Source organism: Pseudomonas putida (assembly GCF_028682395.1).
Taxonomy (GTDB): Bacteria; Pseudomonadota; Gammaproteobacteria; order Pseudomonadales; family Pseudomonadaceae; genus Aquipseudomonas; species Aquipseudomonas putida_AB.
The window spans coordinates 1-113,471 of sequence record NZ_JANHLC010000011.1 but is presented as its reverse complement, the minus strand read 5'-3'; the positions used below and the strand labels follow the sequence as shown (position 1 = coordinate 113,471).

The 113,471-nt window shown below is 62.0% G+C and carries 103 protein-coding genes and 2 pseudogenes (1 of these 105 running past the window's edge); 65 read left to right on the top strand and 40 right to left on the bottom strand.

The window, feature by feature from the left end:
* The 3 genes from NPS46_RS22105 to NPS46_RS22095 form a co-directional block, all read left to right on the top strand.
* A protein-coding gene (locus tag NPS46_RS22105; protein WP_274110992.1) for an acyl-CoA dehydrogenase family protein crosses the window boundary here: on the top strand, positions 1-1,026 show its 3' portion. The gene continues 618 nt to the left of window position 1, outside the view; only the last 1,026 of its 1,644 coding nucleotides appear in the window; its start codon lies beyond the left edge, outside the window; its stop codon occupies positions 1,024-1,026.
* 91 nt (positions 1,027-1,117) lie between these two features.
* Positions 1,118-2,590 carry an AMP nucleosidase gene (amn, locus tag NPS46_RS22100; protein ID WP_274110990.1) on the top strand — a complete coding sequence of 491 codons (1,473 nt, stop codon included), beginning with the start codon at positions 1,118-1,120 and terminating at the stop codon, positions 2,588-2,590.
* 71 nt (positions 2,591-2,661) lie between these two features.
* Positions 2,662-3,294 (top strand): pseudouridine synthase, encoded by a 633-nt coding sequence (locus NPS46_RS22095; protein WP_274110988.1) that lies wholly within the window; start codon positions 2,662-2,664, stop codon positions 3,292-3,294.
* On the opposite strand, the gene NPS46_RS22090 is transcribed toward NPS46_RS22095, so the two are convergent.
* Entirely contained in the window at positions 3,289-3,498 is a 210-nt protein-coding gene (locus NPS46_RS22090) for a DUF2788 domain-containing protein (protein ID WP_017123375.1), read from the bottom strand. The genes NPS46_RS22095 and NPS46_RS22090 overlap by 6 nt on opposite strands.
* 97 nt (positions 3,499-3,595) lie before the next feature.
* Entirely contained in the window at positions 3,596-4,075 is a 480-nt protein-coding gene (locus tag NPS46_RS22085) for an Lrp/AsnC family transcriptional regulator (protein ID WP_274110985.1), read from the bottom strand.
* A 413-nt stretch (positions 4,076-4,488) separates the two neighbouring features.
* Here NPS46_RS22085 and NPS46_RS22080 point away from each other — a divergent pair, with 413 nt between their 5' ends.
* On the top strand, positions 4,489-5,577 hold the full coding sequence (locus NPS46_RS22080) for a DUF6515 family protein (RefSeq protein WP_274110984.1): 1,089 nt from the start codon (positions 4,489-4,491) through the stop codon (positions 5,575-5,577).
* Here the strand turns inward: NPS46_RS22080 and NPS46_RS22075 are convergent.
* Entirely contained in the window at positions 5,574-6,470 is an 897-nt protein-coding gene (locus NPS46_RS22075) for a cation diffusion facilitator family transporter (RefSeq protein WP_274110982.1), read from the bottom strand. The two genes, NPS46_RS22080 and NPS46_RS22075, sit on opposite strands and share 4 nt — an antisense overlap.
* A 23-nt stretch (positions 6,471-6,493) precedes the next feature.
* The gene (locus tag NPS46_RS22070; protein WP_274110980.1) at positions 6,494-6,913 is read right to left on the bottom strand and encodes a polyribonucleotide nucleotidyltransferase; all 420 of its coding nucleotides are present in this window, start codon (positions 6,911-6,913) and stop codon (positions 6,494-6,496) included.
* A gap of 95 nt (positions 6,914-7,008) precedes the next feature.
* Here NPS46_RS22070 and hrpB point away from each other — a divergent pair, with 95 nt between their 5' ends.
* Entirely contained in the window at positions 7,009-9,534 is a 2,526-nt protein-coding gene (gene hrpB / locus NPS46_RS22065) for an ATP-dependent helicase HrpB (protein ID WP_274110978.1), read from the top strand.
* 3 nt (positions 9,535-9,537) lie between these two features.
* On the opposite strand, the gene NPS46_RS22060 is transcribed toward hrpB, so the two are convergent.
* Entirely contained in the window at positions 9,538-10,623 is a 1,086-nt protein-coding gene (locus tag NPS46_RS22060) for an endonuclease/exonuclease/phosphatase family protein (RefSeq protein WP_274110977.1), read from the bottom strand.
* A 76-nt stretch (positions 10,624-10,699) separates the two neighbouring features.
* Positions 10,700-11,365 (bottom strand): hypothetical protein, encoded by a 666-nt coding sequence (locus NPS46_RS22055; RefSeq protein WP_274110975.1) that lies wholly within the window; start codon positions 11,363-11,365, stop codon positions 10,700-10,702.
* 178 nt (positions 11,366-11,543) lie between these two features.
* Between NPS46_RS22055 and NPS46_RS22050 the strand changes: the two genes are divergently transcribed.
* From NPS46_RS22050 to NPS46_RS22040, 3 genes and pseudogenes are all read left to right on the top strand, one after another.
* Positions 11,544-12,305, top strand: a complete 762-nt coding sequence (locus tag NPS46_RS22050) for a DUF2076 domain-containing protein (protein WP_274110973.1) — start codon at positions 11,544-11,546, stop codon at positions 12,303-12,305.
* Between the two features lie 97 nt (positions 12,306-12,402).
* Positions 12,403-12,905, top strand: a pseudogene (locus NPS46_RS22045) (NYN domain-containing protein).
* Between the two features lie 35 nt (positions 12,906-12,940).
* Positions 12,941-13,552 (top strand): 3'-5' exonuclease, encoded by a 612-nt coding sequence (locus NPS46_RS22040; RefSeq protein ID WP_274110969.1) that lies wholly within the window; start codon positions 12,941-12,943, stop codon positions 13,550-13,552.
* Positions 13,553-13,561: 9 nt separating this feature from the next.
* Here the strand turns inward: NPS46_RS22040 and NPS46_RS22035 are convergent, their stop codons facing one another.
* Positions 13,562-14,023 (bottom strand): Lrp/AsnC family transcriptional regulator, encoded by a 462-nt coding sequence (locus NPS46_RS22035; RefSeq protein WP_274110967.1) that lies wholly within the window; start codon positions 14,021-14,023, stop codon positions 13,562-13,564.
* Positions 14,024-14,181: 158 nt separating this feature from the next.
* Between NPS46_RS22035 and yedA the strand changes: the two genes are divergently transcribed.
* The 8 genes from yedA (at position 14,182) to NPS46_RS21995 (ending at position 23,183) form a co-directional block, all read left to right on the top strand.
* Positions 14,182-15,072, top strand: a complete 891-nt coding sequence (gene yedA / locus NPS46_RS22030) for a drug/metabolite exporter YedA (RefSeq protein ID WP_274110965.1) — start codon at positions 14,182-14,184, stop codon at positions 15,070-15,072.
* A 57-nt stretch (positions 15,073-15,129) separates the two neighbouring features.
* Positions 15,130-16,467, top strand: coding sequence for a DEAD/DEAH box helicase (locus NPS46_RS22025; RefSeq protein WP_274110963.1), 1,338 nt, complete (start codon positions 15,130-15,132; stop codon positions 16,465-16,467).
* Positions 16,468-16,648: 181 nt separating this feature from the next.
* On the top strand, positions 16,649-17,458 hold the full coding sequence (locus NPS46_RS22020; RefSeq protein WP_274110961.1) for a response regulator transcription factor: 810 nt from the start codon (positions 16,649-16,651) through the stop codon (positions 17,456-17,458).
* Positions 17,459-17,567: 109 nt separating this feature from the next.
* Complete coding sequence (locus NPS46_RS22015; RefSeq protein ID WP_274110960.1) at positions 17,568-18,686, top strand: ABC transporter ATP-binding protein; 1,119 nt, start codon at positions 17,568-17,570, stop codon at positions 18,684-18,686.
* A 66-nt stretch (positions 18,687-18,752) separates the two neighbouring features.
* Entirely contained in the window at positions 18,753-19,895 is a 1,143-nt protein-coding gene (locus NPS46_RS22010) for an ABC transporter substrate-binding protein (protein WP_274110959.1), read from the top strand.
* Positions 19,896-19,925: 30 nt separating this feature from the next.
* Entirely contained in the window at positions 19,926-20,849 is a 924-nt protein-coding gene (locus NPS46_RS22005) for an ABC transporter permease (RefSeq protein WP_274110958.1), read from the top strand.
* Between the two features lies 1 nt (position 20,850).
* Positions 20,851-21,660, top strand: coding sequence for an ABC transporter permease (locus tag NPS46_RS22000; protein ID WP_274110957.1), 810 nt, complete (start codon positions 20,851-20,853; stop codon positions 21,658-21,660).
* Positions 21,661-21,710: 50 nt separating this feature from the next.
* Entirely contained in the window at positions 21,711-23,183 is a 1,473-nt protein-coding gene (locus NPS46_RS21995) for an aldehyde dehydrogenase family protein (RefSeq protein ID WP_274110956.1), read from the top strand.
* A 175-nt stretch (positions 23,184-23,358) separates the two neighbouring features.
* Here NPS46_RS21995 and NPS46_RS21990 read toward each other — a convergent pair whose 3' ends face one another.
* Positions 23,359-24,597: a TIGR03862 family flavoprotein gene (locus NPS46_RS21990; RefSeq protein ID WP_274110955.1), complete on the bottom strand. Its 1,239-nt coding sequence runs from the start codon at positions 24,595-24,597 to the stop codon at positions 23,359-23,361.
* Positions 24,598-24,805: 208 nt separating this feature from the next.
* Entirely contained in the window at positions 24,806-25,726 is a 921-nt protein-coding gene (locus NPS46_RS21985) for a histone deacetylase family protein (protein ID WP_274110954.1), read from the bottom strand.
* Positions 25,727-25,815: 89 nt separating this feature from the next.
* Here NPS46_RS21985 and NPS46_RS21980 point away from each other — a divergent pair, with 89 nt between their 5' ends.
* The 3 genes from NPS46_RS21980 to NPS46_RS21970 all read left to right on the top strand — a co-directional run bounded on the left by NPS46_RS21980 (position 25,816) and on the right by NPS46_RS21970 (position 27,932).
* Positions 25,816-26,385, top strand: a complete 570-nt coding sequence (locus NPS46_RS21980) for a GNAT family N-acetyltransferase (RefSeq protein ID WP_274110953.1) — start codon at positions 25,816-25,818, stop codon at positions 26,383-26,385.
* An 87-nt stretch (positions 26,386-26,472) separates the two neighbouring features.
* Positions 26,473-27,342: an acyl-CoA thioesterase II gene (tesB, locus tag NPS46_RS21975; protein ID WP_274110952.1), complete on the top strand. Its 870-nt coding sequence runs from the start codon at positions 26,473-26,475 to the stop codon at positions 27,340-27,342.
* Positions 27,339-27,932 carry an HAD family hydrolase gene (locus NPS46_RS21970; protein WP_274110950.1) on the top strand — a complete coding sequence of 198 codons (594 nt, stop codon included), beginning with the start codon at positions 27,339-27,341 and terminating at the stop codon, positions 27,930-27,932. The genes tesB and NPS46_RS21970 overlap by 4 nt, the downstream gene beginning before the upstream one ends.
* Here the strand turns inward: NPS46_RS21970 and NPS46_RS21965 are convergent.
* A complete protein-coding gene (locus tag NPS46_RS21965) occupies positions 27,929-28,888 on the bottom strand; it encodes an alpha/beta hydrolase (protein ID WP_425312775.1) in 960 nt (319 codons plus the stop codon). The genes NPS46_RS21970 and NPS46_RS21965 overlap by 4 nt on opposite strands.
* 23 nt (positions 28,889-28,911) lie before the next feature.
* Positions 28,912-29,799: a KPN_02809 family neutral zinc metallopeptidase gene (gene ypfJ / locus NPS46_RS21960; protein WP_274110949.1), complete on the bottom strand. Its 888-nt coding sequence runs from the start codon at positions 29,797-29,799 to the stop codon at positions 28,912-28,914.
* A gap of 148 nt (positions 29,800-29,947) precedes the next feature.
* Here ypfJ and pcaQ point away from each other — a divergent pair, with 148 nt between their 5' ends.
* The 3 genes from pcaQ to pcaG all read left to right on the top strand — a co-directional run bounded on the left by pcaQ (position 29,948) and on the right by pcaG (position 32,317).
* Entirely contained in the window at positions 29,948-30,877 is a 930-nt protein-coding gene (gene pcaQ, locus NPS46_RS21955; protein WP_274110947.1) for a pca operon transcription factor PcaQ, read from the top strand.
* Between the two features lie 103 nt (positions 30,878-30,980).
* Complete coding sequence (gene pcaH / locus NPS46_RS21950; RefSeq protein WP_274110945.1) at positions 30,981-31,700, top strand: protocatechuate 3,4-dioxygenase subunit beta; 720 nt, start codon at positions 30,981-30,983, stop codon at positions 31,698-31,700.
* Positions 31,701-31,711: 11 nt separating this feature from the next.
* Positions 31,712-32,317: a protocatechuate 3,4-dioxygenase subunit alpha gene (pcaG, locus tag NPS46_RS21945; protein WP_274110943.1), complete on the top strand. Its 606-nt coding sequence runs from the start codon at positions 31,712-31,714 to the stop codon at positions 32,315-32,317.
* Between the two features lie 61 nt (positions 32,318-32,378).
* Here the strand turns inward: pcaG and NPS46_RS21940 are convergent, their stop codons facing one another.
* Positions 32,379-33,227, bottom strand: coding sequence for an aldo/keto reductase (locus NPS46_RS21940; RefSeq protein WP_274110942.1), 849 nt, complete (start codon positions 33,225-33,227; stop codon positions 32,379-32,381).
* A 12-nt stretch (positions 33,228-33,239) separates the two neighbouring features.
* A complete protein-coding gene (locus tag NPS46_RS21935; RefSeq protein WP_274110940.1) occupies positions 33,240-34,964 on the bottom strand; it encodes an FAD-dependent oxidoreductase in 1,725 nt (574 codons plus the stop codon).
* A 200-nt stretch (positions 34,965-35,164) separates the two neighbouring features.
* Here NPS46_RS21935 and NPS46_RS21930 point away from each other — a divergent pair, with 200 nt between their 5' ends.
* The 5 genes from NPS46_RS21930 (at position 35,165) to NPS46_RS21910 (ending at position 39,691) form a co-directional block, all read left to right on the top strand.
* Complete coding sequence (locus tag NPS46_RS21930) at positions 35,165-35,941, top strand: IclR family transcriptional regulator (RefSeq protein ID WP_274110938.1); 777 nt, start codon at positions 35,165-35,167, stop codon at positions 35,939-35,941.
* Between the two features lie 146 nt (positions 35,942-36,087).
* The gene (locus tag NPS46_RS21925; protein ID WP_274110937.1) at positions 36,088-37,140 is read left to right on the top strand and encodes a Gfo/Idh/MocA family protein; all 1,053 of its coding nucleotides are present in this window, start codon (positions 36,088-36,090) and stop codon (positions 37,138-37,140) included.
* Positions 37,141-37,147: 7 nt separating this feature from the next.
* Positions 37,148-37,963, top strand: coding sequence for a sugar phosphate isomerase/epimerase family protein (locus NPS46_RS21920; RefSeq protein WP_274110936.1), 816 nt, complete (start codon positions 37,148-37,150; stop codon positions 37,961-37,963).
* Positions 37,964-38,060: 97 nt separating this feature from the next.
* Complete coding sequence (locus NPS46_RS21915; protein WP_274110934.1) at positions 38,061-38,936, top strand: DMT family transporter; 876 nt, start codon at positions 38,061-38,063, stop codon at positions 38,934-38,936.
* Between the two features lie 188 nt (positions 38,937-39,124).
* A complete protein-coding gene (locus NPS46_RS21910) occupies positions 39,125-39,691 on the top strand; it encodes a hypothetical protein (RefSeq protein WP_274110932.1) in 567 nt (188 codons plus the stop codon).
* Between the two features lie 74 nt (positions 39,692-39,765).
* On the opposite strand, the gene NPS46_RS21905 is transcribed toward NPS46_RS21910, so the two are convergent.
* Positions 39,766-41,103, bottom strand: coding sequence for an MFS transporter (locus NPS46_RS21905; protein WP_274110930.1), 1,338 nt, complete (start codon positions 41,101-41,103; stop codon positions 39,766-39,768).
* A 602-nt stretch (positions 41,104-41,705) separates the two neighbouring features.
* Here NPS46_RS21905 and quiC point away from each other — a divergent pair.
* Entirely contained in the window at positions 41,706-43,616 is a 1,911-nt protein-coding gene (quiC, locus tag NPS46_RS21900; protein ID WP_274110928.1) for a 3-dehydroshikimate dehydratase QuiC, read from the top strand.
* Positions 43,617-43,716: 100 nt separating this feature from the next.
* Complete coding sequence (locus NPS46_RS21895) at positions 43,717-44,394, top strand: TetR/AcrR family transcriptional regulator (RefSeq protein WP_274110926.1); 678 nt, start codon at positions 43,717-43,719, stop codon at positions 44,392-44,394.
* Positions 44,395-44,425: 31 nt separating this feature from the next.
* Here NPS46_RS21895 and NPS46_RS21890 read toward each other — a convergent pair whose 3' ends face one another.
* The 4 genes from NPS46_RS21890 to NPS46_RS25495 all read right to left on the bottom strand — a co-directional run bounded on the left by NPS46_RS21890 (position 44,426) and on the right by NPS46_RS25495 (position 47,787).
* Positions 44,426-45,286, bottom strand: coding sequence for a shikimate dehydrogenase (locus tag NPS46_RS21890; RefSeq protein ID WP_274110924.1), 861 nt, complete (start codon positions 45,284-45,286; stop codon positions 44,426-44,428).
* A gap of 5 nt (positions 45,287-45,291) precedes the next feature.
* Positions 45,292-45,732: a type II 3-dehydroquinate dehydratase gene (gene aroQ, locus NPS46_RS21885; RefSeq protein WP_274110922.1), complete on the bottom strand. Its 441-nt coding sequence runs from the start codon at positions 45,730-45,732 to the stop codon at positions 45,292-45,294.
* 198 nt (positions 45,733-45,930) lie between these two features.
* Positions 45,931-46,857: a PD-(D/E)XK nuclease family protein gene (locus NPS46_RS21880; RefSeq protein WP_274110920.1), complete on the bottom strand. Its 927-nt coding sequence runs from the start codon at positions 46,855-46,857 to the stop codon at positions 45,931-45,933.
* A gap of 279 nt (positions 46,858-47,136) precedes the next feature.
* Positions 47,137-47,787, bottom strand: coding sequence for a methyl-accepting chemotaxis protein (locus NPS46_RS25495; RefSeq protein WP_425312777.1), 651 nt, complete (start codon positions 47,785-47,787; stop codon positions 47,137-47,139).
* Positions 47,788-49,480: 1,693 nt separating this feature from the next.
* Here NPS46_RS25495 and NPS46_RS21870 point away from each other — a divergent pair.
* The 3 genes from NPS46_RS21870 to NPS46_RS21860 all read left to right on the top strand — a co-directional run bounded on the left by NPS46_RS21870 (position 49,481) and on the right by NPS46_RS21860 (position 53,887).
* On the top strand, positions 49,481-50,002 hold the full coding sequence (locus tag NPS46_RS21870) for an RNA polymerase sigma factor (RefSeq protein WP_274110917.1): 522 nt from the start codon (positions 49,481-49,483) through the stop codon (positions 50,000-50,002).
* 63 nt (positions 50,003-50,065) lie between these two features.
* A complete protein-coding gene (locus NPS46_RS21865; RefSeq protein ID WP_274110915.1) occupies positions 50,066-51,079 on the top strand; it encodes a FecR family protein in 1,014 nt (337 codons plus the stop codon).
* A gap of 129 nt (positions 51,080-51,208) precedes the next feature.
* The gene (locus tag NPS46_RS21860) at positions 51,209-53,887 is read left to right on the top strand and encodes a TonB-dependent receptor (protein ID WP_274110913.1); all 2,679 of its coding nucleotides are present in this window, start codon (positions 51,209-51,211) and stop codon (positions 53,885-53,887) included.
* 56 nt (positions 53,888-53,943) lie between these two features.
* On the opposite strand, the gene trmA is transcribed toward NPS46_RS21860, so the two are convergent.
* Positions 53,944-55,023, bottom strand: coding sequence for a tRNA (uridine(54)-C5)-methyltransferase TrmA (trmA, locus tag NPS46_RS21855; protein ID WP_274110911.1), 1,080 nt, complete (start codon positions 55,021-55,023; stop codon positions 53,944-53,946).
* A complete protein-coding gene (locus NPS46_RS21850) occupies positions 55,020-56,315 on the bottom strand; it encodes an NCS2 family permease (RefSeq protein WP_274110909.1) in 1,296 nt (431 codons plus the stop codon). Before NPS46_RS21850 ends, trmA begins: the two co-directional genes overlap by 4 nt.
* A gap of 213 nt (positions 56,316-56,528) precedes the next feature.
* Here NPS46_RS21850 and NPS46_RS21845 point away from each other — a divergent pair, with 213 nt between their 5' ends.
* Positions 56,529-56,978: a DUF4879 domain-containing protein gene (locus tag NPS46_RS21845; protein WP_274110907.1), complete on the top strand. Its 450-nt coding sequence runs from the start codon at positions 56,529-56,531 to the stop codon at positions 56,976-56,978.
* A gap of 18 nt (positions 56,979-56,996) precedes the next feature.
* On the opposite strand, the gene NPS46_RS21840 is transcribed toward NPS46_RS21845, so the two are convergent.
* Positions 56,997-58,226, bottom strand: a complete 1,230-nt coding sequence (locus NPS46_RS21840; protein ID WP_274110905.1) for an MFS transporter — start codon at positions 58,224-58,226, stop codon at positions 56,997-56,999.
* A gap of 391 nt (positions 58,227-58,617) precedes the next feature.
* Here NPS46_RS21840 and NPS46_RS21835 point away from each other — a divergent pair, with 391 nt between their 5' ends.
* The 3 genes from NPS46_RS21835 (at position 58,618) to NPS46_RS21825 (ending at position 61,300) form a co-directional block, all read left to right on the top strand.
* Positions 58,618-60,057, top strand: a complete 1,440-nt coding sequence (locus tag NPS46_RS21835) for a cytochrome ubiquinol oxidase subunit I (RefSeq protein WP_274110903.1) — start codon at positions 58,618-58,620, stop codon at positions 60,055-60,057.
* Positions 60,058-60,060: 3 nt separating this feature from the next.
* Positions 60,061-61,068 carry a cytochrome d ubiquinol oxidase subunit II gene (gene cydB / locus NPS46_RS21830; RefSeq protein WP_274110901.1) on the top strand — a complete coding sequence of 336 codons (1,008 nt, stop codon included), beginning with the start codon at positions 60,061-60,063 and terminating at the stop codon, positions 61,066-61,068.
* Between the two features lie 64 nt (positions 61,069-61,132).
* Entirely contained in the window at positions 61,133-61,300 is a 168-nt protein-coding gene (locus NPS46_RS21825; protein WP_274110899.1) for a DUF2474 domain-containing protein, read from the top strand.
* A gap of 74 nt (positions 61,301-61,374) precedes the next feature.
* On the opposite strand, the gene NPS46_RS21820 is transcribed toward NPS46_RS21825, so the two are convergent.
* A complete protein-coding gene (locus NPS46_RS21820) occupies positions 61,375-62,499 on the bottom strand; it encodes a methyltransferase (protein WP_274110897.1) in 1,125 nt (374 codons plus the stop codon).
* A gap of 160 nt (positions 62,500-62,659) precedes the next feature.
* On the opposite strand from NPS46_RS21820, the gene NPS46_RS21815 reads away from it, so the two are divergent.
* A complete protein-coding gene (locus tag NPS46_RS21815) occupies positions 62,660-63,436 on the top strand; it encodes a ferredoxin--NADP reductase (protein WP_274110896.1) in 777 nt (258 codons plus the stop codon).
* A gap of 79 nt (positions 63,437-63,515) precedes the next feature.
* On the opposite strand, the gene mscL is transcribed toward NPS46_RS21815, so the two are convergent.
* Complete coding sequence (mscL, locus tag NPS46_RS21810) at positions 63,516-63,929, bottom strand: large-conductance mechanosensitive channel protein MscL (RefSeq protein ID WP_274110895.1); 414 nt, start codon at positions 63,927-63,929, stop codon at positions 63,516-63,518.
* Between the two features lie 200 nt (positions 63,930-64,129).
* On the opposite strand from mscL, the gene radA reads away from it, so the two are divergent.
* On the top strand, positions 64,130-65,497 hold the full coding sequence (gene radA, locus NPS46_RS21805; RefSeq protein ID WP_274110893.1) for a DNA repair protein RadA: 1,368 nt from the start codon (positions 64,130-64,132) through the stop codon (positions 65,495-65,497).
* A gap of 4 nt (positions 65,498-65,501) precedes the next feature.
* Here the strand turns inward: radA and NPS46_RS21800 are convergent, their stop codons facing one another.
* Positions 65,502-65,870, bottom strand: coding sequence for a PilZ domain-containing protein (locus tag NPS46_RS21800; protein ID WP_274110891.1), 369 nt, complete (start codon positions 65,868-65,870; stop codon positions 65,502-65,504).
* A 208-nt stretch (positions 65,871-66,078) separates the two neighbouring features.
* Between NPS46_RS21800 and NPS46_RS21795 the strand changes: the two genes are divergently transcribed.
* The 3 genes from NPS46_RS21795 to yjiA all read left to right on the top strand — a co-directional run bounded on the left by NPS46_RS21795 (position 66,079) and on the right by yjiA (position 69,430).
* A complete protein-coding gene (locus NPS46_RS21795) occupies positions 66,079-68,145 on the top strand; it encodes a carbon starvation CstA family protein (protein WP_274110889.1) in 2,067 nt (688 codons plus the stop codon).
* 15 nt (positions 68,146-68,160) lie between these two features.
* Entirely contained in the window at positions 68,161-68,358 is a 198-nt protein-coding gene (locus NPS46_RS21790; protein WP_274110887.1) for a YbdD/YjiX family protein, read from the top strand.
* Between the two features lie 94 nt (positions 68,359-68,452).
* Entirely contained in the window at positions 68,453-69,430 is a 978-nt protein-coding gene (gene yjiA, locus NPS46_RS21785) for a GTPase (protein WP_274110885.1), read from the top strand.
* Between the two features lie 87 nt (positions 69,431-69,517).
* Here yjiA and glyA read toward each other — a convergent pair whose 3' ends face one another.
* Together glyA and NPS46_RS21775 are read right to left on the bottom strand one after the other, a co-directional pair.
* Positions 69,518-70,771 (bottom strand): serine hydroxymethyltransferase, encoded by a 1,254-nt coding sequence (gene glyA / locus NPS46_RS21780; protein WP_274110883.1) that lies wholly within the window; start codon positions 70,769-70,771, stop codon positions 69,518-69,520.
* Positions 70,772-70,964: 193 nt separating this feature from the next.
* A complete protein-coding gene (locus NPS46_RS21775; protein WP_274110881.1) occupies positions 70,965-74,810 on the bottom strand; it encodes a sensor domain-containing protein in 3,846 nt (1,281 codons plus the stop codon).
* A 292-nt stretch (positions 74,811-75,102) separates the two neighbouring features.
* Here NPS46_RS21775 and ettA point away from each other — a divergent pair, with 292 nt between their 5' ends.
* Positions 75,103-76,770: an energy-dependent translational throttle protein EttA gene (gene ettA, locus NPS46_RS21770; protein ID WP_274110879.1), complete on the top strand. Its 1,668-nt coding sequence runs from the start codon at positions 75,103-75,105 to the stop codon at positions 76,768-76,770.
* Positions 76,771-77,033: 263 nt separating this feature from the next.
* Positions 77,034-78,371 (top strand): NADP-specific glutamate dehydrogenase, encoded by a 1,338-nt coding sequence (gdhA, locus tag NPS46_RS21765; RefSeq protein ID WP_274110877.1) that lies wholly within the window; start codon positions 77,034-77,036, stop codon positions 78,369-78,371.
* Here the strand turns inward: gdhA and NPS46_RS21760 are convergent.
* From NPS46_RS21760 to NPS46_RS21740, 5 genes are all read right to left on the bottom strand, one after another.
* The gene (locus NPS46_RS21760) at positions 78,368-78,862 is read right to left on the bottom strand and encodes a GreA/GreB family elongation factor (RefSeq protein ID WP_274110875.1); all 495 of its coding nucleotides are present in this window, start codon (positions 78,860-78,862) and stop codon (positions 78,368-78,370) included. The genes gdhA and NPS46_RS21760 overlap by 4 nt on opposite strands.
* A 65-nt stretch (positions 78,863-78,927) precedes the next feature.
* A complete protein-coding gene (locus NPS46_RS21755) occupies positions 78,928-79,281 on the bottom strand; it encodes a hypothetical protein (RefSeq protein ID WP_274110873.1) in 354 nt (117 codons plus the stop codon).
* A gap of 79 nt (positions 79,282-79,360) precedes the next feature.
* Entirely contained in the window at positions 79,361-79,663 is a 303-nt protein-coding gene (locus NPS46_RS21750) for a chorismate mutase (RefSeq protein ID WP_274110872.1), read from the bottom strand.
* Positions 79,664-79,728: 65 nt separating this feature from the next.
* Entirely contained in the window at positions 79,729-81,582 is a 1,854-nt protein-coding gene (locus tag NPS46_RS21745; protein WP_274110871.1) for a DUF4105 domain-containing protein, read from the bottom strand.
* A 74-nt stretch (positions 81,583-81,656) separates the two neighbouring features.
* On the bottom strand, positions 81,657-82,145 hold the full coding sequence (locus NPS46_RS21740) for a DUF3015 domain-containing protein (protein WP_274110870.1): 489 nt from the start codon (positions 82,143-82,145) through the stop codon (positions 81,657-81,659).
* A gap of 280 nt (positions 82,146-82,425) precedes the next feature.
* Here NPS46_RS21740 and NPS46_RS21735 point away from each other — a divergent pair, with 280 nt between their 5' ends.
* Positions 82,426-84,864 (top strand): Lon protease family protein, encoded by a 2,439-nt coding sequence (locus NPS46_RS21735; protein ID WP_274110869.1) that lies wholly within the window; start codon positions 82,426-82,428, stop codon positions 84,862-84,864.
* Positions 84,865-85,056: 192 nt separating this feature from the next.
* The gene (locus NPS46_RS21730) at positions 85,057-85,377 is read left to right on the top strand and encodes a hypothetical protein (protein ID WP_274110868.1); all 321 of its coding nucleotides are present in this window, start codon (positions 85,057-85,059) and stop codon (positions 85,375-85,377) included.
* An 8-nt stretch (positions 85,378-85,385) separates the two neighbouring features.
* Here NPS46_RS21730 and NPS46_RS21725 read toward each other — a convergent pair whose 3' ends face one another.
* Complete coding sequence (locus NPS46_RS21725) at positions 85,386-87,212, bottom strand: hypothetical protein (protein ID WP_274110867.1); 1,827 nt, start codon at positions 87,210-87,212, stop codon at positions 85,386-85,388.
* A gap of 121 nt (positions 87,213-87,333) precedes the next feature.
* Between NPS46_RS21725 and NPS46_RS21720 the strand changes: the two genes are divergently transcribed.
* Both NPS46_RS21720 and NPS46_RS21715 read left to right on the top strand, forming a co-directional pair.
* A complete protein-coding gene (locus tag NPS46_RS21720; RefSeq protein WP_274110866.1) occupies positions 87,334-87,822 on the top strand; it encodes a TIGR00645 family protein in 489 nt (162 codons plus the stop codon).
* 161 nt (positions 87,823-87,983) lie between these two features.
* Positions 87,984-88,601, top strand: a complete 618-nt coding sequence (locus NPS46_RS21715) for an FKBP-type peptidyl-prolyl cis-trans isomerase (RefSeq protein WP_274110864.1) — start codon at positions 87,984-87,986, stop codon at positions 88,599-88,601.
* A gap of 109 nt (positions 88,602-88,710) precedes the next feature.
* On the opposite strand, the gene NPS46_RS21710 is transcribed toward NPS46_RS21715, so the two are convergent.
* From NPS46_RS21710 to NPS46_RS21700, 3 genes are all read right to left on the bottom strand, one after another.
* Positions 88,711-88,968, bottom strand: a complete 258-nt coding sequence (locus NPS46_RS21710; protein WP_274110862.1) for a hypothetical protein — start codon at positions 88,966-88,968, stop codon at positions 88,711-88,713.
* Positions 88,969-89,150: 182 nt separating this feature from the next.
* Positions 89,151-89,492: a zinc ribbon domain-containing protein YjdM gene (locus tag NPS46_RS21705; protein ID WP_274110860.1), complete on the bottom strand. Its 342-nt coding sequence runs from the start codon at positions 89,490-89,492 to the stop codon at positions 89,151-89,153.
* Between the two features lie 124 nt (positions 89,493-89,616).
* On the bottom strand, positions 89,617-90,585 hold the full coding sequence (locus tag NPS46_RS21700) for a polyprenyl synthetase family protein (RefSeq protein WP_274110858.1): 969 nt from the start codon (positions 90,583-90,585) through the stop codon (positions 89,617-89,619).
* Positions 90,586-90,848: 263 nt separating this feature from the next.
* Between NPS46_RS21700 and rplU the strand changes: the two genes are divergently transcribed.
* The 5 genes from rplU (at position 90,849) to NPS46_RS21675 (ending at position 94,591) form a co-directional block, all read left to right on the top strand.
* The gene (gene rplU, locus NPS46_RS21695) at positions 90,849-91,163 is read left to right on the top strand and encodes a 50S ribosomal protein L21 (RefSeq protein ID WP_007950961.1); all 315 of its coding nucleotides are present in this window, start codon (positions 90,849-90,851) and stop codon (positions 91,161-91,163) included.
* A gap of 34 nt (positions 91,164-91,197) precedes the next feature.
* Entirely contained in the window at positions 91,198-91,455 is a 258-nt protein-coding gene (gene rpmA / locus NPS46_RS21690) for a 50S ribosomal protein L27 (protein ID WP_003205738.1), read from the top strand.
* Between the two features lie 194 nt (positions 91,456-91,649).
* A complete protein-coding gene (gene cgtA / locus NPS46_RS21685; RefSeq protein WP_274110856.1) occupies positions 91,650-92,873 on the top strand; it encodes an Obg family GTPase CgtA in 1,224 nt (407 codons plus the stop codon).
* 116 nt (positions 92,874-92,989) lie between these two features.
* Complete coding sequence (gene proB, locus NPS46_RS21680) at positions 92,990-94,108, top strand: glutamate 5-kinase (protein WP_274111109.1); 1,119 nt, start codon at positions 92,990-92,992, stop codon at positions 94,106-94,108.
* 18 nt (positions 94,109-94,126) lie between these two features.
* Positions 94,127-94,591: a CreA family protein gene (locus NPS46_RS21675; RefSeq protein WP_274110854.1), complete on the top strand. Its 465-nt coding sequence runs from the start codon at positions 94,127-94,129 to the stop codon at positions 94,589-94,591.
* A 113-nt stretch (positions 94,592-94,704) separates the two neighbouring features.
* Here the strand turns inward: NPS46_RS21675 and rpsT are convergent, their stop codons facing one another.
* The gene (rpsT, locus tag NPS46_RS21670) at positions 94,705-94,983 is read right to left on the bottom strand and encodes a 30S ribosomal protein S20 (protein ID WP_259104846.1); all 279 of its coding nucleotides are present in this window, start codon (positions 94,981-94,983) and stop codon (positions 94,705-94,707) included.
* Between the two features lie 251 nt (positions 94,984-95,234).
* On the opposite strand from rpsT, the gene murJ reads away from it, so the two are divergent.
* The 6 genes from murJ to ispH all read left to right on the top strand — a co-directional run bounded on the left by murJ (position 95,235) and on the right by ispH (position 102,667).
* Complete coding sequence (gene murJ, locus NPS46_RS21665) at positions 95,235-96,773, top strand: murein biosynthesis integral membrane protein MurJ (RefSeq protein ID WP_274110851.1); 1,539 nt, start codon at positions 95,235-95,237, stop codon at positions 96,771-96,773.
* A gap of 117 nt (positions 96,774-96,890) precedes the next feature.
* Positions 96,891-97,841, top strand: a complete 951-nt coding sequence (gene ribF, locus NPS46_RS21660) for a bifunctional riboflavin kinase/FAD synthetase (protein WP_274110849.1) — start codon at positions 96,891-96,893, stop codon at positions 97,839-97,841.
* Positions 97,838-100,669, top strand: a complete 2,832-nt coding sequence (gene ileS, locus NPS46_RS21655) for an isoleucine--tRNA ligase (protein WP_274110847.1) — start codon at positions 97,838-97,840, stop codon at positions 100,667-100,669. The genes ribF and ileS overlap by 4 nt, the downstream gene beginning before the upstream one ends.
* Positions 100,662-101,180 (top strand): signal peptidase II, encoded by a 519-nt coding sequence (gene lspA, locus NPS46_RS21650; RefSeq protein ID WP_274110845.1) that lies wholly within the window; start codon positions 100,662-100,664, stop codon positions 101,178-101,180. The genes ileS and lspA overlap by 8 nt, the downstream gene beginning before the upstream one ends.
* A 7-nt stretch (positions 101,181-101,187) precedes the next feature.
* The gene (gene fkpB / locus NPS46_RS21645; RefSeq protein WP_274111107.1) at positions 101,188-101,625 is read left to right on the top strand and encodes an FKBP-type peptidyl-prolyl cis-trans isomerase; all 438 of its coding nucleotides are present in this window, start codon (positions 101,188-101,190) and stop codon (positions 101,623-101,625) included.
* 94 nt (positions 101,626-101,719) lie between these two features.
* Entirely contained in the window at positions 101,720-102,667 is a 948-nt protein-coding gene (gene ispH / locus NPS46_RS21640; RefSeq protein WP_274110843.1) for a 4-hydroxy-3-methylbut-2-enyl diphosphate reductase, read from the top strand.
* Between the two features lie 114 nt (positions 102,668-102,781).
* Here the strand turns inward: ispH and NPS46_RS21635 are convergent.
* Positions 102,782-103,189 (bottom strand): annotated as a pseudogene (locus tag NPS46_RS21635) (GspH/FimT family pseudopilin); the annotation flags it as partial.
* Positions 103,190-103,323: 134 nt separating this feature from the next.
* Between NPS46_RS21635 and NPS46_RS21630 the strand changes: the two are divergent.
* The 7 genes from NPS46_RS21630 to thiO are packed head-to-tail and all read left to right on the top strand — an operon-like array spanning position 103,324 to position 110,078.
* Positions 103,324-103,794 carry a GspH/FimT family pseudopilin gene (locus NPS46_RS21630; RefSeq protein ID WP_274110841.1) on the top strand — a complete coding sequence of 157 codons (471 nt, stop codon included), beginning with the start codon at positions 103,324-103,326 and terminating at the stop codon, positions 103,792-103,794.
* Positions 103,794-104,264 (top strand): type IV pilus modification protein PilV, encoded by a 471-nt coding sequence (pilV, locus tag NPS46_RS21625; RefSeq protein WP_274110839.1) that lies wholly within the window; start codon positions 103,794-103,796, stop codon positions 104,262-104,264. Before NPS46_RS21630 ends, pilV begins: the two co-directional genes overlap by 1 nt.
* Entirely contained in the window at positions 104,261-104,947 is a 687-nt protein-coding gene (locus tag NPS46_RS21620; protein WP_274110837.1) for a PilW family protein, read from the top strand. The genes pilV and NPS46_RS21620 overlap by 4 nt, the downstream gene beginning before the upstream one ends.
* A 9-nt stretch (positions 104,948-104,956) precedes the next feature.
* Positions 104,957-105,418 (top strand): pilus assembly PilX family protein, encoded by a 462-nt coding sequence (locus tag NPS46_RS21615; RefSeq protein ID WP_274110835.1) that lies wholly within the window; start codon positions 104,957-104,959, stop codon positions 105,416-105,418.
* Positions 105,405-108,521 (top strand): pilus assembly protein, encoded by a 3,117-nt coding sequence (locus tag NPS46_RS21610; protein ID WP_274110833.1) that lies wholly within the window; start codon positions 105,405-105,407, stop codon positions 108,519-108,521. The genes NPS46_RS21615 and NPS46_RS21610 overlap by 14 nt, the downstream gene beginning before the upstream one ends.
* An 8-nt stretch (positions 108,522-108,529) precedes the next feature.
* Positions 108,530-108,922 carry a type IV pilin protein gene (locus NPS46_RS21605; RefSeq protein WP_274110831.1) on the top strand — a complete coding sequence of 131 codons (393 nt, stop codon included), beginning with the start codon at positions 108,530-108,532 and terminating at the stop codon, positions 108,920-108,922.
* A 46-nt stretch (positions 108,923-108,968) separates the two neighbouring features.
* Positions 108,969-110,078, top strand: coding sequence for a glycine oxidase ThiO (thiO, locus tag NPS46_RS21600; protein WP_274110829.1), 1,110 nt, complete (start codon positions 108,969-108,971; stop codon positions 110,076-110,078).
* A gap of 129 nt (positions 110,079-110,207) precedes the next feature.
* On the opposite strand, the gene NPS46_RS21595 is transcribed toward thiO, so the two are convergent.
* Genes NPS46_RS21595 through NPS46_RS21585 form a run of 3 tightly spaced genes read right to left on the bottom strand, consistent with a single transcriptional unit; the run spans position 110,208 to position 113,363 of the window.
* Positions 110,208-111,548, bottom strand: a complete 1,341-nt coding sequence (locus NPS46_RS21595; RefSeq protein ID WP_274110827.1) for a sigma-54-dependent transcriptional regulator — start codon at positions 111,546-111,548, stop codon at positions 110,208-110,210.
* A gap of 2 nt (positions 111,549-111,550) precedes the next feature.
* Positions 111,551-113,140 carry a sensor histidine kinase gene (locus NPS46_RS21590; RefSeq protein ID WP_274110825.1) on the bottom strand — a complete coding sequence of 530 codons (1,590 nt, stop codon included), beginning with the start codon at positions 113,138-113,140 and terminating at the stop codon, positions 111,551-111,553.
* Positions 113,130-113,363: a PP0621 family protein gene (locus NPS46_RS21585; protein ID WP_274110823.1), complete on the bottom strand. Its 234-nt coding sequence runs from the start codon at positions 113,361-113,363 to the stop codon at positions 113,130-113,132. Before NPS46_RS21585 ends, NPS46_RS21590 begins: the two co-directional genes overlap by 11 nt.
* Positions 113,364-113,471 lie beyond the last annotated feature (108 nt).

The window sequence follows — 113,471 nt, the reverse complement described above, 5'->3', positions numbered from 1 at the left end:
GGTGGCCCGGGCCAGGCCTATGAACTGGTCGGGCACAAGTGGTTCTGTTCGGCGCCCATGTGCGATGCCTTTTTGACCCTGGCGCAGACCGACAAGGGCCTGACCTGTTTCCTGTTGCCGCGCCAGCGTCCGGACGACAGCCGTAATCAGTTCTATATCCAGCGGCTGAAAAACAAGCTGGGTAACTGCTCGAACGCGTCGAGCGAAGTGGAGTTTCGTGGGGCCCTGGCCTGGATGGTGGGCGAGGAAGGGCGGGGTGTGCCGACCATCATCGAGATGGTGGCCATGACCCGGTTCGACTGCATGGTTGGCTCCAGTGCCCTTATGCGCCAGGCGCTGACCCAGGCCAGTCATCACTGCGCATATCGCCAGGTCGGCGGCCGGGTGCTGGCTGAGCAGCCCTTGATGCAGAACGTGCTGGCGGACCTGGCCCTGGAAAGCGAGGCGGCACTGGCTTTGAGCCTGCGCATGGGCCGGGCACTGGATCACCCCGAGGATGCCGACGAGGCGCGGTTCGCCCGGCTGGTCACGGCAGTGGGCAAGTATTGGATCTGCAAGCGTGCGCCGGCCATGATCAATGAGGCCGCCGAGTGCATGGGCGGCGCCGGTTATGTCGAGGACAGTATCCTGCCGCGTTTGTACCGCGAGGCACCGGTCAATTCGACGTGGGAAGGTTCGGGCAATGTGCAGTGCCTGGACGTGCTGCGGGCCCTGTCGAAAGAGCCGGGTGTGCTCGACAGCCTGTTTGCCGAGCTGGGTGATGGCCATGGCGACAAGCGCCTGGCCGGGCATATCGGGCAGTTGAAGGCGGCGTTCAAGGACACCACCGATATCCAGTATCGCGCCCGTCAGCTCACCGAGGACATTGCCCTGGCGCTGCAGGCCAAGTTGTTGCTGGAAGCCGGTAACGCCGTCGTCAGCGACGCGTTTATTGCCAGTCGCCTGGCCGGGGCCGGGCGGGTCTATGGCGCTCTGCCGCGCGGCCTGGAGGTTGAGGCGATCGTCGCGCGCTCGACACCGCAGTAGGTCTGCGCCGTTGAGATGAAGGTTTTTATCCGGGTGTTTCAGTCCACTGGTTAAGCAGGCAAGATGAGGGTCTGCAAGATCAGAAGACAGGATGCTGACCGTGACCGAAGCTTTTATTGTCGTGCAAACCGCCGAGCAAGCCGTGGACCGCCTCGCCGCGCTTCACGAACGCGCCACCAGCGCCTTGAGCCAGGCGCTGAAACGCTACCTGAAGGATCGGCAGGAACCGGACGCCGAACAGCGCGCGCTCTTTCGTTATCCCGAACTGCGGTTGACCTACACCTATCAGGGCGAAGTCCCGGCCACCACCCGGGCCTATGCCAAGGTCCAGTTGCCGGGCACCTACAGCGTTACCGTGACCCACCCGGCGGCGTTTCGAAATTATCTGCTGGAGCAACTGGTCCCGCTGATGCGCGATTTCACCGTGACGGTGGAGGTCGGTGTCAGCGAACAGAATATTCCCTATCCCTATGTGGTCGAGCAGGGCGATGAGCTGGCCGGCTCCGGGGTGACCGCCGCCGCCCTGGCGCGGGTGTTCCCCAGCACCGACCTGTCGGCTGCCACCGATGGCATCGCCGACGGTTTGCATGACTGGGAAAGCAGCGAGCCATTGCCGCTGGCGCTGTTCGATGCGGCGCGGGTCGACTTCTCCCTGCGCCGACTGGTGCACTACACCGGCAGCGACTGGCGCCATGTGCAGCCGTGGATCCTGCTGACCAACTACCATCGCTATGTCGACCAGTTCATTCTCCACGGTCTGGAGCAACTGCGTGACGACCCGCGGTTTGTGCGCCTGGTGCTGCCGGGCAATGTGATTGTCGAAAAGTCCATGGACTACGGCGAGGCCCAGGCCATCGTTGCGGGTGTGGTCTGGCACCGCTATCAGATGCCGGCCTATCACCTGCAGGCCAGCGATGGTCACGGCGTCACGCTGGTCAATATCGGCGTGGGGCCGTCCAACGCCAAGAACATCACCGACCACCTGGCCGTGTTGCGTCCGCACTGCTGGCTGATGATCGGTCACTGCGGCGGCCTGCGGCAGTCGCAGACCATTGGCGACTACGTACTGGCCCACGCGTATATGCGCCGTGACGGCATTCTCGACCGAGTGGTCCCGCCGAATATCCCGATTCCGGCCCTGGCCGAAGTCCAGATGGCGTTGCAACAAGCCGCGGCAAATGTCACCGGCGAGCGTGGCGACGATCTGAAGAAACGCTTGCGCACCGGCACCGTGCTGACTTACGACGATCGCAACTGGGAGCTGCGTTGGGCCCAGGAACGTCCGCTGATCAATCTCTCGCGGGCGGTGGCGGTGGATATGGAAAGTGGCACGATCGCCGCCCAGGGCTATCGTCTGCGGGTGCCTTATGGCACGTTGCTGTGCGTTTCCGACAAGCCGTTGCACAGTGAAATCAAGCTGCCGGGTTCGGCCAACGCGTTTTATGAGCGTGCGGTCAGCCAGCACCTGAAGATCGGCATTGCCGCAGTGGACCTGCTGCGCACCGAGTTGCATTCGTTGCACTCGCGCAAATTGCGCAGCTTCGACGAGCCGCCGTTCCGCTGAGTCTGGCGGTGGTCATTTGGCGGTCGGGGCTCTAGCATGGTCAGCCCTGATCGTCAGATACCGTTGTCGCCATGTCCCGTCCATCCCGCCCCGCCCCGCGCCGTCCTGCAGCGAAACCTTCGAGTGGCCCGCGCCGCGTAGCCAAGGCCCCGCCGGCCGAGCCCAGGCTGATCCTGTTCAACAAACCCTTCGATGTACTGACGCAGTTCAGCGATGACTTGGGGCGGGCGACGCTCAAGGATTTTATCGACATCCCCGGCATCTATCCGGCCGGGCGGCTGGACCGCGATAGCGAAGGGTTGCTGCTGCTGACCAATGACGGCCAGTTGCAGGCGCGCATCGCCGATCCCAAGCACAAGCTGGCCAAGACTTACTGGGTGCAGGTCGAAGGGGTACCGAGCGCCGAACAGCTGGCGCGGCTGGAGCAGGGGGTGGAACTCAATGACGGCATGACCTTGCCGGCCCAGGCCCGTTTGCTTGACGAGCCGTCACTCTGGCCACGCAACCCACCGGTGCGCTTTCGCCAGAGCATTCCGACGCATTGGCTGGAATTGGTGATTCGCGAAGGGCGTAACCGTCAGGTGCGGCGCATGACCGCTGCTGTTGGCCTGCCCACCCTGCGCCTGGTGCGCGTGCGAATTGGCGATTGGAGCCTGGAAGGGCTCGACCAGGGGCAGTGGCGGGAAGTGCCGGCGCGCTTATAGGGAGCCGGACTCGATCAGGCCGATCACCACGCTTTTGATCACGAACGCGGCGATGCCCAGGCCCAGGACGAAGAACAGGATAAAGGTGCCGAAGCGCCCGGCCTTGGACTTCTTTGCCAGGTCCCAGACAATAAAGCCCATGAAAATGATCAGGATGCTGACCAGGCCGGTCATCATCCACTCTTCGAACACAGCAGGATCCATCGAACATCTCCGGCGCGGGGTAAAAAAGCCGGGGGAGTATACGCCAACGCCCATGGCTGGCGCATTGACCTGCATCCTGCGCTGACGGGGGGCGGTTTCAGCTGCGTAGATGGGTCAGTGGCAGCTCGGTGCTGTTAAGTACCTGGTTCAGCACAAAGCTGGAGCGCACGCTGGTCACGCCTTCGATGCGGGTCAGGTGGCCCAGCAGCAGTTTTTGATAGTGATCCATGTCCGGCACCACCACTTTGAGTTGATAGTCCGCATCGACCCCGGTCACCAGGCTGCACTCCAGTACCTGGGGCAGGGTGCGGATGGCGGCCTCGAAGTTCTCGAAGCGTTCGGGGGTATGGCGGTCCATGCCGATCAAGACATAGGCGGTCAGGCTCAGGCCGAGCATCTTGCGATCCAGCAGCGCGACCTGACGCACGATGTAGCCATCGTCTTCGAGCTGCTTGACCCGGCGCGAGCAGGGCGAGGGCGACAGGCCGATACGCTCGGCCAGGTCCTGGTTGGAAATGCGGGCATCGCGCTGCAATTCAGCCAGGATGCTCAGGTCGTATCGGTCGAGTTTGCTCATGATTCGGCTCTTTGTCATATCGATTGCGTCAAATTATCTATCTTAAGTTAAAAATTGCGCAAGTCATGTTTAATTGAGCAATTTTCGCAATCGCCTGTCGGTGCGGCAGGCCTATTCTTATTACCAGAATCACTGCCCGGACATAGAGTCCACTGCGGCCCGCCGAATCAGGCCAGCCGCGGCCGCCAACCCCACAGGGTTGCCCCGGCCCCCGGGCTACACACTGTCCAGAAGACGGCGTGAGGTGAGCCGGCGTCAAAAGCGCCGAGCACGGACGAAAATCTCAAAGGAGGACCGACGGGTCCTCCTTTTTTATTGCCTGAAAAATATCCCGCACGGCTGCTAGAGTGCGCAGAACGACGTTCGGGTTTTCCAGTCTTATCTGTACGTCCCAACCCGCAATGAGGAAGAACATGAAATCGCGCATCTGGCGTTTGGCAGGTGTTGGCTTGCTCAGCCTGAGTGTCAGCACGGCGGTGTTGGCCGATGAGCCCAATGTGTTGCGCGGCAGTGCCAATGGTGGCCAGCACGGCGGGGAGGGGCGTCCCGGCAACAATGGTCAGGAGCGTCCGGGCAGCAACCAGAACCACGGGCCGCAGAATCAGCCGCGACCCGAGCACAGCGGCCAGAATCAAGGCGGGCAGTGGCAGGGGCGGCCATCGCGCGAGCCCGCGCTCGAGCAACGTCCGCAGGTCCAGCAACCCCGGCCCCAGCAACCCCAGTACCAGGCGCCGCAGGTGCGCCCGCCCGTCCAGTCCACCCAGCCGAGCAATAGCCTGCCGATTCAGAGCCGTCCCGATACGGTGCATCAGACCCAGTCGCCCCTGCGCGGCAGTTACCAGGACATCCCGCGCAGGGGCGACAACAATGCCTACTGGCAGCCCGGCATGAACCGGCCCTCCTATGACTACCGCCCGGGCGGCAATCGTCCGTCCGACAACCATTGGCCAGGTCGTCCCGATGGACATGGCAATGGTTGGGGGCCGGGGCCGCAGTATCGTCCCGGTTATGTGGTTGACCGGTTCCCGGATCGCAACCTGCGCGTGCCCTATCGTGGGCGGGATTATTTCTTTTCAGGCGGCTACTGGTATCGCCCGCAGGGGCCACGTTATGTCGTCGTCACACCGCCCTACGGTATTCGAGTTGGTTACCTGCCGGACTATGCCCGGGAAGTCTGGATCGGCAGCTCGCTGTTTTTCCTGGCGGCGGGGGCGTACTACCTCTACCAAGCCGATAGCCAGGACTATGTCGTCGTCCAGCCGCCGGTCGCGGTGCCGGCACAGCCGGTGAACAACGGCTATGACGTGGTGGCTTATCCGATCAATGGCCAGACCCAGGCCCAGGTCGAGCAGGATCGCTATGACTGCTATCGCTGGGCGGTCGAGCAAAGCCGTTTCGATCCGGCCACTGTGACTTACGCACCGGATGCTTCGGTGGTGCAGACCTATCGCCAGGCCCAGGGCAGTTGCCTGAACAGTCGCGGCTATCAGGTGACCTACTAGCTGGAGGGGGCGTTTTTCACCACTTCCTGCGGGTCGGCGTGTACCAGCACTTCGGCCTTCGGGTAGACCTCCTGAATCGCCTGCGCGGCACGGTCACTCAGCGCGTGCGCCACCGAGAGCGTCAACTCCCCTGGCAATTCCAGATGCAACTGCACGAACCAATGGCTGCCGGAGATGCGCGTGCGCAGGTCATGGGCGCCGAGCACGCCCGGTACGCTGCAGGCCAGCGTCAGCATATGCTGGCTGACATCGGTCGGTAATTCTTCATCCATCAGCACCGCCACGCTTTCGCGGGCGATCTGCACGGCGCTCCACAGGATGTAGCCGGCGATGCCTAGACCGAACCACGCATCGAGCTGTGGCCAGCCGAACGCCCCCAGGAGCAGGGCGACGAGGATGCTGCCGTTGAGCAGCAGGTCGGAGCGATAGTGCAGGGAGTCGGCTCGCACGGCGGTCGAGCCGGTTTCGCGGATGACCTTGTGTTGCAGCATCAGCAACGCCACGGTCAGGGCCAGGGACAGCAGCATCACCGCAATGCCGACACCCGCCGCGCCCAGCGGCTCGGGGTGCTGCAGGCGTTCAACGGCCTGGACGCCGATCAGCACCGCACTCACGGCAATAAACAGCGCTTGGGCCATGCCCGACAGCGACTCAGCTTTGCCATGCCCATAGCGGTGATCGTCATCGGCCGGGCGCAGGGCGTAATGCACCGCGAGCAGATTGAGGAACGAGGCCGCGCCATCGAGCAGCGAGTCGGTCAGCCCGGCCAGCAAGCTGACCGAACCGCTCAACCACCAGGCAATGGCCTTGGTCACAATCAAAATACTGGCCACCGCAAGCGAGGCGCGGGTGGCCAGGCGTAACAGGCGGGCGTGTTCCGGGCTGCTGCTCATGGCGACGGGCTTCCTGTGCGGTTTTAGGCGGCCGGGGCCAGGCCCAGGCTTGCCAACTGCTCGACACTGCCTTTGTGCTGGATCAGGCGCGGGTCGTTCAGGGGCAGATTGATGCCCAGTTCGGTCTGGATAATGGCCTGCAGCTTGAGGTTGTCGACCTTGCCATCCGGGGTGACGGCCGGTTGCAGTTTTTCCGGGGCGATCTGGGCGGTCTGCCCGCCCGGGAAGTAGATGGCCCCAGTGGCGAAGTCGACGCCAAAGGCAATCAGGCCCGGAATCACATAGAACAGCAGGCCGATGGCATCGAGGATCACGATGGTGGGGTCGATGCGGCCGTCGATCTGGCCGCGCCGGTCCGGGTAGAACAGGCTGCCGCAGGCCGAGAGTTGAGTCAGCAGGGTGGCGACCAGGACGCCGCCGACAATACGAGAAGCAATACGCATGGGAGTCTCCAGAAACAGTAATGGGGTCCAGGCTAAGACCCACGATCAAGCCAGGCCGTTCGCCGTTATACTCGTCGCCCTGTTCTGGAGCCAGCATGATTTCTTTACCGATCGATGAAGTTTTGCCCGCATTGCGCGAGGCCCTGGCCGCCCGCGATGAAGCCGTGCTTGAAGCGCCGCCGGGCGCGGGCAAGACAACGCGGGTTCCGCTGGCCCTGTTGCACGAGCCCTGGTTGGCCGGGCAAACCATCCTGATGCTCGAGCCCCGGCGCCTGGCCGCGCGGGCGGCCGCTGAGCGGCTGGCCAGTGAACTGGGGGAAAAGGTCGGGGAAACCGTGGGCTACCGCATCCGCCTGGACAGCAAGGTGGGCCCGCACACGCGCATCGAGGTGGTCACCGAAGGCATCCTGACTCGTCGCCTGCAGGACGATCCGGCCCTGGACGGGGTTGGCTTGCTGATTTTTGACGAGTTCCACGAGCGCAGCCTGGATGCCGACCTGGCCCTGGCCCTGAGCTTGAACGGGCGCGCCCTGTTTCGCGATGAACAGCCGCTGAAGATCCTGCTGATGTCGGCGACCCTGGAAGGCGAGCGCCTGGCCGGCCTGCTCGACGCGGCACCGATACTGCGCAGTGAAGGCCGCATGTACCCGGTGAGCCAGCGCTGGGGGCGGCCTTTCGTGCCCGGTGAGGTTATCGAGCCGCGCGTGGTGCAAGCGGTCCTCGATGCGGTGAGCGACGAGCACGGCAGCCTGTTGGTGTTTCTGCCCGGCCAGGCGGAAATTCGTCGAGTGCATCAACAGTTGGTCGAGGCGTTGGGCGAGTGCGGCGATATCCTGCTTTGCCCGTTGCACGGCGAATTGGACCTGGCGGCCCAGCGTGCGGCCATCGAGCCCGCGCCGCTGGGCCTGCGTAAAGTGGTGCTGGCGACCAATATCGCCGAGACCAGCCTGACCATCGACGGCGTGCGCGTCGTGATCGATGCCGGTTTGGCGCGGGTCCCGCGTTTTGATCCGGGTAGCGGCATGACCCGGCTCGACACCCAGCGTATTTCCCGCGCCAGTGCGACCCAGCGTGCGGGGCGTGCCGGGCGGCTGGAGCCTGGAGTTTGCTACCGCTTGTGGTCTGAGGCCCAGCACGAACAGTTGGCGGCCTACGGCTCGGCGGAGATCCTCCAGGCCGATCTGGCCGGCCTGGCGCTGCAACTGGCGCGCTGGGGTGTGACGCCGGACCAGTTGATCTGGCTCGATCCACCGCCTGTTGCCGCCCACGCCCAAGCCTGCGACCTCCTGGAGCGGCTTGGCGCGTTGAGTACCCAGGGGGATGGCAGCCTGACTCGCCATGGCCAGGCCATGGCCGAGCTGCCGGCCCATCCGCGCATTGCCCATTTACTGCTGCGGGGCCAGGCCCTGGGGTTGGCGCAGATGGCGTGCGACGTGGCGGCCTTGTTGGGCGAGCGCGATATTCTGCGTGGCGCGGGCGCCGATCTGCACAGCCGGCTGGCGCTGCTGAGCGGCGAGACGCGGGCGGCCCGCGGCGGTCAGGGCGGCGTGCAGCGCGCGCGCCAATTGGCCCGGCAATACCGTGGCTATCTGCGCGGCACATCTGCAGAGCCGGTGGCTGATCCCGAGCATCCGCGCTGGCTGGGCGCCTTGCTGGCACTGGCCTATCCGGATCGGGTCGCCCAGCAGCGCCGCCCGGGCGGCGCGGAATATCGCCTGGCCAATGGACGGGCGGCGTTGTTCAGTGAAAGCGATAGCCTGATGAAGCAACCCTGGCTGGTCGTTGCGGATCTGGGCAGTCGCCAGGGCCAGCGCGAAGAACGTATCTATTTGGCAGCGGAGTTTGATCCGGGGCTATTCGAGACCGTGCTGGCCGAGCAGGTCCGTTGCCTCGACCAATTGGACTGGGACGAGCGCGAAGGCGTGCTGCGGGCCGAGCGTCAGCGCAAGGTGGGCGAGTTGGTACTCAGCCGTGAACCGCTGACGGGGCTGGATGAGTCGGCGCGCACCCTGGCCCTGGTTCATCTGGTGCGGCGCAAAGGCCTGGAACTGCTGCGCTGGACCCCTGAACTGCGCCAGTGGCAGGCGCGGGTGGCCTTGCTGCGCCAGCTCGACCTGGCAGCCGGCGGGCACAGCGAATGGCCGGATGTCAGCGACGCCAGGCTGTTGGCGACCTTGGAAGACTGGTTACAGCCTTATCTGGGCAAAGTCTCGCGCTTGAGCCATTTCGCCAACCTGGACCTGGCGGCCATGCTCCATGGCTTGCTGCCCTGGCCGCTGCCCCAGCGGCTGGAAGAGTGGGCGCCCCATCATCTGCGTGTGCCCTCGGGGTCGTCGGTCCGGCTGGACTACAGCGAGTCGCCACCGATTCTGGCCGTGCGCTTGCAAGAATTGTTCGGGCTGGCCGAAACCCCACGGATCGCCGGTGGCCGGCAGGCGGTCAAACTGCATCTTCTGTCGCCGGGGCGCAAGCCAGTGCAGGTGACCCAAGACCTGGCCAATTTCTGGCGCAGCACCTACGCCGAGGTGAAGAAGGAGTTGAAGGGCCGCTATCCCAAGCACTACTGGCCGGACGATCCGCTGGTGGCGGAGGCCACGGCCAGGGCCAAGCCGCGCAAGTAGGTCCTAGCGACTGGCCGGCAGCAGGAACCGCGCAACCAAGGGCAGATGGTCGGAGATGCGCAGGGTGTCGTCCTGCCTGACCCGGGCTTCGACCCGTTTGAGCCGGGGGCTGTGGAACAGGTAGTCGAGGGTCCGGTCCGGGCCCTCGACACTCGGATCGTTGGGGTAGGCGGTCAGCCAGTCGGCCCGGCCCTGTCCGCCGGACTCCTGGTTGCTGGGAATCATCGGGTATTTGTCCCAGAGCAGGTGCAGTGGGCTGTCGGCGTCGTACTGCTGGCGCTGGTTCTGCGCCAGGCGCAGGTATTGCCCCAGTGGCAGCAGGTTGAAGTCGCCGCCAATCAGCCAGGGGGTGCCGAGCTTTTCGAAGTCGTCGAGCAGGGCGGCACTGGCCTGTACCTGTTGTTCCTGGGTGTCGTAACCGCGCTTGAAGGCATCGAGGTGGGTGTTGATCACGGCCAACTGGCCTTTGTCACTCAAGGGCAGGTAGCTGACCAGCAGGGCGCGCTTGGGCTGGAACTGGCGGCTGAGCAGGTTGCTCTCGGTCACCGGCAACTGCCGGCGCTCGGCGTGTTCGATGCGATAGCGGCTCAGGGTCGCCAGGGTACTGCCCACGCTACCGAAGATGTGGCGGTCGGGCACGAAGTCGGCTTTCCAGTCGAAGGCCCGGGTACTGCACGGGTAGATATCGGTCAGCCGCTCTTCGAGCAGCGCCAGTTGGTCCTGGTAGTCGCTGGCCTTGGCGCCGTCGTGCAGCTCCTGCAACAGCAGGATATCGGGCTTTTCATCGCGAATCACCCGTGCCACTTCGTCCAGGGTAAAGGCCATGTCCTCGGCGGTCGGGCGTTCGTCCGGGCCACTGCCATCGGGCAGGTCGTACCAGAAGACATAGCGCTTGCCAGCCAGGTACTGGACGTTCCAGCTCATGACCTTCAACGCCTGGCCGGGCACCAGGGTCGGCGCTTCGGCGCTGCAACTGACAGGCAGGGTCTGCAGCGCGTCCGGGCGCCAGGTCAGGCTGTGGATCGAGAGTCCCAGCAGTAGTGCGATCAGTAGCAGGATCAGCAGGGTACGGCGTAGTAGACGGGTCATCGGCTCGGCTTATCGGCGCTGCAGGAAGGGCCCGAGCATAACCGAGAGCGCCGGCCGGGCCCAAGGGGTGTGGCGTTCACGGATGTTGCCGGGGGGCGTCGATCAACATGAACAGGCGGAATAGCACCACGGTGGTGAACACTTGCAGGAAACTGTTGGCGCAGTCGATCAGGACCCCGATCAGCGGATCCTGGGGCTGGGGGTAGAGCATCAGGCTCAGCCCGTCGAGCAGCCAGAGCGGAATCAGGACGCCGAGCACACAGGCCAGGATCCGCCAGAAATGCCCGTTGCTCATCTGGAAGCTCTCGCGCATGGCCGCCAGCGGTGCCAGCCCGCGCAGCACGAACAGGTATTCGGCGAACACCAGTTTGACCATCACCCAGAGCCCGGGCAGGACGAACATCGAGACCCCGAGCATGATCAGCAGCGTGCTCAACGCGGCCAGCAGGGCGAAGCCCGGCCACAGGCGCAGGGCCATGGCCCAGAGATCGGCCGTGCGGGGTTGCTCGCCATGGCTGCGGGCATCGAGGAACAGGATCAGGGCGCCGGTGTAGAGGGGGTAGAACAGCAGCCCGACAATCATGTCGTAGGCTGGCGCTGCGTCGGTACCGCCCGTCAGGCTGGTCACCGCCAGCTTGCCGATGGATTCGAGCAACACCAGCGGCAGGCACAGCAGGACGATCTGGCCCAGGTTGCGCTGGAAAAAATACAGGGCATCGCGGATGACATTGAGCGGGTTCATCGATGGCAGTCACAGGCAAAAAAACAGGGCCCCACTTTACCCGAAGAACGGCGCCGCTCGCCAAATGTAAACCTTGAGTAAAGATCCCTTGAAACCGTGATCACCAGCCCCATTACCGGCAGGTAGCCCGGGCATTGGTCCGGGCGAGGATTTCTACCGGCAATCTAACGAGGTCGCCATGAACCACGAAGAGCAAACCCTGATCGATGGACTGTTTTCCCGCCTGCAACAGGCTCAAGCGCAACCCGGCCCGCGTGATGCCGAGGCCGAGGCGCGGATCAGGGAGCATCTGCTGCGTCAGCCCACGGCGGGCTATTACATGACCCAGGCGATCCTGGTTCAGGAGGCGGCCCTCAAGCAGCTTGATGAACAGAACCGCCAGTTGCAGGCGCAACTGCAGCAGGCCCAGGCCGACCTGCAACAGGCGCGCTCCCAGGGCAGCCCGGCGCCGTCCAGTGGCGGTGGGGGCTTTCTCTCGAGCATTTTCGGCGGCGGCAATCGCGAGCCGCAGCCCGCGGCTCCCGCCCCCTCGGCGTCTGGCGGCGGCTGGCGCGAACCGGTGCGGCCAGCCGCCAATGCGCCCGCGCAAAATTTCAATGCCCAACCTGGCTATGCGTCGCAGCCGCCACAGCAGCCGCCAGCGGCCGCCGGTAGCGGCTTTCTGGGCGGCGCCCTGAAAACAGCGGCAGGCGTCGCCGGCGGGGTGATGTTGGCCCAGGGGCTGAGCAGCTTGTTCAGTCATAACCAACAGCCGGCGGTGGTCGAAGAGATCATCAAGGAAGAGCCGGCTCCGCTCAGCGACAGCGGCGGTGGCTGGAACGATCAGCCACGCATGGCCAACAACGACAGCTGGGGTGGCAGCGATCAGGCAGGCCTGAGCGATGCCGATTTCTCCAATGATGACGCTGGGTTCTTTTCCGACGACGATACCTACGTCTGATGTTCTAGCCCCGGGGCGGCCTACGCCCCGGTCCGATTATTCGCAGGCTCGGTCTTCAGGCTGGCATACTGCGCGCTCTCTCAGAATTTGAGCCCCAGTGAGTCGTCCAGAGGATTGGCGGTGAAGAAAATCGCAGTGTTCGCCGATGTGCAGAACCTCTACTACACCGTGCGCCAGGTCTATGGCTGCCACTTCAATTACGCGGCCCTGTGGGCCGATATCAGCCAGCGCGGGCAGATTGTCGAGGCTTATGCCTATGCCATCGATCGCGGTGATCTCAAACAGCAGCAGTTTCAGCAGATCCTGCGCAACCTGGGGTTTACCGTGAAGCTCAAGCCCTATATCCAGCGCAGCGACGGCTCGGCCAAGGGCGACTGGGATGTGGGTATCACCATCGATATCATGGATGCTGCGGACCACGTGGACGAAGTGGTGCTGGCTTCCGGCGACGGTGATTTCGACCTGCTGCTGGAGCGGATCATTACCAAGCATGGCGTCGAAGCGGTGGCCTACGGGGTGCCGGGCTTGACCGCCAACTCGCTGATTCGCGCGGCCAGCCGCTATGTGCCGATCGACGGCCCATTGCTGCTCAAGAACTGAACACCTTTAATTGTCTGCACGGGATTGAAACAGGTTTGGAACGCATAGCGGTCATCGACTTTGAAACCACCGGGATCTCCCCGGGGGCCAGTTGCCGGGCCACGGAAATTGCCGTGGTGATTCTTGAGCGGGGGCGCATCGTCGAGCGTTACCAGAGCCTGATGAATGCTGGCGTCCGCGTGCCGGGCTTTATCGAGCAACTGACCGGTATCAGCAACGCCATGCTGCGCACCGCCCCGCCAGCGGAGCAGGTGATGAACGAGGTCAACGAGTTCGTCGGCATGACCCCGTTGCTGGCACACAACGCCGCGTTCGACCAGAAGTTCTGGGACTACGAGATGAGCCGGATCAAACGGACCCGGCTGCAGAACTTCGCCTGTTCACTGCTGCTGGCCCGACGGCTGATGCCAGCGGCGCCCAACCACAAGCTCGGTACCCTGACCACCTGGGCCAGCCTGCCGCACACCGGTCAGGCGCACCGGGCCATGGCCGACGCCGAGATGGCCGCCAACCTCACCGCGCACCTGGCCGGCGAGTTACGGCACAAGCACGGCCTGCGCGAGCTGTCCCATGATTTCCTATGCAAATTGCAGAAGGTTCCGGCGGCGAAGATCGGCGAACATCTCAAGCGTTATCGCGGTTTCTGAACCGCTCGTTCAGCCTTTTCCGCGGCCATTGACCTCCAGGTGCCCCTGGGGGATGCGCCGCTCGATGGCGCTGGACAGGACAATGGAGGTCTTGCTGAAACCGAACCGGGCAATGCGGTTGATCAGCTCCTCCAGTTCCGGCATCGAACCCACGGCGGCCTGCATGATCACGCAGGGATCGCCGGTGACCCGATGGCATTCGGTCAACTGGGGGATCTGCACCAGCTCATCGTAGGTCTGCTGGTTACCGTGCTGGTTCAGGCGCAACTCGATCACGCACTGGATCGGCAGGCCGATCTTGTCCATATCGACCTTGGCCTGGTAGCCCGTGATCACACCACTGTTTTCCAGCTTGGCCACCCGCTCGGCCACGGCCGGGGCTGACAGGTTGACCTTGCGTGCCAATTCGGCGAAGGACGCCCGGCCGTTTTCCAGCAAGCCGCTAAGGATCAGACGGTCGTATTTATCCATGGACGAAGGCTCTTGAGGGCTGGCTTTGGAAAACACGGTTTATAGCGGTGATATCCGTGTTTTGAAAAGTGTACGGCTGCGATAAACAGGTTTTGTAGCTTAATTAAAGCCCGGGACCTTTCTAAAATAACGCTCCCGTCTCCTGCCTTGAGCCTTCCATGCCTGCGCCTCGTCGTATCACGCTGCCGCTGATCGCGGCCTTTTTCGCCTTGTACTTTATCTGGGGCTCCACCTATCTGGTGATCCGGATTGGCGTCGAGTCCTGGCCGCCGCTGTTGATGGCGGGTGTGCGTTTCACCCTGGCCGGCAGCCTGCTCTATGGTTTCCTGCGCCTGCGCGGGGTGCCGGCCCCGACCTGGCAACAGTGGAAGTCTGCCGGGCTGATTGGCGTGCTGCTGCTCAGCTTTGGCAATGGTGCGGTGACAGTCGCCGAGCATATTGGCGTGGCGTCGGGCATCGCCGCATTGACCGTGGCCACCGTGCCGCTGTTCACCCTGCTGTGCGGCTACTTCTGGGGCGCGCGCAATACCCGCCTGGAGTGGGCCGGGATTGTGCTCGGGCTGATCGGCATCGCCCTGCTGAACATGGGGTCCAACCTGCAGGCCAGCCCGCTGGGCGCCGGCCTGATCCTGATGGCGGCCGCGGCGTGGGCTTTTGGTTCGGTCTGGAGTAAGCACCTGCCACTGCCCCCTGGGGCGATGGCCAGTGCCGCGGAAATGCTGGTGGGTGGCGTGGTGCTGCTGATTGCCAGCGGAGTGAGTGGCGAGCGCCTGACCCAGATGCCTTCGGCTGCCGGGTGGGGGGCCATGGCCTATCTGGTGGTGTTTGGCTCCATCGTCGCGTTCAACGCCTATATGTACCTGCTGAAAAACGTCCGCCCGGCGGCGGCCACCAGCTATGCCTACGTCAACCCTGCGGTGGCCGTGTTGCTGGGGATCGTTTTTGCCGGCGAAACCATCGGTGTCGAGGAGTGCCTGGCGATGGGGGTGATCATCAGCGCCGTGGTGCTGATCGGTTTGCCGCAGTGGCGCAAGCCGAAAGAGGCCTGACAGGGTAAACTGCCGCGCATTGCTGCATAGCGCTGACACTTTTCCTACGGTACTCCCATGACATTCGCCACCCTCGGCCTGATCGAACCCCTGCTGCGTGCCCTCGAGACACTCGGCTACCAGACCCCGACGCCGGTCCAGGCCCAGGCCATCCCGGCGGTACTCGCAGGTCGCGACCTGATGGCGGCGGCCCAGACCGGCACCGGCAAAACCGCCGGTTTCGCCGTGCCGCTGTTGCAACTACTGACGACGCAGGGGCCGAAGGTCGCCGCCAACTCAGTGCGGGCGCTGATCCTGGTGCCGACCCGCGAGCTGGCCGAGCAGGTCCATGAAAGCGTGCGCCAGTACGCTGAAAACCTGCCCCTGAGCACCTACGCGGTGTACGGCGGGGTCAGCATCAACCCGCAGATGATGAAGCTGCGCAAGGGCGTTGATGTGCTGGTGGCCACCCCCGGTCGCCTGCTCGACCTGTTCCGCCAGAACGCGCTGAAATTCAACCAGTTGCAGACCCTGGTACTGGACGAAGCAGACCGCATGCTCGACCTGGGCTTCTCCGAGGAGTTGTCGAACATCTACCGTGTGCTGCCGAAGAAGCGCCAGACCCTGCTGTTCTCCGCGACCTTCTCCGACGATATCCGCCTGTTGGCCGGGCAGATGCTCAATGATCCGTTGAGCATCGAAGTCAGCCCGCGCAATGTGGCGGCCAGTTCCGTCAAGCAGTGGGTAGTGACGGTGGACAAGAAGCGCAAGCCGGAGCTGTTCAGTCACCTGCTGCGCAAGAACCGCTGGAAACAGGTGCTGGTGTTTGCCAAGACCCGCAATGGCGTGGATGCGCTGGTGGAAAAACTCCAGGGCCAGGGCGTCAATGCCGACGGTATCCATGGCGACAAACCCCAGGCGACCCGCCAGCGTGCGCTGGACCGCTTCAAGGCCAGCGAGATCCAGATCCTGGTGGCCACCGATGTGGCTGCTCGCGGTCTGGATATCGAAGACCTACCGCTGGTGGTCAACTTCGACCTGCCGATCGTGGCCGAAGACTATATCCACCGTATCGGCCGCACCGGTCGTGCCGGCGCCACCGGCGAAGCGATTTCCCTGGTCTGTGCCGATGAAGTCAACCTGCTGTCGGCCATCGAGACCCTGACCCGCCAGACCCTGACCCGTCATGCGGAGCCGGACTTTATCCCCGAGCACCGGGTGCCGGACACCGATGCCAGTGGCCAGGTGGTGAAGAAGCCGAAGAAACCGAAAAAGCCGAAAGCGTCGGGTGGCGGCAAGCGCAACCTGGGCAAATGGGTCGACAGCGGCGAAACCGTTGCCGATGTGCCGCCTTCGGTAAAACCGGTGCGCAAGGTGCCGGCGTTCAATACCGGGCCGCGCAAGCGCAAGCCGTAAGCGTTACCCGGTGTGACCCAAGGTGACAGTTCTGGCCCGCGCTGAGCGATTTCAGTGCGGGGCAACTGACAGCCTAAAAGGCTGTTTCCCACGCCGGCATGGCCCGGCGGAGTAGGGCGGGTGCTGGCGCGCATTGTGCATCTTCAGCGGATCGACTCGCCCGACCCCAAGCCACTGCCCTATGCGCCCCAAGGAACTGAAACACTGGACGACCGCCATAGCCCATTTGCTCGAGCTACCTGCCGGGCCGGTGCGCCTGGCCGGGTTGAGCCAGTGGTTGAAGCAGATCTGCCCGGTCGATCACTTCGTGCTCTTTGTCTATGAAGGTCAGCATCGGCCGCTGGCCCTGTTCGACACGTTTGCGCCAGACAAGCGCAAGGTCTATGTCGACGACTACCAGTGCGGGCCTTATCTGCTCGACCCCTTCTACCTCGCCTGCACCCGGCGCCAGCCGCCGGGGTTGTGGCGTTTGCGCCAGTTTGCGCCGGATCACTTCTACCTGGGCGAGTACTACCTGACCTATTACCAGCAGACCGGGCTGGCTGAGGAAGTGGCGTTTTTCATCGACCTGGGCGGCGGTGCCATGGCGGTGCTGTCGTTGATGCGCGCCACGGCCAGTGCGGCGTTTAGCCGGGATGAACTGCAGTTGATGGATTGCGCCCAGGCGGTGGTCGAGCAGGTGGTGATCGAGGCCTGGCAGCAGTGCCGCGCCGAGCAACCGCGGCCGGCCCGGGACCTGGATTTCAAGATCCGCGAAGCCTTCGATCAATTCGGAGCCCATTGCCTGACCGGGCGCGAGCAGGAGATCGTTCAGCTATTGCTGCGCGGCCACTCCAGCGCCTCGGTCGCCGAACAGCTGTCGATCAGCCCCGGCACGGTCAAGATCCACCGCAAGAACCTCTACGCCAAGCTCGGTATCTGCAGCCAGTCGGAACTGCTGGGGCTGTTTATCCGCGAGCTGGGTGGCCAGGAACTGGCCGTCAGCGCCTGATTCCAAAAGCGACCTCTATCCCCCAAGGGATATATACAGGGCAAAACCGCGGTTGTTAGTTTCCTCCCCAGATGCAGCGAGCCACGCACTGGGACAGAGGATGCCGGCGATGACCGACAACAGCCAAGCAAGCGATATCGAGTTCTGTCATGTGGTCAAGCGCTACGGCGCGGTCCAGGCGGTCAACGGCCTGAACTTCAAGGTCCGGCGGGGCAGCTTCCATTCCTTTCTCGGTGGCTCCGGCTGCGGCAAGACCACCACCCTGCGCATGATCGCCGGCTTCGAACAGCCCAGTTCCGGCGATGTCCTGCTGGCCGGGCGCAATGTGGCGGGCGTTCCGGCCTTTGAGCGGCCGGTGAATATGGTGTTCCAGCATTACGCGCTGTTTCCCCATATGAGCGTGGCGCAAAACATTGCCTATGGCCTGCGCTACCGCAACCCGCGTCCGAGCACGCAGGAGCAGCGGCGCATGGCCGACGAGGCGTTGGAAATGGTGCGCCTCGAAGGCTTTGGCCAGCGCAAGCCCAGCGAGTTGTCCGGTGGCCAGCAACAGCGCGTGGCCCTGGCCCGGGCTCTGGTGAACAAGCCAACGGTGTTGCTGCTCGACGAACCGCTGGCCGCGCTGGACCGTAAGCTGCGCAAGGAGATGCAGTCCGAGCTGCTACGTTTGCAGCGCGAAGTCGGGATTACCTTTGTGCTGGTCACTCACGACCAGGAAGAGGCTTTGTCCATGAGCGACAGCATCAGCGTGATGCACAGTGGCTCGATCATCCAGACCGCCAGCCCCGAGCAGCTCTATGAGGCGCCGGCGAGTCGTTATGTCGCCGACTTTATCGGTGAGTCAAACTTGTTCAACGGCACCGTGCGCCACCTGCAGGGCAACTCGGTGGTGCTGCGCACGCCCGAGGGCCTGGAGTTGACCAGCCCGCTGACGCCCACCGGCGTGGCCCTGAGCGCTGATGCACCGGGCTGCATTGCGGTGCGCCCCGAGTTGATCAGCATTGCCGCGCCCGACTCGACAATGGGCCGCGAAATACGCCTGGACGGTTGCGTCGAAGACCGCATTTACCTGGGCAACCTTACCGAATACCGCGTGCGTACCGAGCCTTTCGGCCTGGTTTGCGTGCGCGTGCCGCGCCAGCAGGAGCCGGGGCAGGGCAGCTTCGAACACGGGGCGCGAGTGCAGGTCGGCTGGGATCAGGCCAGTGGCCTGGCGATGGCGCTTTAGCAAGGTTTTCAGCTTCCAGCATCAATGATTCGCCAACGACATCATTTATCCGAAGGGGAACGTGCCATGGACCAGAAAAGCTTTATCAAGAGCCTGCGCAGTTGGCAGAACGGTTCGATCAGCCGCCGCGAGTTTCTCGGGCGCACCGGTTTGGGCCTGGCTGCGGCCGTGGTGGCGAGCAATATGCCCGGCCTGCTGACCAGCAACGCCTATGCCGGCGAGCAGGGCGCCCTGGGTGACCGGCTGGCCCTGGCCACCTGGCCCAACTACCACAGCCAGGAAAACCTCGATGCGTTCGGCAAGACCACCGGCGCGCGGGTGTCGATGAGCGTGTTCGGTTCCAACGAAGAGATGCTCGCCAAACTCCAGGCCGGCGGTAGCGGCTGGGACGTGCTGGTGCCGACCAACTACACCGTCAGCACCTACGTCGGCCTGGGCCTGATCGAACCGTTGGACCTGTCGCGCCTGCCCAACTTCAGTGCCAGTGCCTTCGAGCCGCGTTTTATGGCCCAGGGAACGGTGGACGGTAAGGTCTATGCGGTGCCGAAGAACTGGGGCACCACGGGTCTGATCTATGACAGCAGCCAGTTCAAGGCCCAGCCCACCACCTGGAAGGAATTCTGGGCGCTGAGCATGGGCGAGGCCACCGGGCGCAGCATCGTCCATGACTATCAATTGACCGCCATCGGCAATGCCCTGAAGTCGTTTGGCTACAGCTTCAACTCCCTGGACCCCAAGGAACTGGCCGATGCGGAAAAACTGCTGATCGACGCCAAGCCCCATCTGTTTGCCATCAACTCGGATATCCAACCGGCACTGCGCAGCGGCGATGCCTGGATGGCGATGTGCTGGACGGGTGACGCTTCGCAGCTGCACCGCGACAACGCCGCCATGCAGTTCACCCTGGGGCGCGAAGGTGGCGAATTGTGGAGTGATTTCTTCGCCATTCCCAAGAGCAGCGAGCACAAGGACGCGGCCTACGCCTTTATCAACTACCTGCTCGATCCCCAGCACAACAAACTCGAAGTGCTGAGCCACGGCTATCCGAGCGGCGACAAGCGCGTCGATGCCCTGCTGCCGACGGCGATGCTCGAGGACCCGATCATGTACCCGGCTGCCGAGCACCTTAGCCCGCTGGAATTTGGCGCGGCCGCGACACTGACCAGCCCGTTGCGCGCCGAAGTGATGGCGCGCTTCAAGTCCGCCTGAGCCGGCGCCATGCGCAGCAAGGATTCCCCCATGAATACGGCACATGCTGTTCCTTCTTCCGCTGTCCCGGCGAACGCGCTGGTGTCCCTGGCGGCCAGCCGGCGGCGCAGCCTCGGGCGGCGGATCACGCTGCTGATGCTGTTGCCGTCGACGTTGTGGTTCTTGCTGCTGTTGTTGATGCCGCTGTTGATCATCCTGGTCTTCAGCTTTGGCGAGCGCAGCGCGGTCGGGGGCTATGCCGGTGGGTTTACCCTGGCCAACTACCTGAACCTGGGCTCGCGCGCCGCGGCGTTCGGCAACACCCTGCTGCTGGCGCCACTGGGCACCCTGGTGTGCCTGGTGGCGGCCTATCCGCTGGCGTATTTCCTGGCGGTCAAGGTTCGTCAGAATCGCTCGCTGCTGCTGACCCTGGTCATCGTGCCGTTCTGGACCAGCTTTCTGATTCGCACCTACGCCTGGATCTTTATCCTCAGCGGCAAGGGCATTCCGGCCCTGCTCGCCAGCCTCGGGCTGGAGGGCGTGCGGATCATCAATACGCCCTATGCGGTGCTGATCGGCATTGTCTACGGTTACCTGCCGTTGATGGTGTTTCCGATCTACGTCAGCCTGGAAAAGCTCGATAAGCGCCTGCTCGAGGCGTCCGCCGACCTGGGGGCCAGTGCCTTCGAGAGTTTCCGGCGGATCACCCTGCCGCTCTCGGCGCCGGGGATCATCACCGGGGTCATGCTGGTGTTTATCCTGCTGATGGGCGAGTTCCTGATCCCGGCGATCCTGGGCGGCGGCAAGGTGTTCTTTGTCGGCAACGCGCTGGTCGACCTGTTTCTGCAATCACGCAACTGGCCATTTGGCAGTGCCCTGGCCATGACGCTGGTGGCAATCATGCTGCTGATCATCGGCGGCTATCTGAAACTGGTGGCGCGCTTTGGCGGGCGTCCGGCCGACGGAGGCTTGTGATATGTGGCTGCGCAGCTATTCGACTTCGCTGTACCTGTTTCTCTATGCGCCCATCGCGCTGATCATGCTGTTCAGCTTCAACGCCGGGCGCAGTGGCCTGGCCTTCGAATGCTGCTCGGTGCAGTGGTTTGGCCGGGCCTTCGACAACCCGTTCATCATGGAAGCGCTGGGCAACAGCGCGCTGATTGCCCTGTGCTCGGCGGTGCTGGCCACGTTGTTTGGCACCCTGGCGGTCTTCGGCCTGCAGCGGGCCGGACGGCGGGTCAGGCTGTTGTTCGATGCGCTGACCTACTGCGCGATCATCATTCCCGGGATCGTGATCGGTATCTCGACGCTGATCGCCTTTATCAGCCTGTTCGACGTGCTCAACCCGTTGCTGGCGCAACTGATCCCGGGTATCCCCCGACTGAACATGGGCTTCTTCACGGTGGTGGCGGCGCATTCGCTGTTTACCATGGCGCTGGTGATGGTCATCGTGCGCAGCCGCGTCGAGTCCCTGGACCGGGCGCTGGCCGAGGCCTCGGCCGACCTCTACGCACCGCCGCTGGAAACCTTTCGGCGGGTGACCCTGCCGCAGATCACTCCGGCGATCCTGGCCGGCTTTCTGTTGGCCTTCACCTTCAGCTTCGATGATTTCATCATCGCGTTCTTTGTCGCCGGCTCGCAGACGACCTTGCCGATCTACATTTTCTCTTCGATCCGCCGGGGCGTGACACCGGAGATCAATGCGCTGTCGACGGTGATTATCTGCGCCTCGCTGGCCCTGCTGTTTACCTCGCGCTATCTGCAAAATCGTCATGCCGGCGCTTGATCCGGGGCCTGCTGTCTGTTTTCGACTGGGAACACTCCCTGGGAGCTTTCATGCGTGATCAGTTGTTTATCAACGGCGAGTGGGTCAGCCCGGACCTGGGTGGCTACCTGGAGGTGATCGATCCGGCGACGGAGCAGGTCCTGCAACAGGTCGCTCGCGGTACTGAAGAAGATATCGACCATGGCGTGCGTGCCGCCCGGCGCGCCTTCGAGCAGGGTTGGGGGCAGAGCCGCGGGGCTGAGCGTGCGGTCTGGCTGGAAGCCCTGGCCGATGAGTTGCAGGCTAGCCAGGACGAGCTGGCAACTCTTGAAGTGCGCGACAACGGCAAGCCGCTGCCCGAGGCGCAATGGGATATTGCCGATGCGATTGGCTGCTTTCGTTATTACGCCGGGCTGGCCCGTGAGCTGGACGAGCGCCAGGACACGCCGCTGGCGTTGCCGGATGCGCGCTTTCGCTGCCGGATTCGCCGCGAGCCGATTGGCGTGGCCGGGCAAATCATTCCCTGGAACTATCCGCTGCTGATGGCTGCCTGGAAGGTTGCTCCGGCATTGGCGGCCGGTGCGACGGTGGTGCTCAAACCCTCCGAGTTGACACCGCTGAGCGCCCTGGAGCTGGCGGGCGCGGCGGACCGGATCGGCCTGCCGGCGGGGGTGTTGAATGTCATTACTGGCCTGGGTGCCGAGGCGGGCAGCCCGCTCAGCCTGCACCTGGGTGTGGATAAGCTGGCCTTTACCGGCAGCGTGCCGACTGGGGCGAAAATCATGTCGGCGGCCGCCGCCGACATCAAGAACGTCAGCCTGGAGCTGGGCGGGAAATCGGCGTTTATCGTGTTCGACGATGCCGATGTCGAGGCGGCGGTGGAGTGGATTCTGTTCGGCATCTTCTGGAACCAGGGCCAGGTATGCAGCGCCACGTCGCGTCTGTTGGTGCAGGAGGGGATTGCTCCGCGGCTGATCGAGCGGCTGGTCGAGGCGACGCGCCAGATCAGTATCGGCCCGGGTCTGGAGCCCGGTGTGTTGCTGGGGCCGCTGGTGAGTCGTGGACAGTATGAGAAGGTCCTGGGGTTTATCGACCAGGGCCAGGCCAGTGGCGCGCGGTTGCTGACGGGTGGCCAACGGCCGGGGCATCTGGATGGCGGTTATTTTGTCGAACCGGCGATTTTTGACGAGCCGGCACTGAACAGCATTGTCTGGCGCGAAGAGATCTTTGGCCCGGTGCTCTGTATCAAGCGTTTTAGCCGCGAAGAGCAGGCGGTGCAGATGGCCAATGCCAGCCGCTTTGGCCTGGCGGCAGCGGTGATGAGCCGCGATTTGCAGCGCACCGCGCGGGTGGCCGACCAACTGCGGGCGGGGATTGTCTGGGTCAATTGTTCGCAGCCGACGTTTGTCGAGGCGCCCTGGGGCGGAATGAAACACAGTGGTATTGGTCGCGAGCTGGGGCAGTGGGGGCTGGACAACTACCTGGAGGTCAAGCAGGTCACTGAATACATCGGTGATGAGCCGTGGGGCTGGTACCTCAAGTGATGGCTTGAAAGACGCCCTTGTGGGCAGCAGATCCCTAGCCGCTGGCGCCAGGTAGCGTGCGCAGGCGTAGGGTGGGGCAAACGCCAAGGCGTGGTCTTTCAGCTGGGGTGAGTCGTTGGCTCTGCGGGCGCTCCGCCCGCGAACGTCACCGGCGGCAACGCAAAGCAGTGAGCGGCTATCGAGCGCGTAGCCATTCCAGCACGCCGCGGCCTGCCACGTGGCCGCTGGCAAAGCAGGCTGTCAGCAGGTAGCCCCCCGTTGGGGCCTCCCAGTCGAGCATTTCGCCTGCACAGAACACGCCCGGCAGGTCGCGCAGCATCAGGTTTTCCGTCAGGGCTTCAAACGGTACGCCGCCGGCGCTGCTGATCGCTTCATCCAGCGGTCGAGTCCTGACGACGGTCAGCGGCAAGGCCTTGATCGCCGTGGCCAACCGGGTCGGATCGTTGAACGCTTCGCTCGGCGCCAGTTCTCGCAGCAGCGCCGCCTTGACCCCATCGATCCCCACCTGGCTGTGCAGGTGCTTGGCCATGGAGCGTGAACCGCGGGGCTTGGCCAATGCTGTCTGGATCTGGCTCGCGGTCTTGCCCGGCAACAGATCAATCTCGATCGTCGCCGCCCCCTGTTGCTCGATACGGTCGCGGATTGGCGCCGACAGCGCGTAGATCAGGCTGCCTTCGATCCCCGTCGCGGTCACCACGCATTCGCCCAGGCGGGGCGTGCTCTGGTCAAAGCTGATGGCGATATTCTTCAGTGGCGCACCGGCGAACTTGCTGCGCAGCAGGTCGCTCCAGGCTTGGACTTCAAAGCCGCAGTTGCTGGGCCGCAGTGGCGCGCAGGGCACGCCACGGGCCTGGAGGTGCTGGAGCCAGGCCCCATCGGAACCCAAACGCGCCCAACTGCCACCGCCCAGGGCCAGTAAGGTGGCATCGGCGTGTAGGGTGATTGCACCTTCGGGGCTGTGGATAACCAGCTTGCCTTCGCTGTTCCAGCCCTGCCAGCGATGGCGGGTGTGGATAACCACGCCACTGTCGCGCAGGCGCTTGAGCCAGGCGCGTAGCAGGGGCGCGGCTTTCATGTCCGTGGGGAAGACCCGCCCGGAGCTGCCGACAAAGGTGTCGATCCCCAGGCCGTGGATCCATTGGCACAGGGCGTCGGCGCCGAATTCGCGCAGCAGCGGGGCGATATAAGGGCTGCGTTCGGCATAGCGCGAAAGAAACGCCGGGTAGGCCTCGGAGTGGGTGATATTCATCCCGCCGACCCCGGCCAGCAGGAACTTGCGCCCCACCGAGGGCATGGCGTCATAGAGCGCGACCCGGACTCCAGCCTGGCTCAGCACTTCGGCGGCCATCAGGCCGGCCGGGCCGCCGCCGATAATGGCGACGCAGGGTGTGGGAGCGATGTTTGGCTGGGTCATGGTGCGGGCTGCGAATCGGCAAAGGAGGCCGGGTATTCTACCTGAGCGACAGGCCCTGCTGCGCGCGGCGGGGCTTCAGGCGGCTTGTGAATGGTCTGTACAAAAAATAACCAGGTTCCTGCAGGCCATGCTGCCTATGACCTACAGAGGCTTTCACTCAGGTTATCCACAGGCCGCTCCACAGGGATTGTGGGTAAGCCGGCACAGTTCAATGGCAACCTGATGACAGCCAGACGCGTTGCGCACTGTGGTGCAGGATGCCGTGGCGGCGGGCCAGGGCCTGGCGATCCTTGCTGTAGCCGCCGCCGATCACCCCGACCACCGGGATATCGCGGCCCAGGCAATGGCGCAGCACGCTTTCATCGCGTGCGGCGACGCCTTGATCGGTGAGCTTGAGATAGCCCAGGGCATCGTCCTGGTGTACGTCGACACCGGCGTCGTAAAGCACCAGGTCCGGCTGGTAGAGCGGCAGCAGGTAATTCAGCGTGTCGTCGACCACTTGCAGGTAGTCGCGATCGCCCATGCCCATGGGCAGCGGTATATCCCAGTCGCTCTCGGCCTTACGGGCCGGAAAGTTCTTTTCGCAGTGCAGGGAAACGGTAATCGCCTCCGGGGTATGTTCGAGAATACGCGCCGTCCCATCGCCTTGATGCACGTCGCAATCGAAGATCAGCACCCGATTGACTCGACCGCTCTCCAGCAGATAGCGGCTGATGATTGCCAGGTCGTTGAAGATGCAGAAACCGGCGGGGTGGTCGTAATGGGCGTGGTGGGTGCCGCCGGCCAGATGGCAGGCCAGGCCATGTTCCAGGGCCTGCTCAGCGGCCAGCAGCGAACCACCGACGGCGCGCACGGTTCGCCGGGCCAGGGCTTCGCTCCAGGGCAGGCCGAGGCGGCGCTGGTCTTCGCGGGCCAGTTCGCCGGCCATATAGCGTTCGATATAGGCGCGGTCATGGGCCAGGGCGAGGATATCCACAGGGCAGCATTCGGGCCGCAGCAGCGCCGCGTCTTCGGTCAGGCCGCTGTCGACCAGGTGATCGCGCAGCAGGCGGAACTTGTCCATGGGGAAACGATGTTCGGCCGGAAACTCGGGGCTGTAGTCATCGTGATAAATCAGCGGCAGCGGCATGATGAACTCGGGTCGGAACAGGCGACGAATCTTAGCAGCGCGTTACACTTGTCCACAGGGAAAACGCCTAAGCAATCCGGAGGGAATAGATGGAGCCGATACTTGAACTCGAAAGTGCGCGCCTGCTGTTGCGCCAGTGGCGCGATGAGGACCTGCCCGAGTTCACCGCCATGTGTGCTGATCCCCAAGTGATGCGCTACTTCCCCGCGCCCTTGAGCCGGCTGGAAAGTGCGGCATTGATCGGCCGAATACGTGGGCATTTTGCCGAGCACGGTTATGGAGCATGGGCGTTGGAGCGCAAGGATACGGGGGCCTTCATTGGCTTGACCGGGTTGGCGCAGGTGGGATTCGACGCGGCGTTTACCCCGGCAGTGGAGATCGCCTGGCGTCTGGCGAGCCGCCATTGGGGGCTGGGTTTTGCCAGTGAGGCGGCGTGGACCGCTCTGCGCTGCGGGTTTGACCAACTCGGCCTGGACGAGGTGGTGTCCTTCACAACCCAAAGCAATACCCCTTCGCAAAAAGTCATGCAGGCCATCGGCATGCACTACGACCCCCAAGGTGACTTCGATCATCCGGCCCTGGCGCCCGATCATCCGTTGCGCCGCCACGTGTTGTACCGCATCAGCCGCGCGCAATGGCTCGCGACTTTGCATGGCTAAGCTGTTACGCCCGTTTACAATAGCCCGATTTACGCTGGCCGCCGCAGCCAAGACTGCGCGGTAATGCTTTGTGTGAGGAGAGTCCGAATGAGCCAAGTGTTGGAAGATCTGGTCGATTTGCTGACCCTGGAGCCGATCGAGGAAAACCTCTTTCGCGGACGCAGCCAGGACCTGGGCTTTCGTCAATTGTTCGGTGGCCAGGTGCTGGGCCAGTCGTTGTCAGCCGCCAGCCAGACCGTCGAGGAAGCGCGGCATGTGCACTCGATGCACGGTTACTTCCTGCGCCCCGGCGATGCCGGATTGCCCGTGGTCTATCAGGTTGACCGGGTGCGCGATGGCGGTAGCTTCAGTACCCGGCGGGTTACGGCGATCCAGAAGGGCCACCCGATCTTTACCTGTAGCGCGTCGTTCCAGTATGACGAAAGTGGTTTTGCGCATCAGATCGCCATGCCCCAGGTGGTCGGCCCGGAAAACCTGCCTTCGGAGTTGGAGCTGACCCAGCAGCGCGCCCATCTGATTCCCGAGCCGATGCGCGACAAGATGCTGTGCGCCAAACCGATTGAAGTGCGCCCGGTCACTGAAAAAGACCCTTTCAACCCGCAGCCGATGGATCCGGTGAAGTACGTCTGGTTCCGTGCCGACGGCAAGCTGGCGGATATTCCCGCACTGCATAAATACCTGTTGGCCTATGCCTCGGATTTCGGCCTGCTGACCACCTCGCTGCTGCCCCATGGCAAGACGGTCTGGCAGAAGGATATGCAGGTGGCCAGCCTCGACCACGCGCTGTGGTTCCATGGCGAGTTGCGTGCCGATGACTGGCTGCTCTATGCCATGGACAGTCCGTGGGCCGGCAATTCGCGCGGCTTCTCCCGGGGCAGCGTGTATAACCGCGCCGGCCAACTGGTGGCGTCGGTGACCCAGGAAGGCTTGATTCGCCATCGCGAGGACTGGGCATGAAGCTTTGTGACATCCGTCACTGGGTCTTCGATATGGACGGCACCCTGACCCTTGCCGTGCATGATTTTCCGGCGATCAAGGTGGCCCTGCAGATCCCGCCCGAGGACGATATTCTCACCCACCTGGCCGCGTTGCCGGTTGACGAAGCGGCCGCCAAGCATGCCTGGCTGCTGGAGCACGAGCGCGAGCTGGCATTGGGGGCACAAGCGGCACCGGGGGCCGTCGAGCTGGTGCAGGACTTAGTCGCACGCGGTCATCGCCTGGGGATCCTGACCCGCAATGCCCGCGAGCTGGCCCATGTCACCCTGCAAGCGATTGGCCTGGCGGACTGCTTTGCGGTGGAGGATGTACTGGGCCGCGAAGATGCGCCACCCAAGCCCGATCCCGGTGGCCTGCTCAAGCTGGCGCAAGCCTGGGATGTGGCGCCGCCGCGCATGGTGATGGTCGGTGACTACCGTTTCGACCTCGATTGCGCGCGGGCGGCGGGCGCACACAGCGTGCTGGTCAATCTGCCAGACAATCCCTGGCCGGAGCTGACCGACTGGCATGCCGAGGATTGCCGGGCCCTGCAGCGAATGCTGGCGCGCTAGCGGCCAAACAACGCCGCCTGGCCCTCGGGCGACGTGAACATTTGGTCGCCGTTATGCCCCACGCCCGGCACCTCGACCAGACGTTGGGCCAAGCCCTGCCCATGGCGCTGGCGCAGCATGTCGAAGAAGTTGTGCCCACGAATCAGCCGATAAGCTCCCTGGGCTTGGGCGGCACAGCTTTTGTCCAGCGCCGGATGATTTGGATCGGTGTCGTTCTGGCCGAGCAGGTAGGTGATAGCGCGCTGTGCATAGGTTTTTTCTAGCGATGCGGGGCTCTTCCCGTTCGCGTAGGCCGGCAACTGTTTCAGGCCGTACTTCCACGTATTGAAACCAGGGCAGGTTGCGGGATCGAACCCCGGCGCCGGACGGCGGGTATCGAACCAGGCATAGGACGACGGATTGGCGATCACATAGCGCAGGCGCAGGCCGGGTGGCGGGCTCCAGTGCCCGAGCAGGGCATAGCGCTGCACCACCTGGGCGCCGCCGGAATGCCCGGCGATGACGATGTCCTTGAGTCTGGGAAACCGGCGTCGGTCACTCAAGCGCTGAAGGATGGCATCCAGTACTGCGTAGGAACTCAATGGGATTGGCCCGAGCGCGGGCTCGCCGGCCATCCAGTCATTGGCGTGCCAGCGCAGCAGCGTGTCCGGCAGTGGATGGCGAGCGGTATCGAGCGGGTTGAGAAACTGCGGGGCGATGATCAGGGTGTTGCTCGACTGCCCGGCCCGGGCGGCGGCCTGCTCGGCGCTGCCCAGATAGGTCTGGGCATTGCGCAGGCGGCCATGGATGATAATCAGTGCACGCTGGATAGCCGGCAGCGGCTGGTTCCAGTTCTGGCTCAGGCCGATGCTCAGCTCGGCGCCTTCCAGCGCCAAGCGTTGCGGGCTGATGACCTTGACCCCGTGTTCGCTGGCGGCGTGGGCTGCGGCGCAGGTTATCCACAGCGCGGCGAACACGGCGAGCCGCGCGGGCCTCAGGGTTACAGACTCTTGGCGTTGAAGGTGTCGCACTGGCTGACCTGGCCCTGGGAAAAACCGGTCTTGAACCAGCGTACCCGCTGGGCAGACGTGCCGTGGGTAAAGGAGTCCGGTACCACGCGGCCCTGGCCCTGCTGTTGCAGGCGGTCGTCGCCAATGGCATTGGCGGCATTCAAGGCTTCATCGATATCCCCGGGCTCCAGCCAGTTCATCCGCTGCTGGCCGTGATAGGCCCAGACACCGGCCAGGCAGTCCGCCTGCAGTTCCTGGCGCACCAGCAGCCCGCCATCGCCTTCCATCCGGCGCCCCTGCTGGCGGGCGGCCTGGATTTTCGCGGAAACCCCGAGCAAGGTCTGTACATGGTGGCCGACTTCATGGGCGATCACATAGGCCTGGGCAAAGTCGCCGGCCGCCTTGAAGCGTTGGGCCATTTCCTGGAAGAACGCCAGGTCCAGATAGACCTTCTGGTCGGCCGGGCAATAGAACGGGCCGGTGGCCGAAGAGGCCAGGCCGCAGGCGGAATTGACCCGGTTGCTGAACAGCACCAGGGTCGGGTTCTTATATTGTCGGCCGGCCTGCTGGAAGATCTCGCCCCAGGTGTCCTCGGTATCGGCGAGGATCACCCGGACAAAGTCCGCTCCCTCGTCATTGGCCGGTGGGGCCTTGCGCGTCTGCACGGTGGTGGGGGCAGTCTGCTCACCCATCTGCCCGGCCAGTTGGCCGAGAATCTGTAGTGGATCCTGCCCGGTCAGCAACCCAAAGCCGACGATCAGCACCACGGCTGTCAGGCTCAGCCCCTTGCCGCCCCCAAACCGTGGCCCGCCGCCTGCGCTGCTGTCGCCCCGGGCATCCACCACGTTGTCGCTGCGCCGCCCTTTTTTCCAAAGCATGTGCAAATTCTCAAAGAGTAGAATCAGGATCTTGGCTGCCAGTGCCGCCAACCGTGAGTGTAGTGCTTTTAACCGGTCGCTTGCCGCTTGGAGCTTGCCGCGGCTACCGGCATCATAGAGTCGAACTCGCCCTGGAACTGTAGCTCCTGTGAATATCGATACCCGCATCAAGTTCCGCCATCTCGTGTGCTTTCTCGAAATGGCCCGCCAAGGCAGCCTGGCGCGGGCGGCGGATGTCTTGGCGGTCAGCCAGCCGGCGATGTCGAAGACGCTCAAGGAACTGGAAAGCCTGGTCGAGGCTGCGCTGTTTATACGCAGCAAGAGCGGGGTCAGCCTGACCGAGGCCGGGGTGGCCTTTTTGCGCTACGCCGGGCCTTCGGTCGAGGCGCTGCGCAATGGCGTCAATGCCTTGCGCGGCGGCGAGTATGCGGCGGGGCTGGTGCGGCTCGGGGTGTTGTCGACGGTGGAAAGCCTGCTGGTGCCCGAGGTGGTGCGCCGCCTGCATGAGCGTCACCCGGCGCTGGTGGTCAGTGTGGTGACGGGGCCCAGCGCTTATCTGTTGTCCCAGCTTCGGGTCGGCGATGTGGATTTGGTGATCGGCCGCATGACCGACAGCCCGGAGATCCAGGGGCTGAACTTCGAACATCTGTACAGCGAGTCCATGACGCTGGTGGCCCGGGCCGGGCATCCGCTGCTGGCGGGCGTGCTCGACCTGCATGCCCTGGAGCGTTATCCCCTGGTCCTGCCGTTGGCGGGAACGACGATCCGCCGGTTTGCCGACAGCTTGTTCGTGCAGTGCGGCATCAGCCAGTCGCGTCAGCGCCTGGAAACCCTCTCGGTGCCTTTGAGCCGACGTTATGTGCTGTGCAGCGAGGCGCTGTGGATCGCGCCGCTGGATGCGGTCCGCCTCGACCTGGCCAGTGGCGACCTGTACGAGATCGATCTGGGCCAACGCGAGCCGGGCGGGTCGGTGGGTATTTCCAGCAATGCCAGCCTGCCATTGTCCTTGGCCGCGCAATGGGCATTGGAGGTGGTGCGCGAGGTGGGGGGTGACTATCGCGAGGGGCGCTATCCATAACCTTTTGGTTATGGATGAGGGCCGGGGTTTCACTATCGGCCGGGGTTGGGTTGGGGGAGACTGCGCGCCAGCCCTCCATAAAAACCAACAACAGGAGAACGACATGTCTGATGCAGACAGCCGTCGCTTCAATATCCGTGATCGCAACTGGCACCCCAAGGCCCTGACGCCCGACTACAAGACCTCCATCCCGCGCTCCCCGCGCCAGGCGCTGGTGAGCATTCCCCAGTCGGTCAGCGAAACCAGTGGCCCGGACTTCTCCCATCTCAAGATGGGTCAGTTCGATAACGATCTGTTGCTCAACTTCAACAATGGCGGCTTGCCGGTTGGCGAGCGGATCATCGTTTCCGGACGGGTGTGCGACCAGTACGGCACGCCGATCCCCCATACCCTGGTGGAAATGTGGCAGGCCAATGCCGGCGGCCGCTACCGTCACAAGAACGACCGCTACCTGGCGCCCCTGGACCCCAATTTCGGCGGCGTTGGCCGTGCCCTGACCGACCGTGACGGCTATTACAGCTTCCGCACCGTCAAGCCGGGCCCGTACCCATGGCGCAATGGGCCGAATGACTGGCGTCCGGCCCATATCCACTTCTCCATCAGCGGCCCGTCGATTTCGACCCGCCTGATTACCCAGCTGTATTTCGAAGGGGATCCGCTGATCCCGATGTGCCCGATCGTCAAGTCGATCGCCAACCCGCAAGCAGTGGAAAGCCTGATTGCGCGGCTTGACATGAGCAATGCCAATCCCATGGATTGCCTGGCTTATCGCTTCGACATCGTGCTGCGTGGCCAGCGCAAGACCCACTTCGAAAACTGCTGAGGACGCCGACCATGCCTATCCAACTGCTTACGGAAACCCCGTCCCAGACCGCTGGCCCCTACGTGCATATCGGCCTGGCCCTGGAGGCCGCCGGCAACCCGCCGCGCCCGGATGAAATCTGGAACCGGATGGCCAAGCCCCAGGCGCCTGGCGAGCACATCCTGCTGGTCGGCAATGTCTACGACGGCAATGGCCACCTGGTGCGTGATTCGTTCCTCGAGTTCTGGCAGGCCAACCACGAGGGCGTCTATGACGAGGCGTTCGATTCGGAAAAAGCTTTCAACAGCTTCGGCCGCACCGCAACGACGTTCGATTCCGGTGGCTGGACCCTGGAAACCATCAAGCCGGGCGTGGTGAAAAACGCCGCTGGCGTGCCGATGGCGCCGCATATCAACGTGTCGTTGTTTGCCCGCGGGATCAATATCCACCTGCAAACCCGGCTGTATTTCAGCGATGAAAGCGAGGCCAACGCCCAGTGCCCGGTGCTGAACCTGATCGAGCAGCCGCCACGGCGTGAAACCCTGGTCGCCCAACGTTGCGAAGTGGACGGCAAGACCGCCTATCGTTTCGATATCCGCATCCAGGGTGAAGGCGAGACGGTGTTCTTCGACTTCTGAGTCGTACGTTGAAAAACGGGGGTGGACGCTTGGCGTCCGCCCCCGTTTTTTGCCTGAATATTCAGCGCTGCGGTGTGTCCCATTGCGGGGCAAAGTCCGGGCTGACCTGGCGCTGGTCTTTGGCCAGGCTGGCAATCAGGGCGCGATCCTGCTCGTCGAGCCTCAGGTTGAGCGACTCCAGGTTGGCCAGTTGATTGGCATGGCTGGCTGCCTTGGGAATCGCCGCGACATTGTCCTGCTCCAGCAGCCATTGCAGCGCTACCTGGGTGGGCAGTACCCCATGGCGTGCGGCGATCTGCTGGATCTGGGGGATCTGCGAGACCTTGTTGCGCGCCAGGGGGCTGTAGGCGATCAGGGCCATATCGTGCTGGCGGGCGTAGTCGAGCAGGCGGTCCTGGCCCAGCAGGACGTGGTACTCGACCTGAATCGCGGCCAGTGGCGCGCCCAGTTCTTCGACCGTCTGGCGCAGCAGCGCCAAGGGGAAATTGGCCACGCCGATTGTCCGTGTCAGCCCCTGCTCCTGCACGGCGACCAGCGCCTCGATGGTTTGGCGCAGGTCCCAATCCTGGCCCGGCCAGTGGATCATGAACAGGTCGACATAGTCGCTGCGCAGGGCGCTCAGGCTGTTGTCCAAGGAGCGGCGCAGTGCATCGGGCTGCAGTTGGTCCCACCAGACCTTGCTGGTGATATGCAGTTGTTCGCGCGGCACGCCGCCGGCCTGTAGGGCCAGGCCGACGGCGGCTTCGTTGTGGTAGGCAGCGGCGGTATCGATGTGGCGATAGCCGAGGGCCAGGGCCTGCTCGACGGCCGCAGTACAGGCTTCGCCGAGCATCGGCCAGGTCCCCAGGCCCAGCTTGGGCAGCTTCAGGCCATGGTGGGTCAGCAGGGGGACATTAATGCTGCGCGGCATGGTTGATCTCCTTTACTCGTAATCGCGAACGCCGGCGATATGACGTGCGGCGATATAGCCGAAGGTCAGCGCCGGCCCGAGGTTGATGCCGCCTGCCGGGTAGTGGCCGCCCATGATGCTGGCCATGTCACCGCCTGCGGCGTAGAGCCCGCTGATGGCCTGGCCATGCGGATCGAGCACTTGGGCCTGGGCATTGACCTTGAGGCCGGCAAAGGTGCCGAAGCAGCCCGGCTCGACTTTCACCGCATAGAAGGGGCCTTGCTCGATGGGCGCCACGCACGGGTTGGGCGAGTGCAAGGCGTCGCCCTGCTTGCGGTTGTAAGGGGTCGAGCCGCGCCCGAAGAGCGGGTCTTCGCCATGGCGGGCGTGCTGGTTGTACTGCGCCACGGTGCTGGTCAGCCCATTGCGGTCGATCCCGCAGGCATCGGCCAGGGCTTCGAGCGTAGCGCCACGCTTGAGATAGCCGCTGCGGATAAAGGGCGCGAGCGGCACTGGAAACGGCCGGGACATGCCCAGGCCATAGCGGCGCTGGAAGGCATGGCTGCAGATCAGCCAGGACGCGACTTCCTCGCCGGCCGGGGCGTTGGCGACCATGGCGCTCACATAGTCGAAATAGCCATCGGCTTCATTGACGAAGCGTTGACCATTGCTCAGCACGCCGATGATCCCGGGCTTGGCCCGCTCGATGATATGGGGGAAGTGACCAAGGCTGCCGTCGGCATGGGGCACCCGTGAAACCGGCGCCCAAGCCACGGGGGAGTGCAGGTCGGTCTCGACCTGCGCGCCAACGCTTTCGCCCAGGCGCAGGCCATCGCCGGACACGGCCACGGGCGGCAGGGCCAGGTGTTCGTGGCCGGTGGGAGTCCGTGGAAACAGCGCCTTGCGCCGCTCGATATCGTTGGCAAAACCGCCCGCCGCGAGCACCACGCCCCGACGGGCCTGGATGCGCACGGGGCCGTTGGCGCTGTTGACCACCGCGCCACAGACTCGCAGGTCCTGGTACAGCAGTTCGCTGACCGGGGCCGATTCCCAGAGCTGCACGCCCAGGTCTTCGGCGGATTTGGCCAGGCGGCCCACCAGCGCGACACCATTGACCAGTTGCAGGGCGCGACCCCGCAGCGCCAGGTCGAGCAGGTGCCGGCTGAAGCGGCGAGTCACATGCCAGGCGGCCGACCAGGAGCGGGTTAGGTTGAGAAAGGCCGAGAGATCGGCGCCGGCCATGATCGGCATGCCCATGAAGGAGGTCTCGCGCATCGTCCTGCGCAGCCGGTCGAGCAGTTTGCGGTTGATGTGGCGGGCATCGTAGGGCGCGGCGATCACCGAGCGACCACCGGTGCCGGCACCGGGCGTATCGCCATGGATGTCGGCGATGCCATTGCCGTCGGCAAACTGCAGCGCGGTATGGCGCTCGAAGAAGCTGACCATGTTCGGACCCGCTTCGAGGAAGGCGTCGATGATGGCCGGATTGTAACGTTCGCCCAGCTCATGGCGCAGGTAGGTGCGCGGTAACTCGACATCCTCGATGATCCCGGCGCGCTGTGCCAACGGGTTGCAAGGCACCCAGGCCCAGCCGCCGGACCAGGCGGTGGCACCGCCGAAGACCGGGTCCTTCTCGACCACGATGACTTTCTGGCCATGCCAGGCGGCGGTCACGGCGGCGGACAATCCGGCCGCGCCGGAGCCGACGATCAGCACGTCGCAGTCGAGTTCTTGGGGAAAAGAAGGCGAGGCAGGCATGGGCAGCAGTATCCGGATTTGTTGATTTTATGGAACTTGATTCCAAAATATACGTATGTGTTTTTTAAACGGCAAGCCGGCTTAGCTCGCGATTCGGCGAAGGTGACCGTTTTATGGGCGAACAGCGGACAGTACAGTTCCGGTTTTCCATTCCCGGCGATGTCTTTTAGAATCGGCCAAATTTTGTAGGGACCGCACCCATGGCCGGCAGTCAGATCGAACGCGTCTTCAGTGTGCTGGAAAGTCTTACCAGCGACCCCCGGGGCTTGCCGATGCAGACCCTGGCCGAGCGCCTGGGCATCCCCAAGAGCGCGACCCACCGCCTGTTGGCCGAGTTGATCCGCCTGGGCTATGTGCGCCAGAACCCGGACAACCTGCGCTACCACCTGTCGACCAAACTGGTCGCCATGGGCTTTCAGTACCTGGCGGGCAGTGGCGCCGATATTGTCCAGCCGGTTCTTGACCGGTTGGCCCAGGAAAGCGGTGAACTGGTGCGCCTGGGCGTGATCGAGGGTGAGCGCCAGACCTGGATCGCCAAGTCCCAGGGCGCCCGCTCCGGGCTGCGCTACGACCCGGACATGGGCCGCGATGCGCCTCTGTTCTACACCGCTTCAGGCCACGCGTGGCTGGCCAGCCTCAGCGATGCCGAGGCCCTGGCGCTGGTCGAGCGCCAGGGCGTACAGCCCCCGGCGGAACTGGGCCCGAACGCACCACGCTCCAATGCCGAACTGCTCGAGCGCCTGCGCATGGCCCGCGAACTGGGGTATGCCTGGGTCGAGGAAAGCTCGGCGGTCGGCACGTCGGCGCTGGCGGCGGTGATTCGCCATCCGCTGGATAAACATGTGGTCGGTGTCCTGAGCATTGCCGGGCCAAGCGCTCGCATGCCCCGCGAGCGCCTGCATGCATTGGCGCCTTTACTGCTGACCTACGCCGCCGAGCTCTCGGCGGCGTGCCAGGCCTCCGAGCTGTTCAACTGAACCTGATTCCCTCTGGCAGGAGAAGGTGTGCGGTTATCGACCCGGCATTGCCGGGTTTTTTATGTTCCTCTTGCGAAAAAATGGAACCTGGTTCTAAATTATTTTAGTCCAGCCTTTCCAAAACAACTCCCAAGAGGATCTGTGCTTTGACTTCACCCTTGCGTATCGCCCTGATTGGCGCCGGTGTCATGGGCCGCCAGCATTACCAGCATCTGCGCGGGCTCGACGAGGCACGACTGTGCGCGGTGGCCGACCCGGGGCCCCAGGCCGGCGACTTTGCCGCGGCCTGTGGCGTGCCCTATTTCGCCGATTACCGGCAGATGCTTGAGCAGGCGCGGCCCGAGGCCGTGATCATTGCCAACCCCAACACCCTGCATGTCAGCACGGCGCTGGATTGCCTGGCGGCGGGCGTCCCGGTGCTTCTGGAAAAGCCGGTGGGTGTCGACTTGCACGAGGTGCGCGAGCTGGTAGCCGCCTCCCGGCGCCATGGCGTTCCAGTGCTGGTGGGTCATCATCGGCGGCACAACCCGTTGATCGTCCGTGCCCACGCCTTGCTGCAAGAGGGCGCTTTGGGCCGACTGACCACGGTGACCGCGCTGTGGCAGTTGCAAAAGCCCGACAGCTATTTCGATATTCCCTGGCGGCGCGAGGCCGGTGCCGGGATGCTGCTGACCAATCTGATCCACGACCTCGATCTGCTGCGCCATCTGTGCGGTGAAGTGCGCCAGGTGCAGGCCATTACCAGTAATGCCGTGCGCGGTTTCGGCAACGAAGATTGCGCGGCGGTGCTGTTGCAGTTCGACAATGACGCACTGGGTACCCTGACCGGTTCCGATGCGGTGGCGGCGCCCTGGAGCTGGGAGCTCGACTCGGGGGAGAACCCGGTCTATCCACGTCAGCCCGACCAGCCTTGTTACTTGCTCGCGGGCACCCGGGGCGCCTTGAGCATTCCCCAGCTCAAGCGTTGGCACTACGCCGAGGACGGCGCGGGTTGGCACCAGCCGCTGCTGGCAGTGCAGGAGTCGTTTCGCGCCGATGAAGCCCTGCGCCTGCAACTGCAACATTTTGTCCTGGTCGCCCGTGGCCTGGTCACGCCTCTGGTCAGTGCTGCGGATGCGGCTCGCACCCTGGCGCTGCTCGAAGCCATCCGCGAGGCCGCCGCCACCGGCCGTGCCTGCGCTCCTGCCCTGATTGAGTGAATCCCCGATGAATGAACGTATTTTCTCCCTGGCGACCCTGACCGTGCTCGAAGTCTCGCCGCCGCAGATGGTCGAGATCGCGGCTCGTGCGGGCTACAGCCATGTCGGTCTGCGCCTGGAGCCGGCGACGCCTGAAGAGCAGCATTTTGCCCTGGTCGCGGATGCCGGTTTGCGCCGCGAGACCCTGGCGCGTCTGCGCGATACCGGGATCAAGGTGCTGGATGTCGAGATCCTGCGTCTGAAGCCCGAGACCCGGGTGGCCGACTTCGAGGCGATCCTGGCGGTCGGTGCCGAGTTTGGTGCCAGCGAGTTGCTGGTGGCCGGCAATGATCCGGATGAGTGTCGGCTGACCGACAACTTTGCTGCGCTCTGTGATCTGTCGCGTCAGTACGGTCTGCATCCCCATCTGGAATTCATGCCCTGGACCGATGCGCGCAATCTCGAACAGGCGGTGCGCATTGTCGAGAGTGCCGCACGAGCCAATGGCGGGGTGCTGGTCGATGCGTTCCATTTCGACCGTTCCGGCTCGCGCTTGGCAGACCTGGCGCAGGTCGACCCGGCGCGTCTGCGCTACGTCCAGCTGTGCGATGTGGCCGGGCCGTGCCCGCCGGACATGGCCGAGATTCTGCGTCAGGCCCGCAGCGAACGGCGCTTCCCCGGTGATGGCGATTGCGATCTACTGGGGCTGTTGCGCTGCCTGCCGGCCAATGTGCCACTGAGCCTGGAAATCCCGACCGTGCAATTGCTGGAGCAGGGCGTCAGTGCTCAGGACCGAGCCCAATGGGCCCTGGACAAGGCCCGCGAGGTGCTGCGGCAGGTCTAGCCGCAATGGCGGTAGGCCTTTGCTCCATTGATAACTAGAACAGGGTTCCATATTATCTGGCAGTCTGCCTCCAGGCTGCCTCTCATTCGAGATCCCCATGACCAGTACCCCGTTGTCCGGCGTCAATCAGCCTCTCAAGGGATTGCTACTGGTCATTCTGGCGACCTTTCTGTTTTCCAGTCATGACGCCCTGTCGAAGTACCTGTCGGGTTTTTATCCGATCGTGATGGTGGTGTGGGCGCGCTATATGGTGCACACGCTGCTGATGGCCGGGATTTTCCTGCCCCAGTCTGGCCTGCGCGTGCTGCGCACCAAGCGGCCCTTGCTGCAGCTGGCGCGGTCGTTGTGCCTGTTGGGCACCAGCCTGTTTTTCACCACCGGGCTGTTGTTTATTCCCCTGGCCGAGGCCACGGCTGTCAACTTCCTGGCCCCGGTGCTGGTCACGGCGCTGTCGGTGCCGCTGCTCAAGGAAAAGGTCTCGCGCGGCCAGTGGTTGGCGGTGATCTGCGGGTTTATCGGCGTGCTGATTATTGTCCACCCGGGGGGAGAACTGTTTACCCCGGCGATATTGTTGCCGTTCTGCTCGGCGCTGTTCTTCTGCTTCTATCAGTTGCTGACGCGCAAGCTGGCCCAGCACGATAGCCCGACGACCAGCAACTTCTTTGCCGGGCTGTGCAACACCCTGATCATGAGTGCGCTGGTACCGTTTTTCTGGCAGGTGCCCAGCCTGGGCCATGGCTTGTTGATGCTGGCGCTGGGCACCTGTGGCATGACCGCCCACCTGTTCCTGACCCAGGCGTTCCGCCTTGCCGCCCCGGCGTTGCTGGCGCCTTTCGGGTATTGCCAGATTGTCTTTGCCGGGTTGCTGGGCTGGCTGTTGTTTAACCACACGCCGGACTTGAGCGCCCTGGTCGGGATCGTGGTGATCTGCCTCAGCGGCCTGGCGGCGGCGTGGCAGCAACGACGGGGCTGAAGGGCGTTAATTACTTGCAGTGCGTTTGATTTGTTTAAGTGTGAGCGTCATTAATAACGGGCGGGTGTTTAAAGTGCATTTCAGTGAGTGCACTCATTGTCTTTTTTGAAAATTGAGTGACGTCTGATGGTTTTGCGGTATGGCGATTGCGGAAAATAGACAGGCAAATTATAACTAGGGAATTTGATATGTCTCTTTCAGTTGGTCCCAGAGCAGCTGATTACTACCTCGATCAGCTGCCGGTCTGCAGCTCGCCGAGCAATGAGTATATTGCTACTGCCACTCTTGAGGCTTTTGCCTTTATTGGTGGTGCGAATGGTGTGGGGGCTCGCTCCATCGAAACACCGCTATTGGATGAGTTTGCAAAGATAGCTCCAGATTTTTACAAGACTCTGGATAGTGTTGCGAGAGAGTGCGCTGCCAAACACGAAGAGTTATGTAAAGTAAGGCGCAATACCTTTGATTTTATAGATGAATACACGCTTGAAGCGCACGTTAAGTGGAAAGATGGCGTGACAGAGGAAGACGTGAAGCGCTATAGCGATGGGCTGGGTGAATTTCGGGCGATGCTAGGCAGAGTGAGTGAGGTGTTGAATATAAACAGCTCCAAGGTGGGGCGCATAGTTATGGAGTGTATGTTTGTTCTTCGTGACGAGTCCCCTGTTTCTCAAGATATGGTGGCGCTTGCTAGGGGGCACTCAATCCCCTATATCGATACTGCTCCTAGGCCTTTTGTATTCGATCCGGATCTGTAGAGCTGATTGCTCGAAAAATCTAGATTGTTGTTTGGAGGAGATACGGGTGCCTGGACCAGGCACCCGTACTTACATCAGTCTTCGACTTTCGGGATCTTGCGTGGGGCCATGAAGTACAACCAGATCAGTGCGATGAAGTACATCGCCGGGATCATGGTAAACAGCACCGAGTAGTTGTTGTTGGTGGTGGTTAATATATAGCCGACCAGTTGGGTCATGAACATCCCGCCCACTGCGGCGCACATCCCGCCAAAGCCGAACACCGTACTCATCATGTGTTTGGGGGTGTAATCCATCACCAGGCTCCAGATATTCGCCGTCCAGGCCTGGTGTGCACCGATGGCCAGGGAAATGGCACCGACCGCGACCCACAGGTGGCTGGAGCCTGCCGCAATGATCACGCCGATGATGCAGCAGGCGAACAGCAGCATGGAGATCAGGCGCGCCTTGATCGGGTTGAGCCCGCGACCGATCAGGAACGAGGAGAGTATGCCGCCGCCGACGCTGCCGAAGTCGGCGGTCAGGTAGATGATGATCAGCGGGATGCCCATTTGGGTCACGCTGATGCCCAGGTTGTACTGCTGGTTGAGGAAAGGGGGGAGCCAGTACAGGTAGAACCAGAACACCGGCGCGGTGATTGAGTACGCGAGAGCAAAGGCCCAGGTGCCGCGCATGCGCAGGATCCGCGAGAAGGCGACGCCTTTCTGCTCGGGTTCGACCTCACGCTGGATGTATTCCAGTTCAGCCTTGTTCACCGAAGGGTGGTCCTCGGGGTTGTAGTACTTCAGGCCCCAGAAGATCAACCAGATACCACCCAGCACGGCCATGCACATGAATGCGGCTTGCCAGCCCCAGACGTGCAGCACCAGGGGCAGCAGCATTGGGGTGAACATCGCGCCGACGTTGGTCCCGGCATTGAAGATGCCGGTGGCTACGGCCCGTTCGCCGGCCGGGAACCACAACCGGGTGGTTTTCACGCAGGCCGGGTAGTTGGCGGCTTCGGTCAGCCCAAGAATAAAGCGACAGACCATAAAGCCTACCGCGGAGGTAGCCAGGCCGTGGGCGCCGGTCGCCAGGCTCCAGAGCAAGACGGCCAAGAAGAACACGCGTTTGACGCCGACCCGGTCGATCAATCGGCCCTGCAGGACGAACCCGATGGCATAGCCGACCTGAAACCAGAAGTTGATGTTGGCGTAGTCCATCGCCGTCCAGCTCATTTCCTTGGCCAGGATCGGCTGCATGACGCCGAGGGCGGCGCGGTCGATGTAGTTCAGGGTGGTGGCGAAAAAGACCAGGGCCAGCATGCCCCAGCGGGTCTTGCCGACGGCCATGGCGCCGCGGATCTTGTCGCCGATGCCGCCTTGGGCGGCCCCCAGGGCTGGGGCGATGGGTGAGCTTTGAGAAGGAGTCATGGGTGTAGGGCCATCCGTTCAGTGACTGACGAGCGTTGGGCTCGTCGAGACTTCAATGAGCTTGGCAATCGGCGAAGTTTAACCCTTGGGCAGTGGCCGACGGGCAAGGGCATTCGCAGATCAACCGGCTGTGCGGTAATCGGCGCCGAGGCGTCAGTGGCTGGGCTCGAGGCGCGCCGCTTGAGGATCGGCGGGACGGATGGCGGTCTGGGGAAGCAGGCAGGACGATAGAGCGTGAAGTGCGTGCATGAGCGTTTACCCGATTTTTGAAATTTTTATGGTGTGTTCTGGGTGATGGATCTGGGCCATGAAACCCGCAGGTTTCGATCGTTGCCTGCCCCGCAGGACCGGCTTCAATGTGCTGACGATGGTGCGCAGTGGCTAAAAAATCGTCAATTCGCTAAAGGCCTTTGTGGTCGATAATCGCACACAAAACTAACTGGTTCGTACACTTTTATTGATGTATAAACTGGCCGTAACAATAATTCATCTGCCCGGGCCGTCGGCCGGGTTCACGAGCTCAACCCAGGGCCGCAACCGGCCTGCTCGCGAACGATGCCCGGCGCTTTACGACAGATCCCACGTCCTTTCGGGAGTCCCCTATGCAGCGCTCCATTGCCACCGTATCCCTGAGCGGCACCCTGCCGGAAAAACTTGAGGCCATTGCCGCCGCCGGTTTTGATGGGGTCGAAATTTTCGAAAACGACCTGCTTTACTACGATGGCAGCCCGCGCGAGGTGCGGCAGATGTGTGCCGACCTGGGCATCGCCATTACGTTGTTCCAGCCGTTTCGCGATTTCGAAGGCTGCCGGCGCGACCGTCTGGCGCGCAACCTGGAACGGGCCGAGCGCAAGTTCGATCTGATGCAGGAACTGGGCACCGACCTGGTGCTGGTATGCAGCAATGCCAGTGCCGATTCGGTGGGTGATACGCAGATACTGGTCGACGACCTGCACCTGCTGGCCGAACGCGCCGGCGCCCGTGGCTTGCGTATTGGTTATGAAGCACTGGCCTGGGGCCGGCACATCAATACGTATCAACAGGTCTGGGACATTGTCCGCCAGGCCGACCATCCCAGCTTGGGGGTTCTGCTCGACAGTTTTCATACGCTGTCGCTCAAGGGCGATCCGAGCGCCATCGCACAGATTCCCGGCGACAAGATCTTCTTTGTGCAGATGGCCGACGCGCCGATCCTGGCCATGGATGTGCTGGAGTGGAGTCGGCATTTTCGCTGCTTCCCCGGCCAGGGCGAATTCGACCTGTCGGGTTTTCTTGCACCGATTATTCGCAGCGGCTACACCGGGCCGTTGTCGCTGGAGATTTTCAACGACGGTTTTCGCGCCGCCCCGCCCCGGGCCAATGCCGCCGATGGGCTGCGCTCGCTGCTGTACTTGGAAGAGAAAACCCGCGAACGGCTGTTGCGCGAAACGCCCACGGTGGCCAATCTCGACACGCTGTTCGAGGCGCCGGCGGCTACGGCGCAGGCGGGTATAGAGTTTCTCGAGTTTGCCGTCGACGACGAGCTGGGTGCCAAACTCAGCCACTGGCTGGAGCGCCTGGGCTTTACCAAGGCCGGCCAGCATCGCTCGAAGAATGTCAGCTTGCTGCGCCAGGGCGATATCAACCTGATCCTCAACAGCGAACCCTATTCCTTCGCCCACAACTTTTTCGAAGCCCACGGCCCGTCACTGTGTGCCACGGCGATTCGCGTGCAGGACAGTGCTAGTGCTCTGGCCCGTGCCGTGGCCTACAAAGGGCAACCCTATCGCGGGCTGGTGGGGCCCAATGAGCTGGAACTGGGCGCGGTTCGGGCGCCCGATGGCAGCCTGATCTATCTGGTGGACCAGGCCGTCGCGGGAGCGTCATTCTATGCGACCGACTTTGTGCTTGAGCCCGCGGCCGCCGGGCCGGGCGGGCTCAAGCGCATCGACCACATGGCCATGGCCTTACCGGCCGACAGCCTCGACAGCTGGGTGCTGTTCTACAAAAGCCTGCTGGATTTCGAAGCGGACGATGAAGTGGTGCTGCCCGATCCCTACGGTCTGGTGAAAAGCCGCGCGCTGCGCAGTCGTTGCAGCTCGATCCGCCTGCCGCTCAATATCTCGGAAAATCGCAATACGGCGATTTCCCACGCGCTATCGAGCTATCGCGGCTCGGGGGTCCACCATATTGCCTTCGAGTGCGACGATATCTTCGCCCAGGTCAGCCGCGCCAAGGAGGCCGGATTGCCGTTGCTGGATATTCCGCTGAATTACTACGACGACCTGGCGGCGCGTTTCGATTTCGATGACGAGTTTCTCAGTGAGCTGGCGTACTTCAACGTGCTTTATGACCGCGATGCCCAGGGCGGCGAGTTGTTCCACGTGTACACCGAGCCATTCGAGGGGCGCTTTTTCTTCGAGATCCTGCAACGCAAGGGTGGCTACGCCGGTTATGGGGCGGTCAACGTAGCGGTGCGTCTGGCCGCAATGGCCAAGGCGCGCAGCGGTGTGGTGCGCCAGGCCCGCCTCTAGAACGTCCCTTGGGAGATGGAATCATCCATCTCCCTGCTTCCTTCACTGCGCGACCCGGCCCATAATCGCCGGCGTCCGTAGAGCAGGCCGTGAGCCCAGAATGACCATAATTCCAGAACTCCCCGTGAAGCCCGATGCCGGCCAGGTCGAGCCGCGCAAGAGTCGCAAGAACAATCCGGAAAAAACCCGCGAGAACATCCTTCAGGAGGCCATCGTCGAGTTTGTCCAGCAGGGGCTGTCCGGCGCCCGCGTCGATGCTATTGCCGAGCGCACCCATACCTCCAAGCGCATGATCTATTACTACTTCGGCAGTAAGGAACAGCTTTATGTCGAGGTGCTGGAGAAGCTCTACGGCGATATCCGCAGCACTGAAAGCCGCCTGCACCTGGCAGAGCTGGAGCCGCGCGAGGCGATCCGGCGAATGGTCGAGTTCACCTTCGATCACCACGACCGTAATGTCGATTTCGTACGGATCGTGAGTATCGAAAATATCCACAAGGGCGAGTACGTCAAACAGTCTGCGGCGATTCGCTCGATGAACAACACCATTCTCCATGCCCTCGATGCGATCCTGCGCCGTGGGGCCGAGTTGGGCGTGTTCCGCAGCGGCCTGGACCCTCTGGATGTGCATCTGCTGGTGAGTTCGTTCTGCTTCTACCGCGTCTCTAATCGCCATACCTTTGGCGAAATCTTCCAGATCGACCTGCCGGACGAGCAGGTCAAGCAGCGCCATCGCGAGATGATCTGCGAGTCGGTGCTGCGCTACCTGCAAGCCTGAGTTCTCGCGCCGCCGCAGGGGCGCGGCGGCGTCAGCCGTTGAAGCTCTGGAAGTGTTCGAGCATGCGCTGGGCGTCCGGCGTTACGCCGCTGAACAATTCAAAGGCCTTGACCGCCTGGAACACTGCCATGGTGCCGCCATCGAGGGTGCGGCAACCCAAGGCACGGGCCGTGCGCAGCAGTTCGGTTTCCAGCGGGAAGTAGACAATCTCGGCGACCCACAGCTCAGGACGCAGTAGCTCGGCGGGCACCGGCATGCCCGGCAACTTGGCCATGCCCATGGGCGTGGTGTTGACCAGGCCATCGGCCAGCGCCAGGCTGTTGGCCAGGTCACTACCGGCCCTGGCGCGCAGGCTGCCGAAATGCTGGTTGAGATTGGCGGCCAGGCTTTGCGCGCGCTGGTTTTCCACATCGTAGATCTCCAGCTGTTCCACGCCTTCTTCGAGCAGTGCATGGGCCACCGCTGCGCCAGCACCACCGGCGCCCATTTGCACCACGCGTTGGCGAGCCGCGCCATGCAGGCCGCGGCGCATGCCTTCGGCAAAGCCCAGGCAGTCGGTGTTGTGGCCAATGCGACGCCCGTCCTTGAGCACCACGGTATTCACCGCGCCGATTCCACGGGCCTGGGGCGACAACTCATCGAGCAGCGGCAGAATCGCCTGCTTGCACGGGAAGGTGATATTCAACCCGGTAAAGTTCATGCGCTCAGCCGCCAGCAGCAGGTCGGGCAGGGCATTGATATCCAGCGCAAGCTGATCCAGATCGATCAACCGATACAGGTAATTGAGCCCCTGGGCATGGCCTTCGCGTTCGTGCATGGCTGGGGTGCGCGAGCCTTGGATACCGGCACCGATCAGGCCGGCGAGTACGCCGTGAGCAATAGCGTGCGTCATTGCGATTAACCCTTGAGCTTCTGGGCGAAATGTTCGAGTGCCAGGCGGTAGCCCTGGCTGCCGAAGCCGCACAGGATTGCCGTGGCAATGGCCGAGACAAACGAGTGATGGCGAAACGGTTCGCGGGCATGAACATTGGACAGGTGAACTTCGATCACCGGCAGTTCACTGGCCACCAGGGCGTCGCGGATGGCCACCGACGTGTGGGTCCAGGCTGCCGGATTGATGATGATGCCGGCGCAGCGCTTGCGTGCGCCGTGGATCCAGTCGAGCAGTTCGCCTTCATGGTTGGTCTGGCGAAACTCGACGGTCAGGCCCAGTTCGCTGGCGCTGCGCCCACACAGGGCCGAGATATCGGCCAGGGTTTCGTGACCGTAGGTGGCGGGTTCGCGGGTGCCCAGCAGATTCAGGTTCGGGCCGTTAAGCACCAGAACGATAGGGGACATGGTTGTCTCTCCGTTGTTGTTTTTGTGTGGCCGAATGCAGTCCGGCCTGGAGAGATAAAATGTACTAACCAGTTAATACGGTCAACTGTCGGCAAGCGTCCCGCCGTGGGTGGATAGATTTACTGTGCGTTAATCGCCCGCAGTATTTGTCGGTCACCGGGCGTTGGGCGTCCGGCGACGGTCTCCAGGTTCAGCCCGTTATTGCTGAGCAAGGCGCCACAGGGCGTTGAGCAGTTCGTTCTGCTCCATGGCGTGTTGCACGGCGTTGATTTCGCTTGGCTCGGCCGCGTTGCACAGCAGGTTGGGGAGCACATGGCGCACGCCATAGGCCTGGTCGATCTCGAGATAAGGGCCGGCGAAGCATTTCAGGCGGTGCAACTCGCCGAGCAGGGCAGCATGGCGTTGGGCAAAGTCCTGCAGGTGTTCATTGATTCCGGCGAAGTACGGGTCCTGCTCCCAGGCGCTTACGATCAGGCGCGAGCGGATATCGTCCAGTTGCGGCCGGATCAGGGCATCCAGCCCCGGGCGGGCCAGGGCTTGGGTTAGGGCGGCGATCAGCCATTCGTCATTGATTTGCAGCCAGTTACTGTCGTTGTACAGATGCACGCGCTCATGGCTGTCGGAGACGATGCCCAGCCAATGGTAGTGCTGGCCGTAGTGGCTTTCGATCCAGTCGCTGTAGCGCGCCAGTTGGCCTTCGGTCAGGTGATGGCCGTCCTTGCGCTCAATGGCGATCACCAGACGGTTGTGCGGGTCGACCAACACCAGGTCGATGCGCCCGTCTTTGTCGCCCACCTCAATAGCCACGCAAGCGTGGCTCAGGTCCATCCCCGCCAGGCGCGATTCGGGCAGCCAGCTGTCCTCGGCGGCCCAGCGTTCCAGGCTTTGGGCATTCCCTGTGCTGGACGTCTTGAGGCCGCTGAGCAGCGCCCGGATAAACAGATCGCCGAGCCCGTGGCCTTCACGTGGGTTGAGCAGCCAGGCGAGCATATTGCGAAAGTTGTGCTCGTGCAGGCGTTGGTAATCGAGCCAGTGCCGGTACTGGTTGTAGCGCGTCAGTGCCTGAAAATCGGGCTGGTGGCGCCACTGTTCGATGATCTCAATAAAGCGTTTGGCGTCGCTCACGGTGCAGTCCTTTTGGCGTGAAGCCGGCGCGTCGAGCGTCGGCGGGGCGAGCACGACTGTAGGATTTCACTGCCGAGATGGCAATTTGATGTTGTCGCCGGGATCTATCCTGTGCAGCTGCCGGACCTCGAGGTCTGTGCGGTTGGCCGGGCCGAGGCCGGCGCAAGGATTTACGCGCGCCGGTGGCGGGCTGTTGAATCACGACGCGGCCGGCTTACGCTGCTGACGCACCAAAACGGGTGGCGTGGCGCCGGTGATGCGCCACGCCGGGGCAAAATCCTATGCAGCCGAACGCTGGCTGACCACGCCGCTGACCTCGAACTGGCCGACCAACTTGTGCAGCTTGTTGGCATTAAGGCGCACGGTCTCGGCACTGCTTTGCAGGATCGCCGCCGTTTCACGCATGTCGCTGGAAGACTGATCGACCTGCTGGATGGTCTTGCCACAGTCGCGGCTGCTGGCATTGAGTTGCTGGATAATGCGAAACAGATCGTCCACCGCCTGATGCAATTGCAGGTTTTCCGAAGAGGCTTCCTCGGCCAGGCGCAGGCTGCTGTCGACGTCCTGCACACCGCCTTGCATAAAGGCCACGGCGCGCTGGGTTTCGCCTTGCAGGTCTTCAACCATATGGCGGATATCCTCGGCGGCCAGGGCGGTGCGTGCGGCCAGGGAGCGAACCTCATCGGCCACCACCGCAAAGCCGCGCCCGTGCTCGCCAGCGCGAGCCGCTTCGATGGCCGCGTTGAGGGCCAGCAGGTTGGTCTGCTGGGTAATGGCGCTGATCACCCCGGTAATGCTGCCGATCTGTTCCATCTTGCTGTCGAGCAACTGAACGCTGGAAGAGGAGCGCTGTACCACATCGCGGATCGACTGGGTGCCTTGCTGCACCGATTCGAACTGCTCGCGGGCGCGGCTGACCACGTCTTCCATGGCCTGCTTCATTTGCTCGGCGCTGACCGAGGCTTGCTGTATTTCGCCCAGTTGGCCTTCGACGATAATCATCATCCGATGCACCGCTTGCGCCACTTCCCGGGAGCTGGCATTGGCCTCCTGGCTGCGGCCGAGCATCAGTCGATTGGTGCTGCCGACGCTGTCGCTGGCCTTGATGACATGGCCGACCACGGCGTCGAGGTTGTCGATAAAACTGTTGATCCAGCGGCCCATATCACCGGTTTCATCGTTGGCCATGCGCCCGGTGTCGAGGCGTTGGCGCAGGTTGCCTTCGCCTTCGGCAATGGTCCGGATGACGCCGGTCATTTCATTCAGGCGCCCGGCCAGACGCCTGGGCCCCAGGGCGCCGAACACAAACGCGGCGACCAGCATGCTGCAGGCTTCGACCAGGTCGATCCACTGGGCCGACAGGCCGCTGTAATGACGTATCAGGTAGTTGCTGACAAACAGCGCGGCCATCGTCGCCAGGTACGGGCGCATCAGGCCATAGCTCAGCGAGCGGCGCCGATAGACTTCCTCCAGGTCGGCCTCGCACATCATGCCCCAGCGATCCGGCGAGCCAGGCAGTTGGAAGGTCACGCCCTTGCCGACCACGGGAATGTGCCGATAGTCCGAGTAGCCCGGGTAGGTGACGAACAGGTTCGAGCCTTGGCGAATGGTCTCGCGCACGCCCGGGTGCAACTCCTGGGTGGCGGGGTCGGTAAAGCGCAGTTCCAGTTCGGTATGGCGCTGGATCTGCACGGTTTTCCACGGTGTATGCACGCCGCTCTTGAGGTTTTCACCGTGGGTGAAGGTCGCGTCTTCGAAGCGCGAGCGTGAGAGCGCGACGCCTGGCTGGATGGCCGGATCGAAGCGCGACTGCACCATAAACAGGTAGTTGTCCCCCGATTCGGCGTAGATATGCCCGGCTTCGCGCTGGATCAGGTCGCTCATCACGTCGTTGGGCACGCGCGCGCAAAGGCAGCCCAGCACTTTGCCCGCGGCCTTGAGCGGTTGGTAGAACATGAGCGTCACTTCATCGTGAAAGCGCGAGGAAGAGGGGCCAATCTGCAAGGTCAGGGGGTCGCGATACGGGCCGTGCAGAAACGCGGCCTTCAAGCCTTCGGCCAGGGCCCTGGGCTGGTCGTGGCGGGCGTTGCTGCGGCTGGCCCACGTCGAGGCGAGCACCTGACCGGTTGGGTCGAGGACAAACAGTTCGGAAACGTCCTCGGCCTGGCCCAGCTTTTCCAGCAGGGTTTCGTTGTTCAGGTGGGCGAAGTCGCGCTCAACGACCATGGCCAGTTCGGCCAGGTGCTCCCACTGTTCCTGGGTCCAGTTGTGGAGCAGCTTGACCCGGGTTTCGGCAATGGCTTCGAAGGTCTGCTCGATCACCGGATAGGTTGTGCGGTTGACCCGGCATGCCCAGCCCATGGCCAGTTTGCCGGTCTTGCCGAACCAGGGGAGCCAGCGTTGTTCAGCCGTGGATAGATGCATTGAATTGCTTTTAAGCGACATTCAGATCTCCAACTGCGACATTCAGATGGAAATTTCAAGGCAATATGCAGGCCACTTCACAAGCTTGCTACCGAATTTGGGCATTTCGCCACTACTTATGAATGATTATTAATTGAAAATCATTCTCGATAATAAGTAAGATGGCGCCCCCATTTCCCACCTGCTCCAGGGAGTCGGTTTGTCGGACGCGGATCTCAAAGGGCTGTTTCTCAAGCACGCCAGCGCGCTACGCGGCTATTTGGCGCGCAAGGTGCGCGACCCGCAGTTGGCGGCCGACCTGGTTCAGGAGAGTTTTCTGCGCCTGGCCGAACAGACCCGCAAGGAGCGCATCGACAATACGGCAGGCTACCTCTACCGCACCGCCCGCAATCTGCTGGTCGACCATATTCGCCAGGAGACGCGCCGCAAGACCGACACGGTCAGCCATGACGCCCTGGACGAGATCGAAGATGAGTCGGCAGGCCTGGAAGCGCGGGCCATGGCCGAGCAGCAGCGCATCAGTTTGTTGCAGGCTGTGGCGGAGTTGCCCGAGCGCACGCGGGAGATTTTCCGCCTGAACCGCCTCGAAGGCCTGACCCATGCCGAGGTCGCCCGCCAGTTGGACATTTCCGACAGTTCGGTGCAGAAGCATTTGTCCAAGGCGCTGGCGTATGTGATGCAGCGCTTGCAAGATAGCGCGCCACAGGACCCAGACCCATGAATGACGGTGATGAGCCTGTCCAGACCTCACGATTTCTATCTCACTCGTATTCGAGAGCGCCACGTGGATAGCCAGATTTCCCCGGAGCAGATCATCAGAGAGGCCGCTGCCGAGTGGGCGGTGCGTCTGCACGCGGGGCCGCTGGCGTCGGCCGAGGTGCTTGAGTTGTTGCGCTGGCGTGCTGCTGACCCGCGGCATGAGGCGGCGCTGGCGTTTGCCCGCAGCACGTGGGCGGCGTTGGGCGAACTGGGCGTCGACGCTGACGGGCAAGTTGCGAGTGCGGCCCGCCGTGCTCGCTCGCCAGGGGCGAGGGCGGTACGACCAAGGCGTGCACGACGCCTGTGGCAACGGGCGGCCAGCGCTGCGTTGCTGGTGTTGGTGATCGGTGCCGGCGGGCTCAATGGCCCCGAACTGCTGTTGCGCCTGCAAGCCGATTACCTGGCCGGCAAGGGCGAAGTGCGCCAGGTGCAATTGGCTGACGGCAGCACGGTGGAACTCGACAGCGGCAGTGCCATCAGTCTGGCTTTTACGAACAGTGAACGGCGGATCCGGCTGCTGAACGGGTCGGCTTGTTTCGATGTGGCCCCCATGGGCGAGGGCGAAAACCGGCCGTTTGTGGTCGAGAGTGCAGGCGGGCAGACCCGCGCCCTGGGCACGCGCTTCGTGGTCGGCCGCGAAAGCGCCGAGCAGGCCTGGGTCGGCGTGTTGCAGCACAGTGTGGCGGTCAGTTTGCAGGCCGCCCCCCTGCGCGGCAAAAGCGAACAGCAGCTCGACGAAGGGCAGGGCGCTCGCTACAGCAAGACCGGCGGGGTGCAGGCGCTCAACGACCTTAATCTGCAACGGGCCACCGGTTGGCGCCGTGGCGTGCTGGTGTTCGAGCGCCAGCCCCTGGCCCAGGTGGTCGAGCAACTGAACCGCTATCGCAAGGGGCGGATTGTGCTGGGCGACAGCACCCTGGGCGAGCGTCAGATCAGCGGGGTCTTCCGCCTCGACATGCTCGACAGCGTGGCCGCGACCCTGAGCCAGGAGTTGCAGCTCAAGCACTTCGATCTGGCAGGCCTGAGCCTGATTTATTAGGTGCTGGCGCCAGGCGCCGAGCTATTTGGCCATTAATTTCAAAAAACCTTACTGAGTTCCCCCGGGCAAGGCGTCTTGCTAGTGAGATTCATTCGCATAAGCATTGTCGTCAGTACAGGGATCAGGATCATGTGGGCACGCAGTCGCAAGGGGAATCGAGCCACCAGCCGGTTGGCATTGGCCGTTCATTTGGGCTTAATCAGCGGTTGGCTGACCCTGGCGCCCGCACACGCTGCGCCGGTCATCCGTGAGCAATCGGCGCGCCCGGCCTTCGATATTCCGGCCCAGCCGCTGGACAGCGCGGTGCTGCTGTTCGCCGAGCAGGCCGGGTTACAGGTGTTGTTCGACGGTCAGATGCTCCAGGACCTGCGTGGTATGCCGCTCAAGGGCCGCTTCAGCGCCCAGGAAGGGCTGGCGCGTTTGCTGGGCAGCAACCCGGTCGAATACCGTTTCACGGGTGAGCATCAGGTGACCTTGAGCCGGGTCGCAGCGGAGCATGGATCGGCCCTGGCCCTGGATACCACTTCGGTGTCGGCCGGCAGCACCGAAGGCCGCGGCAGTGATTGGGTCTACCAGGCGCCGCGCTCCGTGGCGGTGATTACCCGCGAGCAGCTCAACCGCAATCCACCGCGCCACGCCGCCGACATGCTGGAAGAAGCGGCCGGGGTGTACTCGGCGGTCAACCAGCAGGACCCAGGGTTGTCGGTGAATATTCGTGGGGTGCAGGACTATGGCCGGGTGAACATGTCGGTCGACGGCATGCGCCAGAACTATCAGCAAAGCGGCCATCAGCAACGCAACGGCACCCTGTACATCGACCCCGAGCTGTTGTCGGGCGTCGAGATTGAAAAGGGTGCGACCTCCACCATGGGCGGTGCCGGGGTGATAGGCGGGATTGCCAATTTTCGCACCGTCGAGGCCCATGACCTGATCAAGCCCGGTGAGGAAATGGGCGGGCGGATTCGCCTGACCACCGGCCTGGGCGGTCGCAGCAACGGCACGCATTTTATCGGCAGCTCTGCTTTCGCCATCGGGACCGAGGTCTGGGACATGCTGGTGGCCGTCAGCGAACGGCACATGGGCGACTACCAACCGGGCACCCGCGGCAGTATCGGCGAGCTGCGCACCGGGAGCTGGATGGACCCCGCGATTGCGGATCGGGTCAAGGAGTCACCGGTGTCTTACTCCGGGTCGCTGATGCGCTCGCGCCTGGTCAAGCTGGGGCTCAACCTGCCCGAGGATCAGCGCCTACAACTGAGCTACCTGACCACCGAAGTGTCCTACGACGACGCCAATATGATGAGCACCGAAAACGCGGTGCTCTGGGACAAGCTGGGCAGCAGCAAGGTCCGCGCGCAGAACATCGCCCTCGACTACAGCTACCGCCCGGACAACCCGCTGATCGACTTCAAGGCCAAGCTCTACTTTGTCGACAATCGCAACGACCAGACCACCCTGCGTCGACGCAGCAACCCCGGTTACGACATTACCTACCAGACCGACACCTATGGCGCCCAGGCGCAGAATACCTCGACCTTTGCCCTGGGCGAGGCGTCGACGATCAAGGCCAACTACGGGCTGGAGTTCTTCTACGACAAGGTGCGCCCCGACTCCAACCAGGCGGTGGCGGCGGGCTCGGCGGTGACGGCTTCGGCCTCGGAAAGCATGACCCCCGAGGGGGATCGGGCCATGGCCAGTCTGTTTACGCGCCTGGACTACGACTACGACGACTGGCTGAACCTCAATGCGGGGCTGCGCTATGACCGTTATCGACTGACCGGCGAGACGGGGTTCAACATCCGCACCTTCATTATCGGCAAGACGCCCACGCAGACTTCGGTGCCACTGAACTTCGACATCGAGCGCGAAGAAGGCCATTTCTCGCCCACCTTTGGCCTGTCGGTCAAGCCGGGACTGGACTGGCTGCAATTGTTCGTCACCTACGGCAAGGGCTGGCGCCCGCCCGCCGTGACGGAAACCATGATTGCCGGGCGTCCCCACGGCGGCGGGGCAGAGAGCATGTTCCCCAATCCGTTCCTCAAGCCGGAGACCTCCACGGCCTGGGAGGCGGGGGTCAATATCCTCAAGGAGAACCTGCTGTTTGCCGATGACCGCCTGGGCGCCAAGGTGGCGTACTTTGACACCCGCGTCGATGACTTCATCTTCATGACCATGGGCGTGCGGCCGCCGGGCTATGGCATGGCCAGCATCGGCAACAGTGCCTACGTCAACAACCTGGAGCAGACCCGGTTCCGGGGTGTCGAGTACCAGCTCGACTACGATGCGGGTGGCGCTTATGGCCAGTTGGCCTACACCCATATGATCGGCGCCAACAACTTCTGTTCCAAGACGGCCTGGCTGGGCGGTGTGACCGATCCGGTCAAAGACGCCCCCGGGCGAACCGGCATTGTGATCGGCATGGCCCCCAACGAGGCGGCCAACGGGTACACCCACTGCAGTGCAATCCTGGGCTCGGCCGAGCATATGCCCATGGACCGTGGCACCTTGACGCTGGGGGCGCGCTTCTTCGACCGTCGGCTGGATATTGGCGGCCGTGCGCGCTACAGCGCCGGCTTTGCGCAGCAACACGAGACCAACAAGGGGATCAGCAGCGTGTACCCCGCCGACTGGAAACCGTACACCGTCTATGACCTGTACGGCAGCTATCGGGCTACCGATGACCTGACCCTGCGCCTGGCCATGGAAAACGTCGGGAACCGCGCCTATCTGGTGCCGCTGGGGGATGTGCTGTCCTTTACCCTCGGCCGTGGCCGGACTTTGCAGGGCACGGTGGAATATCGGTTTTGACGCCGGGCTATCGTCCCAACCTTGCAGGCGCGGGCAGGCGCCTGCAAAGGCGGGGGTTAGCGGCGGGTCAGCAACACCCCGGATTCCATATGGTGGGTCCACGGGAACTGGTCAAACAGGGCGCAGCGTTCGATGCGGTGGGTATCGTGCAGTTGCGCGATATTCGCCGCCAGTGTCTCGGGGTTGCAGGAGATGTACAGGATGTTGTCGAAGCGCCGGGTCAGCTCGCAGGTGTCCGGATCCATACCGGCGCGCGGCGGGTCGACAAAGACGCTGCCAAACTCATAGCTCTTGAGGTCGACGCCGTGTAGGCGACGGAACGGGCGAACCTCGTTCAGGGCCTCGGTCAATTCTTCGGCGGACAGGCGCACCAGCGTCACGTTGTCGATGGCGTTTTCCGCCAGATTGCTTAGCGCGGCATTGACCGAGGTCTTGCTGATCTCGGTGGCCAGAACCTTGCGTACCCGGGTCGCCAGCGGCAGCGTGAAGTTGCCGTTGCCGCAATACAGCTCGAGCAGATCGTGCGGACGCTCACCCAGGGCCTCATAGGCCCAGTTAAGCATTTTCTGGTTCACGGTGCCGTTGGGCTGGGTAAAGGCGCCTTCGGGCTGGCGATAGCTGAAGGTGCGCCCGCCAACCTCGAGTTTCTCCACCACATAATCCTGGCCGATCACATGGCGCTTGCCCTTGGAGCGCCCGATCACGCTGACCTGCAAGTCGCTGGCCAGTTGCTCGGCAGCCGCCTGCCAATGCGCGTCGAGAGGGCGGTGATAGCACAGGGTGATCATCGCGTCGCCGGCCAGAGTGGTCAGGAACTCGACCTGGAACAGCTTGAAGCTCAGGGCGGCGCTGGCCTGCCAGGCAGCCTTGAGCTGCGGCATCAACTGGTTGATGCGCTGGCTGGCGATGGGGAAATCTTCGATCAGGATCGGCGTGCGCTTGTCGTCCTGGGAAAACATCGCGTAGTGGCGTTGGCCCTCTTCACGCCACAGGCGGAATTCGGCGCGCAGCCGGAAGTGCTCCAGGGGCGAGTCGAAGACCTGCGGCTCTGGCGCGTCGAAGGGCGCGAGCAGATCGCGCAGGCGCGCGACCTTGTCGTCGAGTTGTGCGGTGTAGGCGGCGGAATCGAAAGTCATGCGTTGAACCAACCCAGCTTGATCACAAACAGAATCGACAGAATCACCAGCGCCGGGTTCAGCTCACGGCCACGGCCGGACAGCAGCTTGATGGCGGTCCAGGCGATAAAGCCGAACGCGATGCCATTGGCGATGGAGTAGGTAAACGGCATCGCCAGGGCGGTAATCACCACGGGGGCGGCCACGGTAATGTCGTCCCAGTCGATTTCGGCCAGTCCGGAGGTCATCAGCACCGCCACGAACAACAGGGCCGGTGCGGTGGCGAAGGCCGGGACGCTGCTGGCCAGCGGGGCGAAAAACAGCGCCAGCAGAAACAGCACGGCGACCACGATGGCGGTCAGACCGGTCCGCCCGCCAGCGCTGACGCCAGCGGCTGATTCGATGTAGCTGGTGGTGGTCGAGGTGCCCAGCAGCGAACCGGCCATGGCCGCGGTGCTGTCGGCGATCAGCGCCCGGCCCATTTTCGGCATATGACCGTCCTTGCCCATCAACCCGGCTCGCTTGGCGACGCCGATCAGGGTGCCGGAGTTGTCGAACAGGTCGACGAACAGGAAGGCGAAGATCACGCTGACCAGGCCGATATCCAGAGCGCCCTTGATATCCAGTTGCAGGAAGGTCGGGGCCAGGGAAGGTGGCATCGAGACCACACCGCCAAACGGCGTGAAGCCCAGCGCGATCGAAACGATGGTCACCGACAGGATGCCGATCAGCACCGCGCCGCGCACTTTCAGGGCTTCGAGGGCGACGATCAGGGCAAAGCCGAGGGTCGCGAGGATCGGGGCCGGCTGCTTCAGGTCGCCCAGGCCGACCATGGTCGCCGGGTTGCTGACCACGATACCGGCGTTATGCAGGGCAATCAGCGCCAGGAACAGGCCGATGCCCGCGGCAATGGCCGAGCGCAGGGGGAGGGGGATGCTGTTGATGATCCACTCGCGGATCTTGAAGATCGACAGCATGAAGAACAGTACGGCGGAGATAAAAACCGCGCCGAGGGCAACCTGCCAGGTGTGGCCCATATGCAGGACCACGGTGTAGGTAAAGAAGGCATTGAGGCCCATGCCCGGTGCCAGGGCAATCGGGTAGTTGGCGATCAGGCCCATCACGGCTGAGCCAATGGCCGCCGCCAGGCAGGTGGCGACAAATACCGCACCTTTGTCCATGCCGGTTTCGCCGAGGATGCTCGGGTTGACGAACAGGATGTAGGCCATGGCCAGGAAGGTGGTGATACCCGCGAGGATCTCGGTGCGGATATTGGTGTTGTGTGCCTTGAGTTGAAACAGCCTTTCCAGCATGCCTGCTCCCCGTGGCGCGCCTGGCGCCGTGAATGTATCGACTTCAACAGCAAAGCACAGGCCTGGAAATGGCCTGCAATATTTCTGTGTGTCGGAAAAAGCCGCGCATCATACCAGCAGCGCCTGCTGCTGGCTGCTGCTATGGGTCAGGCCCGGCAGTGTTTTGTCTATTGGGTGCCTAAGGCATACTGCCGGCTGTTTTGGGGGGTAATGATGAACAACCGTGCAAAAGCATTGATCCTGAGCCTTGGCCTGGCCGCTACCGGCCTTTACGCCACCGCGGCACTGGCCCGTTCCGCGCCGCCGCTGACCAAGGTCGAAATTCTTAAAGTGATTTCCCCAGCCTGCGGGATGGAGGACGTTGCCGATGGCCGGGCCCAGACCCTGTGCAACCATGGTGGCGGCTCGGTGAAGGTCTATGTGCTGGAAATCGGCCTGGGTCGCGAACCCTTTGCCGCGCTGGACGGTTTTGCGGTCGAAGGGACGCGGGCACCGGTGTGCCAGAACGGCACCGCGCTATTGGTGTGCGAGGGCAGCGGGATTACCGTTGGCCATGTCTACACCTTCGACCTGGCCGGCAAGGACGAAGGCACCTTTGTCTTTCGCAACACCTCGATCAATGCCCCGGGCAATACCCTGCAGACTCAAATCTATATCAAGTAATCCAGCCGCCGAGCGGCTTCAGGGCGGCGGCGGTTCGTGCATGCGGTCGCGATTGGCCAGGCTTGGGAACAGCTTGATCCACACGCCCGTCACCACCAGCGTGCCGATCCCGCCCAGCACCACGGCCGGCACCGTGCCAAGCCAGTGGGCGGTGACCCCGGATTCGAATTCGCCCAACTGGTTCGAGGCGCCGATAAACAATCCGTTTACGGCACTGACCCGGCCGCGCATTTCGTCCGGGGTTTCCAGTTGTACAAACGAGGCGCGGATCACCATGCTGATCATGTCTGCCGCGCCGAGTACCACCAACACGGCCAGGGAAAACCAGAACGAGGTCGACAGGCCGAAGGCGATGGTTGCCACGCCAAACACCCCGACGGCCGTGAACATGACCCGCCCGACCTTGCGTTCCACGGCAAAACGCGCCAACCACAGCGACATCAGCAGGGCGCCGACGGCCGGTGCCGAACGCAGCAGGCCCAGGCCCCAGGGGCCGGTCAGCAGGATATCCCTGGCAAACACCGGCAAGAGCGCGGTGGCGCCCCCCAGCAGCACCGCAAACAGGTCCAGGGAAATCGCCCCGAGAATGTCCGGCCGGCTGCGAATAAAACGAATCCCGGCCAGGAGCGAGTCCAGTGTCGCCTTACCCTTGTTCAGCGGCGTCTGGCGAGCGGGTAGGTTGAGCATCAACAGGCTGGCGACCCCATACAGCACGACCGCCGGCCCGTAGACCCAGACACTGCCAAAGGCATAGAGCAGCCCGCCCAGGGCCGGGGCGACGATGGTCGCTGACTGCTGGGCCGACTGTGCCGCAGCCACGGCTCGGGGGAATAGCGCGGCCGGTACGATGCTCGGCAGCAGCGCCTGGGTGGTCGGCATCTCGAACGAACGTGAGGCGCCGAGCAGGAACGCGAGGATAAAGATCAGCTCGCGGCTGACGTTGTTGGTGCTGCTGCCGATCACCAGGGCCAGGGCGATCAGCGCCTGTAGCGACTGGCAGAGTGCGGCCACTTTGCGTCGATCATAACGATCGGCGACATGCCCGGTGTGCAGCATGAACAGCACGCGCGGGGCGAACTCCACCAGGCCGACCAGGCCCAGATCCAGCACGTTGCCGGTCAACTGATAGAGGTTCCAGCCAATGGCCACGGTGAGCATCTGAAAGGCGCTGGCAGTAAAGATGCGGGCCAGCCAGAACGCCAGGAAAGGGCGGTGATGGCGCAACAGCAACGGGGCTTGGGTCGACATTGGCGGGGCAGTTTCGGCGGTAAAAACCGAGATTATCATTCATGAGTAACAAGATGTTGCTTGGCTGCCTAATTAACTTATCCGAGCTTTTCAGGAGGCAATGTGTTGGTAATTTTTTCGCCCTCGGGTCATTGACGTGCTGGCGAGCAAGTGCGCTTCTGCCCAGGGGCAATGAGGGGGAACGCGTGAGACAACCTGTCACGCGACAAAAGACCACACAATCGAGCGGCGAGAATGGGACTACTCTTTGATCGTTGATTGATCCAGATCAATACCGCGTAGTGTGAGCATTTAAAAAGAACGAATCCGAATTCGCCGTACTCCATATCCGTGGGCACTGTGGATGCTGGCCTGGCGCCGGTAGCCGGTACTACCTGACAGAGGAAGACTTATGTTCGGTTTGGAGGCGCTTGATCTCGCCCGAATCCAGTTCGCGTTCACCATCTCGTTCCATATTCTGTTCCCGGCCATCACCATCGGCCTGGCCAGTTACCTGGCGGTGCTCGAAGGGCTGTGGCTCAAGACCCGCGACGACACCTATCGCGATCTCTACCACTTCTGGTCGAAGGTCTTTGCCGTCAACTTCGGCATGGGCGTGGTCTCGGGGCTGGTCATGGCGTACCAGTTCGGCACCAACTGGAGCCGTTTCTCTGACTTCGCCGGCGCGGTCACCGGGCCGCTGCTGACCTACGAAGTGCTCACCGCCTTCTTCCTCGAAGCCGGTTTCCTGGGCGTGATGCTGTTTGGCTGGAACAAGGTCGGCCGTGGACTGCACTTCTTCTCGACGGTGATGGTGGCCGTCGGCACGTTGATCTCGACCTTCTGGATCCTGGCCTCCAACAGCTGGATGCAGACGCCCCAAGGCTTTGAAATCATCGATGGTCGGGTGATTCCGGTGGACTGGCTGGCGGTCATCTTCAACCCCTCCTTCCCCTATCGCCTGGCACACATGGCCACTGCGGCCTTTGTCGCGACGGCCTTCTTTGTGGGTGCATCGGCGGCCTGGCACCTGCTGCGCGGGCGCGATAACCCGGCGATCCGCCGGATGTTGTCGATGGCCATGTGGATGGCGCTGATCGTGGCGCCGATCCAGGCGGTGATCGGCGACTTCCACGGGCTCAACACCCTCAAGCACCAGCCGGCGAAAATCGCCGCCATCGAAGGCCACTGGGAAAACCACGGCAATGAACCGACGCCGCTGATTCTGTTCGGGTGGCCGGACATGCAGGCCGAGAAGACCCGCTTTGCCGTGGAAATCCCCTACCTGGGCAGCCTGATCCTGACCCACTCCCTGGATAAACAGGTGCCGGCGCTCAAGGAGTTCCCGCCCGAGGACCGGCCGAATTCGACCATTGTCTTCTGGTCGTTCCGGATCATGGTCGGCCTGGGCATGCTGATGATCTTCACGGGGCTCTGGAGCCTGTGGCTGCGCAAACGCGACCGGCTCTACCAGTCCCGCCCGTTCCTGTACCTGACGTTGTGGATGGGCCCTTCGGGACTGATCGCGATTCTCGCCGGCTGGTTTACCACCGAGGTCGGGCGCCAGCCGTGGGTGGTCTATGGGCTGATGCGTACGGCGGATGCTTCATCGGGCCATAGCGTTATGCAGATGAGCATTACCCTCGCGCTGTTTGTCGTGGTGTATTTCTCGCTGTTCGGTGTGGGCCTGGGCTACATGATGCGCCTGGTGCGCAAGGGGCCGGTCACCAACGAAGGGGCCGAACCGAGCCATGGCGGTCCGGGCCAGCAACGGACACCGGCACGGCCATTGTCGGCGGCTGACGACAGCAGCGATGCCGATCACGGCGATCACCTGAACAAGGGGAAATGAGACATGGGTATCGATCTTCCGCTGATCTGGGCCGTGATCATCATCTTCGGCATCATGATGTACGTGGTCATGGACGGCTTCGACCTGGGCATCGGCATTCTCTTTCCCTTCGTCAAGGGGGAGCGCGACCGCGATGTGATGATGAACACCGTGGCCCCGGTCTGGGACGGCAACGAGACCTGGCTGGTGCTGGGCGGCGCGGCGCTGTTCGGGGCCTTCCCGCTGGCCTATTCGGTGGTGCTCTCGGCCCTTTACCTGCCGCTGATCCTGATGCTGATCGGGCTGATCTTCCGGGGCGTGGCCTTCGAGTTCCGCTTCAAGGCCAAGGATGACAAGCGGCATATCTGGGACAAGGCCTTTATTGGCGGTTCGTTGACCGCCACCTTCTTCCAGGGGGTGGCGCTGGGGGCGTTTATCGACGGTATTCCGGTGGTCGAGCGCCAGTTCGCCGGCGGCTCCCTGGACTGGCTGACACCCTTTACGTTGTTCTGTGGCCTGGCGCTGGTGGTGGCTTATGCGTTGCTGGGCTGTACCTGGTTGATCATGAAGACCGAAGGCCGGCTGCAACAGCAGATGCATGATCTGGCCCGGCCCCTGGCTTTGGTGGTATTGGGTGTGATCGGCGTGGTCAGTATCTGGACCCCGCTGGCCCATGCCGAGATTGCCGCCCGCTGGTTTACCCTGCCGAACCTGTTCTGGTTCCTGCCGGTGCCGATCCTGGTGCTGGTGACCCTCTACGGGCTGCTTCGCGCGGTGGCGCGCAACGCCCATTACACGCCGTTTTTGCTGACGCTGGTGCTGATTTTCCTGGGGTATAGCGGCCTGGGTATCAGCCTCTGGCCGAATATCGTGCCGCCGTCCATCTCGATCTGGGACGCTGCCGCACCGCCACAGAGCCAGGGCTTTATGCTGGTCGGTACCTTGTTCATCATCCCGTTTATCCTGGGGTACACCTTCTGGAGCTACTACGTGTTCCGTGGCAAGGTGACCCACGACGACGGCTACCACTAACCCGCTGCGCACCATGTCCGTAGAAGCGAGCGCACACGTGAGCTTGTTAAACAGGAGAGCCCGGATGTCTGGTAAAAACCACCTGCACGACCTGGAGCAGGCCGAAAAGAAACCGCTCTGGCAGCGCCTGGGTTGGCTGGCGCTGATCTGGACGGGCAGTGTGCTGGCGCTGTTTATCGTGGCCAGTCTGATGCGTGTGTTTATGAATGCCGCCGGGCTCAGTACCCACTGAACTGGCGCCCACGACTTCCCATCCCGTTGCCTTGCGGCACGGTTTCAAACCCTCTTCGGAGGGTTTTTTTTGCGCTATTTGCGGGCTTTGAGAATCACGAACTTGGGCGTCGCCGCCACTTGCTCGACACCCCGGAACAGGCGGGCGAGCTTGCTGTGGTAACCCAGGTGACGATTGCCGACGATGTACAGCGCCCCGCCGATCACCAACGCTTCACGAGCCTGCTGGAACATGCGCCAGGCCAGGAAGTCGCCGACCACCTGCTGTTGGTGGAAGGGTGGATTGCACAGCACCACGTCCAGGGATTGGGGCTCCTGGCCCGCCAGGCCATCACCGGCGCGCACCACTACCTCGCGCTCACCCAGGGCTGCCTGCCAGTTCTCGCGAGCGGACTGTACGGCCATAAAAGACTCGTCCACCAAGGTGTAGTGGGCCTCGGGGTTGTGCAGGGCACTGGCAATGGCCAACACCCCATTGCCGCATCCCAGGTCCGCGACCCGGGCGCTGCCCAGATTGCCCGGCAAGTGCGGTAGAAACGCCCGCGTGCCGATATCCAAACCTTCGCGACAGAACACATTGGCGTGGTTCAGCAACTCGATAGGTGGCTGATCGAGGCGGTAGCGGGTCGGATAAGGCGAAATCGCCGGCGGCTTGGCTTCGGGGGTAGCGATCAGCAGCCGGGCCTTTTTCAGCGCCAGCGATGCCTGGACCGGACCGATGTAGCGATCGAGCAAATCCCCGGCGGCCCGTGGCAGATGCTTGATCATCGCCCCGGCAATGACTTGGGCGCCCGGCGCCAGTTGACCTTGCAGGCGAATCAGTTGCTCTTCGAGCAGGGCCAGGGTCTTTGGAGCGCGGATCAGTACCCGATCAAAGGGCCCGGCCGGCACGCTGCTGGCGGGCACCCAGGGCACCGCGTCGAAGGTCCGGCCATTGCGCACCAGGTTTTTCTCCAGCCCCTGGATCGCCAGGAACGAGTCGCTGCTGCTGGTCACCTGGACCCGCCCGGCCAGGCTTGCGGCCAGTGCACCAAAGCTGTCGTTGAGCACCAGCACCCGGCAATCGGCCGGCAGATCCTGTTGCGCCAGATGGCTGAGCAGATACTCATCGGCGGCGTCGAAAGCCTGCAGGGGCTCGTTGGCCTGTTCGGGCTGGCGGATCAGGTCGAGCTGGGCAAAGGGGCTGTCGAGCAGGGGCATGGTGCGGAAACTCTGGGTGCAGGCGGGGCGGGGATTTTACGGCTTTTTGCCGCAGATTACTTGCCCGTGCGTGCGTGGCGGGCAATACCACTACATTGTGGCGGTATTTCTTGGCCCGGCTTTGCGGGACACTAGGCGTATTCCTCCACTGGAGCGCCCCATGACTGCCAGCGCCGAAAAATTTACCCGTCAGACCCTGCTCGATGTCCGCCCCCTGACGTCCAGCCTGTTTACCTTGCGCACCACCCGCGATGCCGGTTTCCGTTTCCGTGCCGGACAGTTCGCACGACTGGGCGTGACCAAGGCCGATGGCAGCACCGTGTGGCGGGCGTATTCGATGGTCTCTTCGCCGTTTGACGAGTTTCTTGAATTCTTCTCTATCGTTGTGCCGGGCGGCGAGTTCACCAGCGAGCTGAGTCGCCTGCAAGTGGGCGATACCTTGCTCGTCGAGCGCCAGGCGTTTGGTTACCTGACCCTGGATCGCTTTGTCGACGGGCGTGATCTCTGGCTGTTATCCACAGGCACCGGCCTGGCGCCGTTTCTGTCGATCCTGCAGGACTTCGAGGTCTGGGAAAAATTCGAGCGGATCATTCTGGTCTACAGCGTGCGCGAGGCCCGGGAGCTGGCGTATCAGGAACTGATTGCGGGCCTGGGGCAACGTGACTACCTGGCCGAGTATGCGCACAAGCTGCAATTTATCCCCACGGTGACCCGCGAGCAGCATCCTGGCGCCTTGAATGGGCGAATCACCCAATTGATCGAGAATGGCGAGTTGGAGCGCGCAGCGGGCCTGGCGCTGACGCCGGAGCATTCACGGGTGATGTTGTGCGGCAATCCGCAGATGGTCGATGACACGCGTCAGATCCTCAAGCAGCGCGGGATGAACCTGAGCCTGAGTCGTCGGCCGGGACAGGTGGCGGTGGAGACCTACTGGTAGACCGGTAGATACCGGCTCGCGTCGATGTCGGATAACCCAAAGCATTTGGAACAGCGCCCGTTGACGGGCGCTGTTTGCATCAGGGCTTGTTGTTCTGGGCCTTGAGCAGGTCGCGGATTTCGCTCAGCAGCTCTTCTTCCTTGGTCGGTACCGGTGGCAGGGACGGGGCCACGGCCTCTTCACGCTTCAGGCGGTTGATTGCCTTGACGCCCATAAAGATCGCAAACGCCACGATCACGAAGTCGATAATGCTCTGGATAAACTTGCCGTACGCCAGCACCACCGCCGGCGCGTCAGTCGTGGCGGCCTTGAGCGTGACCGCAAGATCACCAAAGTCCACCCCGCCAATCAGCAGGCCGATAGGCGGCATGATTACGTCGCCCACAAACGAAGAGACGATCTTGCCGAACGCCGCACCAATAATGATACCCACGGCCATGTCGACCACATTGCCTTTGACCGCGAAGGCCTTGAATTCACTAAGCACGCCCATAGGTTATTCCTTGTTACAGATGAGGTTGGTGTCCGCAGTGTAATAGAGGCACGCCGATCCTGCATGGAGGCGTCTGCGCTGCGTCTGCTGGAATCGACCCGCGGGTTGGCGATTAGTTTTAACGGTGGCAAAAAAAGCCGTGACCCCAGTTCGACGTGGCGGGCTGAGCTATCATCGCGGTTTTTCCGTGGGAGTTCCCGATGGCCAAGGCCAAGCGCATGTATGGCTGCACCGAGTGCGGCTCGACCTTTCCCAAGTGGGCCGGCCAGTGCGGCGAATGCGGTGCCTGGAACACCCTGACCGAAACCCTGGTGGAAAGCGGCGGTGCCGCACCTCCCAGCGGCCGGACCGGCTGGGCCGGACAGCAGGCACAGACCCGGACCCTGGCCGAAGTCAGCGTCGAGGAAATTCCGCGCTTTTCCACGGCCTCCGGCGAGCTTGACCGGGTACTGGGCGGTGGCCTGGTGGACGGTTCGGTGGTGCTGATCGGCGGTGATCCGGGGATCGGCAAGTCGACCATCCTGTTGCAAACCCTGTGCAATATCGCCACGCGCATGCCGGCGCTGTACGTCACCGGCGAGGAATCCCAGCAACAGGTGGCCATGCGTGCCCGTCGCCTGGGCCTGCCCCAGGACCAACTGCGGGTGATGACCGAAACCTGCATCGAAACCATCATCGCCACGGCCCGCCAGGAAAAGCCCAAGGTGATGGTGATCGATTCGATCCAGACCATCTTCACCGAGCAACTGCAATCGGCCCCGGGCGGGGTTTCCCAGGTGCGCGAGAGCGCGGCGTTGCTGGTGCGCTACGCCAAGCAAAGTGGCACGGCGATCTTCCTGGTCGGCCACGTGACCAAGGAAGGCGCCCTGGCCGGTCCGCGAGTGCTGGAGCATATGGTCGATACCGTGCTGTATTTCGAAGGCGAGTCCGATGGCCGCCTGCGTTTGCTGCGGGCGGTGAAGAACCGCTTTGGCGCGGTCAATGAACTGGGCGTATTCGGTATGACCGACAAGGGCCTGAAGGAAGTCTCCAACCCGTCGGCGATCTTTCTGACCCGTGCGCAGGAAGAAGTGCCGGGCAGTGTGGTGATGGCCACCTGGGAAGGCACGCGGCCCATGCTGGTGGAGGTCCAGGCCCTGGTCGACGACAGCCACCTGGCCAACCCGCGTCGGGTGACCCTGGGCCTGGATCAGAACCGCCTGGCCATGTTGCTGGCGGTCCTGCATCGCCATGGTGGCATTCCTACCCACGATCAGGATGTGTTTCTTAACGTGGTGGGCGGGGTCAAGGTGCTCGAGACGGCTTCCGACCTGGCGCTGATGGCCGCGGTGATGTCGAGCCTGCGCAATCGGCCTTTGCCCCATGACCTGCTGGTGTTTGGCGAAGTCGGCCTGTCCGGTGAGGTGCGTCCGGTGCCCAGCGGTCAGGAGCGGCTCAAGGAAGCCGCCAAGCACGGCTTCAAACGCGCCATCGTGCCCAAGGGCAATGCCCCCAAGGAAGCGCCGCCAGGGCTGAAGATCATTGCGGTGACGCGCCTGGAACAGGCGCTGGATGCATTGTTCGAATAAACGCTCAGAGTTCGATCAGGGCGCCGAGCTCGCGTTCGAGTTCGGCCTGGTCACCCAGGTTGAGTTCGACCAGGCGCCGCAAATGGCTGATGGATTCCAGGCTGATATGCACGCACTGGAAACCCAGTTGCCCATTGTGGTCGTGGGCCAGTTGCACGGTCATCAGCACATTGACCTGGGGCGCCAGCTTGACCGTCACTTCGAAAGGCTGGTCGGCTTCGCCCAGCCAGGGATCGGGGCGCTCGATCAGCAGCCCCTTGAGCGATAGATCGATTAGTTTGACGGGCCAGTGATACGGGCCCTGGCTGAGTTCGGTCTGGGCATCGAAGGCGATGCGTTTGAAGCGGCGACGCTCGGACGGGGTATCACTCATGGTAAAGCCCTCTGTTTATGGGCTGAACTATAGACCGCTGCCGCACTAAACCGCTAACCCCTCCCCCTGGATACTGGCCAGGAGCCTGTATTTACCCAGGGATGTCGAAAAGACCGCTCTAGACCAAGGTCGGGGGGTGGCCTTTAGTCGTACAGGCGCTAAACTCGACCTGGCTGTCCTTTCGTGTCCACCTGGCTGGAATAAAAAAATGAAAAATAATAATAGCCTGCTACGCCACATACCCTGGCTGCTGCTGGCGATCGTAGGAGCTTGCGCCCTGGGCGTAGTGGCATTGCGCCGCGGAGAGGCGATCAACGCCTTGTGGATCGTGGTTGCCGCAGTGGCGATCTATCTGGTTGCTTATCGCTACTACAGTCTGTTCATCGCGAACCACGTGATGCAACTGGACCCACGTCGGGCTACCCCGGCGGTCCTCAACAATGATGGTCTGGACTATGTGCCGACCAACAAACACATCCTGTTCGGTCACCACTTCGCGGCCATCGCTGGCGCGGGGCCATTGGTCGGTCCGGTGCTGGCGGCGCAGATGGGGTATCTGCCTGGCACACTCTGGCTGATTGCTGGCGTTGTACTGGCCGGTGCGGTGCAGGACTTTATGGTCCTGTTCCTGTCCACGCGTCGCAACGGCCGCTCCCTGGGGGATATGGTCCGCGAGGAAATGGGCCGCATCCCGGGCACCATCGCCCTGTTTGGCTGCTTCCTGATCATGATCATCATCCTGGCGGTGCTGGCGCTGATCGTGGTCAAGGCCCTGGCCGAAAGCCCGTGGGGCATCTTCACCGTGATGGCGACCATCCCGATCGCGATGTTCATGGGCATTTACATGCGCTACATCCGCCCGGGCCGCATCGGCGAGATCTCCCTGATCGGTGTGGCATTGCTGCTGGGTTCGATCTGGCTGGGCGGGCTGATTGCCGCTGACCCTGTGTGGGCCAAGGCCTTCACCTTCACCGGGATCCAGATTACCTGGATGCTGATCGGCTACGGCTTTGTCGCCGCAGTACTGCCGGTCTGGCTGATTCTGGCGCCGCGTGACTACCTGTCGACCTTCCTGAAAATCGGCACCATCATCGCCCTGGCAATCGGCATCCTGGTCACCATGCCCGACCTGAAAATGCCGGCACTGACCCAGTTTATCGACGGCACTGGCCCGGTGTGGAAGGGCGGCCTGTTCCCGTTCCTGTTCATCACCATCGCGTGTGGTGCGGTCTCGGGTTTCCATGCGCTGATCTCTTCGGGCACTACGCCCAAGTTGCTGGCCAACGAGGGGCACGCCCGTTACATCGGCTACGGCGGCATGCTGATGGAGTCGTTCGTGGCTATTATGGCGATGGTTGCCGCTTCGGTGATCGAGCCGGGCGTGTACTTCGCCATGAACAGCCCCGCGGCGATTGTCGGCGGTGACGTGGTCACCGTGGCGCAAACCGTCAGCAGCTGGGGCTTTGCAATTACCCCGGAAGCGCTGCAGGCCGTGGCCCATGACATTGGCGAAACCACGATCCTCGCCCGTGCGGGCGGTGCCCCGACCCTGGCGGTCGGTATCGCGCAGATCCTGCACAGTGTCCTGCCGGGTGAAAACACCATGGCGTTCTGGTACCACTTTGCAATTCTGTTCGAAGCGTTGTTTATCCTGACGGCGGTTGACGCCGGGACCCGCGCGGGACGTTTCATGCTGCAGGACCTGCTGGGTTCCTTTGTGCCAGCGTTGAAGCGTACCGAGTCCTGGGGCGCCAACCTGATTGCGACCGCAGGCTGCGTGGCCATGTGGGGTTACCTGCTGTATCAGGGCGTGATCGATCCGCTGGGTGGCATCAACACCTTGTGGCCACTTTTCGGCATCTCCAACCAGATGCTCGCCGGTATCGCCTTGATGCTCGCGACCGTTGTGCTGATCAAAATGAAACGCCAGCGCTACATCTGGGTGACCATGCTGCCAGCGGTCTGGCTGCTGATCTGCACCACTACCGCAGGGTTCATCAAGCTGTTCGACGCCAACCCGGCGATCGGCTTCCTGTCGCTGGCGAAGAAATACAGCGATGCTCTGGCCAATGGCCAGATCCTGGCCCCGGCCAAGAGCATCGACCAGATGCAGCATGTGATCTGGAACGCCTATACCAACGCAACGCTGACTGCGCTGTTCCTGTTCGTGGTCTTCAGCATCCTGTTCTATGCGCTCAAGGTCGGTGTCGCGGCCTGGGGCAACAAGGAGCGCACGGATAAAGAATCACCGTATCAGGCCGTACCGGACGCTTAAAAGAGGAATGCAGCGATGTTCAATGACCTGAGTCGCCTCGGTAAATACCTCGGTCAGGCCGCGCGCCTGATGGTCGGCATGCCCGACTACGACACTTACGTCGAGCATATGCAGACCAAGCACCCGGACAAGCCGATGATGAGCTACGAGGCGTTCTTTCGTGAACGCCAGGAAGCCCGTTACGGCGGCAAGGGTGGTCCGAAGTGCTGCTGATCGGCTGATCGGCGGCACGTGTTGAGCCAACGCGTCACGCGAGTCGTGGCGCGTTTTTATTTCTGCGTGATGCGTTTTATTGCCTGGGAGTCCCATGACTGAAGTGAAGCCAATCCCCGTCACCGTGTTGAGTGGTTTTCTCGGCGCGGGCAAGACCACGCTGCTGCGCCACCTGCTCAAAGCCGAGCACGGCCTGAAGATCGCCGTGATCGAGAACGAATTCAGTGATGCCGGTATCGACAGCCAGTTGCTCGGCGCGGAGCCGGTGCAGGTCATGACCCTGGCCAACGGTTGTGTCTGCTGCACGATTCACACCGACCTGACCAAGGCCCTGTTCTTGTTGCTGGAGCGCCTGGACAGCGGCGAAATCGCCTTCGACCGCCTGGTGATCGAATGCACCGGCCTGGCCGACCCGGCGCCGGTGGCCCAGACCTTTTTTATTGATGAAGAACTGCGCGAACGCTATCTGCTCGACGGCATCATTACCCTGGTGGATGCCGCCCACGCGGAGCACCACCTGACCCAGACCATTGCCCAGGCCCAGATCGGCTTTGCCGATCGGCTGCTGGTCAGCAAGCGCGACCTGGTGGACGACGCGAGCTTCGCGGCCTTGAGCGAGCGCCTGACGCGAATCAACCGGCGTGCGCCGATCCGCGTGGTCGAGCACGGCAGGATCGACCTGGCGCAATTGCTCGACGTGCGTGGGTTCAACCTCAATGCCGACCTGGGCGGTGGCCTGAGCTTGCGCCCGGTGAACCCGGCAGCGTCCATCGACCGGATTTCCAGCCTGGTGCTGCGCACCGACAAGGCGCTGGATCTCGACCGACTCAGTGAGTTCATGAATGAATTGCTGGAGGACCACGGCAAGCAACTGCTGCGTTACAAAGGCGTGCTCAATATTGTCAACGAGCCGCGGCGGATGGTGTTCCAGGGGGTATTGAAACTTTATGGCTTCGATTGGGACAGCGAATGGGGTGAAGGCGAGCCGCGTGAAAGCGTGATCGTATTTATTGCCGACGAATTACCGGAAGAGAAAATCCGTGCCGGCTTCGCTCGGGTGATCGCCGACTGATGCTCCGGCGCCTCTGCAATGGGGTCGGTGTAATGGCCATAAAAAAACCCGGCGGATAGCCGGGTTTTTTTATTCAGGCAACTGCAATCAAGCGCCGTAAACCGGCAGCTTGGCGCAAATGGCCTTGACCTTCTCGCGAACACCGTCGATCACGGCTTCGTTGTTCAGGTCGGCCAGGATGTCGCAGATCCAGCCCGCCAGTTCGCGGCACTCGGCTTCCTTGAAGCCGCGAGTGGTCACGGCCGGGGTGCCGATACGCAGGCCCGAGGTGACGAACGGCGAGCGTGGGTCGTTAGGTACGGAGTTCTTGTTCACGGTGATAAAGGCGCGACCCAGGGCAGCGTCGGCGTCTTTACCGGTGATGTCCTGCTTGATCAGCGAGAGCAGGAACAGGTGGTTCTCGGTACCGCCGGAAACCACGTCGAAACCGCGCTCGATAAACACGCTGGCCATGGCCTGGGCGTTCTTGATCACTTGTTGCTGGTAGGTCTTGAACTCAGGCTGCAGGGCTTCCTTGAAGCACACGGCCTTGGCGGCGATCACGTGCTCCAGCGGGCCGCCCTGGGCACCTGGGAATACGGCGGAGTTCAGTTTCTTCTCGATGTCGGCGTTGGCGCGAGCCAGGATCAGGCCGCCACGTGGACCGCGCAGGGTCTTGTGGGTCGTGGTGGTCACCACGTCGGCAAATGGCACCGGGTTCGGGTACACGCCCGCAGCCACCAGGCCGGCGACGTGGGCCATGTCGACGAACAGGTAGGCGCCCACCTTGTCGGCGATTTCACGGAAGCGCGGGAAGTCCAGCACTTGCGAGTAGGCGGAGAAGCCGGCAACGATCATTTTTGGCTTGTGTTCAAGCGCCAGGCGTTCGACTTCGGCGTAGTCGATCAGGCCGTTGGCATCGATACCGTATTGAACGGCGTTGTACAGCTTGCCGGAGGAGCTGACGCTGGCGCCGTGGGTCAGGTGACCGCCGTGGGCCAGGCTCATGCCCAGGATGGTGTCGCCCGCTTGCAGCAGGGCCAGGTAGACGGCGCTGTTGGCTTGGGAACCGGCGTGCGGCTGGACGTTGGCGTAATCGGCGCCGAACAGTTCCTTGGCGCGGTCGATGGCCAGTTGCTCGACCACGTCGACGTACTCGCAGCCGCCGTAGTAGCGCTTGCCTGGGTAGCCTTCCGCGTATTTGTTGGTCAGGACCGAGCCCTGGGCTTCCATCACCGCTGGGCTGGTGTAGTTTTCCGAAGCGATCAGCTCAATGTGCTCTTCCTGGCGCTGAGCTTCTTGCTCCATGGCGGCAAAGAGATCGGCGTCGTACTTGGCGAGTGTCAAATCACGGCTGAACATGGCGGTCCTCAAGGATCGGGGGGCAGAAAAGGAGGGCATTCTAACCCAATGGGTTTTATCTGGCATATGAAAGGGGATCATGTGGCAGACGAAAGGGATTCAGCTGCGGCACTGCTGCGCACCACAGCAGTCAGCTTCAAGCGGCAAGCTGAAAGTGCCGGTGCCTTTAGCTTGCCGCGGGTCGCTGTGGTTCTCACTCAAACATGAAGAGTGCGTCGTTGCTGAATTGTGCTTCGAACCGGCCGGCGGCCATCGGACGACCGAACAGGTAGCCCTGCACTTCGTCGCAGCCATGCTCGCGCAGGAAGTCCAGCTGTTCGTGGGTCTCGACGCCCTCGGCAATGACCGCCAGGTTGAGGCTGTGGGCCATGGCGATGATCGCTCGGGCAATCTGCGCATCCTGTTCGCCCGACGGCAGGCCGTCGACGAAGGACCGGTCGATCTTGAGCACGTCGATGGGGAATTGCTTGAGGTAGTTGAGCGACGAATAGCCGGTCCCAAAGTCATCGACCGCAATGCTCAGGCCCAGGTTTTTCAGCCCCGCAAGAATCTGCATGGCTTCGCTGACTTCGCGCATCAGGATGCTTTCAGTCAGTTCCAACTCCAGGCAGGCCGGTGGCAAGCCGGTTTCCTTGAGGATCGTGGCGATGCGCGTCCCCAGTTGGCCGTCGGAGAACTGCCGGGCCGAGATGTTCACGGACACTTTCGGTACCCGGACCTTGGACTGGTGCCAGGTCTTGAGCTGACGGCAGGCTTCGGCAATCACCCAGTCGCCCACATCCACCACCAGGCCGAGCTCTTCGAGCACCGGGATAAAGTCGCCTGGCGGCACCAGCCCGCGTCGTGGATGGCGCCAGCGCAGCAGGGCTTCGGCCCCGGTCAGGCGCTTGCCGTCACCGCTGAACTGCGGTTGGTAATACAGTACGAACTCCTGCTGCTCCAGGGCGTGACGCAGGTCGCTTTCCAGCTCCAGACGTTCCAGCGCCGTGGCGTTCATATCGGCCTGGTAGAACTGGAAGTTGTTCTTGCCGCGTTCCTTGGCGTGGTACATGGCCGTGTCAGCGTTCTTCATCAACTGGCTCAGTTCGTTGCCGTCCTGAGGGCTGAGGGCGATGCCGATACTGGCGGTGACGAAGAACTCGCGGCCTTCGAGCACAAACGGCCGGACCAGGCTGGCGAGAATTTGTTCGGCGACATTGATCGCCCGGTTCAGAGCCATCTCGCGGGTCGCGCGGGGCTGCAGCAACAGGGTGAATTCGTCGCCGCCCATGCGCGCCACGGTATCGTCGTCATAGACGCAGCCGAGCAGGCGCGTGGCCATCTCCTTGAGCATGCGATCACCCGCGGCATGGCCGAGGGAGTCATTGATCGGCTTGAAGCGATCCAGGTCGAGGAACATCAGTACGACCCAGGATTTCTGCCGTTCGGCCTGTTGCAGCGCCGTGTGCAGGCGGTCCTGGAACAGGGTGCGGTTGGGCAGGTGGGTCAGGGCGTCATAGTAGGCCAGGCGGTGAATCCGCTGTTCGCTGGCCTTGCGCTCGCTGATGTCGGTAAAGAAGCACACGTAGCTGGCCAGGTCGCCTTCGTCGTCGAGCACGGCGGTGATGCCGACCCAGGCCGGGTAATGCTCGCCGCTGCGGCGCTTGAGCCAGACTTCGCCTTCCCAGGTGTTGTGCTGTTGCAACTGCTTGAGCACATAGCGCAGGTGGGCTTCCTGCTGCTCGTCGACGGTCAGCATGCCGGGCAACTGGTCGAGGACCTGGGCGACGGCATAGCCGCTGACCCGGCTGAAGGCCTCGTTGGCCTGGACGATATAGCCGGCCGGGTCGGTGATCAGGATCGCCGAGGTCGAGTGCTCGAACACCGTCGCGGCCATGCGCAGGTCTTTCTCGGCACGACGTTGCTGGCTGATATCGCGGCCGACCCCCAAGACGCCCTCGAAACTGTCGTGTTCATCCCAAACCATGACCAGCCGCAGTTCGATCGGGATCTTGCGGCCATCGGCCCGCAGGCAGTCGAACAGGAACAGTTGGGTCTGTACCTGGTTGCGCAGCAGGGCCAGCTCTTCGGGACGGTCGAGGGCCTTGCTGACCCGCTCGACAAAGCCGTAGACGCCGGTCAGTTGCTGGGGGTTGGCAATAGTCGATTGCCAGCCGTTCTCGAAAACCCACGCGGTGTCATAGCCCAGCACGGCATGGACCGAGGGGCTGACATAGTTGAGCTTCAGGCGGCTGTCGGTGGAGAAGATCACGTCGCTGATGCTCTCGGCGAGCATGCGGTAGCGCTGCTCACTGTCACGCAGCGACTCGCTGGCGGCGATCTGGTCGGTGATGTCCTTGGCGACGCCGATAATGCGCGTGACCTGGTCGTACTTGTCTCGCGCCAGGGCCTGTTCGCGGATCTCGAAGCAGCGCCATTGGCCGTCGCGGTGGCGAAAGCGCAACTGGCACTGCAACAGGTGCGCATAGCTGCCGTGGCGCTGCTGGTGGCGCAGGCGGTGGTAGTGCTCGGCATCTTCGGGGTTGAGCAGAATTTCCCAGAAGTACTCGCCCATCTGGTGCAGTTCGGTCTTGTTGTAGCCCAGGGTCTGGCCCAGGTGGTGGTTGCTGAAGATCATCCGCTGGCTGATGACATCCTGTACATACAGGTGGTCGGGCACGGTACGCACCACGTCGGACCAAAAGCCTTCGCGTTCGAGCAACGACAACTCGATCAGCTTGCGGCTGGTGACATCGCTGATGCTCAGGATGACCGCCTGGTAGTCATGCTGCTCATCCGGCAGGCGGATGACCAGCCACAGATGTTGTTCATGGCCGTGGGCATCTTCCAGGCGGATTTCCAGTTCGAGCTGGCTCTGCCGGTTGAGGACCGCTTCGACCAATTGATAGCCGATGGCAGTATCGCTCAGTGGGCAGCCTTCGATCAGGCGCTGCCAGGCTTGCTCGCAGGATTGCACCCCGAGCAGTTGCAGGGCCATCTGGTTGACTTCGGTGATGCGCAACTCGCGCAGCAGCACCTTGCGTTGTTCCGGGTGTTCGGCCAGCCATTGCTTGAGGTCGTCGCCATCGTGCAGGCCGGCCTTGTCGAGAGCGTTCAACAGGCCGGACAGGTCAAGCACGCAAAGGGCCACGCCGGTGCCTTCGAAAATATCCTGGTAGCGTCGACGCCCTTCGTGCAACTGACGCTGGCGCCGACGCATGCCGAGCAAGGCGGCTACTGGCAGCAGGGAGACGAGCAAGCCCAGCAGGCATTTTCCGATCAGGGCCGGAAGCAGGCTCTCGACGGCCTTGCTCCGGTCGAACAGGCCGCGCAACTGCCAGTCGCTGTTGGCCAGCGGGACGCTGAGTACGGTGTGGGCGCTATCGTCGGGGGCTACGGCCGAGGCCGGTGTCGGCTCACCGCCGCGGCTGATGACCCCCTGATTCAGGCGATTTTCGAGCAGCCATTCGCTGCGCCGTCCCTGATCGCTTTGCCCGGCGAGCTGGCGCAGCAAGTCGGGTGCCAGGCGCAACAACCAGAAATGGCTGGTCGCGGCGTCGGGGTGGCGCAGCAACAGGTAGATCTGCGAGCCGTCCACGCTATTGGCAAAGTAGTAGGCCTTTTCACGGGCGCGGCTGAGCAACTCGCCGAGGGCTTCGTCTTTCTGGCTGGGCGCGGCGCTGTCGTCGAGGATCTGGCCCGCGGCATCGAGCAGGGCAACGCTGTGCAGGGCGGGGAGGGCGCGTTGCAGTTTTTCAAGCAGCTGTTGCGGTTGTCCGCCAGCGCCGCGAAGCTCGCCAGCGGGCAACAGATTCAGGGCGATCTGCGCGTTCAGGGCCATGTTCAGGCTGATGCGCTCGCTCAGGTCGGCGCTGGAGTCGATAATCTGCTGGCGCTGGACTTTCTGGGTCAGCTGGAACTGCTCGATCAACTGCCAGAACAGCAGCCCGAGCAGCAATAGGACCAGCGTCGCCAACGCACCTTTCAGAGTGCCGCGCAAAGGTGAGCCGGACGCATGGCTGGATGCGCGCACGGAAGACGGCGAACTGACGTTGGTCAAACTATGATCCTGCGGTTGGGCTGGATTGGCGCGACATGCACTATAAGCCGGACGCCCGAAGGGCGGCTAGCATGCCCTGACTTGTGGCAAAGTGCCAGCCCTCCCGGGCCGGTCGGTTTGCCCTGTTCACGGCATTCAGGTAGCTTTGCCGGTTACGCGACGGTTTTGTGCTCCTACAATAATGCCTGGCCAGCGTGCGGTGATTGTCTTCGATCAATCCTGCTGGCGGCGCATGGTTTTAGTCCGAGCGCGCCTCGCGCCTTATTCATCCGTCACTGACGCTAGGTTCACCATGGCTCAATACGTCTTCACCATGCATCGGCTGAGCAAAGTTGTTCCGCCGAAGCGGGAAATCCTGAAAAACATCTCCCTGTCGTTTTTCCCGGGCGCCAAGATCGGCGTACTCGGCCTGAACGGTTCGGGTAAATCCACCCTGTTGAAAATCATGGCTGGCGTCGATACCGAATTCGACGGCGAAGCCCGCCCGATGCCGGACCTGAATATCGGCTACCTGCCGCAGGAACCACAGCTGGATCCGTCGAAAACGGTCCGTGAAGTGGTCGAGGAAGCGGTCAGCGTGATCAAAAACGCCCAGACCCGCCTGGACGAGGTCTACGCTGCCTACGCCGAACCGGATGCCGACTTTGACAAGCTGGCGGCCGAACAGGCCAAGCTCGAAGCCATCCTGCAGGCCAGCGACGGCCACAACCTGGAGCGCCAGCTGGAAGTCGCCGCCGACGCGCTGCGCCTGCCGGCCTGGGACGCGAAGGTCGAACACCTCTCCGGTGGTGAGAAGCGTCGTGTAGCGCTGTGCCGCCTGCTGCTGTCGGCCCCTGACATGCTGCTGCTCGACGAACCAACCAACCACCTTGACGCCGATTCTGTCGCCTGGCTGGAGCACTTCCTGCACGACTTCCCGGGCACCGTGGTTGCGATTACGCACGACCGTTACTTCCTGGACAACGTTGCCGGCTGGATTCTGGAGCTCGACCGCGGCGCTGGTATTCCTTACGAGGGCAACTATTCGGGTTGGCTGGAAGCCAAGTCCGATCGTCTGGCCCAGGAATCCAAGCAGCAGTCGGCCCATGAAAAGGCCATGAAGGAAGAGCTGGAATGGGTGCGCAAAGGCGCCAAGGCCCGCCAGTCGAAATCCAAGGCCCGTCTGCAACGCTTCGAGGAAATGCAGTCGCAGGAATTCCAGAAGCGCAGTGAAACCAACGAGATCTACATCCCGGCCGGTCCGCGCCTGGGCGACAAGGTCATCGAATTCAAGAATGTCAGCAAGGGCTATGGCGATCGCGTCCTGATCGACAACCTGTCGTTCAGCATGCCCAAGGGCGCCATTGTCGGTGTGATCGGTGGTAACGGTGCCGGTAAATCGACTCTGTTCCGTATGTTGATGGGCAAGGAAACACCGGATTCGGGCAGCATCGAGATCGGTGACACCGTGAAACTGGCCTGTGTCGACCAGAGCCGCGATGACCTGGATGGCAACAAGACGGTCTTCGAGATGATTTCCGATGGTTCGGACCAGATCCGCATCGGCAACTACGAAATCCCTTCGCGTACCTATGTCGGGCGATTCAACTTCAAGGGCGGCGACCAGCAGAAGTTCGTCAAGGACCTGTCCGGTGGTGAACGTGGCCGTCTGCACCTGGCCTTGACCCTGAAAGAGGGCGCCAACGTCCTGTTGCTCGACGAACCGTCCAACGACCTCGACGTCGAAACCCTGCGTTCCCTGGAAGAAGCCTTGCTCGACTTCCCGGGCGCCGCGATCGTGATCTCTCACGATCGGTGGTTCCTGGACCGTGTGGCCACCCATATCCTGGCCTACGAAGACGACTCGCAAGCGGTGTTCTTCGAGGGTAACTACACCGAATACGAAGCTGATCGTAAAAAACGCCTCGGCGAAGCGGCTGCCCAGCCCCATCGTGTACGGCACAAGAAACTGGCTCAGTAAGCGCCGGTCGAAAAACAGACGGAGCCTTGGGGCTCCGTTTTTTTTGCGTGAAATCGACAGCAATGCGGGGGCGCGCCATGGTGCGCGAGTATTTTTTTGGGTCCCTACTTTGGTGCTGAAAACCCTGAAAATCCGGGGGTATTTATATAAATGCACCATATAAATTCATAACTGCGACATTTTGCGCTGTCGCGGTGCGACATGAATTGATAAAGTCGGCGTCAAAGCTCCCCTTAACGACAATAAATTTGCCGAGACTTTTCATGATCGAATCCGTCGAAGACTTCCTTGCCCGCCTCAAAAAACGCGATCCAGACCAGCCGGAATTCCATCAGGCGGTGGAAGAAGTACTGCGTAGCTTGTGGCCTTTTCTCGAAGCCAATCCGCATTACCTGACTTCCGGGATTCTTGAGCGTATCTGCGAACCTGAACGCGCTATCGTATTCCGCGTCTCGTGGGTCGACGATCAGGGCAAAGTCCGCGTCAATCGCGGTTTCCGGATTCAGATGAACAGTGCCATCGGCCCATACAAGGGCGGCCTGCGTTTCCACCCGTCGGTCAACCTGGGCGTGTTGAAGTTCCTGGCCTTCGAACAGACCTTCAAGAACTCCCTGACTTCCCTGCCCATGGGCGGCGGCAAGGGTGGTTCGGACTTCAACCCTAAGGGCAAGAGCGATGCGGAAGTCATGCGCTTCTGCCAGGCCTTCATGAGCGAGCTGTACCGGCATATCGGTGCGGACCTGGACGTGCCGGCCGGCGATATCGGCGTGGGCGCGCGGGAAATCGGTTTTATGTTTGGCCAGTACAAGCGTCTGAGCAACCAGTTCACTTCCGTGTTGACCGGCAAGGGCATGAGCTACGGCGGCAGCCTGATCCGTCCTGAAGCCACCGGTTTCGGCTGCGTGTACTTCGCTGAAGAAATGCTCAAACGCAGTGGCCAGCGGGTCGAAGGTAAACGCGTGGCGATTTCCGGCTCCGGCAACGTGGCGCAGTATGCGGCGCGCAAGGTCATGGACCTGGGCGGCAAAGTGATCTCGCTGTCCGACTCCGAAGGCACGCTGTACTGCGAAAGCGGCCTGACCGAGGAGCAATGGCAAGCGCTGCTGGAGCTCAAGAACGTCAAGCGTGGGCGCATCAGCGAACTGGCTGCGGCGTTTGGCCTGGAGTTCCGTGCAGGCCAACTGCCATGGAGCCTGGCGTGCGATATCGCCCTGCCGTGCGCGACCCAGAACGAACTGGATGCCGAGTCGGCCCAGACCCTGCTGCGCAACGGCTGCATCTGCGTGGCTGAAGGCGCCAACATGCCGACCACGCTGGAGGCTGTGGATATCTTTATCGATGCCGGCATTCTCTTCGCCCCGGGCAAGGCCTCGAACGCCGGCGGTGTGGCTGTCAGCGGCCTGGAAATGTCGCAGAACGCCATGCGCCTGCTGTGGACCGCCGGTGAAGTCGACAGCAAGCTGCACAACATCATGCAGTCGATCCATCACGCCTGCGTTCACTACGGTGAAGAAAACGGCCGGATCAACTACGTGAAGGGCGCCAATATCGCCGGTTTCGTCAAAGTGGCCGATGCGATGCTGGCCCAGGGCGTGGTTTAAGCCGCTTCAATACCGAGCACCTCGATCGACTGATCGCCGGCCGGCCGTTTCCAGAGCACTTCATCGCCGGGGTGGGCGCCCAACAGCGCCCGCCCCAGTGGCGAGCCCCAATTGATCAAACCTTTGGTGGCATCCGCCTGGTCTTCGCCGACCAGCTGGATACGCTGTTCGTTGCCGTGTTCATCGGCAAACCTGACCCAACTGCCAATCTGTACTGTCTCGGTGGACGTTGCCGCGGCCACGACCTGCGCGCTGTTCAGGCGCTGATTGAAGTAACGCAGGTCGCGTTCGATATCGGCCTGGCGCTGACGGTCGGCGTCATCGCCACGGGAGGTTTGCCGATCGTATTCGGCCTGCAGTTCGCTGACGTGCGTCTGCAACTGGCGCAGGCCGGCGGGGGTGACATAGTTGGGTTGTTCGCTGATACGCCGCTCGACCGGCTGGTCGGCCTGGGCGGCGGCGCTGTCTTCGTTGACAAAGGCTCGGCTCATGGCGGTTCTCCCGTGATGGGCTCATGGTGCCAGGCTCGGGGGCGGCGCAGTGATCCAGAAGCGACTCAGGGCGAGCGAAATACGCGGGCGCTGTCACGCTCCTTTTCCTGCTGCCAGGCGCGCTCACGTTCGTCCCAGTGACGGTCGCGATACTCCTGGCGATCCTGGCTTTCGACCTGGGCCTGGCACTGGCGAAAGCCATCGCTCCAGCCCTCGGCGTAGTTCGGGTCTTGCAGATAGCGTGGGACATTCTTGCGAAACTCGCCGCTGATGATGCCGGCGGCTTGTCGTCCGCTGCTGCAACCATCGTCGAACCCATCGGCAAAAGCTGCCGGATAACCCTGGGCCAGCAGTTGTTCATGGGTTGATTGACAACCCGCGAGCAGGACCACCGCTCCGATAACCCAAGCGCGCCACATACTGGCCTCCCATACCGCATTCGGACAAATAGAAACAGTCTAGAAATGCGGCAGTGAGGGGCGTGTGAAACCGCTGTGATTAATTCGTTGGCGTACCGAGGCGGGCGTGTTCGGCCAGTTCCTGCTGGATAAAGGCAGCGATCATGGCGCGGTAGACCTGTTCGGTCACGTCCGGGCTGGCGCCGAGCTCGGTGGCCAGATGGCGGACCTTGGCGATGACCTGCTCGACGCGCTGTGGCGCCTTGACCGCCTCGCGGTCTTTCTTGAAGCCCGCGGCCTGGGCCACATAGCCGCCGCGGGCGGCGAGCAATGCGACGATCTGCTGGTCCAGCTGGTCAATATTGTGGCGAACTTCTTCGATACTGTTGCAGACATTAGTCATTTCAACGTGCTTCCCTGCTTTCTGATCGGCTAGGAGCCCGATCATTGAGCGATTTTCCCGTGGATTCAATAGTGGTACCACTTGAGCTCCAGCATCACCTCGTTCTGTGGTGCGCTGAGCTGGCTGAACTCGCGCTGTGCACTGAGTCGCAGCCCCAGGTTGCGTGACAGTTCCCACTGCTGATTGAGACTCAGGCTGCGGCGTACTTCGCCATTGGTGAAATAGTCGCCTTTGGCTTCTAGGCTCAGGTTGCCCAGCGGGTTACGCCAGAGCAGTCCGGTATTGAAGCCTGCGGCAGGGGCAATAAAGGCGGCGAAGTCCTGGTTGTGCTCGACCCTGACGGTGCCAAGGGCAAAGCCCAGCAATTCGTCGTCCAGTTGCCAGGTGCCACCCGCGCCGCCATTGACGTGGCTGACCAATGTTTCATCGCCGTGTTTGCCCAGTACGCGCTCCAGGCCGCCGGTGACCTGCCATGACCAGGGTTGCACCAGGGCATTGCGCGGGGTCAGTGAGCGGATGGTCGCCAGGTCCAACTGCTGCAATTGCCAGTGATTGCCTTCGTACTGGCGCAGTTTCATCTGCAGGATTTCGATCTGGGCGCCTAGGGGGAAGCTTTCGGCATTGTCGTTCAGGTCGTGGTAGGCCATGCGCAGGCCATACTCGGCGAAGGCTTCATCGCCGCGGGTGCCGATACCGGCCTGCCAGGTGCGTGACTCGTGGCCGTCTTCCGGCAGGCCGGGCGCGGCAATGGCCAGCTCCGGTGCCGGGTTGCGGTTGATTTCACGCAGCAGTTCGAAGCTGCGCTGGGCTCGCGCAGGGTCGCGTTCCTGGCCATTGGCCCGATAGCGTTCGAGGCGATAGGCCGCATCGACGATCAGTGCCTGGCGATCACGGGGCAGGGCCTTGAATTCCGGGTCCTGCAGGTGTTGCTGGTCGGCGCTTACGCGCAGTACCCAATCCTGCTCGGGGCCACTTAAGGGCTCGGCCCGGCTCAGCAGCTCGCGCTCGCGGGACGGGCGGTAGTCGATCTTTTCCACCAGGCCGGCGTCCTTGACCGCCTTCACGGTGTCGGTAGGAATCGCCGTCAGGGAAAACTGCTCGGTCAGGTGCAGGCCGGGGCGAGCCACCTGTAGCAGCTCGAGTAGCCGGTAGGAGCAGTTTTCATCGAAGAAGAAGTAGTCGAACTGGATCTGTTTGAGTTCCCAGACATGTTCGACCATGCGCTCGGTTTCCTGCTGGGTCAGGTTCAGGCGGTATTCCCACAGATCGCGGTTTTCCAGGCTGCGGTACTCGGAGAGTTTCTCCTGGTAGGGCACCAGGGCGAACAGCCCCGGGTAGCCGCCCATCAGGCCTTTCCAGGCGTATAGGAGGCTGTTGTCGGAACCTTCGATATAGGCCCCGAAGTTGATCGCATAGCTGAGCAGCGCCGTGTTGTTGCTCTGTACATCGGCCTGGTCGATACGCAGCAGGGTATGGCCGAACATCGACGACGGGCTGTTGAGATAGGCTGCCGGGAAGATCATCACCGCGCTATGGGGGGCGATATCCTTGAACCACTGGGTGAACTGCGCGCACTCGACGCGGGGCAGATCGTTCAGGTTCAACTGAGCCTTGAGCCAGCGGGTACGTGCCGGGTACACGCACTGGGCATGCTGTTCGCCAAGGCTGGCGGGCGCGTACAGGGCCTGAACGGTGGCCCGCAGCTCGGCCTCGGGGTGCTCCGCGCCGTTGCTGGCCAGGAAGAATTTGGGTTCGCTGACATGACTGCGCCACCCACCGAGCTTGGCGCTTTCGTAATGGCCCAGGGAAAGCCAGAACGGATCGTTGGCCAGTTGCTGCAAACGTGGGTTGTCCTGCGGCGGTGCGGCATACAGCGGGGCGCAAGCACAGAGCGCCAGATAGGCAAGGCGTTTGAGCATGTTCGGCAACTGTTGTCAGACGAAGAAAAGGGGGGACGAGAGTGCCCGCTCCGGGAGGAACGGGCGGGTCGAGCTTAAGCCGGGGTCGCGTACTTGGCCAGGCGAGCGTCGCCTTTGAGGATGGCCAGGGTATTGGTATGGACATCTTCGGCAGTCACGTCAGCCTTGCTGAAGATCTGCTGGAAATGCTCGTGGGTCACGGCGGCGAAGTGGGCGCGATCTTCCGGAGCCACACCCAGGACCACGGCGTAGGTGGTCAGGGCTTCGCCCTGGCCTTTGGCCATGTCTTCGGACAGCTCGTTCATCATGCCATTCATGGCAATCCAGGACTTGCCGCCATAGGTCAGTGCGGAGTTGGTCGAGCAGCCGTTGGTGCCGGAGGTCATACCGAAGGTGGCGTTGCCCGAGGTGCCGTTAGTGGTGGATGCCAGGAAGTGCGCCGGAGTGCCTCGCTGGCCTTCGAACAGCATGTTGCCCCAACCGCAATCCGGCCCGCCTGGCGCTTGGGCCATGGCGTTGAGGGAGGCGACGGTGAAGAGAGTACCGAGAAGAATCCGTTTCATAGCTGTGTTCTCTTTTTAAGTGCATACCAATGGACAGGGTTTCTGGCTTGTTGACGTGCCAGTGGGCCAGTTATTAGTCCAGCCGCGCACGTTGGAGTTTAGGCAGGTTCTTGAGGTTCCGTGGTTTTTTACAAAACATTGCGCTGTACCGGAGCGCTCTCCGTCGATGATTCAGGTGCGCTCAGGCGTTTGGCCATATTCGTCGGTGTGGTGCCTTGCCAGTCAGGTGCGGCCGGCGCCAGAATGCCGGCATCTGCCCCGCCTGATGTAAGGATGCCCGATGCCCGATTCCGTTGCTGCCCGCTTGCGCCTGGCGCCCGAGGCGCTGACCCGCCCCTTTTCCGCTGAGCAGTTCAGCTTTTCGACGACCAATGATCTGGAACCCTTTCGCGGTGTACTCGGCCAGGAGCGTGCAGTCGAGGCCTTGCAGTTCGGTGTGGCCATGCCGCGCCCCGGTTACAACGTCTTTGTGATGGGCGAGCCCGGTACGGGCCGTTTTTCCTTCGTCAAACGCTACCTCAAGGCCGAAGCCAAGCGGCTGCAGACCCCATCCGACTGGGTGTACGTCAATAATTTCGACGACCCGCGCGAACCCCGCGCGCTGGAGTTGCCGGCCGCAGAGGCTGGGGCCTTTATCAGCGATATCAACGGCCTGATCGACAATCTGTTGTCGACCTTTCCTGCGGTGTTCGAGCATCCGTCGTACCAGCAGAAGAAAAGCGCCATTGATCGCGCGTTCAACCAGCGCTATGACCGGGCCCTGGATGTGATCGAGCGCCTAGCGCTGGAGAAGGACGTCGCGCTGTATCGCGACAGCACCAATATCGCCTTTACCCCGATGAGCGAGGGCAAGGCTCTGGACGAAGCGGAGTTCGCCCAGTTGCCGGAAGCCGAGCGCGAACGTTTTCACGTCGATATCGCCGACCTCGAAGAGCGTCTCAACGAAGAACTGGCCAGCCTGCCGCAATGGAAGCGCGAGTCGAGTAACCAGTTGCGTCAGTTGAACGAGGAAACCATCACCCTGGCCCTGCAACCCTTGCTGGCACCGTTGTCGCAGAAGTATGCGGAAAACGCGGCGGTGTGCGGTTACCTACAGGCCATGCAGGTTTACCTGCTCAAAACCGTGGTCGAGCAGTTGGTGGATGACAGCAAGACCGACGCGGTGGCGCGCAAGCTGCTCGAAGAGCAGTACGGCCCGAGCCTGGTGGTGGGCCATCCCGCCAGCGGTGGCGCGCCGGTGGTCTTCGAGCCGCACCCGACCTACGACAATCTGTTTGGACGGATCGAGTACAGCACTGACCAGGGCGCGCTCTACACCACCTACCGGCAGTTGCGCCCGGGTGCGTTGCATCGGGCCAATGGTGGTTTCCTGATTCTTGAGGCCGAAAAAATGCTCGGCGAGCCTTTTGTCTGGGATGCGCTCAAGCGCGCCCTGCAGTCGCGTAAGCTGAAAATGGAATCGCCCCTGGGCGAACTGGGTCGCCTGGCCACGGTGACCCTGAGCCCGCAAATGATCCCGTTGCAGGTCAAGGTCATCATTATCGGTGCGCGTCAGCTGTACTACACGCTGCAGGACCTGGACCCGGACTTCCAGGAGATGTTCCGGGTACTGGTGGACTTCGACGAAGACATCCCGATGGTCGATGAAAGCCTGGAGCAGTTCGCCCAGTTGCTCAAAACCCGTACCTCGGAAGAGGGCATGGCGCCGCTGACCGCGGATGCCGTCGCGCGCCTGGCGACCTACAGCGCTCGGCTGGCGGAGCACCAGGGGCGGTTGTCGGCGCGGATCGGCGACTTGTTCCAACTGGTCAGCGAGGCGGACTTTATCCGTCATCTGGCTGGCGATGAAATGACCGACGCCGGCCATATCGAACGGGCACTCAAGGCTAAAGCCACGCGGACCGGGCGAGTGTCGGCACGGATTCTCGACGATATGCTGGCCGGGATCATCCTGATCGATACCGATGGCGCCGCCGTGGGTAAATGCAATGGGCTGACCGTGCTTGAAGTCGGTGATTCGGCCTTCGGTGTGCCGGCACGTATTTCGGCGACGGTTTACCCGGGCGGCAGCGGGATCGTCGATATCGAGCGCGAGGTCAATCTGGGCCAGCCGATCCACTCCAAGGGGGTGATGATCCTGACCGGCTACTTGGGCAGTCGCTATGCCCAGGAGTTTCCCCTGGCGATTTCGGCGAGCATCGCCCTGGAGCAGTCCTATGGCTATGTCGATGGCGACAGCGCGTCCCTGGGCGAGGCCTGTACGCTGATCTCGGCATTGTCGAAAACCCCGCTCAAGCAGTGTTTCGCCATTACCGGTTCGATCAACCAGTTCGGTGAAGTCCAGGCAGTGGGTGGGGTCAATGAAAAAATCGAAGGCTTCTTCCGGCTCTGTGAAGCGCGGGGGCTGACCGGTGAGCAAGGGGCGATCATTCCCCAGGCCAACGTCGCGACCTTGATGCTCGACGAGCGCGTGTTGCAGGCGGTACGTGCCGGGCTGTTCCATGTGTATGCGGTGCGCCAGGCCGACGAGGCGCTGAGCCTGTTGGTCGGTGAGCCGGCGGGTGAGCCGGATGCCGATGGCCAGTTCCCTGAAGGCAGCGTCAATGCGCGGGTGGTGGAGCGTCTGCGAGTCATTGCGGAAATGATCAGCGACGAAGACCTCAAGGAGGCAGAGAAGGAGTTGGCTGAAGCGGCCCTGGCACAGGCCAGGCCCAGCTGAGGCGGCTGTTTCGCGCAGGCGTGCCGCCCGGCACGCCTGCGTGGCTTGGTGCCGGATGACCATTGGGCGCCTGGGCGGCTTGCTTCCTGTGGATTTCTTCTATTCTCAGGGCAAGGACACCCCACTGTAGTCACAGGAACGATGCAACCTCCCGTCGGAGGCTGAACACAGGATCTACCGAGGGTCGCCGCCATGCCGCGCAGCCTTTGTCTTACCCGTCAATGCCTGGGTCTGGTCACCCGTATCGAGTGCAGTATCCGCCCGTTAGCTGGCGATACCGGTATGTGGACCTTGCTCTTCGCCGCCGGAATGGCCGGCGAGCAACCTTCCGCCATCAAGTCCCAGGGTCCGTTTCCTGGGCCTTTCGCTGCCGAGTCGATCCTCGAGTCAATCGTCCAGAGCCTGACGTTGCACGGCTATGAGCTGGCTGATGACCCGCAGATCTGGTGCTTGCATTTGCAGGCACAGCTGCGCCAGATCAACGGCGGCCGTGGCCAGCACGCCGGGCACTGAAGGAACGGTCACTGGGCAGCCGCATGGGACTCGGGTTTGTCGAGCTTGATCTCGAAGCCGTACTCGACGGTTTGTAGTTCCGTGCGTTGATAGCTTTCCAGGTTGTCGGGCTGGCCGTAGAAGTAATGCACGTTGAAAACCGCTGGGCCGTCCTGGCTGGCCAGGTGGCTGACGGCAAGAATCTCCTTGAGGTAGTGCCCGCTCCCATCCTTGGCGTAAAAACGCCAGGAATCGGCGGGAAACAGGCGCTGGTCGACGATCAGCGCATTGCCTTTGAGCGCCAGTCCCTTGGGCAGCGCGTTGCCCGCGATGGCGGCTTTTTCGATCACGGCTAGGAACATGGGCATGCTGCCGACAGCGTAGGCGGGTGTGTCCGGGAAGAGGTTGAGGTCGTAGGTGATCCGTCCGTGCAGCGGCTCGATATCGAAAGCCTGGGAGGGCAGTTCGATGGGGGCGCCGCGCTGGCCCTGGGCATTGGCGGTGAAGAAGGTCAGCGGCGCATCGCCGGGCTCGATGCTGCTGCCGATCAGTTCATCGTTGAAGGTTCTGAGGTGTTCGAATTCGATCCGCGCGGCACTGGCATCCTGTACGGACTGGATGATCCGTACATTTTTGCGCAATTGCTCGGGCTCCAGGTCCGCGTCACGTAGGTATTGGCCGGCTTGCTCGTCGTATACGGTTACGGGCAGGTCCAGTGGCTGGATGTCCTTGTCGGTGGTCGTCGGGTCGAACTGGCGCACGGGTAGATCGAGGTCTTTGCGCACCACGCTGACCGTCGAGAAATCCAGGACGCTGACTTCCAGCTGGTCGATCTGCCCGTTGAAATAGACCTGGGTGTAGTAGTGCGGCGGTTGGTCGAAGGCGCGCTGCTCGTCATTCAGACGCTTTTCCAGGTCCAGGCTCCAGCTTTTCTGTTCAAGCATTTCGCCTAATTGCTGCCTGTAGAACGCCAGTTGCTCGGGGCTTTCATTAATTGAGCCGGCCCGCGACAACCATTGCCCGCTCGTGTCGCGTGCTTGCACCAGCATGGGCGTCAGGCGGCTATCGGCCAGTTCGGGAGCCGGCTTGGGGGTATCAATCAACTCCAGGCGGGCCTGGTTCTGCTCCAGGCCCAGCAGCCTGACCTGGATATTGCCCTGGCTCCGGATCTGGCCGATATCGCTGTGCGAGAGGGTGAAGGTCACCACCCTGGCAGGCACAATCACTTCGATCTTGCCGTGCAGGATCTTGGGTTGAGGCTGCTGGCGGTTCTCGACCTCGATTCCTTCGATAAAGGGGTAGGTGATGGTCAGGTCGTTTGGGTTGGTCAGATTTGAACTGGTCGGGCTGAGTTGAATGCCGGGATCGGTTTCTGACCATTCCGGCGCGAAGCTCACCGTTTGTTTATTACTGAGTGTTACTGATAGCCAATCGAGCTTTTGCGGCAGCGCGAGTTCGTCAGGCTGGTCCAGAGCAAAGGGAAACACCGGTTGCAGATCGGTCAGGTAGTCGGAGCTGGAACGCTTGCGCAGCACGAACAGGCCATCGATATAGGCGTGTGCCATGGCCTGCGGATCGGGGTAGTGCCTGAGCAGGGCGAGGGCGTCTTCGCCGTAGCGAGTGTGGAGTGGCATGCCCTGGAGCTTGGTGTGCGCACGTTCCAGCAGTAGCAGGGAGCCGCCGAGGTCAGCTACCGCGTCCTTGAGCGTGGGATCCTGGATGGACTCCAGGGTCTTTTCGAACTGGCTGGTTCTTTCCTGCAGGCTGGCCTGCTTCGGTGGCTCGTCCGGTGAGCAGCCGCCCAGCAAAAGCAGGGGCAGGAGTGAGAGAAAGCCGAAGGCGCGTTGCACGTCCATGGAGGTTTTTCCGTCCCGAAATCAATTGGCCTCCTGCGACACTAGCACTGGTATCGGGTTTTTTCCCTTGGGTTTACCACTGGTATACTCGCCGCCATTTTCCGCCCTTCTGTGAGATGCAATGGAACGTTTTATCGAAAATGCGATGTACGCCTCGCGCTGGTTGCTGGCGCCTATCTACTTTGGCCTGTCATTGGGGCTTCTGGCCCTGGCGCTGAAGTTTTTCCAGGAAGTGCTCCACGTTATCCCCAACGTCTTTGCCATGGCCGAGTCGGATCTGATCCTGGTACTGCTGTCGCTGATCGACATGGCACTGGTCGGCGGGTTGCTGGTGATGGTGATGATTTCCGGCTACGAAAACTTCGTCTCTCAGCTCGATATTGATGAAGACAAGGAAAAGCTCAGCTGGCTGGGCAAGATGGACTCCTCGTCGCTGAAAATGAAAGTAGCCGCTTCCATCGTTGCGATCTCCTCGATCCATCTGCTGCGGGTCTTCATGGATGCGAAGAACATCGAGCCGCAATACCTGATGTGGTACGTGATCATCCATATGACGTTCGTGGTTTCGGCCTTTGCCATGGGTTACCTGGACAAGCTGACCAAGCACTGACGCCTAACGCCCCGGTGCGCCCGCCGTGCCAGGCGGGCTGCGCGCTTGCGATTCTGTCTGACAAAGCTTCTATGCTAGTCTGCTCGCCCTTTTTGGTTCTGGGCGGCTAGAAGGCTGTCGTTTACGCACGATAGTTTGTCGCCCCACAGCGGAGCAGCACGATGTCCGAAGTAAACCTGTCCACCGACGAAACCCGCGTCAGCTACGGCATTGGCCGTCAGCTGGGTGACCAGCTGCGTGACAACCCGCCACCGGGCGTCAACCTGGACGCGATCCTGGCAGGCCTGACTGATGCCTTCAATGGCAAGGAAAGCCGCGTCGGCCAGGAAGAAATGTCCGCGAGCTTCAAGGTTATCCGTGAAATCATGCAAGCCGAAGCCGCTGCCAAGGCTGAAGCTGCGGCAGGCGCTGGCCTGGCTTTCCTGGCTGACAACGCCAAGCGTGAAGGCATCACCACTCTGGCTTCCGGCCTGCAGTTCGAAGTGCTGACCGCTGGCGAAGGCGCCAAGCCATCGCGTGAAGACAGTGTGCGCACTCACTACCACGGCACGCTGATCGACGGCACTGTGTTCGACAGCTCGTACGAGCGTGGCCAGCCGGCTGAATTCCCGGTAGGCGGCGTGATTGCTGGCTGGACTGAAGCCCTGCAACTGATGAACGCCGGTAGCAAATGGCGTCTGTATGTGCCGAGCGAACTGGCTTACGGTGCTCAGGGTGTTGGTAGCATTCCGCCGCACAGCGTACTGGTATTCGACGTCGAGCTGCTCGACGTTCTGTAATGCTTGAGGCCTTGTAGGAGCGAGACGCGCCAGGCTCGCAAGAGCAGCGCTGTCGGTCGTCTTGACCGGCGTGTCGGCGCGCTCGCTTCTACAGGGTGTTGTGGCTCCCTCATACCTGAAGTTTTGAATTCAGCTCCCCCACCGGACGCAATGCCCGGGCATAGCAGAAAAGAAACAGGTTACGCACCAACTCCTTGAGGACCAGGGGTTCGCTGGAGCTCAGGCTGCTGACATCCAGATCGCCTTGATCCTGTAGCTCGTTGAGTGCTTCTTCTTCCAATACCGCACAGACTTCCCCGGTTTCGCGATGCAGGATGCGCAAGTACGGGTGTGGCCGGTCCAGCCAGGCATCGATCAAATACGTCATGGGTTTGCTCTCCTTGATGGGGTTTCAATGAGAATAATTCTTATTCAAAGAATAGCAAGTGCCTATTGGCGGATTTGGCATTTTTCTGTGTGGGATTTGCTTGCGGTCAACCTGACTGGCGTTTTGCTACTGCGCTGTTGACTGGGTGCATCCCGCGCAGAGCGCGCGGGATGGCGGGGGAATCAGACTTTGCGGACGAACTCGGATTTGAGTTTCATCGGGCCGATACCGTCGATCTTGCAATCGATATCGTGGTCGCCATCGCACAGGCGGATGTTCTTGACCTTGGTGCCGACCTTGACCACCAGGGACGTGCCCTTGACCTTCAGGTCCTTGATCACGGTGATGGTATCGCCGTCCTGCAGCACATTACCGACAGAGTCTTTCTTCACGGTGTCGTCGCTGACGGCTTCTGCTTCGCCAGTGGCAGACCACTCGTGGGCGCACTCCGGGCAGATCAGCTGAGCGCCGTCTTCGTAGGTGTATTCGGAATTGCATTTCGGGCAGGGTGGCAACGTGCTCACTAAAGCTCCTCGGTTTTGGGAAGGCTAAAAGCGCACATTATATAGGGTTTTAAGCCCGCTGGGCGCGGGCTTGAATGACAAGCTACTGGGGCTTGAGGTGTGCAACCTGAAGCGTGCTGCTGCCTTAATGCGTTCTGGCGACTGCGAACTCGCTCAGTTCCACCAGCGCATCGCGATATTCGCTCGGCGGCAGGGCTTCCAGGCAGGCAATGGCGCGGGCAACGTAGTCGCGGGCCAGTTGAGCGGTGTAGTCCAGGGAGCCGGACGCTTCAACGGCGGCGCGAATGCTTTCCAGGTCTTCGATCCCGCCTTTCTGGATCGCCTGGCGAACCAGTGCCGCTTGTTCGGCAGTGCCTTCACGCATGGTGTAGATCAGCGGCAGGGTCGGCTTGCCTTCGGCCAGGTCATCGCCGACGTTCTTGCCCAGGGTCTCGGCGTCGCCGCGGTAGTCAAGCAGGTCGTCAACCAGCTGGAAGGCGACCCCCAGGTGATCGCCAAAGGTGCGCAGGGCCTCGGCCTGTTCCGGCGTGGCGCCGCACAGGGCCGCGGCGCTGTGGGTCGAGGCCTCGAAGAGCATCGCGGTCTTGCCGCGGATGACTTCCATATAGGTCTCTTCGGTGGTGCTCGCGTCGCGGACCTTGGACAATTGCAGGACTTCGCCTTCGGCGATGATGCGCGTGGCCTGGGAAAGGATCTTCATCACGGGCATGGAGCCCAGTTCGACCATCATTTCAAAGGAGCGCGAGTACAGGAAGTCGCCAACCAGAACGCTGGGCGCATTGCCCCACATGGCATTGGCTGTGGAGCGGCCGCGGCGCATACCGGACATGTCGACAACGTCGTCATGCAGCAGCGTGGCGGTGTGCAGGAACTCGATGGTCGCGGCCAGCAGGCGCAGATCATCGCCTTCGCGGCCCAGGGCCTTGCCACACAGCAGGACAAGAAGCGGGCGCAGGCGTTTGCCACCGGCCGAGGTAATGTAGTCGCCGATTTTCGAGACTAGCGGCACGCGCGACGTCAGTTGTTTCTTGATGATGTCGTCGACGGCGCTAAAATCGTCCGCCACCGCGCGGTAGAAAGCTTGGGGTTGCATCAGCGACAGGTGCTCCAGAAGGATTGCGCGGCATGCTAGGTGCCAGGTATGTGCCTGTCAAGGTAAGTGGCCGCCGGCCGGGCGAGGCTACCGGGCGGCACTTGCATCGCCCGTAGGCCTTGCGTACAATCGCGCACCCTGAACTTCCTGGGCAGCACCTGCCTTACGCAATTGCACTTGGGCCGTTCCAGCCCCATGCAGCCATGCCAGCCAATACCTTTACCTATAAAGCGCTGGGTGAGCAGGATTATCGGAGAAATACCATGTCTTATGCAGTAATCGTTACTGGTGGCAAGCAATACAAGGTCGCCCCGGGTGAATACCTGAAGATCGAAAAACTGGAAGTCGCTACCGGCGAATCCGTTACCTTTGATCGCGTTCTGTTGGTTGCCAATGGCGACGACGTGAATATCGGCGCTCCAGTTGTTGCTGGTGCTACCGTTGTGGCTGAAGTGATCTCCCAAGGTCGTCACGATAAAGTCCGCATCATCAAGTTCCGTCGCCGTAAGCACCACATGAAGCGTATGGGCCACCGCCAGTGGTACACCGAGATCAAAATCACCGGTATTCAGGCGTAATTTCAGCCTAATTCCTCACTAGGAGAATTGACTCATGGCACACAAAAAAGCTGGTGGTAGTACCCGTAACGGTCGCGACTCAGAAGCCAAACGCCTTGGCGTGAAGATGTATGGCGGCCAGGCTATCAAAGCGGGCAACATCATCGTGCGTCAGCGCGGCACCCAATTCCACGCCGGTTATGGCGTTGGCATGGGTAAAGATCACACTCTCTTCGCTAAAGTCGAAGGCGTGATCAAGTTTGAAGTAAAAGGCGCCTTCGGTCGTCGTTACGTGAGCGTTATCGCGGCTTAATCGCGAGAGTGCTGGAGAAGCCCTGTCTTGCGACGGGGCTTTTTCGTTTGTGGGGTGAGTCTCTTGCAAAGCTGTTTGTATGGGCTGCTGGCGCTGGAATTTTCGGTCGTTGATTGAGGTCGCTGCGCTCATCTTTGCAAGAGTCTTATGTCTTGGTTTCTTTCGGCTCGTCCCGGTGACGAGAGGCGTATGTTATGAAGTTTGTTGATGAAGTATCGATCCGCGTAAAAGCAGGCGACGGCGGTAATGGTTGCATGAGTTTCCGTCGGGAAAAATTTATCGAGAACGGTGGTCCGAACGGTGGTGATGGTGGTGACGGCGGTTCGATCTACATGATCGCCGACGAAAACCTGAACACCCTGGTGGACTACCGCTACACCCGCCACTTCGATGCCGAGCGCGGTTCCAACGGTGGCAGCACCGATTGCACCGGCAAGAAAGGTGAGGAGTTGGTGTTGCGTGTACCGGTTGGTACTACGGTTATCGATGCCAGCACTCAGGAAGTCATTGGTGACCTGACCAAGGCCGGCCAGCGTTTGCTGGTGGCCAGTGGTGGTTGGCACGGTCTGGGTAATACCCGATTCAAGTCCAGCACCAACCGCGCGCCGCGCCAGACCACGCCGGGTAAGCCGGGCGAGCAGCGTGATCTCAAGCTGGAGCTGAAGGTGCTGGCGGACGTGGGCCTGTTGGGCTTGCCGAACGCGGGTAAAAGTACCTTTATCCGTTCGGTGTCTGCCGCCAAGCCGAAGGTTGCGGATTATCCGTTCACCACGTTGGTGCCGAACCTGGGTGTGGTCAGTGTTGATCGCTGGAAAAGCTTCGTGATCGCTGATATTCCGGGGCTGATCGAGGGTGCTTCGGATGGTGCGGGCCTGGGGATTCGCTTTCTCAAGCACTTGGCGCGGACCCGCCTGCTGTTGCATCTCGTCGATATGGCGCCCCTGGATGAAACCAGCGCGGCAGATGCGGCTGAAGTCATTGTCAGTGAGTTGACCAAGTTCAGTCCGTCCCTGGCTGAGCGTGATCGCTGGCTGGTGCTGAACAAGTGCGACCAGATTCTTGAAGAAGAGCATGAGGAGCGGGTCAAGGAGATTGTCGATCGCCTGGAGTGGACCGGTCCGGTCTATGTGATTTCGGCCATCGCGAAGGAAGGGACCGAAAGGCTCTGCCGCGACATCATGAACTACCTTGAAGAGCGTGCAGATCGTCTGGCCAATGACCCGGCCTACGCCGATGAGTTGCGTGATCTCGATCAGCGTATCGAAGACGAGGCGCGCGCCCAGCTGCAGGCCCTGGATGACCAGCGTGCCCTGCGCCGCAGTGGCGTCAAGAGCGTCCATGACATCGGCGACGATGACTGGGATGAAGAAGATGTCGATGATGAGGATGGTCCGGAAATCATTTACGTCCGCGACTGATTCATTGGGTAAACTACAACGCCGCTCATCGAAGCGGCGTTTTAGTATCTGGTAATCAAGAATAATCGCACGGGTGGCGCTCGGTCGCGCTGCTCGCAGATATAGGTTGGATGATGATGCGAAGCAAGGTGACGGGTGCGCAGCGTTGGGTCGTGAAGATCGGCAGCGCACTGCTGACGGCGGACGGCAAGGGTCTGGACCGGGCGGCAATGGGTGTCTGGGTCGAGCAGATGGTGGCCCTGCATGAGGCGGGTGTCGAGCTGGTGCTGGTGTCCTCCGGGGCGGTAGCGGCAGGCATGAGTCGCCTGGGCTGGACGGCACGACCGAGTGCCATGCATGAGTTGCAGGCGGCCGCGGCCATTGGCCAGATGGGGTTGGTGCAGGCCTGGGAGTCGAGCTTTGCCGAGCATGGCCGGCATACCGCGCAGATCTTGCTGACCCATGATGATCTGTCTGATCGCAAGCGTTACCTGAATGCGCGCAGCACCTTGCGCGCGCTGGTTGATCTCAAGGTGATTCCGGTCATCAACGAGAATGACACCGTGGTCACCGACGAAATTCGCTTTGGTGACAACGATACGCTGGCGGCACTGGTGGCCAATCTGGTCGAGGCTGATCTGCTGGTGATCCTGACCGACCGTGACGGTATGTTCGATGCTGATCCGCGCAATAACCCCGATGCTCAACTGATCTATGAGGCCCGTGCCGATGATCCTGCCCTGGATGCGGTGGCGGGTGGCACTGGCGGTGCGCTGGGGCGTGGCGGCATGCAGACCAAGTTGCGTGCGGCGCGCCTGGCGGCGCGTTCCGGGGCGCACACTATTATCGTGGGTGGGCGTCTGGAGCGTGTGCTGGATCGGCTCAAGGCTGGCGAGCGCCTGGGGACGCTGTTGTCACCGGAGCGCGGCATGCTGGCCGCTCGCAAGCAGTGGCTGGCTGGGCATTTGCAAACGCGTGGCACCCTGGTGCTGGATGCGGGGGCGGTGACGGCGTTGTCCCAGGGTAATAAAAGCCTGCTGCCGGTGGGGGTGAAGGTCGTCCAGGGCAGTTTCCGTCGGGGTGAGATGGTGGTGTGCGTCGCTCCGGACGGTCGCGAGATTGCGCGTGGGCTGGCTAACTACAGCGCCCTTGAGGCGCAGAAAATCATCGGGCAGTCGTCGGATGCGATTGTCGGGTTGCTGGGTTATATGGCGGAGCCCGAGTTGGTTCATCGCGATAACCTGATTCTGGTTTGATTGTTGAGGAATATGGAAATGGGTTTGGCAAAGGGAATGATCGGCTTGTTGTTGCTGATGCCGCTGGTGGCGGCGGCTGAGGAAATCGGTCGAGTGTCCACGGTGTTCAAGTTCGTCGGGCCGAATGATCGAATTGTTGTCGAGGCATTCGATGATCCCAAGGTCGAGGGTGTGACCTGCTATCTGTCGCGTGCCAAGACGGGTGGGGTGAAGGGTGGTCTGGGCTTGGCTGAAGATCGTGCCGAGGCGTCCATTGCTTGCCGTCAGGTCGGGCCGATTCGCTTCAGTGGGGAATTGAAGGATGGCGATGAGGTGTTCAAGGAGCGCACTTCGCTGGTGTTTAAGACCATGCAGGTCGTGCGTTTTCTCGACAAGAAGCGCAATACCCTGGTTTATCTGGTGTATAGCGATCGCCTGATCGAGGGTAGTCCGCAGAATGCGGTGACCGCGATCCCGATTCTGCCCTGGCCGCAGAATCAGTGATGGCCTGAGTTCGTTCCTGGCCCCTGCAGGTTTTGCACGGCTTGCGGGGGAGGGGTTGAATCGCAGGCAATAAAAAGCCGACCCTTGGGTCGGCTTTTTAACAAGCTTATCGCTTAGGCTGCAGCAGCAAGGTTCAGAGCCTTGATGTGGCCATTCAAGCGACCTTTATGGCGAGCAGCTTTGTTCTTGTGGATGATGCCTTTATCGGCCATACGGTCGAGAACAGGCACTGCCAGAACATAAGCAGCTTGCGCTTTTTCAGCGTCTTTTGCGTCGATAGCCTTAACTACGTTCTTGATGTAGGTACGGACCATGGAACGCAGGCTGGCGTTGTGGCTGCGACGCTTCTCAGCCTGTTTTGCACGTTTTTTGGCGGAAGGTGTGTTGGCCACCGTCGAGCTCCTCGAAAGACTTTTTGGGAAATAGCAAACAAAATAGGCCGCGAATCATGCCGATGAGTTGAAGTCTTGTCAAGGGCGGGTGATGCGTTCCGCTGAGTGGTAGATGTGGAACGCCAGGAGATTTCTTTCCGGCGTGCGACCTGTAAACTCGCGAGGTTTGGCTCTGTGCTGTTGCGGCGCGGAGTATCGCATATGTGGGCGCTTTGTTCGCCTGCTCTTTATCTACAGGCAAAACTCTTTTCATGAACCTGCTCAAGTCATTGGCTGCCGTCAGCTCTATCACCATGGTTTCCCGGGTTCTGGGGTTTGTTCGCGATACCATCATCGCCCGCACCTTTGGTGCCGGCATGGCGACCGACGCCTTCTTCATTGCCTTTAAATTGCCCAACCTGCTGCGGCGGATCTTCGCCGAAGGTGCGTTCTCCCAGGCCTTCGTGCCGATCCTTGCGGAATACAAGAGCCAACAGGGCGAGGAGGCGACGCGGACTTTTGTTGCCTATGTCAGTGGCTTGCTGACGCTGGTGCTGGCGGTGGTCACCCTCCTGGGCATGCTCGCGGCACCGTGGGTGATCTGGCTGACGGCCCCCGGCTTTACCGATACCCCCGAGAAGTTCACCCTGACCGCCGATCTGCTGCGGGTGACCTTCCCTTATATATTGCTGATTTCGCTGTCCTCCCTGGCAGGGGCGATCCTCAATACCTGGAACCGCTTCTCGGTCCCGGCCTTTGTGCCGACCCTGCTCAATGTGAGCATGATCATCTTTGCTCTGTTTCTGACGCCCTATTTCGATCCTCCCGTAATGGCCCTGGGCTGGGCAGTGCTGGCTGGCGGTCTGGCGCAACTGCTGTACCAACTGCCGCACCTGAAGAAAATCGGCATGTTGGTACTGCCCCGCCTGAACCTGCGCGACAGTGGTGTCTGGCGGGTGATGAAGCAGATGCTGCCAGCGATTCTCGGGGTGTCGGTCAGTCAGATTTCGTTGATCATCAACACCATCTTTGCCTCGTTCCTGGTGGCCGGCTCGGTTTCCTGGATGTACTACGCCGATCGGCTGATGGAGTTGCCATCCGGGGTGCTGGGTGTGGCGCTCGGGACAATCCTGCTGCCGATCCTGTCCAAGACCTACTCCAACAAGGATCGCCACGAGTATTCGCGGATCCTCGACTGGGGGTTGCGGTTGTGCTTTTTGCTGGCGCTGCCTTGCGCCCTGGCGTTGGCCATTCTCTCTGAGCCGTTGACGGTCTCGTTGTTCCAGTACGGCCAGTTCAGTGCCTTTGATGCCAGCATGACCCAGCGCGCCTTGATCGCTTATTCGCTGGGCCTGCTCGCGATCATTCTGATCAAGGTGCTGGCACCGGGTTTCTATGCTCAGCAAAACATCCGCACGCCAGTCAAGATTGCGGTTTTCACGCTGATCGTCACGCAACTGTTCAACCTGGCCTTTATCGGGCCCTTGCAGCATGCCGGCCTGGCCCTGGCTATCAGTGCGGGGGCTTGTATCAATGCCGGCCTGCTGTTCTGGCAACTGCGCCGACAGAAGCTGTTCCAGGCCCAGCCCGGCTGGGCGATGTACCTGTTGAAGTTGTTGCTCGCGGTAGCGGTGATGTCCGCGGTATTGCTGGGGTTGATGCAACTGATGCCGGCCTGGGATCAGGGGCATATGCTCGAACGTTTCCTGCGATTGGGGGCTCTGGTGGCGGCCGGTGTCGTGGCTTATTTCGGTATGCTGCTGGCAATGGGCTTTCGTTTGCGGCATTTCCACCGCAAGTCGCTGCTTTGAGTTGAACTCGGGTCAGGCGTCGGTTTTATCGCGCCGCGCGTTTTGCGTTGCGCTGTTGCCTGTCGTACAGGCCCGGGTGTGGTTATAATCGCCCACTTTATGAGCAAGAAGCGCGTTATGCAGCTGGTTCGAGGCCTCCACAATCTGCGCCCCCAGCATCGGGGCTGTGTCGCCACTATTGGCAACTTTGACGGTGTTCACCGTGGCCACCAGGCAATCCTGGCGCGGCTGCGCGAGCGAGCGCTGGAGTTGGGTGTGCCCAGCTGTGTGGTGATTTTCGAGCCCCAGCCTCGCGAGTTCTTCAGCCCCGAGACCGCCCCGGCACGTATTGCGCGTCTGCGCGACAAGCTCGAGCTGCTGGCGGGCGAGGGCGTCGACCGGGTGTTGTGCCTGGCTTTCAACCAGCGGCTGAGAAAACTCAGTGCCAGCGAGTTCGTCGACACGATCCTGGTCGACGGCTTGGGTGTTCAACATCTGGAGGTCGGTGACGATTTTCGGTTTGGCTGTGACCGCCTGGGCGACTTCGACTTCCTGCAACAAGCGGGTGTCAGCCAGGGGTTTACCGTCGAGGCTGCGCAAACCGTGGAACTTGATAGCTTGCGTGTCAGTAGCACACAGATCCGCAACGCTCTGGCTGCCGGCGACTTTTCCCTGGCCGAGCGTTTGCTCGGGCGTCCGTTCCGGATCACCGGGCGGGTACTGCATGGGCAGAAGCTGGCGCGACAACTGGGTACGCCAACGGCCAATATCCAGCTCAAGCGCCGCCGCGTGCCATTGACCGGGGTTTACCTGGTCAGTGTCGAGATCGATGGCCAGGCATGGGCGGGCGTTGCCAATATCGGTGTGCGGCCCACAGTCGCCGGCGATGGCCGTGCCCACCTGGAAGTGCACCTGCTGGATTTTACCGGTGATTTGTATGACCGGCGTTTGACGGTGGTTTTCCACCAAAAGCTGCGCGAAGAGCAGCGATTCGCCTCCCTGGAGGCGCTCAAGACGGCGATCAATGCGGACGTCGCCGCCGCCCGTGCCCATTGGCAGGGTTCACCGCTTAAAAAGAGCCTGAAATGACCGACTACAAAGCCACGCTTAACCTCCCGGACACCGCCTTCCCAATGAAGGCCGGCCTGCCACAGCGCGAACCGCAGATTCTGCAGCGCTGGGACAGCATTGGCCTGTACGGGAAGTTGCGCGAGATTGGCAAGGATCGTCCGAAGTTCGTTCTTCACGATGGTCCGCCCTATGCCAACGGCACGATTCATATCGGTCATGCGCTGAACAAGATCCTCAAGGACATGATCGTGCGCTCCAAGACCCTCGCCGGCTTCGATGCGCCTTACGTGCCGGGCTGGGACTGTCATGGGTTGCCGATCGAGCACAAGGTTGAAGTGACCCACGGCAAGAACCTGGGCGCAGACAAGACCCGTGAGCTGTGCCGCGCCTACGCGACCGAGCAGATCGAAGGCCAGAAGTCCGAGTTCATCCGTCTGGGTGTACTGGGCGACTTTGCCAACCCGTACAAGACCATGGACTTTAAAAACGAAGCCGGTGAAATTCGTGCTTTGGCTGAAATCGTCAAAGGCGGTTTCGTGTTTAAAGGCCTCAAGCCTGTGAACTGGTGTTTCGACTGCGGCTCGGCCCTGGCTGAAGCGGAAGTGGAGTATCAGGACAAGAAATCGGCGGCCATCGACGTAGCTTTCCCGATTGCCGACGAGGCCAAGCTGGCCGCGGCCTTTGGCCTGAGCGCATTGAGCAAGCCGGCCTCGATCGTGATCTGGACCACCACCCCGTGGACCATCCCGGCCAACCAGGCGCTCAACGTGCACCCCGAATTCACCTACGCGCTGGTTGATGTAGGCGACAAGCTGTTGGTGCTGGCTGAGGAACTGGTCGAGTCGAGCCTGGCGCGCTACAACCTGCAGGGTTCGGTGATTGCCACCGCGGCCGGTGCGGCGCTTGAGCTGATCAACTTCCGCCATCCGTTCTACGAGCGTCTGTCGCCGGTTTATCTGGCCGAGTACGTTGAGCTGGGCGCCGGCACGGGTGTGGTTCACTCCGCCCCGGCTTATGGCGTCGACGACTTCGTGACCTGCAAAGCCTATGGCATGGTCAACGATGACATTATCAATCCGGTGCAGAGCAACGGCGTGTACGTGCCGTCGCTGGAGTTCTTCGGTGGCCAGTTCATCTGGAAGGCCAACCAGAACATCATCGACAAGCTGACCGAAGTCGGCTCGCTGATGTTCACCGAAACCATCAGCCACAGCTACATGCACTGCTGGCGCCACAAGACCCCGCTGATCTACCGCGCCACTGCGCAGTGGTTTATCGGTATGGACAAGGAGCCGACGGCCGGCGATACCCTGCGCACCCGTGCGATCAAGGCCATCGAAGACACCCAGTTCGTTCCAGCCTGGGGGCAGGCCCGTTTGCACGCGATGATCGCCAATCGTCCGGACTGGTGCATCTCGCGTCAGCGTAACTGGGGCGTGCCGATCCCGTTCTTCCTGAACAAGGAAAGCGGCGAGTTGCACCCGCGCACCGTCGAAATGATGGAGGAAGTGGCCAAGCGGGTTGAAGTGGAAGGCATCGAGGCCTGGTTCAAGCTGGACGCCGCCGAGCTGCTGGGCGACGAAGCGCCGCTCTACGACAAAATCACCGATACGCTGGACGTCTGGTTCGACTCGGGGACTACGCATTGGCATGTCCTGCGCGGCTCCCACCCGATGGGGCACGAGACCGGCCCGCGTGCCGACCTGTACCTGGAAGGTTCGGACCAGCACCGTGGCTGGTTCCATTCTTCGTTGCTGACCGGTTGCGCCATCGACAATCACGCGCCGTACCGCGAACTGCTGACCCACGGTTTCACCGTTGATGAAGCCGGGCGCAAAATGTCCAAGTCCCTGGGCAATGTGATTGCACCGCAGAAGGTTAACGACACCCTGGGCGCCGATATCATGCGTCTGTGGGTCGCTTCGACAGACTATTCGGGCGAGATCGCGGTTTCTGACCAGATCCTGCAACGCAGTGCGGACGCCTACCGGCGTATCCGTAACACCGCACGCTTCCTGCTCTCGAACCTGACAGGCTTCAATCCGGCCACCGATATCCTGCCGGCTGAAGAAATGCTGGCGCTGGACCGTTGGGCCGTTGACCGTGCCTTGCTGCTGCAGCGTGAGCTGGAGCTGCACTATGGCGAATACCGTTTCTGGAACGTGTACTCCAAGGTGCACAACTTCTGCGTGCAGGAGCTGGGCGGCTTCTACCTCGACATCATCAAGGACCGTCAGTACACCACGGGCGCCAACAGCAAGGCGCGTCGCTCGTGCCAGACCGCGCTGTTCCATATCTCCGAAGCCCTGGTGCGCTGGATCGCGCCGATCCTGGCGTTCACAGCCGACGAATTGTGGCAGTACCTGCCGGGCGAGCGTAACGAGTCGGTCATGCTCAATACCTGGTATGAAGGCCTGAGCGAGATGCCGCAAGGCACCGAGATGGATCGCGCCTACTGGGAGCGGATCATGGCGGTCAAGGTGGCGGTGAACAAGGAAATGGAAAACCTGCGCGCGGCCAAGGCCATTGGTGGCAACCTGCAGGCGCAAGTCACCCTGTTCGCCGAAGATGCCCTGGCTGAGGACCTGTCCAAGCTGAGCAATGAATTGCGTTTCGTGCTGATCACCTCTACCGCAAGCGTGGCAGCCTTCTCGCTGGCACCTGTGGATGCGGTGGTCACCGAGGTGGCGGGCCTCAAGCTCAAGGTCGTCAAATCGTCCCATGCCAAGTGCGCCCGTTGCTGGCACTGCCGTGAAGACGTCGGCGTGAATCCGCAGCATCCGGAAATCTGTGGCCGTTGCGTCGACAATATCAGCGGTGAAGGTGAGGTGCGTCACTATGCCTAACGCCAGTGCGGCTGGCCGTTTTGGCCGTTTGAGCTGGCTCTGGCTGAGCGTGCTGGTCCTGGTCATCGACCAGGCCAGCAAGTTCTATTTCGAGAGCTCGCTGACGATGTACCAGCAAATCGTGGTGATCCCCGATTACTTCAGTTGGACGCTGGCCTACAACACCGGCGCGGCCTTCAGCTTCCTGGCTGAAGGGGGAGGCTGGCAGCGCTGGCTGTTCGCCCTGATCGCGGTGGTGGTCAGTGCCGTGCTGGTGGTCTGGCTCAAGCGCCTGGGCCGCAACGAAACCTGGTTGGCCATCGCCCTGGCGCTGGTACTCGGTGGCGCCCTGGGCAATCTTTACGACCGCATCGCCCTGGGCCATGTGATCGACTTTATTCTGGTGCATTGGCAGAACCGCTGGTATTTCCCGGCCTTCAACGTGGCCGACAGCGCCATCTGCGTGGGCGCGGTGATGCTGGCACTGGATATGTTCAAAAGTAAAACGTCCGGAGAGTCCGTTCATGACTGAACAGTTATTGGCTGAGCAACGCATCGGCCAGAACACGGAAGTCACCCTGCATTTCGCCTTGCGCCTGGAAAACGGCGACACCGTTGATAGCACCTTCGACAAGGCTCCGGCCACTTTCAAGGTGGGCGATGGCAATCTGCTACCGGGCTTCGAGGCGGCGTTGTTCGGCTTCAAGGCCGGCGACAAGCGCAATCTGACGGTCCTGCCGGAAAACGCTTTTGGCCAGCCCAATCCGCAAAATGTGCAGATCATCCCGCGTTCGCAGTTCCAGGATATGGAACTGTCCGAAGGGCTGCTGGTGATCTTCAACGATGCGGCAAATACCGAGCTGCCAGGCGTGGTCAAGGCGTTCGATGACAGCCAGGTCACCATCGACTTCAATCACCCGCTGGCGGGCAAGACGTTGACCTTCGATGTGGAAATCATCGCGGTCAAGGCACTTTAAGCCCATCGCAAGCCGACCCGCTCCTACACTTCAGGCAGGAGCGGGCATCGGCGCCAACGTTCCACGTCCCTGCGCGCAAGACACGAGGCACCCCATGCAAATTAAACTCGCCAACCCCCGTGGCTTCTGCGCCGGAGTGGACCGTGCGATCGAAATCGTCAATCGTGCCCTCGAAGTCTTCGGCCCGCCGATCTATGTACGCCACGAAGTGGTACACAACAAGTTTGTGGTCGAAGACTTGCGCTCGCGCGGTGCGATCTTTGTCGAAGAACTGGATCAGGTTCCCGATGACGTCATCGTGATCTTCAGTGCCCACGGTGTTTCCCAGGCTGTACGTACGGAAGCAGCGGGCCGTGGCCTGAAAGTGTTCGATGCAACCTGTCCGTTGGTGACCAAGGTGCACATCGAGGTGGCGCGCTACAGCCGTGACGGCCGTGAGTGCATCCTGATTGGCCACGCTGGGCATCCCGAAGTGGAAGGCACCATGGGCCAATACGATGACAGCAACGGTGGGGCGATTTATCTGGTCGAGGACGAAAAGGATGTCGCCGAGTTGCAGGTGCGCCATCCCGACAAACTTGCCTTCGTGACCCAGACCACCTTGTCGATGGACGATACCAGCCGCGTTATCGATGCCTTGCGTACACGTTTTCCAGCCATTGGCGGGCCGCGCAAGGACGATATCTGCTATGCCACACAGAATCGTCAGGACGCGGTCAAGCAGTTGGCTGACGAGTGCGACGTGGTGCTGGTGGTCGGCAGCCCCAACAGCTCCAACTCCAACCGCCTACGTGAGCTGGCCGAGCGCATGGCTACCCCAGCCTATCTGATCGACGGCGCCGAAGACCTGCAGCGCAGTTGGTTCGAAGGCGTTGAGCGGATTGGCATCACCGCCGGGGCTTCGGCGCCGGAAGTGCTGGTGCAGGGCGTGATCCTGCAATTGCAGGCCTGGGGCGCGACCGGCGCCGACGAACTGCTTGGGCGTGAAGAAAATGTCACCTTCTCGATGCCCAAGGAGTTGCGCGTCCGCTCGCTGCTCTGAAGCCTTCCCTGGGCACAGCGCCTGCTCGCCTATGTCGCGGCGCAGGCTGGCGCGCCCGGTTCTGGACAGTACGATCTGTAGATGGCTGATGCTCTGCCTGGCATCGCAGATGTGCAATGTGCCTGCCTGAAAGGCCCCGCTTTCCAGCAGTGGGGCGCCGATGCCATTGAAGCGGACCGAGTGTCGCACGGGGCGGTTGCCGACAATCGGCACCTGGCTGTCGATTCGTCGTTCGATCAGTACCGGGTTATCCGGGTCTTCAAGGCCCTGGCCACTTAGGTCGAGGATGATTCGCCAGCCCTGACTCCATTCGCCATTCAGCCCATGGATGAGCACATCGCGATTTTGCATGATGGCCTCGGTGCGCGCGCTGCGCAGGCCGGCGATCAGTTGCTCGGCGTGGACCTGCCGACGCTGGGCCTCAATCAGCGGCTGCCAGGCCGCCGAGCTGAGCTTCAGCAGCAAGGCGATCAAGGCCATTGCCAGTAACAATTCAATCAGGCTCAAACCCTTCTGGTACATGCTTTTCCCTCCTTGGAAACTGCCTGTTCCGACGCGATCCATGCGTCATTTTCGGCGAAACTACCCGGCGAGCGGGCATTAAGTGTTCTAACGTGATGGGTAGGTATAGTCGATGGCACATGAGGGAGCATGGCATGCGATACCCGGTCAAAGGGTTCACGCTGATCGAATTGATGGTGGTTATTGCGTTATTCGGAATTCTGGCTTCCTTGGCCATACCGTCGTTCACCAGTTCCATTCAGAAATCCAAGGCCGATACCGAGGTCAGCGACTTGATGCGCGGGCTCAACTTCGCGCGCCTGGAGGCGATTGACCGAGGGGTAACCACGCGCATACGGCCGAAGGATGCGAGCAATGTCTGGACAACGGACCTGGCGGTTTATGACGGCACAGGCAATGGGGCCACTGTGCTGCGAGATGTTGCCGGCATGAGCAGTGGTGCCGCGGTGGGGCTGAATCCGGTTACCAGCGCCATTGATTTCAATAACCTGGGTGGGCTCGCTGCACCGGGCACTGCGGTGGTCGTGACCTATGTTCTGGGGGCCGAAAACCGCATGGTTACGGTTTGCCTGAATGGGCGAATCGTACTGGGAGGGAGCTGCTGATGGCGCGTTCCAGCAAGTCCGCGCAAAGGGGGATCAGCCTGATCGAAGTGCTGGTCGCCATCCTGGTACTGAGTGTAGGCCTGCTCGGCGCGGCAGCGACCCAGCTCAATGCGCTGAAATACACCGACAGCGCGCGAATGAGTAGCCAGGCCAGCTTTATCGCCTACGACATGATGGACCGCATACGGGTCAACTCGGACGCGGTCGCCAGCTATGCGTTGGGTGCATTGAGCGCTGCGCCCGCCAGCGCCGATGGCAGTGATGTCCGGATCCAGGATCTGTTCGACTTCGCCACCAATGTCCGCAATTTCGCCGGCCCTCTGGCCGCTGGCAGTATTGCGGTGAACAACCGGACCGTGACCATTGTAGTGACCTGGGACGATTCCCGGGCTGAGGCCCAGGCCAATACAGCCCGTAGCTTTACGCTGGTCAGCCGGGTTGCAGTGGACCCCGTGGTGGCGACGCCATGAAAAAATCCGGCAGAGGCTTTGGCCTGATCGAGTTGATGATCGCACTGCTCCTGGGGCTGCTGGTGGTCGCCGGGGTGATCCAGATCTTCTTGGCGGCTCGTAGCACCTATAGCAGCCAGAATGCTTCCGCTCGCTTGCAGGAGGATGCCCGTTTTGTCCTCAGCAAGATGATTCAGGAAGTTCGTATGGTGGGCATGTTCGGTTGCCTGCGGACCATTACCAACGCTGGGAACAGCCTTGATGTCCCGATTAGCTGGGATGCGAACGCTGCCACCCTGACGTTGCTGACGGCGGATGTCGGTGGCAATGGCGGTGTGCCGACCTGGACGGTCGTGTCCGACTGCGTCGGTTCTTCGCGTCTTTACCCGGGCGCGCAGACACCCGGTGCCGGGCAGGTCAGCTTTCCGATACGGCGGGTGATCTACACCTATCAAAATGGCCAGGTGTTGCTGGGGCCATCCGACAATCGCGCGGTGTTGGTGGATAACGTCAGCGTGTTCAACGTCAGTTTCGGGATGGCAACCAGTGCGACCGATACCCAGGCCACCAGCTACGCGAGTGCGCCGAGCAATCCTGCGCTGATTCGCAGTGTCAGGCTGAGCATGACGTTGCGCGACCCCGCCGGCCAGGTCCGCGACCAGACTTACAGCGTGGTTGCGGCCCTGCGCAACCGGCTTCAATAGGGAGGTGCCATGTCCATAGCTCCCGCCGAACGCGGCATGACCTTGCTGGTCAGCCTGGTTTTTCTGCTCCTGCTGACGTTGCTCGGTATTTCATCGATGAACAACGCAACGCTGCAGGAAAAGATGTCGACCAGCGTGCGTCTGCGCAATCAATCCTTCCAAGTCGCCGAGGCCGCTTTACGGGCGGGTGAAACCGCCGTGCAAGCGACCGGCTATACGCTGGCGGTCTGCGCGTCGCCCTGTGCGCCGCCGGCCCTTTCGGGGCAGGTGGCTGCGGCAGGCGCCGATGCCACGGGCGTTGTCTGGGTCGCGGCCAATAATGGTTTTTACACCGTGCAGAACCTGGGGACGACCACTGACGCGGTCAATGTCACCCCGGCGGGCACGTCCGCAACCCTGTACCGGGTCACTGCCGCTGGCATTGTCGGTACATCGCGCTCGGTGGTGGAGAGTATCTATGCGAAGTACTGAAGGGATGCGTCGAGCCGTGCAAGGGCTGGCGGGCGCCTTGCTCGGGTTTTATCTGGCGGCGCCGGTCTATGCCTTCACCCCCTCGGACTCGCCCTTGCTCAGTGCCGCGGCGGTGGCCCCGAACCTGATGTTGGTGGTGGATGACTCGGGAAGCATGAACAACATCATCTGGGCGTCGGGTTTTGACCCTAATCTCAGCCGGCCCCAGGTGAGTACCTGCAGCTCGGACTTTGTTTGCCTGGGCGGGCAGAATCTGGATATGACCGACACCAACGTGCTGCTGTCGAGCCTGGGGCGCGGTGGTTGTGCCAATGGCTGGTATGGCTTCTACCGGGGCTTTTTGCTGAGCGCCATCTGTCTGAAGCTGCCTGATCCGGTGGGCAACCAGGCAACTCGCTATACGGCCAACTATCTGTCGTACCTGGTGACCCTGGCCAACAACTCCAATGTCGACTACACCAGCGGGAGCAGGGCGATCCCCAATGACTATCGAATAAATGTGGCGCGTACGGTCTCCAAGTCGCTGGTCGATGGCAACCGGGCGCTGCGCATTGGCCTGAGTACCTTCAACCCACCCGTCACGCGGGGCGATCAGGGCCCTGGCGGCTATATCGTTCGGGCGATCAGTGATCTATCGGTGGTCCCCAATTCGGTGACCCAGGCCCAAGCCAATACCAACTACAACAATCTGGTGAGTTCCATCAATGGTCTGAGTGCCGTGGCCAACACGCCGCTGGCGGAAACCTACTACGAAGTGACCCGCTACTTCCGAGGCCTGACGCCTTATTACAACTCCTCGCCCAGCACCTATACCAGCCCGATCCAGTACCGTTGCCAGAAGAGCTATGGCGTGGTGATCACCGATGGTCTGCCGACCTATGACCGCAGCTTTCCCAGTAACGACCCCGACGGGTCGGGCAAGCTGCCCAACTGGGACGGGATCAATAATGATGGGGCCAACCTGAGCGGTGATAACGAGGGTGACACCCTGTATCTGGACGATATCGCCAAGTTTGCCTATGACATCGACATGCGCAAGACCGGCACCGATGCCGCAGGAAAAAGCTGGAACGCAACGGGCTTCGTGACACAAAACCTCAGTACTTACACCGTAGGCTTTACTGCCGCCAACCAGATGCTGATCGATGCCGCCAACTATGGTCATGGCCAGTACTATCAGGCCAACGACAGTGATGGGTTGAGTTCGGCCCTGAGTTCGGCCCTGGGGGATATCAACTCCAAGGCTGGCTCTGGCGGCGCAGGGGCTTCGAGCGCGGCGACGCTGTCCACCGGCAGTCGCTTTTTTCTGACGCTTTATGATCCCAAGGACTGGCGCGGGACCATCAAGGCTTTCCCGTATGACAGCTACGGCAATGTCAATCAGAGCACAGCAATCTGGAATACCGACACCACCATCGTCCCGGGTAACAGCAGCACCACTTATCAGTCCTTCCGGACCGATACCAATCTCCCTGTCAGCCTGGCCCTGGGCAATTTTTCCGCCGCCCAGCAGTTGGTGCTGGGTAAGAACCTGCCCACGGGGATAACCGCGACCCATTTGCTCGACTGGACCAAGGGCACCAACAAGACCGGCCTCAAACAACGCAGTGTATTGCTGGGGGATATCATCAACTCATCGCTGGTGCTGGCGTCCCCGCTGGACAAGACGGCAGCGGATTTGATCGGCGACACCAGCTACACCACCTACCTGGGTAAAAAGGCCGGGATGAACACCAATCTGGTGGTCGGCACCAATGACGGCTTCGTCAATGTCATCGATGCCAGCAGCGGTTCGCGACGTTATGCCTACATGCCGTCAACCGTGCTGCCCTACCTGTATCTGGTCTCGGATACCGACTACAAGGATGGGCAATCGCACAAATTCACGGTCGACGGGCAGATCGCGGTATTCGATGCCCAGTTCGACAGCACCTGGAAAACCCTGGCGCTGGGCGGCGTCGGTGCGGGTGGCAAGGGCTACTACGCGTTGCAGTTGTTCGACGAGACGCCGAGCAACACCATCAAGGCATTGTGGGAGGTGCGTGCTCCCGATATCGCCGATACCAACAATGTGTTCAACGACCTGGGGTACGCCTATTCAAAACCGGTGGTGGCGCGTCAGGCCAATAATAGTTGGGTGGCCATCGTCGGCAATGGTTATGGCAGCGCCTCCGGGGTGGCGGCGCTGTATGTGCTGGATATCAAGACCGGGGCTGTGCTCAAGAAAATCGTGATCGATGCCACTGAAACGGATAACGGGCTGTCGTCGGTCAAGCTGCAGGTCAACTCGCAGAACGTCGTCCAGGCCGCCTATGCCGGTGACTTGAAAGGGCGGATGTGGAAGTTCGACCTGAGCGCTGCCTCGCCCAGCAATTGGACGGTCGCTTTCGGTGGCAAGCCGCTGTTTACCGCTCCAGGTGGCATCAACCAGCCGATCACGGTCCAGCCGCTGCTGGCTGATCATCCGAACAAGGGCAAACTGGTCTATTTCGGCACGGGCAAGTTCAGCGAAACGGCCGACAAGGTTTCGACCGCCCGTCAGGCGTTCTATGCCATCTGGGACCCGCTGGGCGGGACAGGCAACTATACCGAGAGCACCCTTCAGGCCCAGGCCATTACCGGCGCCTTTACCGCCACCGGGGGCGAATACCTCACGACGAGTGAGAACGAGGTCGACTGGACCACCAAGAAGGGTTGGTTCCTGCCACTGGTCTATGGCGGCGTGCTCAAGGGCGAACGGGTGATCTATCCGGCGCAGATGTCGGGCGGTCGCATTCTGTTCACCACCGCCGCGGTAGACACGTCCGACCCCTGCGAGAGCTCGGGTACCGGGCGCCTGGTAGTGCTCGATGGTGAGAAAGGCAAGATGCTCAGCTATGCGGTACTCGATACCAATGGCGACAACCTATTCACTTCGGCTGACCAGCGCTCCAGCGGGATCAACTTCGGCAATGGCGTCCCCAACCTGGGTGTGCTGGTCGGTAGCGCGGACGGCAGTACCCAGGTGGGGGTCGTGGTCACGTCCGATGGCGGTACCAGGAGCGTTCTCATCAAAAGTGCCACCACCGGTGCCCGCCGCATCATGTGGCGGCAAATTCAATAGGAGTGCCCATGGGCAAGTCTTCGCAGGGATTCACCTTGATCGAACTCATGATCGTGGTCGCGATTGTCGGTATTCTGGCGGGCATTGCTTACCCTAGCTATGTCGAATACGTACGCCGTACCCATCGTGCCGAAATTGCCACATTGCTTTCCGAGCAGGCGCAAGTGCTTGAACGCTTCTATTCGGCCCAGGGGGTTTACACTGGCGCCACTGTCAGCACAGGCAACGATTACTACACCGTAGGTGCGACGCTCAATGCTCAGGATTTCACCTTGTCCGCAACCGGCAAGGGCATGATGAGCAGCGACAAGTGCGGGGTCTTTAAGATCACCAATACCGGCGCTCGCAGCAACGACAGCACCACCGGCGGTCTGACCAGCAAGGATTGTTGGGGGCGGTGAGGGCGTGAGCCAGGGCTCCTTTTTCATTTCATTGTTGGATTCAAAGATGGCGAGGCAACAACAGGTGGTAATTGTCGGCGGCGGCGTGATTGGCCTGCTGACGGCACTCAACCTGGCCAAACACGTTGGCCAGGTAACGTTGATCGAACGCAGCGATGTGGGGCAGGAGTCATCCTGGGCCGGGGGCGGTATCGTGTCCCCGTTGTATCCGTGGCGCTACAGTGCAGCGGTGACGGCCCTGGCCCATTGGTCGCAGGACTACTACCCGCAACTGGCCGAGCAGTTGTTGAAGAGCACCGGGGTCGACCCCCAGGTTCATACCACTGGACTCTACTGGCTGGACCTGGATGACGAGGAGCAGGCGCTGGCCTGGGCCGAGCGCGAAGATCGGCCGTTGAGCCGGGTCGATGTTTCGGCCGTGCGTGATGCAGTGCCTGTGCTGGGAAGCGGCTATGAACGGGCCATCTACATGGCCAATGTGGCCAATGTGCGTAACCCGCGCCTGGTGAAATCGTTGAAAAGCGCATTGCAGGCCCTGGCGAACGTGACCCTCCACGAGCAGTGCCCAGTCGAAGGCTTTTTACGCGATGGCCAGAAGGTCGTAGGCGTACGTACGGCCCTGGGTGATATTCGTGGTGATCATGTGGTGCTGTCGGCGGGCGCCTGGAGCGGCGAGTTACTGGGCAAACTCGGTCTGGCGCTGCCGGTGGAGCCGGTCAAGGGCCAGATGATTCTGTACAAGTGTGCGGCGGACTTTCTGCCGGCCATGGTGCTTGCCAAGGGCCGCTATGCAATTCCTCGCCGTGATGGCTATGTTTTGGTGGGAAGCACCCTGGAATACGAGGGGTTTGACAAGACACCGACAGACCAGGCGCTTGCCAGCCTCAAGGCCTCGGCTGTCGAGCTACTGCCGGACCTGGCCGACGCCGAAGTGGTTGGGCATTGGGCGGGATTGCGGCCAGGCTCCCCCGAAGGTATTCCCTATATCGGCGCAGTGCCCGATATGCCGGGGCTGTGGCTGAACTGCGGGCACTTTCGCAATGGCCTGGTATTGGCGCCGGCCTCCTGTCAGCTGTTTGCCGACTTACTGTTGGGGCGCGCGCCGATCATTGATCCGCAACCCTATGCCTTGGCTGGCCGGCTCCAAGCTGTCTGAGCCTGGCGCGGTATCCGAGCAGAAACGGCTCGCAAGCCGTTTCTGCCGGGCAAACCGCTCAAGGCCGCCGGCTCGCAATGGTCGGCCTGTGCCTATCACCAGGCAGTGCGCGCCTATATTCGGGGCGCGTTAATCCAGCCCAAGTTTCTTCAGGCGATAGCGCATCGAACGAAAGGACAGGTTCAACCGCTGGGCCGCCGCTGTGCGATTCCAGCGGGTTTCCTCCAGGGCCTGGAGGATCAGCTTGCGCTCGACGCTTTCCAGGTAGTCCTCCAGATTGTCGATCTGCGCCAGGCTCGGCTCGCCGGCTTCGGCCTGGCAGGTGCCTTCGGTCAGTCGCAGGTCCTGGGCTTCGATCTGTTCGTTGTCGCAAAGGGTGTAGGCGCGTTCGAGCATGTTTTCCAGCTCGCGCACGTTGCCGGGAAAGCGATAGCTCTTGAGGATTTCCAGGGCGTGGGGTTGCAACCTGGCCGCCGGCAGGCCGCTGCCCTGGGCCAGTCGCTTGAGCATTGCATTGGCCAGCATTTCTATATCGTCGCGCCGTTCGCGTAGGGCGGGAACCCGCAGCTCGATGACATTCAGGCGGTAATAGAGGTCCTGGCGAAAGCGCCCGGCACTGACTTCGGCGTTCAAGTCCTTGTGCGTCGCACAGAGAATCCGTACGTCGACCACCGCTTCCTGCTGGCTGCCGAGGCTGCGCACGGCTTTTTCCTGGATCGCCCGCAGCAGTTTTACCTGCATGGGGAGCGGCAGGTCGGCGACTTCATCGAGAAACAGGGTGCCGCCGTTGGCCGCCTGGAACAGGCCGGGCTTGTCCTCGACGGCGCCGCTGAAGCTGCCTTTGCGGTGCCCGAAAAACTCGCTTTCCATCAACTCGCTCGGGATCGCCCCGCAGTTGACCGGCACAAAGGGTTGGTCGGCGCGAGGGCCTTGCTCGTGGATAAGCCGTGCCACCAATTCCTTGCCACTGCCGGACTCGCCGCTGATATAGACCGGTGCCTGGCTGCGGGCCAGCTTGTCGATCTGTTTGCGCAAGGTCTGCATGGGGGCCGAATCGCCGAGCAGGCGGCTGTCGATGGACGCGGCCGGACTGTTGGCGCTGGGTAGGCGCAGGGCGCTGATGACCAGTTCACGTAGGCGGCTGAGGTCGACCGGCTTGGTGAGAAAGTCGAAAGCGCCGGATTTCAGCGCATTGATGGCTGTATCCAGGCTGCCGTAGGCGGTGATCATGGCCACGGGAACCTGAGCGTGGCGTTGCTGGATATGCTGTACCAGCTCCAGCCCGGTACCGTCGGGCAGGCGCATATCGGTCAGGCACAGCGCAAAGTTGTCCTGAGACAGGCAGGCGCGGGCTTCGGTGACATTGCGCGCACTGCGGGTATCGAGCTTCATCCGGCTCAGGGTGATTTCCAAGAGTTCGCGGATATCCGGTTCATCATCGACGATCAGGATTTTTGGCCGTGGGCTCATGTTCAACTCTGTTTGCGTGCGTGGGCGAAGGTGATGCGCATGCAGCCACCGTCTGTGCGTGGAAGGTAGTCTAGGCGGGCCTGGTTGCTTTCGCACAGTTCGCGGGCCAGATACAGGCCCAGCCCGGTGCCTTTTGGGTCGGTCGTAAAGAACGGCTCGAACAGATGCAGCACCTGTTGCGCCGCTACGCCAGGGCCATTGTCGAGTATTTGCAGGGTCGGCAAATCGAGGTTGGGGTCGGTGCTCAAGGTCAGCCAGACCTCGGCATTTTCATGGGATTTGGCACTGTAGCGCAGGGCGTTGCTGACCAGATTGTCGAGCACCTGAGTCAATTGCAGGGCATCCATACGGGTTTCGAACGCACCTTCGGCCATCTCCAGATGCAGTTGCTGCTGGGCGGTGGCTCGCTGGCGGAATTCGTATACATAGGTTTGCAGCCAGGCTTTGAGGTCAAGCACCTGCGGTTCGGCCTGCTGGCGTCGAGACAATTGCAGGACGTTCTCGATCACCTGGTTCATGCGCTTGGACTGATCCTGAATGATCTGAGCGAGGCGGCGGTCGGCGCCGGGCAGCTCTTCGGACTCCTGCAGCAATTGTGCGGCGTGGCTGATCGCTCCCAGCGGGTTGCGAATCTCGTGGGCGATGCCCGCAGTCAGCCGCCCCAGGGCGGCCAGCTTGAGTTGCTGGGCCTGCTGGGCGATCTGCGAAAGGTCTTCGAGAAATACCAGGGTCTGTTGCTGTTCACCCTGGCGCAAAGCAATAAAGCTGGGCAGCAAGAGGGTGCCATTGCTCGGCAGCTTCAGGCTCTGGGGTCGGAGTGTCGGGTTGCTTTGCCACAATTGCAGGCCATCGACCAATGCCCCACAACACTGATCAATGGATTGGCCGACCAATTGCTCCTGCCCAAACAGGGTCAAAGCGCTCTGATTGGCCAGTTGAACCCGGCGTTGGGCGTCGAGTACCAGGATGCCGGTGCGCATGCGTTGCAGGATCAGGGCATTGAGCTCTTCGAGCTTGGTGACATCGCTGGCCCGCTGCTCGGCCAGGCTTTCGCTATCGTTCAGCCGGCGGGTCAGGGCCTGCATCAACAGGGCCACCGCGAAACACAGGGCCCCCAGTGAGCCGGCCTGCAAGTAGTAGCTGGCGGCCGAAGGGCGACTGATGCTCAGGTAAAACGTCAGGTAGATAATGCCGATGGCGGCGACAGCCGCGATCAGCAGGCCAATGCGTCCACGCACCAGGATATTGCTGATAGCTACGGAGGCAATCAGCAGGTTGCCGATGCCACTCGCCGGGCCGCCGGCTGCGTAGAACAGCCCGCAGAGCAGGATTGTATCGGTCAGGGCCAGGCTGAATACCTGACCGGCGCGCTTGGGGTTTTCCAGGAGCACGACGACCAGGATATTGAAAATCAGGTACAGCCAGCTGCCGGTGCGGAAAATTTCGCCATCGGCGATTTCCAGCAACTTGTCATCCATATTGCTGGAGATCAGCAGCACCAGGGTGATGCCGATGGACAAACGGTACAGATGGTAGAGCCTCAGCAGTCGCCGAGCTTGTGAATTCGCGAGACTGAGGGTCTTAGCGTCCACCGGTACCCGGGCCTTGCTCGAGGTGGGCCTGGCTGCAATACCACTGTTGCTGGAGGTTCAGGGCGCGGTCGCGGGGCAGGTGAACGCCGCAGTGGGCGCAACGCACCATGGGCGCGGCGATGTCCGGGCCTGGTTCGCGGGGCGTGGCCGCAGGGCTCTTGAACTTGCGCCAGAACCATACCGCAGCAGCGATCAGAGCAATCCAGAACAGTAAACGAAGCATGGCAACCAGCTAGTCGGGAAATGAGTCGGCAGTTTAGCCAAGGGCTCGCCGGGCGCACAGTGCATTCGGTGCAGGGGCTGGAAAAAGGGCAAAAAAAGAGCCCCGCAG

Bases quoted from the DNA above. Each gene is read 5' to 3' on its own strand.
- amn (WP_274110990.1), top strand. From the start codon at position 1,118: ATGCTGACCGTGACCGAAGCTTTTATTGTCGTGCAAACCGCCGAGCAA.
- NPS46_RS22095 (WP_274110988.1), top strand. From the start codon at position 2,662: ATGTCCCGTCCATCCCGCCCCGCCCCGCGCCGTCCTGCAGCGAAACCT.
- NPS46_RS22090 (WP_017123375.1), bottom strand. From the start codon at position 3,498: ATGGATCCTGCTGTGTTCGAAGAGTGGATGATGACCGGCCTGGTCAGC.
- NPS46_RS22085 (WP_274110985.1), bottom strand. From the start codon at position 4,075: ATGAGCAAACTCGACCGATACGACCTGAGCATCCTGGCTGAATTGCAG.
- NPS46_RS22080 (WP_274110984.1), top strand. From the start codon at position 4,489: ATGAAATCGCGCATCTGGCGTTTGGCAGGTGTTGGCTTGCTCAGCCTG.
- NPS46_RS22075 (WP_274110982.1), bottom strand. From the start codon at position 6,470: ATGAGCAGCAGCCCGGAACACGCCCGCCTGTTACGCCTGGCCACCCGC.
- NPS46_RS22070 (WP_274110980.1), bottom strand. From the start codon at position 6,913: ATGCGTATTGCTTCTCGTATTGTCGGCGGCGTCCTGGTCGCCACCCTG.
- hrpB (WP_274110978.1), top strand. From the start codon at position 7,009: ATGATTTCTTTACCGATCGATGAAGTTTTGCCCGCATTGCGCGAGGCC.
- NPS46_RS22060 (WP_274110977.1), bottom strand. From the start codon at position 10,623: ATGACCCGTCTACTACGCCGTACCCTGCTGATCCTGCTACTGATCGCA.
- NPS46_RS22055 (WP_274110975.1), bottom strand. From the start codon at position 11,365: ATGAACCCGCTCAATGTCATCCGCGATGCCCTGTATTTTTTCCAGCGC.
- NPS46_RS22050 (WP_274110973.1), top strand. From the start codon at position 11,544: ATGAACCACGAAGAGCAAACCCTGATCGATGGACTGTTTTCCCGCCTG.
- NPS46_RS22035 (WP_274110967.1), bottom strand. From the start codon at position 14,023: ATGGATAAATACGACCGTCTGATCCTTAGCGGCTTGCTGGAAAACGGC.
- yedA (WP_274110965.1), top strand. From the start codon at position 14,182: ATGCCTGCGCCTCGTCGTATCACGCTGCCGCTGATCGCGGCCTTTTTC.
- NPS46_RS22025 (WP_274110963.1), top strand. From the start codon at position 15,130: ATGACATTCGCCACCCTCGGCCTGATCGAACCCCTGCTGCGTGCCCTC.
- NPS46_RS22020 (WP_274110961.1), top strand. From the start codon at position 16,649: ATGCGCCCCAAGGAACTGAAACACTGGACGACCGCCATAGCCCATTTG.
- NPS46_RS22015 (WP_274110960.1), top strand. From the start codon at position 17,568: ATGACCGACAACAGCCAAGCAAGCGATATCGAGTTCTGTCATGTGGTC.
- NPS46_RS22010 (WP_274110959.1), top strand. From the start codon at position 18,753: ATGGACCAGAAAAGCTTTATCAAGAGCCTGCGCAGTTGGCAGAACGGT.
- NPS46_RS22005 (WP_274110958.1), top strand. From the start codon at position 19,926: ATGAATACGGCACATGCTGTTCCTTCTTCCGCTGTCCCGGCGAACGCG.
- NPS46_RS22000 (WP_274110957.1), top strand. From the start codon at position 20,851: ATGTGGCTGCGCAGCTATTCGACTTCGCTGTACCTGTTTCTCTATGCG.
- NPS46_RS21995 (WP_274110956.1), top strand. From the start codon at position 21,711: ATGCGTGATCAGTTGTTTATCAACGGCGAGTGGGTCAGCCCGGACCTG.
- NPS46_RS21990 (WP_274110955.1), bottom strand. From the start codon at position 24,597: ATGACCCAGCCAAACATCGCTCCCACACCCTGCGTCGCCATTATCGGC.
- NPS46_RS21985 (WP_274110954.1), bottom strand. From the start codon at position 25,726: ATGCCGCTGCCGCTGATTTATCACGATGACTACAGCCCCGAGTTTCCG.
- NPS46_RS21980 (WP_274110953.1), top strand. From the start codon at position 25,816: ATGGAGCCGATACTTGAACTCGAAAGTGCGCGCCTGCTGTTGCGCCAG.
- tesB (WP_274110952.1), top strand. From the start codon at position 26,473: ATGAGCCAAGTGTTGGAAGATCTGGTCGATTTGCTGACCCTGGAGCCG.
- NPS46_RS21970 (WP_274110950.1), top strand. From the start codon at position 27,339: ATGAAGCTTTGTGACATCCGTCACTGGGTCTTCGATATGGACGGCACC.
- ypfJ (WP_274110949.1), bottom strand. From the start codon at position 29,799: ATGCTTTGGAAAAAAGGGCGGCGCAGCGACAACGTGGTGGATGCCCGG.
- pcaH (WP_274110945.1), top strand. From the start codon at position 30,981: ATGTCTGATGCAGACAGCCGTCGCTTCAATATCCGTGATCGCAACTGG.
- pcaG (WP_274110943.1), top strand. From the start codon at position 31,712: ATGCCTATCCAACTGCTTACGGAAACCCCGTCCCAGACCGCTGGCCCC.
- NPS46_RS21940 (WP_274110942.1), bottom strand. From the start codon at position 33,227: ATGCCGCGCAGCATTAATGTCCCCCTGCTGACCCACCATGGCCTGAAG.
- NPS46_RS21935 (WP_274110940.1), bottom strand. From the start codon at position 34,964: ATGCCTGCCTCGCCTTCTTTTCCCCAAGAACTCGACTGCGACGTGCTG.
- NPS46_RS21930 (WP_274110938.1), top strand. From the start codon at position 35,165: ATGGCCGGCAGTCAGATCGAACGCGTCTTCAGTGTGCTGGAAAGTCTT.
- NPS46_RS21920 (WP_274110936.1), top strand. From the start codon at position 37,148: ATGAATGAACGTATTTTCTCCCTGGCGACCCTGACCGTGCTCGAAGTC.
- NPS46_RS21915 (WP_274110934.1), top strand. From the start codon at position 38,061: ATGACCAGTACCCCGTTGTCCGGCGTCAATCAGCCTCTCAAGGGATTG.
- NPS46_RS21910 (WP_274110932.1), top strand. From the start codon at position 39,125: ATGTCTCTTTCAGTTGGTCCCAGAGCAGCTGATTACTACCTCGATCAG.
- NPS46_RS21905 (WP_274110930.1), bottom strand. From the start codon at position 41,103: ATGACTCCTTCTCAAAGCTCACCCATCGCCCCAGCCCTGGGGGCCGCC.
- quiC (WP_274110928.1), top strand. From the start codon at position 41,706: ATGCAGCGCTCCATTGCCACCGTATCCCTGAGCGGCACCCTGCCGGAA.
- NPS46_RS21895 (WP_274110926.1), top strand. From the start codon at position 43,717: ATGACCATAATTCCAGAACTCCCCGTGAAGCCCGATGCCGGCCAGGTC.
- NPS46_RS21890 (WP_274110924.1), bottom strand. From the start codon at position 45,286: ATGACGCACGCTATTGCTCACGGCGTACTCGCCGGCCTGATCGGTGCC.
- aroQ (WP_274110922.1), bottom strand. From the start codon at position 45,732: ATGTCCCCTATCGTTCTGGTGCTTAACGGCCCGAACCTGAATCTGCTG.
- NPS46_RS25495 (WP_425312777.1), bottom strand. From the start codon at position 47,787: ATGGAAGACGTGGTCAGCCGCGCCCGCGAGCAGTTCGAATCGGTGCAG.
- NPS46_RS21860 (WP_274110913.1), top strand. From the start codon at position 51,209: ATGTGGGCACGCAGTCGCAAGGGGAATCGAGCCACCAGCCGGTTGGCA.
- trmA (WP_274110911.1), bottom strand. From the start codon at position 55,023: ATGACTTTCGATTCCGCCGCCTACACCGCACAACTCGACGACAAGGTC.
- NPS46_RS21850 (WP_274110909.1), bottom strand. From the start codon at position 56,315: ATGCTGGAAAGGCTGTTTCAACTCAAGGCACACAACACCAATATCCGC.
- NPS46_RS21845 (WP_274110907.1), top strand. From the start codon at position 56,529: ATGAACAACCGTGCAAAAGCATTGATCCTGAGCCTTGGCCTGGCCGCT.
- NPS46_RS21840 (WP_274110905.1), bottom strand. From the start codon at position 58,226: ATGTCGACCCAAGCCCCGTTGCTGTTGCGCCATCACCGCCCTTTCCTG.
- NPS46_RS21835 (WP_274110903.1), top strand. From the start codon at position 58,618: ATGTTCGGTTTGGAGGCGCTTGATCTCGCCCGAATCCAGTTCGCGTTC.
- cydB (WP_274110901.1), top strand. From the start codon at position 60,061: ATGGGTATCGATCTTCCGCTGATCTGGGCCGTGATCATCATCTTCGGC.
- NPS46_RS21825 (WP_274110899.1), top strand. From the start codon at position 61,133: ATGTCTGGTAAAAACCACCTGCACGACCTGGAGCAGGCCGAAAAGAAA.
- NPS46_RS21820 (WP_274110897.1), bottom strand. From the start codon at position 62,499: ATGCCCCTGCTCGACAGCCCCTTTGCCCAGCTCGACCTGATCCGCCAG.
- NPS46_RS21815 (WP_274110896.1), top strand. From the start codon at position 62,660: ATGACTGCCAGCGCCGAAAAATTTACCCGTCAGACCCTGCTCGATGTC.
- mscL (WP_274110895.1), bottom strand. From the start codon at position 63,929: ATGGGCGTGCTTAGTGAATTCAAGGCCTTCGCGGTCAAAGGCAATGTG.
- radA (WP_274110893.1), top strand. From the start codon at position 64,130: ATGGCCAAGGCCAAGCGCATGTATGGCTGCACCGAGTGCGGCTCGACC.
- NPS46_RS21800 (WP_274110891.1), bottom strand. From the start codon at position 65,870: ATGAGTGATACCCCGTCCGAGCGTCGCCGCTTCAAACGCATCGCCTTC.
- NPS46_RS21795 (WP_274110889.1), top strand. From the start codon at position 66,079: ATGAAAAATAATAATAGCCTGCTACGCCACATACCCTGGCTGCTGCTG.
- NPS46_RS21790 (WP_274110887.1), top strand. From the start codon at position 68,161: ATGTTCAATGACCTGAGTCGCCTCGGTAAATACCTCGGTCAGGCCGCG.
- yjiA (WP_274110885.1), top strand. From the start codon at position 68,453: ATGACTGAAGTGAAGCCAATCCCCGTCACCGTGTTGAGTGGTTTTCTC.
- glyA (WP_274110883.1), bottom strand. From the start codon at position 70,771: ATGTTCAGCCGTGATTTGACACTCGCCAAGTACGACGCCGATCTCTTT.
- ettA (WP_274110879.1), top strand. From the start codon at position 75,103: ATGGCTCAATACGTCTTCACCATGCATCGGCTGAGCAAAGTTGTTCCG.
- gdhA (WP_274110877.1), top strand. From the start codon at position 77,034: ATGATCGAATCCGTCGAAGACTTCCTTGCCCGCCTCAAAAAACGCGAT.
- NPS46_RS21760 (WP_274110875.1), bottom strand. From the start codon at position 78,862: ATGAGCCGAGCCTTTGTCAACGAAGACAGCGCCGCCGCCCAGGCCGAC.
- NPS46_RS21755 (WP_274110873.1), bottom strand. From the start codon at position 79,281: ATGTGGCGCGCTTGGGTTATCGGAGCGGTGGTCCTGCTCGCGGGTTGT.
- NPS46_RS21750 (WP_274110872.1), bottom strand. From the start codon at position 79,663: ATGACTAATGTCTGCAACAGTATCGAAGAAGTTCGCCACAATATTGAC.
- NPS46_RS21745 (WP_274110871.1), bottom strand. From the start codon at position 81,582: ATGCTCAAACGCCTTGCCTATCTGGCGCTCTGTGCTTGCGCCCCGCTG.
- NPS46_RS21740 (WP_274110870.1), bottom strand. From the start codon at position 82,145: ATGAAACGGATTCTTCTCGGTACTCTCTTCACCGTCGCCTCCCTCAAC.
- NPS46_RS21735 (WP_274110869.1), top strand. From the start codon at position 82,426: ATGCCCGATTCCGTTGCTGCCCGCTTGCGCCTGGCGCCCGAGGCGCTG.
- NPS46_RS21730 (WP_274110868.1), top strand. From the start codon at position 85,057: ATGCCGCGCAGCCTTTGTCTTACCCGTCAATGCCTGGGTCTGGTCACC.
- NPS46_RS21725 (WP_274110867.1), bottom strand. From the start codon at position 87,212: ATGGACGTGCAACGCGCCTTCGGCTTTCTCTCACTCCTGCCCCTGCTT.
- NPS46_RS21720 (WP_274110866.1), top strand. From the start codon at position 87,334: ATGGAACGTTTTATCGAAAATGCGATGTACGCCTCGCGCTGGTTGCTG.
- NPS46_RS21715 (WP_274110864.1), top strand. From the start codon at position 87,984: ATGTCCGAAGTAAACCTGTCCACCGACGAAACCCGCGTCAGCTACGGC.
- NPS46_RS21710 (WP_274110862.1), bottom strand. From the start codon at position 88,968: ATGACGTATTTGATCGATGCCTGGCTGGACCGGCCACACCCGTACTTG.
- NPS46_RS21700 (WP_274110858.1), bottom strand. From the start codon at position 90,585: ATGCAACCCCAAGCTTTCTACCGCGCGGTGGCGGACGATTTTAGCGCC.
- rplU (WP_007950961.1), top strand. From the start codon at position 90,849: ATGTCTTATGCAGTAATCGTTACTGGTGGCAAGCAATACAAGGTCGCC.
- rpmA (WP_003205738.1), top strand. From the start codon at position 91,198: ATGGCACACAAAAAAGCTGGTGGTAGTACCCGTAACGGTCGCGACTCA.
- cgtA (WP_274110856.1), top strand. From the start codon at position 91,650: ATGAAGTTTGTTGATGAAGTATCGATCCGCGTAAAAGCAGGCGACGGC.
- proB (WP_274111109.1), top strand. From the start codon at position 92,990: ATGCGAAGCAAGGTGACGGGTGCGCAGCGTTGGGTCGTGAAGATCGGC.
- NPS46_RS21675 (WP_274110854.1), top strand. From the start codon at position 94,127: ATGGGTTTGGCAAAGGGAATGATCGGCTTGTTGTTGCTGATGCCGCTG.
- murJ (WP_274110851.1), top strand. From the start codon at position 95,235: ATGAACCTGCTCAAGTCATTGGCTGCCGTCAGCTCTATCACCATGGTT.
- ribF (WP_274110849.1), top strand. From the start codon at position 96,891: ATGCAGCTGGTTCGAGGCCTCCACAATCTGCGCCCCCAGCATCGGGGC.
- ileS (WP_274110847.1), top strand. From the start codon at position 97,838: ATGACCGACTACAAAGCCACGCTTAACCTCCCGGACACCGCCTTCCCA.
- lspA (WP_274110845.1), top strand. From the start codon at position 100,662: ATGCCTAACGCCAGTGCGGCTGGCCGTTTTGGCCGTTTGAGCTGGCTC.
- ispH (WP_274110843.1), top strand. From the start codon at position 101,720: ATGCAAATTAAACTCGCCAACCCCCGTGGCTTCTGCGCCGGAGTGGAC.
- NPS46_RS21630 (WP_274110841.1), top strand. From the start codon at position 103,324: ATGCGATACCCGGTCAAAGGGTTCACGCTGATCGAATTGATGGTGGTT.
- pilV (WP_274110839.1), top strand. From the start codon at position 103,794: ATGGCGCGTTCCAGCAAGTCCGCGCAAAGGGGGATCAGCCTGATCGAA.
- NPS46_RS21620 (WP_274110837.1), top strand. From the start codon at position 104,261: ATGAAAAAATCCGGCAGAGGCTTTGGCCTGATCGAGTTGATGATCGCA.
- NPS46_RS21615 (WP_274110835.1), top strand. From the start codon at position 104,957: ATGTCCATAGCTCCCGCCGAACGCGGCATGACCTTGCTGGTCAGCCTG.
- NPS46_RS21610 (WP_274110833.1), top strand. From the start codon at position 105,405: ATGCGAAGTACTGAAGGGATGCGTCGAGCCGTGCAAGGGCTGGCGGGC.
- NPS46_RS21605 (WP_274110831.1), top strand. From the start codon at position 108,530: ATGGGCAAGTCTTCGCAGGGATTCACCTTGATCGAACTCATGATCGTG.
- thiO (WP_274110829.1), top strand. From the start codon at position 108,969: ATGGCGAGGCAACAACAGGTGGTAATTGTCGGCGGCGGCGTGATTGGC.
- NPS46_RS21595 (WP_274110827.1), bottom strand. From the start codon at position 111,548: ATGAGCCCACGGCCAAAAATCCTGATCGTCGATGATGAACCGGATATC.
- NPS46_RS21585 (WP_274110823.1), bottom strand. From the start codon at position 113,363: ATGCTTCGTTTACTGTTCTGGATTGCTCTGATCGCTGCTGCGGTATGG.